The organism is Shinella sp. 838, from assembly GCF_029623935.1.
GTDB lineage: Bacteria > Pseudomonadota > Alphaproteobacteria > Rhizobiales > Rhizobiaceae > Shinella.
Genome location: NZ_JARSBQ010000012.1, coordinates 1 through 114,596, shown reverse-complemented (window position 1 = coordinate 114,596; position 114,596 = coordinate 1). Strand labels below are relative to the sequence as shown.

Annotated in this window: 112 protein-coding genes and 5 pseudogenes (1 of these 117 running past the window's edge); 64 read left to right on the top strand and 53 right to left on the bottom strand. The window is 59.3% G+C overall.

What is annotated here, in order from left to right:
* The 3 genes in view from P9A16_RS27330 to P9A16_RS27320 are tightly spaced (at most 10 nt apart) and all read right to left on the bottom strand, a layout consistent with a single transcriptional unit that may run on beyond the window.
* A protein-coding gene (locus P9A16_RS27330) for a fumarylacetoacetate hydrolase family protein (RefSeq protein ID WP_278026139.1) crosses the window boundary here: on the bottom strand, positions 1–608 show its 5' portion. 256 nt of this gene lie to the left of the window's left edge; only the first 608 of its 864 coding nucleotides appear in the window; its start codon is at positions 606–608; its stop codon lies off the left edge, out of view.
* Positions 605–1,924, bottom strand: a complete 1,320-nt coding sequence (gene eno / locus P9A16_RS27325; protein ID WP_278026138.1) for a phosphopyruvate hydratase — start codon at positions 1,922–1,924, stop codon at positions 605–607. The genes P9A16_RS27330 and eno overlap by 4 nt, the downstream gene beginning before the upstream one ends.
* Positions 1,925–1,934: 10 nt before the next feature.
* Complete coding sequence (locus P9A16_RS27320) at positions 1,935–2,924, bottom strand: phosphotransferase family protein (protein WP_278026137.1); 990 nt, start codon at positions 2,922–2,924, stop codon at positions 1,935–1,937.
* Between the two features lie 128 nt (positions 2,925–3,052).
* Here P9A16_RS27320 and P9A16_RS27315 point away from each other — a divergent pair, with 128 nt between their 5' ends.
* Entirely contained in the window at positions 3,053–4,039 is a 987-nt protein-coding gene (locus P9A16_RS27315; protein ID WP_278026136.1) for a LacI family DNA-binding transcriptional regulator, read from the top strand.
* A gap of 48 nt (positions 4,040–4,087) precedes the next feature.
* Here P9A16_RS27315 and P9A16_RS27310 read toward each other — a convergent pair whose 3' ends face one another.
* From P9A16_RS27310 to P9A16_RS27260, 11 genes are all read right to left on the bottom strand, one after another.
* Positions 4,088–5,569 carry a tripartite tricarboxylate transporter permease gene (locus P9A16_RS27310; RefSeq protein ID WP_278026135.1) on the bottom strand — a complete coding sequence of 494 codons (1,482 nt, stop codon included), beginning with the start codon at positions 5,567–5,569 and terminating at the stop codon, positions 4,088–4,090.
* Positions 5,570–5,596: 27 nt separating this feature from the next.
* Complete coding sequence (locus tag P9A16_RS27305; RefSeq protein ID WP_278026134.1) at positions 5,597–6,067, bottom strand: tripartite tricarboxylate transporter TctB family protein; 471 nt, start codon at positions 6,065–6,067, stop codon at positions 5,597–5,599.
* Positions 6,068–6,129: 62 nt separating this feature from the next.
* Positions 6,130–7,113: a tripartite tricarboxylate transporter substrate binding protein gene (locus P9A16_RS27300; RefSeq protein WP_278026133.1), complete on the bottom strand. Its 984-nt coding sequence runs from the start codon at positions 7,111–7,113 to the stop codon at positions 6,130–6,132.
* 692 nt (positions 7,114–7,805) lie between these two features.
* Complete coding sequence (locus tag P9A16_RS27295) at positions 7,806–8,678, bottom strand: aldose epimerase family protein (RefSeq protein WP_278026132.1); 873 nt, start codon at positions 8,676–8,678, stop codon at positions 7,806–7,808.
* Complete coding sequence (locus P9A16_RS27290; protein WP_278026131.1) at positions 8,675–9,532, bottom strand: SMP-30/gluconolactonase/LRE family protein; 858 nt, start codon at positions 9,530–9,532, stop codon at positions 8,675–8,677. The genes P9A16_RS27295 and P9A16_RS27290 overlap by 4 nt, the downstream gene beginning before the upstream one ends.
* Before the next feature lie 6 nt (positions 9,533–9,538).
* On the bottom strand, positions 9,539–10,609 hold the full coding sequence (locus P9A16_RS27285; protein WP_278026130.1) for an ABC transporter ATP-binding protein: 1,071 nt from the start codon (positions 10,607–10,609) through the stop codon (positions 9,539–9,541).
* Positions 10,606–11,376, bottom strand: coding sequence for an SDR family NAD(P)-dependent oxidoreductase (locus tag P9A16_RS27280; RefSeq protein WP_278026129.1), 771 nt, complete (start codon positions 11,374–11,376; stop codon positions 10,606–10,608). The genes P9A16_RS27285 and P9A16_RS27280 overlap by 4 nt, the downstream gene beginning before the upstream one ends.
* Entirely contained in the window at positions 11,373–12,203 is an 831-nt protein-coding gene (locus P9A16_RS27275) for a carbohydrate ABC transporter permease (RefSeq protein ID WP_278026128.1), read from the bottom strand. Before P9A16_RS27275 ends, P9A16_RS27280 begins: the two co-directional genes overlap by 4 nt.
* Positions 12,200–13,069, bottom strand: coding sequence for a carbohydrate ABC transporter permease (locus P9A16_RS27270; RefSeq protein WP_278026127.1), 870 nt, complete (start codon positions 13,067–13,069; stop codon positions 12,200–12,202). Before P9A16_RS27270 ends, P9A16_RS27275 begins: the two co-directional genes overlap by 4 nt.
* A 67-nt stretch (positions 13,070–13,136) precedes the next feature.
* Positions 13,137–14,366, bottom strand: coding sequence for an ABC transporter substrate-binding protein (locus P9A16_RS27265; RefSeq protein ID WP_278026126.1), 1,230 nt, complete (start codon positions 14,364–14,366; stop codon positions 13,137–13,139).
* 81 nt (positions 14,367–14,447) lie between these two features.
* The gene (locus P9A16_RS27260; protein ID WP_278026125.1) at positions 14,448–15,605 is read right to left on the bottom strand and encodes a mandelate racemase/muconate lactonizing enzyme family protein; all 1,158 of its coding nucleotides are present in this window, start codon (positions 15,603–15,605) and stop codon (positions 14,448–14,450) included.
* 248 nt (positions 15,606–15,853) lie between these two features.
* Here P9A16_RS27260 and P9A16_RS27255 point away from each other — a divergent pair, with 248 nt between their 5' ends.
* Positions 15,854–16,513, top strand: a complete 660-nt coding sequence (locus P9A16_RS27255; protein ID WP_278026124.1) for a GntR family transcriptional regulator — start codon at positions 15,854–15,856, stop codon at positions 16,511–16,513.
* Between the two features lie 250 nt (positions 16,514–16,763).
* On the opposite strand, the gene P9A16_RS27250 is transcribed toward P9A16_RS27255, so the two are convergent.
* Genes P9A16_RS27250 through P9A16_RS27210 form a run of 9 tightly spaced genes read right to left on the bottom strand, consistent with a single transcriptional unit; the run spans position 16,764 to position 26,624 of the window.
* The gene (locus P9A16_RS27250) at positions 16,764–18,197 is read right to left on the bottom strand and encodes an aldehyde dehydrogenase family protein (protein WP_278026123.1); all 1,434 of its coding nucleotides are present in this window, start codon (positions 18,195–18,197) and stop codon (positions 16,764–16,766) included.
* A 57-nt stretch (positions 18,198–18,254) separates the two neighbouring features.
* Positions 18,255–19,250 (bottom strand): AraD1 family protein, encoded by a 996-nt coding sequence (araD1, locus tag P9A16_RS27245; protein WP_278026122.1) that lies wholly within the window; start codon positions 19,248–19,250, stop codon positions 18,255–18,257.
* Positions 19,251–19,269: 19 nt separating this feature from the next.
* Positions 19,270–20,988: an FAD-binding protein gene (locus tag P9A16_RS27240; protein ID WP_278026121.1), complete on the bottom strand. Its 1,719-nt coding sequence runs from the start codon at positions 20,986–20,988 to the stop codon at positions 19,270–19,272.
* 15 nt (positions 20,989–21,003) lie between these two features.
* Complete coding sequence (locus P9A16_RS27235; RefSeq protein ID WP_278026120.1) at positions 21,004–22,530, bottom strand: CoA-transferase; 1,527 nt, start codon at positions 22,528–22,530, stop codon at positions 21,004–21,006.
* 14 nt (positions 22,531–22,544) lie between these two features.
* Entirely contained in the window at positions 22,545–23,309 is a 765-nt protein-coding gene (locus P9A16_RS27230) for an IclR family transcriptional regulator (protein WP_278026119.1), read from the bottom strand.
* Positions 23,306–23,770 carry a MaoC/PaaZ C-terminal domain-containing protein gene (locus P9A16_RS27225; protein WP_278026118.1) on the bottom strand — a complete coding sequence of 155 codons (465 nt, stop codon included), beginning with the start codon at positions 23,768–23,770 and terminating at the stop codon, positions 23,306–23,308. Before P9A16_RS27225 ends, P9A16_RS27230 begins: the two co-directional genes overlap by 4 nt.
* Before the next feature lie 13 nt (positions 23,771–23,783).
* Entirely contained in the window at positions 23,784–25,067 is a 1,284-nt protein-coding gene (locus P9A16_RS27220) for a TRAP transporter large permease (RefSeq protein WP_278026117.1), read from the bottom strand.
* On the bottom strand, positions 25,060–25,602 hold the full coding sequence (locus P9A16_RS27215) for a TRAP transporter small permease (protein ID WP_278026116.1): 543 nt from the start codon (positions 25,600–25,602) through the stop codon (positions 25,060–25,062). Before P9A16_RS27215 ends, P9A16_RS27220 begins: the two co-directional genes overlap by 8 nt.
* A gap of 20 nt (positions 25,603–25,622) precedes the next feature.
* Positions 25,623–26,624 (bottom strand): TRAP transporter substrate-binding protein, encoded by a 1,002-nt coding sequence (locus P9A16_RS27210; protein WP_278026115.1) that lies wholly within the window; start codon positions 26,622–26,624, stop codon positions 25,623–25,625.
* Positions 26,625–27,219: 595 nt separating this feature from the next.
* Here P9A16_RS27210 and P9A16_RS27205 point away from each other — a divergent pair.
* From P9A16_RS27205 to P9A16_RS27185, 6 genes and pseudogenes are all read left to right on the top strand, one after another.
* Complete coding sequence (locus P9A16_RS27205) at positions 27,220–28,275, top strand: mandelate racemase/muconate lactonizing enzyme family protein (protein WP_278026245.1); 1,056 nt, start codon at positions 27,220–27,222, stop codon at positions 28,273–28,275.
* A gap of 25 nt (positions 28,276–28,300) precedes the next feature.
* The gene (locus tag P9A16_RS27200; RefSeq protein ID WP_278026114.1) at positions 28,301–29,302 is read left to right on the top strand and encodes a TRAP transporter substrate-binding protein; all 1,002 of its coding nucleotides are present in this window, start codon (positions 28,301–28,303) and stop codon (positions 29,300–29,302) included.
* A gap of 69 nt (positions 29,303–29,371) precedes the next feature.
* Entirely contained in the window at positions 29,372–29,866 is a 495-nt protein-coding gene (locus tag P9A16_RS27195) for a TRAP transporter small permease (protein WP_278026113.1), read from the top strand.
* Positions 29,863–31,140, top strand: coding sequence for a TRAP transporter large permease (locus tag P9A16_RS27190; RefSeq protein ID WP_278026112.1), 1,278 nt, complete (start codon positions 29,863–29,865; stop codon positions 31,138–31,140). Before P9A16_RS27195 ends, P9A16_RS27190 begins: the two co-directional genes overlap by 4 nt.
* Before the next feature lie 32 nt (positions 31,141–31,172).
* Positions 31,173–31,370, top strand: a pseudogene (locus P9A16_RS35815) (winged helix-turn-helix domain-containing protein); the annotation flags it as partial.
* A gap of 81 nt (positions 31,371–31,451) precedes the next feature.
* The gene (locus tag P9A16_RS27185; protein ID WP_278026111.1) at positions 31,452–31,877 is read left to right on the top strand and encodes a FadR/GntR family transcriptional regulator; all 426 of its coding nucleotides are present in this window, start codon (positions 31,452–31,454) and stop codon (positions 31,875–31,877) included.
* Between the two features lie 625 nt (positions 31,878–32,502).
* Here P9A16_RS27185 and P9A16_RS27180 read toward each other — a convergent pair.
* Positions 32,503–33,221: pseudogene (locus P9A16_RS27180) on the bottom strand (IS630 family transposase); the annotation flags it as partial.
* A gap of 123 nt (positions 33,222–33,344) precedes the next feature.
* Here P9A16_RS27180 and P9A16_RS27175 point away from each other — a divergent pair.
* The 11 genes and pseudogenes from P9A16_RS27175 to P9A16_RS27125 all read left to right on the top strand — a co-directional run bounded on the left by P9A16_RS27175 (position 33,345) and on the right by P9A16_RS27125 (position 41,864).
* Positions 33,345–34,178, top strand: coding sequence for a GntR family transcriptional regulator (locus tag P9A16_RS27175; RefSeq protein ID WP_278026110.1), 834 nt, complete (start codon positions 33,345–33,347; stop codon positions 34,176–34,178).
* Positions 34,168–35,004, top strand: a complete 837-nt coding sequence (kduI, locus tag P9A16_RS27170; RefSeq protein ID WP_278026109.1) for a 5-dehydro-4-deoxy-D-glucuronate isomerase — start codon at positions 34,168–34,170, stop codon at positions 35,002–35,004. Before P9A16_RS27175 ends, kduI begins: the two co-directional genes overlap by 11 nt.
* Before the next feature lie 5 nt (positions 35,005–35,009).
* Entirely contained in the window at positions 35,010–35,765 is a 756-nt protein-coding gene (gene kduD, locus P9A16_RS27165; protein ID WP_278026108.1) for a 2-dehydro-3-deoxy-D-gluconate 5-dehydrogenase KduD, read from the top strand.
* Positions 35,766–35,808: 43 nt separating this feature from the next.
* Complete coding sequence (locus tag P9A16_RS27160) at positions 35,809–36,492, top strand: amino acid ABC transporter permease (protein ID WP_278026107.1); 684 nt, start codon at positions 35,809–35,811, stop codon at positions 36,490–36,492.
* 11 nt (positions 36,493–36,503) lie between these two features.
* Positions 36,504–37,157 carry an amino acid ABC transporter permease gene (locus tag P9A16_RS27155; RefSeq protein ID WP_278026106.1) on the top strand — a complete coding sequence of 218 codons (654 nt, stop codon included), beginning with the start codon at positions 36,504–36,506 and terminating at the stop codon, positions 37,155–37,157.
* On the top strand, positions 37,141–37,869 hold the full coding sequence (locus tag P9A16_RS27150) for an amino acid ABC transporter ATP-binding protein (protein WP_278026105.1): 729 nt from the start codon (positions 37,141–37,143) through the stop codon (positions 37,867–37,869). Before P9A16_RS27155 ends, P9A16_RS27150 begins: the two co-directional genes overlap by 17 nt.
* A 108-nt stretch (positions 37,870–37,977) precedes the next feature.
* The gene (locus P9A16_RS27145; protein ID WP_278026104.1) at positions 37,978–38,772 is read left to right on the top strand and encodes a transporter substrate-binding domain-containing protein; all 795 of its coding nucleotides are present in this window, start codon (positions 37,978–37,980) and stop codon (positions 38,770–38,772) included.
* 67 nt (positions 38,773–38,839) lie between these two features.
* A complete protein-coding gene (locus tag P9A16_RS27140; RefSeq protein WP_278026103.1) occupies positions 38,840–39,859 on the top strand; it encodes a zinc-dependent alcohol dehydrogenase in 1,020 nt (339 codons plus the stop codon).
* Positions 39,860–39,978: 119 nt separating this feature from the next.
* A pseudogene (locus tag P9A16_RS27135) lies at positions 39,979–40,413 on the top strand (LysR substrate-binding domain-containing protein); the annotation flags it as partial.
* 186 nt (positions 40,414–40,599) lie between these two features.
* Positions 40,600–40,803 carry a cold-shock protein gene (locus P9A16_RS27130; RefSeq protein ID WP_104840661.1) on the top strand — a complete coding sequence of 68 codons (204 nt, stop codon included), beginning with the start codon at positions 40,600–40,602 and terminating at the stop codon, positions 40,801–40,803.
* A gap of 164 nt (positions 40,804–40,967) precedes the next feature.
* Entirely contained in the window at positions 40,968–41,864 is an 897-nt protein-coding gene (locus tag P9A16_RS27125) for a restriction endonuclease (RefSeq protein WP_278026102.1), read from the top strand.
* 156 nt (positions 41,865–42,020) lie between these two features.
* Here the strand turns inward: P9A16_RS27125 and P9A16_RS27120 are convergent, their stop codons facing one another.
* The 6 genes and pseudogenes from P9A16_RS27120 to P9A16_RS27100 all read right to left on the bottom strand — a co-directional run bounded on the left by P9A16_RS27120 (position 42,021) and on the right by P9A16_RS27100 (position 48,722).
* A complete protein-coding gene (locus P9A16_RS27120) occupies positions 42,021–43,073 on the bottom strand; it encodes a TIR domain-containing protein (RefSeq protein WP_278026101.1) in 1,053 nt (350 codons plus the stop codon).
* Positions 43,074–43,504: 431 nt separating this feature from the next.
* The gene (locus P9A16_RS27115) at positions 43,505–44,107 is read right to left on the bottom strand and encodes a TIR domain-containing protein (protein ID WP_278026100.1); all 603 of its coding nucleotides are present in this window, start codon (positions 44,105–44,107) and stop codon (positions 43,505–43,507) included.
* A 15-nt stretch (positions 44,108–44,122) separates the two neighbouring features.
* Positions 44,123–44,560: pseudogene (locus tag P9A16_RS35810) on the bottom strand (hypothetical protein); the annotation flags it as partial.
* Between the two features lie 352 nt (positions 44,561–44,912).
* Entirely contained in the window at positions 44,913–47,471 is a 2,559-nt protein-coding gene (locus tag P9A16_RS27110) for a patatin-like phospholipase family protein (protein ID WP_278026099.1), read from the bottom strand.
* A 117-nt stretch (positions 47,472–47,588) separates the two neighbouring features.
* Positions 47,589–48,230, bottom strand: a complete 642-nt coding sequence (locus P9A16_RS27105) for a hypothetical protein (RefSeq protein ID WP_278026098.1) — start codon at positions 48,228–48,230, stop codon at positions 47,589–47,591.
* A gap of 3 nt (positions 48,231–48,233) precedes the next feature.
* Positions 48,234–48,722, bottom strand: a complete 489-nt coding sequence (locus P9A16_RS27100) for a TIR domain-containing protein (RefSeq protein WP_278026097.1) — start codon at positions 48,720–48,722, stop codon at positions 48,234–48,236.
* A 71-nt stretch (positions 48,723–48,793) separates the two neighbouring features.
* On the opposite strand from P9A16_RS27100, the gene P9A16_RS27095 reads away from it, so the two are divergent.
* From P9A16_RS27095 to P9A16_RS27065, 7 genes are all read left to right on the top strand, one after another.
* Positions 48,794–49,399, top strand: coding sequence for a dTMP kinase (locus P9A16_RS27095; protein WP_278026096.1), 606 nt, complete (start codon positions 48,794–48,796; stop codon positions 49,397–49,399).
* Positions 49,400–49,494: 95 nt separating this feature from the next.
* Positions 49,495–49,977 carry a TIR domain-containing protein gene (locus P9A16_RS27090; RefSeq protein ID WP_278026095.1) on the top strand — a complete coding sequence of 161 codons (483 nt, stop codon included), beginning with the start codon at positions 49,495–49,497 and terminating at the stop codon, positions 49,975–49,977.
* Positions 49,974–50,594: a hypothetical protein gene (locus P9A16_RS27085; RefSeq protein ID WP_278026094.1), complete on the top strand. Its 621-nt coding sequence runs from the start codon at positions 49,974–49,976 to the stop codon at positions 50,592–50,594. The genes P9A16_RS27090 and P9A16_RS27085 overlap by 4 nt, the downstream gene beginning before the upstream one ends.
* Before the next feature lie 5 nt (positions 50,595–50,599).
* Positions 50,600–51,739: a nucleoside triphosphate pyrophosphohydrolase family protein gene (locus tag P9A16_RS27080; protein WP_278026093.1), complete on the top strand. Its 1,140-nt coding sequence runs from the start codon at positions 50,600–50,602 to the stop codon at positions 51,737–51,739.
* Positions 51,736–52,407 (top strand): uracil-DNA glycosylase, encoded by a 672-nt coding sequence (locus tag P9A16_RS27075; RefSeq protein WP_278026092.1) that lies wholly within the window; start codon positions 51,736–51,738, stop codon positions 52,405–52,407. The genes P9A16_RS27080 and P9A16_RS27075 overlap by 4 nt, the downstream gene beginning before the upstream one ends.
* 205 nt (positions 52,408–52,612) lie before the next feature.
* On the top strand, positions 52,613–53,803 hold the full coding sequence (locus P9A16_RS27070) for a toll/interleukin-1 receptor domain-containing protein (RefSeq protein ID WP_278026091.1): 1,191 nt from the start codon (positions 52,613–52,615) through the stop codon (positions 53,801–53,803).
* Entirely contained in the window at positions 53,800–54,627 is an 828-nt protein-coding gene (locus P9A16_RS27065; RefSeq protein WP_278026090.1) for a hypothetical protein, read from the top strand. Before P9A16_RS27070 ends, P9A16_RS27065 begins: the two co-directional genes overlap by 4 nt.
* A 437-nt stretch (positions 54,628–55,064) precedes the next feature.
* On the opposite strand, the gene P9A16_RS27060 is transcribed toward P9A16_RS27065, so the two are convergent.
* Both P9A16_RS27060 and P9A16_RS27055 read right to left on the bottom strand, forming a co-directional pair.
* Positions 55,065–56,111 carry a hypothetical protein gene (locus P9A16_RS27060; RefSeq protein WP_278026089.1) on the bottom strand — a complete coding sequence of 349 codons (1,047 nt, stop codon included), beginning with the start codon at positions 56,109–56,111 and terminating at the stop codon, positions 55,065–55,067.
* Positions 56,112–56,226: 115 nt separating this feature from the next.
* Positions 56,227–57,351 carry an RHE_PE00001 family protein gene (locus P9A16_RS27055; RefSeq protein ID WP_278026244.1) on the bottom strand — a complete coding sequence of 375 codons (1,125 nt, stop codon included), beginning with the start codon at positions 57,349–57,351 and terminating at the stop codon, positions 56,227–56,229.
* Between the two features lie 112 nt (positions 57,352–57,463).
* On the opposite strand from P9A16_RS27055, the gene P9A16_RS27050 reads away from it, so the two are divergent.
* Together P9A16_RS27050 and P9A16_RS27045 are read left to right on the top strand one after the other, a co-directional pair.
* Positions 57,464–58,765 carry a DUF3800 domain-containing protein gene (locus P9A16_RS27050; protein WP_278026088.1) on the top strand — a complete coding sequence of 434 codons (1,302 nt, stop codon included), beginning with the start codon at positions 57,464–57,466 and terminating at the stop codon, positions 58,763–58,765.
* Positions 58,765–59,898 carry a tyrosine-type recombinase/integrase gene (locus tag P9A16_RS27045; RefSeq protein WP_278026087.1) on the top strand — a complete coding sequence of 378 codons (1,134 nt, stop codon included), beginning with the start codon at positions 58,765–58,767 and terminating at the stop codon, positions 59,896–59,898. Before P9A16_RS27050 ends, P9A16_RS27045 begins: the two co-directional genes overlap by 1 nt.
* Positions 59,899–60,975: 1,077 nt before the next feature.
* On the opposite strand, the gene P9A16_RS27040 is transcribed toward P9A16_RS27045, so the two are convergent.
* Positions 60,976–61,736 (bottom strand): IS5 family transposase gene (locus P9A16_RS27040; RefSeq protein ID WP_278026086.1). Its coding sequence is split into 2 segments (ribosomal slippage): positions 60,976–61,412 and positions 61,412–61,736, totalling 762 coding nucleotides; the frame shifts between segments, so codons are not numbered across the junction.
* A 445-nt stretch (positions 61,737–62,181) separates the two neighbouring features.
* Between P9A16_RS27040 and repA the strand changes: the two genes are divergently transcribed.
* The 3 genes from repA (at position 62,182) to repC (ending at position 65,904) form a co-directional block, all read left to right on the top strand.
* Entirely contained in the window at positions 62,182–63,384 is a 1,203-nt protein-coding gene (gene repA / locus P9A16_RS27035; protein WP_278026085.1) for a plasmid partitioning protein RepA, read from the top strand.
* A gap of 78 nt (positions 63,385–63,462) precedes the next feature.
* Positions 63,463–64,455, top strand: coding sequence for a plasmid partitioning protein RepB (gene repB, locus P9A16_RS27030; RefSeq protein WP_278026084.1), 993 nt, complete (start codon positions 63,463–63,465; stop codon positions 64,453–64,455).
* Positions 64,456–64,611: 156 nt separating this feature from the next.
* Positions 64,612–65,904, top strand: coding sequence for a plasmid replication protein RepC (gene repC / locus P9A16_RS27025; RefSeq protein WP_278026083.1), 1,293 nt, complete (start codon positions 64,612–64,614; stop codon positions 65,902–65,904).
* On the opposite strand, the gene P9A16_RS27020 is transcribed toward repC, so the two are convergent.
* The gene (locus P9A16_RS27020) at positions 65,897–66,379 is read right to left on the bottom strand and encodes a ProQ/FINO family protein (RefSeq protein ID WP_278026243.1); all 483 of its coding nucleotides are present in this window, start codon (positions 66,377–66,379) and stop codon (positions 65,897–65,899) included. The genes repC and P9A16_RS27020 overlap by 8 nt on opposite strands.
* A gap of 666 nt (positions 66,380–67,045) precedes the next feature.
* Here P9A16_RS27020 and P9A16_RS27015 point away from each other — a divergent pair.
* Positions 67,046–67,294, top strand: coding sequence for a hypothetical protein (locus P9A16_RS27015; RefSeq protein ID WP_278026082.1), 249 nt, complete (start codon positions 67,046–67,048; stop codon positions 67,292–67,294).
* 412 nt (positions 67,295–67,706) lie between these two features.
* On the opposite strand, the gene P9A16_RS27010 is transcribed toward P9A16_RS27015, so the two are convergent.
* Positions 67,707–68,060 carry a MarR family transcriptional regulator gene (locus tag P9A16_RS27010; RefSeq protein WP_069460909.1) on the bottom strand — a complete coding sequence of 118 codons (354 nt, stop codon included), beginning with the start codon at positions 68,058–68,060 and terminating at the stop codon, positions 67,707–67,709.
* A 101-nt stretch (positions 68,061–68,161) separates the two neighbouring features.
* Between P9A16_RS27010 and P9A16_RS27005 the strand changes: the two genes are divergently transcribed.
* Genes P9A16_RS27005 through virB11 form a run of 13 tightly spaced genes read left to right on the top strand, consistent with a single transcriptional unit; the run spans position 68,162 to position 78,256 of the window.
* Positions 68,162–68,701, top strand: coding sequence for a hypothetical protein (locus tag P9A16_RS27005; protein ID WP_278026081.1), 540 nt, complete (start codon positions 68,162–68,164; stop codon positions 68,699–68,701).
* 2 nt (positions 68,702–68,703) lie between these two features.
* Complete coding sequence (locus P9A16_RS27000) at positions 68,704–69,363, top strand: lytic transglycosylase domain-containing protein (RefSeq protein ID WP_278026080.1); 660 nt, start codon at positions 68,704–68,706, stop codon at positions 69,361–69,363.
* Positions 69,360–69,659: a TrbC/VirB2 family protein gene (locus tag P9A16_RS26995; RefSeq protein WP_278026079.1), complete on the top strand. Its 300-nt coding sequence runs from the start codon at positions 69,360–69,362 to the stop codon at positions 69,657–69,659. Before P9A16_RS27000 ends, P9A16_RS26995 begins: the two co-directional genes overlap by 4 nt.
* Before the next feature lie 3 nt (positions 69,660–69,662).
* Positions 69,663–70,001, top strand: a complete 339-nt coding sequence (locus tag P9A16_RS26990) for a type IV secretion system protein VirB3 (protein WP_278026078.1) — start codon at positions 69,663–69,665, stop codon at positions 69,999–70,001.
* A complete protein-coding gene (locus P9A16_RS26985) occupies positions 69,994–72,360 on the top strand; it encodes a VirB4 family type IV secretion/conjugal transfer ATPase (protein ID WP_278026077.1) in 2,367 nt (788 codons plus the stop codon). The genes P9A16_RS26990 and P9A16_RS26985 overlap by 8 nt, the downstream gene beginning before the upstream one ends.
* A gap of 5 nt (positions 72,361–72,365) precedes the next feature.
* Positions 72,366–73,058 (top strand): P-type DNA transfer protein VirB5, encoded by a 693-nt coding sequence (gene virB5 / locus P9A16_RS26980; protein WP_278026242.1) that lies wholly within the window; start codon positions 72,366–72,368, stop codon positions 73,056–73,058.
* The gene (locus tag P9A16_RS26975) at positions 73,055–73,288 is read left to right on the top strand and encodes an EexN family lipoprotein (protein WP_278026076.1); all 234 of its coding nucleotides are present in this window, start codon (positions 73,055–73,057) and stop codon (positions 73,286–73,288) included. Before virB5 ends, P9A16_RS26975 begins: the two co-directional genes overlap by 4 nt.
* Positions 73,289–73,291: 3 nt before the next feature.
* A complete protein-coding gene (locus tag P9A16_RS26970; protein WP_278026075.1) occupies positions 73,292–74,224 on the top strand; it encodes a type IV secretion system protein in 933 nt (310 codons plus the stop codon).
* A gap of 34 nt (positions 74,225–74,258) precedes the next feature.
* The gene (locus P9A16_RS26965; RefSeq protein WP_278026074.1) at positions 74,259–74,516 is read left to right on the top strand and encodes a hypothetical protein; all 258 of its coding nucleotides are present in this window, start codon (positions 74,259–74,261) and stop codon (positions 74,514–74,516) included.
* 1 nt (position 74,517) lies between these two features.
* On the top strand, positions 74,518–75,189 hold the full coding sequence (locus P9A16_RS26960) for a virB8 family protein (protein WP_278026073.1): 672 nt from the start codon (positions 74,518–74,520) through the stop codon (positions 75,187–75,189).
* Positions 75,186–76,037, top strand: a complete 852-nt coding sequence (virB9, locus tag P9A16_RS26955; RefSeq protein ID WP_278026072.1) for a P-type conjugative transfer protein VirB9 — start codon at positions 75,186–75,188, stop codon at positions 76,035–76,037. The genes P9A16_RS26960 and virB9 overlap by 4 nt, the downstream gene beginning before the upstream one ends.
* 15 nt (positions 76,038–76,052) lie before the next feature.
* The gene (gene virB10, locus P9A16_RS26950; RefSeq protein ID WP_278026071.1) at positions 76,053–77,225 is read left to right on the top strand and encodes a type IV secretion system protein VirB10; all 1,173 of its coding nucleotides are present in this window, start codon (positions 76,053–76,055) and stop codon (positions 77,223–77,225) included.
* An 8-nt stretch (positions 77,226–77,233) separates the two neighbouring features.
* Positions 77,234–78,256, top strand: a complete 1,023-nt coding sequence (gene virB11, locus P9A16_RS26945) for a P-type DNA transfer ATPase VirB11 (protein WP_278026070.1) — start codon at positions 77,234–77,236, stop codon at positions 78,254–78,256.
* 71 nt (positions 78,257–78,327) lie between these two features.
* Here the strand turns inward: virB11 and P9A16_RS26940 are convergent, their stop codons facing one another.
* The 3 genes from P9A16_RS26940 to P9A16_RS26930 all read right to left on the bottom strand — a co-directional run bounded on the left by P9A16_RS26940 (position 78,328) and on the right by P9A16_RS26930 (position 80,436).
* Positions 78,328–78,915: a zeta toxin family protein gene (locus P9A16_RS26940; RefSeq protein WP_278026069.1), complete on the bottom strand. Its 588-nt coding sequence runs from the start codon at positions 78,913–78,915 to the stop codon at positions 78,328–78,330.
* A complete protein-coding gene (locus tag P9A16_RS26935; RefSeq protein WP_278026068.1) occupies positions 78,912–79,268 on the bottom strand; it encodes a TA system antitoxin ParD family protein in 357 nt (118 codons plus the stop codon). Before P9A16_RS26935 ends, P9A16_RS26940 begins: the two co-directional genes overlap by 4 nt.
* Positions 79,269–80,103: 835 nt before the next feature.
* Complete coding sequence (locus P9A16_RS26930; protein ID WP_278026067.1) at positions 80,104–80,436, bottom strand: integration host factor subunit beta; 333 nt, start codon at positions 80,434–80,436, stop codon at positions 80,104–80,106.
* Positions 80,437–80,674: 238 nt separating this feature from the next.
* On the opposite strand from P9A16_RS26930, the gene P9A16_RS26925 reads away from it, so the two are divergent.
* The 3 genes from P9A16_RS26925 (at position 80,675) to P9A16_RS26915 (ending at position 83,950) form a co-directional block, all read left to right on the top strand.
* Positions 80,675–82,810 (top strand): ParB/RepB/Spo0J family partition protein, encoded by a 2,136-nt coding sequence (locus P9A16_RS26925; RefSeq protein ID WP_278026066.1) that lies wholly within the window; start codon positions 80,675–80,677, stop codon positions 82,808–82,810.
* A gap of 65 nt (positions 82,811–82,875) precedes the next feature.
* Complete coding sequence (locus tag P9A16_RS26920; protein ID WP_278026065.1) at positions 82,876–83,313, top strand: hypothetical protein; 438 nt, start codon at positions 82,876–82,878, stop codon at positions 83,311–83,313.
* Positions 83,306–83,950 carry an antitoxin of toxin-antitoxin stability system gene (locus P9A16_RS26915; RefSeq protein WP_278026064.1) on the top strand — a complete coding sequence of 215 codons (645 nt, stop codon included), beginning with the start codon at positions 83,306–83,308 and terminating at the stop codon, positions 83,948–83,950. The genes P9A16_RS26920 and P9A16_RS26915 overlap by 8 nt, the downstream gene beginning before the upstream one ends.
* Positions 83,951–84,057: 107 nt before the next feature.
* On the opposite strand, the gene P9A16_RS26910 is transcribed toward P9A16_RS26915, so the two are convergent.
* Together P9A16_RS26910 and P9A16_RS26905 are read right to left on the bottom strand one after the other, a co-directional pair.
* Complete coding sequence (locus tag P9A16_RS26910) at positions 84,058–84,381, bottom strand: type II toxin-antitoxin system RelE/ParE family toxin (RefSeq protein WP_278026063.1); 324 nt, start codon at positions 84,379–84,381, stop codon at positions 84,058–84,060.
* The gene (locus tag P9A16_RS26905) at positions 84,381–84,662 is read right to left on the bottom strand and encodes a type II toxin-antitoxin system Phd/YefM family antitoxin (protein ID WP_278026062.1); all 282 of its coding nucleotides are present in this window, start codon (positions 84,660–84,662) and stop codon (positions 84,381–84,383) included. Before P9A16_RS26905 ends, P9A16_RS26910 begins: the two co-directional genes overlap by 1 nt.
* Before the next feature lie 355 nt (positions 84,663–85,017).
* Between P9A16_RS26905 and P9A16_RS26900 the strand changes: the two genes are divergently transcribed.
* From P9A16_RS26900 to P9A16_RS26885, 4 genes are all read left to right on the top strand, one after another.
* A complete protein-coding gene (locus P9A16_RS26900) occupies positions 85,018–86,208 on the top strand; it encodes a DUF932 domain-containing protein (RefSeq protein ID WP_278026061.1) in 1,191 nt (396 codons plus the stop codon).
* 169 nt (positions 86,209–86,377) lie between these two features.
* Positions 86,378–86,821 (top strand): DUF3846 domain-containing protein, encoded by a 444-nt coding sequence (locus tag P9A16_RS26895; protein ID WP_278026060.1) that lies wholly within the window; start codon positions 86,378–86,380, stop codon positions 86,819–86,821.
* 153 nt (positions 86,822–86,974) lie between these two features.
* Positions 86,975–87,220, top strand: coding sequence for a type II toxin-antitoxin system VapB family antitoxin (locus P9A16_RS26890; protein ID WP_278026059.1), 246 nt, complete (start codon positions 86,975–86,977; stop codon positions 87,218–87,220).
* Positions 87,220–87,624, top strand: coding sequence for a type II toxin-antitoxin system VapC family toxin (locus P9A16_RS26885; RefSeq protein WP_278026058.1), 405 nt, complete (start codon positions 87,220–87,222; stop codon positions 87,622–87,624). Before P9A16_RS26890 ends, P9A16_RS26885 begins: the two co-directional genes overlap by 1 nt.
* Positions 87,625–87,632: 8 nt before the next feature.
* Here the strand turns inward: P9A16_RS26885 and P9A16_RS26880 are convergent, their stop codons facing one another.
* Entirely contained in the window at positions 87,633–88,823 is a 1,191-nt protein-coding gene (locus P9A16_RS26880) for a DUF1173 domain-containing protein (protein WP_278026057.1), read from the bottom strand.
* Positions 88,824–89,130: 307 nt separating this feature from the next.
* On the opposite strand from P9A16_RS26880, the gene P9A16_RS26875 reads away from it, so the two are divergent.
* The 5 genes from P9A16_RS26875 (at position 89,131) to P9A16_RS26855 (ending at position 97,247) form a co-directional block, all read left to right on the top strand.
* Complete coding sequence (locus P9A16_RS26875) at positions 89,131–93,543, top strand: bifunctional class I SAM-dependent methyltransferase/DEAD/DEAH box helicase (RefSeq protein ID WP_278026056.1); 4,413 nt, start codon at positions 89,131–89,133, stop codon at positions 93,541–93,543.
* A gap of 5 nt (positions 93,544–93,548) precedes the next feature.
* Entirely contained in the window at positions 93,549–94,610 is a 1,062-nt protein-coding gene (locus tag P9A16_RS26870; protein ID WP_278026241.1) for a DUF7146 domain-containing protein, read from the top strand.
* A 383-nt stretch (positions 94,611–94,993) separates the two neighbouring features.
* The gene (locus P9A16_RS26865; RefSeq protein ID WP_278026055.1) at positions 94,994–95,935 is read left to right on the top strand and encodes a DUF2493 domain-containing protein; all 942 of its coding nucleotides are present in this window, start codon (positions 94,994–94,996) and stop codon (positions 95,933–95,935) included.
* Positions 95,936–96,051: 116 nt separating this feature from the next.
* On the top strand, positions 96,052–96,684 hold the full coding sequence (locus P9A16_RS26860) for a plasmid pRiA4b ORF-3 family protein (RefSeq protein WP_278026240.1): 633 nt from the start codon (positions 96,052–96,054) through the stop codon (positions 96,682–96,684).
* Between the two features lie 167 nt (positions 96,685–96,851).
* On the top strand, positions 96,852–97,247 hold the full coding sequence (locus tag P9A16_RS26855) for a hypothetical protein (RefSeq protein ID WP_278026054.1): 396 nt from the start codon (positions 96,852–96,854) through the stop codon (positions 97,245–97,247).
* A 99-nt stretch (positions 97,248–97,346) separates the two neighbouring features.
* Here P9A16_RS26855 and P9A16_RS26850 read toward each other — a convergent pair whose 3' ends face one another.
* From P9A16_RS26850 to P9A16_RS26835, 4 genes are all read right to left on the bottom strand, one after another.
* Positions 97,347–97,718 carry a type II toxin-antitoxin system RelE/ParE family toxin gene (locus tag P9A16_RS26850; RefSeq protein ID WP_278026053.1) on the bottom strand — a complete coding sequence of 124 codons (372 nt, stop codon included), beginning with the start codon at positions 97,716–97,718 and terminating at the stop codon, positions 97,347–97,349.
* Entirely contained in the window at positions 97,718–97,975 is a 258-nt protein-coding gene (locus tag P9A16_RS26845; protein ID WP_008536431.1) for a ribbon-helix-helix domain-containing protein, read from the bottom strand. Before P9A16_RS26845 ends, P9A16_RS26850 begins: the two co-directional genes overlap by 1 nt.
* A 156-nt stretch (positions 97,976–98,131) precedes the next feature.
* On the bottom strand, positions 98,132–98,410 hold the full coding sequence (locus P9A16_RS26840; RefSeq protein WP_278026052.1) for an HU family DNA-binding protein: 279 nt from the start codon (positions 98,408–98,410) through the stop codon (positions 98,132–98,134).
* An 80-nt stretch (positions 98,411–98,490) separates the two neighbouring features.
* A complete protein-coding gene (locus tag P9A16_RS26835) occupies positions 98,491–98,754 on the bottom strand; it encodes a WGR domain-containing protein (protein ID WP_278026051.1) in 264 nt (87 codons plus the stop codon).
* Positions 98,755–99,397: 643 nt separating this feature from the next.
* On the opposite strand from P9A16_RS26835, the gene P9A16_RS26830 reads away from it, so the two are divergent.
* The 4 genes from P9A16_RS26830 (at position 99,398) to P9A16_RS26815 (ending at position 101,268) form a co-directional block, all read left to right on the top strand.
* Complete coding sequence (locus tag P9A16_RS26830; protein ID WP_069460879.1) at positions 99,398–99,721, top strand: DUF736 domain-containing protein; 324 nt, start codon at positions 99,398–99,400, stop codon at positions 99,719–99,721.
* A 71-nt stretch (positions 99,722–99,792) separates the two neighbouring features.
* Positions 99,793–100,128 carry a hypothetical protein gene (locus P9A16_RS26825; protein ID WP_069460878.1) on the top strand — a complete coding sequence of 112 codons (336 nt, stop codon included), beginning with the start codon at positions 99,793–99,795 and terminating at the stop codon, positions 100,126–100,128.
* 393 nt (positions 100,129–100,521) lie between these two features.
* A complete protein-coding gene (locus tag P9A16_RS26820) occupies positions 100,522–100,680 on the top strand; it encodes a hypothetical protein (RefSeq protein ID WP_165614758.1) in 159 nt (52 codons plus the stop codon).
* Positions 100,681–100,788: 108 nt separating this feature from the next.
* The gene (locus tag P9A16_RS26815; protein ID WP_278026050.1) at positions 100,789–101,268 is read left to right on the top strand and encodes a hypothetical protein; all 480 of its coding nucleotides are present in this window, start codon (positions 100,789–100,791) and stop codon (positions 101,266–101,268) included.
* Positions 101,269–101,437: 169 nt separating this feature from the next.
* Here the strand turns inward: P9A16_RS26815 and P9A16_RS26810 are convergent, their stop codons facing one another.
* Genes P9A16_RS26810 through P9A16_RS26795 form a run of 4 tightly spaced genes read right to left on the bottom strand, consistent with a single transcriptional unit; the run spans position 101,438 to position 104,178 of the window.
* A complete protein-coding gene (locus tag P9A16_RS26810; RefSeq protein WP_278026049.1) occupies positions 101,438–101,722 on the bottom strand; it encodes a hypothetical protein in 285 nt (94 codons plus the stop codon).
* Between the two features lie 35 nt (positions 101,723–101,757).
* The gene (gene traG, locus P9A16_RS26805; RefSeq protein ID WP_278026048.1) at positions 101,758–103,671 is read right to left on the bottom strand and encodes a Ti-type conjugative transfer system protein TraG; all 1,914 of its coding nucleotides are present in this window, start codon (positions 103,669–103,671) and stop codon (positions 101,758–101,760) included.
* Complete coding sequence (locus P9A16_RS26800) at positions 103,662–103,901, bottom strand: conjugal transfer protein TraD (RefSeq protein WP_278026047.1); 240 nt, start codon at positions 103,899–103,901, stop codon at positions 103,662–103,664. Before P9A16_RS26800 ends, traG begins: the two co-directional genes overlap by 10 nt.
* Positions 103,891–104,178, bottom strand: coding sequence for a TraC family protein (locus P9A16_RS26795; protein WP_278026046.1), 288 nt, complete (start codon positions 104,176–104,178; stop codon positions 103,891–103,893). The genes P9A16_RS26800 and P9A16_RS26795 overlap by 11 nt, the downstream gene beginning before the upstream one ends.
* 222 nt (positions 104,179–104,400) lie before the next feature.
* Here P9A16_RS26795 and traA point away from each other — a divergent pair, with 222 nt between their 5' ends.
* From traA to P9A16_RS26780, 3 genes are read left to right on the top strand one after another with little or no spacing between them, the layout of a single operon-like run.
* Positions 104,401–109,017 (top strand): Ti-type conjugative transfer relaxase TraA, encoded by a 4,617-nt coding sequence (gene traA / locus P9A16_RS26790; RefSeq protein ID WP_278026045.1) that lies wholly within the window; start codon positions 104,401–104,403, stop codon positions 109,015–109,017.
* 38 nt (positions 109,018–109,055) lie between these two features.
* Entirely contained in the window at positions 109,056–109,325 is a 270-nt protein-coding gene (locus P9A16_RS26785) for a hypothetical protein (RefSeq protein WP_278026044.1), read from the top strand.
* 2 nt (positions 109,326–109,327) lie between these two features.
* Complete coding sequence (locus P9A16_RS26780; RefSeq protein WP_278026043.1) at positions 109,328–111,796, top strand: zeta toxin family protein; 2,469 nt, start codon at positions 109,328–109,330, stop codon at positions 111,794–111,796.
* Positions 111,797–111,963: 167 nt separating this feature from the next.
* Here P9A16_RS26780 and P9A16_RS26775 read toward each other — a convergent pair whose 3' ends face one another.
* From P9A16_RS26775 to P9A16_RS26760, 4 genes and pseudogenes are all read right to left on the bottom strand, one after another.
* A complete protein-coding gene (locus P9A16_RS26775) occupies positions 111,964–112,296 on the bottom strand; it encodes a hypothetical protein (protein ID WP_278026042.1) in 333 nt (110 codons plus the stop codon).
* A 74-nt stretch (positions 112,297–112,370) separates the two neighbouring features.
* Positions 112,371–113,036, bottom strand: coding sequence for an acyl-homoserine-lactone synthase (locus tag P9A16_RS26770; RefSeq protein WP_278026041.1), 666 nt, complete (start codon positions 113,034–113,036; stop codon positions 112,371–112,373).
* 75 nt (positions 113,037–113,111) lie between these two features.
* Complete coding sequence (locus P9A16_RS26765) at positions 113,112–113,849, bottom strand: LuxR family transcriptional regulator (protein ID WP_278026040.1); 738 nt, start codon at positions 113,847–113,849, stop codon at positions 113,112–113,114.
* A 241-nt stretch (positions 113,850–114,090) separates the two neighbouring features.
* Positions 114,091–114,486 (bottom strand): annotated as a pseudogene (locus tag P9A16_RS26760) (IS30 family transposase); the annotation flags it as partial.
* Positions 114,487–114,596 lie beyond the last annotated feature (110 nt).

Here is a 114,596-nt window from a genome sequence, read left to right as displayed (position 1 = left end):
AGCCACATGTCAAGGGCTTGAACATCGTCCAGTTCATCTACCGTCACCAGCCAGGGGCCTGTCGGGCAGAAATTCGGGAAGCTCTTTCCCTTCACCCACTGTCCGCCACGCTCCATTTGCCATGCGCGCTCGGAGACATCATTGACCAGCACGAAGCCGGCCACATGATCCATGGCGGTCTCGCGGCCAATATTCAGGGTTGGCTTGCCGATGACGATGCCCAGCTCGACCTCCCAATCGAGCTTGGTCATCTTTGGTGAAAACAGGATTGGATCTTCAGGGCCACAAAAGGTCCCGGAGGACTTGTTGAACAGAATGGGCTCCAATGGTACCGGGAGGCCCGCTTCGGCGGCATGGTCGGAATAGTTCAGCCCGATGCACCAGATGTTGGGCGGCTGCGACATTGGTGGGGCAAGACGAAGGCCCTCGGTTGCCACGATCGGTAGCGTCGTCAGATCTGCCGCACGCAAAAGGCTGATCAGATCGGGGGACAATGTCTTCGGTCCAAAGTCCTCGACAAGAGAGGATACATCCCGCGCTTGTCCGTCACTGTCCATGACGCATGGAATTTTCTTTCCGAGGCGTTCGCCATAACGCAGGAGCTTCACTTGCTATATCCTTCTGATTGTCTTGCCCACCAGGTATTGGCCAAGGGCTTGCCAGCAACAAATGCTGCCCCCCCCAGCTCATCGCCGATCCGCAGGCATTCATTCCATTTCGCCATTCGTTCAGAACGCGTGAACGAACCCACCTTCAATTGTCCGGCATTCAGCCCAACGGCGAGATGGCAGATCGAGACATCTTCGGTTTCACCCGAGCGCGCAGAAACGATGGTCCGGTAATTGTGGGCCTTGGCGGCGGCAAGGCAGGCCAGGGATTCCGAAACCGTTCCGGCCTGATTGACCTTGATAAGAACAGCGTTGCAGGCCCCCGCCTTCTCCGCTGCTGCAACAAGGTCGGCGTTGGTCACGAGATAATCGTCACCGATGATCTGGACCTTGCCGCCGAACTCGCGGGTGAATGCTGTCATGCCCTCAATGTCGTCTTCGGCGAGCGGATCCTCGATCGAGGCGATCGGGTAATCCTTGATCCAGCGCCCGAGCAGATCGATGATCTGATCGCGATCGAGTTCGCGCTCTTCAAGCGCTAGGCGATAACGGCCCTTGGAGCCAAACTCCGAGGCAGCGATATCGAGTGAAATGACCACGCGCTCGCCCGGGGTCTCGCCAGCGGCTTCGATGGCGCGCACCAGTGTTTCAAGTGCCTGCTCATTGCTGTCAAAGACTGGCCACCATCCTCCTTCATCGGCGACCCCGACGGAATGCCCCTTGGCCTTCATGAGGGAACCGGCCGCACGGTAGATTTCTGATGTCACCTCGAGCACTTCGTCGAAGCTGGCAGCACCGGGGACCATGACCATGAAGTCCTGCACATCGACCCGTCGGCCGGCATGGGCGCCGCCGCCGAAAATCTGGATCTCCGGAAGAGGTAGCGTTGGCGTCTCATCCGTCAGGTCGGCGACATGCCGCCATAGGGGGACGGCTTTTGCGGCTGCAGCCGCATGAAGAACGGCAAGTGACGTCGCAACCATGGCGTTCCCGCCCAGTTTCGATTTCAGTGGGGTTCCGTCCAGCGCAATCAACGCCGCATCGACTGCGGCCTGATCGTTGGCATCCATGTCTTTGAGAAGTGGCGCGATGTGGTCGTTGACGTTTGCGACCGCCCTTCTCACGTCCATTCCTTGCAGGCCAGTACCACCATCGCGGAGGTCGAGCGCCTCGCGCGTTCCACGCGAAGCACCGGCTGGCGCTATTGCCCGGCCGCTCACTCCGGATGCGGTCTTGACCTCGACCTCAACCGTGGGATTGCCGCGACTGTCCCAAACTCTGCGAGCACGAAGCCCGGTTATCGCCGAAGCGTTCATTCTCTGGTCCTCATTGCAATCTGTTCAATAATTCGGAAAGCGTCGCCGGCGGCTGCTCAATCAAGGGAACGGCTTGCCCACGCACGTCTGCCTGTTCCGAAAGGGCAAGATATTCTACCGGCGATTTTCCATCGACCCGCGCCAGCATCAGGGGGGGTAGCAGGGCTGCAAGCCTTTCCTCAAAAGCGCCTGCGGATTCCCAGCGTATCCAACCCTTGTAGGCGCGCCACATATCCAATACGGCCTGTCGGAGAGGACCTCGGATCTCGGGCACATGGCAGGACTTCAAAAGCAGATGGTTCATACAGAAGGCGACGTCGAAGACCGGATCACCCATTGTGGCGCATTCGGCATCCAGAATGATCGGCTGTTGGTTTCGCCAAAGGATATTCTTGGGACTGACGTCACCATGAACCAGCGCAATCCCGGCAGACTTCTGCTGGTCCGCCAGCGCGATCAAATTTTTGGCGAGGCTTGGATATTGCTCAGCTGTGAAGCGCAGATAAGGCTCCAGACGCAAAGCATCGAAATCCTTGGCATTGGCAAAGGGTGAACGATCGAAGTCCGGCGCAGTTGAGGCTGCATGGATGCGACCGAGCGTATCAGCCACAGAAACCGCTTCGCCTGCGACTGACTTGCCCTGCAAGAGGGCGGCCTTCCATAAATAGACGTCGCTGCCATCGATAAATTCCATGGCAAAGCCATTCTCGGTGTCAGACCAGCCATAGAGCGCCGGGGCCGAACCTGGCACGACTGTCCCGGCGAACTTCAGCCAGGCGTATTCGGCACGCCCCCGATGGAGGGGTGCAAACCAGTCCGCACGGACCTTGAGTTTCGCCAACGCGAACTTGGCGCAAATTGTACGTTCGCCGAATGTCACCGCTGCAATGTCGGATGCCACACCACCGGTCAGACGACGCACCGCCACGACTTCTGACGGGCTAATCAGGCCAAGATCAAGTAGAAGCGCCTGACAATGACGTTCGAATTCAGAGATCACACTCAACTCCAACAAGCAAATGTTCACGTGAACTGTGCACGTGAACATTTATCAACATCAGCATTGACATGTCAATCCGTTCAGCGAAGAATCCTGAAGACAAACTATCGAACCCGAGAGAATGCCCAGTGCGCGCCACGATCAAGTCCATCGCAAGAGACCTGAACATTTCCCACATGACGGTCTCGCGCGCCTTGAATGGCAGTCCCAATGTCAGTGAAGAAACGCGAAGGGTCATTCTCGCGCGCGCGCGCGAGCTGGGCTACGTCAAAAGTTCGGCCGCCAATACGATGCGCGGAGATCGGACAGCCATTGTCGGGTTGCTGCTCCCCAATATTATCAACGAATTCTATGCGCAGTTCGCCAATACGCTTGCCCTGCTTTGTGCCGAGCATGGACTCGACGTCGTGATCCATCTGACCAGCGACGACAGTGAAAAGGAGCACCAGGCACTCCTGAGACTTCAGGGCTTGCAGGCGGCGGCCGTGATCATGGTACCTACATCCCAGGCCGGTCTGGGCGATTTTCCCATTCCGCAATCGATGATGATCATTGACCTGATCCGCACCAGGGAACACCCACAACCAAGCGACCAACTATTGTTGGATGATGGCCCATCCATCGAGGCGGCGGTCGATCGCCTGGTCGCCACCGGCCGGAGGAATATCGGCTTTATCGGGGCCGACGCTTCTCTGTCATCCGGACGCGGGCGCTTTGCCGCATTCCGGTCAGCACTGCAGCGCAACGGCGTGGAGGTCGATAGGCGGTTGGTGCGCACCGGACAGCCGAGTTTCAACATGGGCCATGACAATGCCGTGTCCCTGCTGGACAGCGCAGTCCCGCCTGGGGCGCTTGTTTGTGGCGGCTTCGAAATCTCAAATGGAGCACTTGAAGCCTGCCTCGAGCTTGGCATGCAATTTCCCGAAGGAATGGCGTTTGTAGGCTATGGTGATCCACCCGCCTATAAATGGATCGCCGGCGGCATCACGACCATCAGCCTTTCGACCGATGATATAGCGCAGCGCGCCGTCGCCATGATCCTGGATTCGGCTGATGAGCGATCTCACTCAACCGGTCGCTCCCCCACAGCGTTGATCGTGCGAAAGTCGGCATGAGCGGGCCTAACGGCCCTGAGCACTTTGCGCCCAAGGCCGCTGGGCGCCTCAGGCTGTGGCGTGACGTCGTTTGCGAATCCAACGGACTACCGGGATCAGGCAGAGCAGCAGCGTTGCCAATCCAAGGCCTGCGGAAATCGGCCGTTCGAAGAAGCCCAGCAGATTGCCATCGGCCTTGATCATCGAGGTAATAAAGTATTTCTCAATCATCGGTCCCAGCACCAGGCCCAAAATAGCGGGGGCTAGGGGAATTTCGTTTTCCTCCATCAGGAAGCCGAGGACACCGAAACCCAGCATGATAATGATACCTGCAGCAGAGTTGTTGGTTGAATACGCGCCAACAATGCAAAAGACCAGAATGATCGGCATCAAGATGCGCTGAGGCGCTGCCAGCAAACGCCCTGCTGCGTGGATCGCAACCCAGCCGATTGGCAGCATCAGCAGATTGGCCAGCGCGAAAACCATGAATATGGCGTAGATCATCTCTGGTTGCTGGATGAACACCATCGGTCCGGGATTGAGCCCTTTGACGTACATCACGCCGATCACAATGGCGGTAATGGTATCGCCGGGAATGCCGAACACCAAAGCCGGTATCCAAGCGCCGGAGACCGCCGCATTGTTAGAAGCGCCAGCTTCAACGAGGCCTTCAACGTGCCCCGTGCCAAACCGTTCGGGCGTACGCGAAAACTTCTTGGAAATCGCATAGGAGATCCACGCTGCTATATCGGCCCCAGCCCCTGGCAGCGCGCCGATAATGGTGCCGACACCCGCGCCCCGGAATGCCTGCTTTGGATATCTCCGGAAATTGGCCAGTTGCGGACTGAAAATCGGCCCTTTCACATGTGCAATGCGGGCTTCTGCCGCGTTCTTCGTGTACGAGCGCATAATTTCGGAAATGGCGAAAAGGCCGATCATCGCGGGAATGAACTGCAGCCCTGCCAGAAGTTCGACCGAGCCGAAGGTATACCGCGACGCGCCGGACGGATTGTCCTGCCCGACGAGCGAGGCGGCAAGGCCGATGAAAAGGGATACCAGCCCGCGCATCGGCGACCCGGACGAAACGAAGACCGCGCTCGAAAGGCCCAGCAGTACCAGCCAGAAATACTCGAAAGACGAGAATTTCAGCGCAATCTCTGCCAACTGCGGCGCCAGCAAGCTGAGGGCTATGGCACCAACAATTCCTCCGAATGCTGAAAAGAATAGGCAGGCACCGAGGACCTCGTTCGCGCGCCCAGCCCTGCTCAGTCGGTGGGCATCTTCGACATAAGCGGCCGATGCGGGAGTGCCCGGCATACGCATCAGCGTCCCGGATATGTCGCCCGCAAAAATCGCCATTCCCGTGGCAGCGACGATTGATGCTATCGCCGGAACTGGGTCCATGAAAAAGGTGACGGGAACGAGCAGCGCGGTTGCCATGGTTGCAGTCAATCCGGGGATCGCACCGACGAACATGCCGAAACATCCGGCAAGAAACACAGTCAACAGGACGTCCGGCTGAAATACTATCTTCAAGGCTTCGATGAGCATCGAGCTCTCCCGATCAGAATGAGGGCTTCACCACAGGAGATTCTCGACTGCGCCGCGCGGTAGCGGGATGAGCAGGAGGTGGCTGAAGGCAAAGTAGATGACAAGGGCTGCCGTCAGCGAGGCGCCGACAGCCAGCGGAAGCTTTACGCCGCCGAAGAACATAAAGATGAAAAGGATTGCAACAGCCGAAACGATGAAGCCAAGTGATGGCGCAGCAAGAATGAAGAAGACGATAGAAGCAAGAACGCCCAGCACACCTAAGGCAAGCCGATGACGTACCCATTCGTCGATGGCCCCGATCAGGAAGCTGCTCCGCTTGGCCCAGCCTTTGGCAATCAGCAACAGGCCGAGTGTCAAACCGCAGACACCAAGAAGCCGGGGAAAAGTGCCGGCACCATAAGCCTGTCCCGGCAATTCGGGATAGCTGAACGAGGAGCCCAGCAATAGCCCCCCCACGATCAGCACGATTATCCCGATAGTCAACTCGCTCGCCTTCACACTGTGCCCCCCTATATGCATGCAGATTGCCCGGGCAGGGCTGGCTACCCGGGCATTGACAATTACTTGGTCAAGCCAGCCGCCTTCATCACTTCGCCAAAGGTGACGTCCGATTTAGCGACGAAGTTAGTGGCGTCGTCGCCTGCGCGCCATACAACGCCAAGTCCACGACCCTTCATGAAGTCCTGGTATTCCGGGCTTTCGTATGCCTTCTCAACTGCCGCCGAGAGCTTTTCGCGAACATCTGCTGGCAGGCCCTTGGGTGCAAAAACGCCGCGCCAGGCGCCAAGAGTCCAGTCGATACCAGTTGCCTCCTTCAGGGTTGGTACGTCAGGATAAAGCGGATGGCGCTCATCACTCATCGTTGCCAGCGGGATAATTCGGCCTGCCTCAATCATCGAGCGACCTTCAGGTAGCGATGCGGTTACGATACTGATCCCTCCAGCAACCATTTCGGTGATCGCAGAAGCCGACCCTTCACTTGGAACCCACTTCACATGCCCCGCGTCAAGGTCATTGGCAACCATCCAGCCCGCCTCAGCCACATGCCAGATCCCGCCTTGAGCGGTACCGGACGCCGAAAATGTTCCGGCCGGCTGGGACTTGATAGCATCGTTGAGCGACTTGATATCTTTGTATTTAGAATCAGCCGATACCATCACACCGGCGGCGTCCTGATTGACGATACCAATAATGTCGTAGTCCTTGTAGCTGAGGTCAGTAAGTCCCTGCCAATGCATCATCGTGATTTCTACTGTGGCAAGTCCGATCGTGTAACCGTCCGGATCGGCCGCTGAGATTGCAGAGTGGCCGACCACGCCCGAACCGCCCGTTCTGTTGACGACATTTACCGGTTGACCAAGATCTTCCTGCAGGACTGAAGCAATGATCCGCGCCACAGCGTCGCTGCCGCCGCCCGCACCCCATGGAACGATCATCTGGATTGGTCTCTCCGGGTAGTCCGCCGCGTAGGCAGCCCCGCCAAATCCTGCCGCTACTACCAAAGCACTCGCGGCCATAAATTTCTTATAAGTCATAGTCTCCACTCCCTTTTATTGATGTAAGGAACCACTCGTCGCCAATTGCGGCCTTCAGCAGCTTCCAGTGACAATTCACGATCGTTTTTCTGCATCTACGTTCACGTGAACATAGCGACTGATAGTTGTCAAGAGCCCTCATGGGCGAGAGTCCTGTCTACTGTGCAGGTGGAGCCCACACGCAGTCGATTTGATCGCTTCATAGGCCGGATGCCCCATCTTCCGCCAACGCTCAAGGGCTTGCGCCAAGCCGCAGCGAGCCTGAGTTCCGGCCATATGATGGAAGCGTGTCCGTCCCAGCTGGCAAAGGCATTGTTGACGAAGCGAACTGGCAACAGGTTAGGGGCCGCAATATCGTGTTCCGTAGGTAGAGGCCTTTCTTCGTCCGGTAAACGTAGATGTACGTTGCGTTCGCTCCAGACTCGCAGTGCCGGCGCGGTCAGCCGTGTGTGTGTCTTTCGAGCGAAGAAGGGATGCTGCCCAAGCCCGTAGGTAAGGGGTTTTCACCTTTGTGGCGCACCGATAATTCAAGAGTCACGCCGTTTTCGGCAGGCGATGCGGTCTGCCAGGCACTGTAGTCACCAAGAGACTCCGGGCTGGGTAGATGCCTGCGTAACAACGTCACCGAAGCGTGATCAGCCTTTGCGATATCCCATTGAATGACCCGCAGAATGCTGAACATCGGGCAGCGGGCCCTTCGGTCAATCCGCTTGCTCGGCGTCTATCCGCATCGTTATGGAAATCTCATCGCCCTGGTCCAGCACCCGCATTTGTCCGGGGACCGCAAGCCCGGCATGGGCCGCGCCCGGGAAATGCGTGACCGGTTCCAGACAGAATGCCTGAAACGCCGTGGCAACATAGGCGTGGATAAGGTCGCAAACACCGGTGACGTTGACCACGAGCCCCGCCGAGGGCCTAATGATCCGGGCTTTGCCGTCCCATCCGGAAAAACTCCCGTTGAAGCCCGCGTCAGCATGGCTGAATCGCCGTTCGCCCGCCTTGGCGCGATGACCCTCGCCGAGATGGGTCTTTCCCATCACATATTCCCCATTGGCCATAAACCTGGCTGTATCCTGGCTGTCAGGGGCGTGGAACCACGGGTGGAGGCCGACGCCGGCAGGCATGGGTTCGGGATGGCCATGGTGATAGTGCAAGCGCACCGATAGCCCTTCTACGTCCAGTCGAATATCCTGTCCCGCAACCCCAAGCGGGTCGCCATCCACATCGTAGATCGTGGTTTTCATCATTACAGACGCGGGGCCTGTCCGCTCACAGCTCCAGACCGCCCGCCATCCCGTTCCGTGATGGGCGATCCCTTCCGGCGGCCAGTTGCGCGCAAACTCGGCACGCCCTCGGCCGAGCGGCAGCCAAGCCTGCGGCAGGCGATTGGCGAAAGGCACCATCGGAAAGCAGCCAAAATGCGCCATTCCATGTGGCGATCTGCCGCCCGGCGGCTCGGCAAGAAGAAGGTCGATCCAGCCCTCTGCACCCAAGACCTGCAAGCCAGCGATCAGCCCTCCGGCTTCGGGCCTCAACTCGGCGCGGTAACCGCCATTTTCCAGCACAAGCGTCATGGTTTCAGTCTGAAGCGATGTTCGGCCTGGCCGGTGATTTCGAGGTTTGCGGAGTAGGTGCGGCCATCAACCTCAGCCGGAGCATCAAGCCCAACGGATGCCGAGGTCACATAGAGCGTGCGCAGGTCAGGCCCACCGAAAGCCGGACAGCTAGCGTTCGCTGCGGGCAGCGATATTTGCGCCAGAAGCCGTCCTTGCGGATCATAGCGGTCTACCCTTGCCGCACCCCAAAGGGCGACCCAAAGGCACCCCTCGGAATCAATGACCGCGCCGTCGGGCAAGAGCTTTTCGGCGGTCATGTCGACAAAAGGAACGGGGTCGGATCTCGGCCAGCCCGCGCTGTCCAGTTCCACCCGCCAGATCATATGCTTGGTCGTATCGGTGAAACAGGCGAACGTGCCCATGGGCGCAAAGCAGATAGCGTTGGGAACGGTAATTTTGTTGAATAGCTCTGTCAGACGGCCCTCGGCAAAGCGGTAAATAGCGCCAGCAGCAGCTTCTCCCTTCAAGCCGATCGTGCTGATCCAGAACCCTCCAAAAGGATCGCAACGTCCGTCGTTGGAACGTGTCGGTACGGTCGAGCCCGGAAAGTCTGCCAGCGGCGTGCTGATACGATGTTCAACATCATACAGAACAAGGCCCGAAGCGGTGGCCACTACCAGCCTGTCATGGTCAACCACTGCGGCGGCGGATACGAATTCAGAGAAGTCCCATGCCTCGCATTGGTCGCCTTTGCGCGACAAAAGCCGGTTTGACAGGATGTCGAACCAAAACGGTGCCTGACGGTCGGGGTGCCAGAAAATCCCCTCGCCGAGACTGCAGACCCGGTCATCGAAAAACTGTGCTCTGTTCATGGGCATTTACTTTAGCCGCAGGCCAGTGGCCGGATCGAAATAGAGCGCTGCGGCCGGGTCGATACCGATTGTGATCGTGCCGCCTTCGGGGCGCGACTTGCCACGCAACTCGATGCAATAGGGCTCTGCCTCATGCCCTACACCCGCATAGGCAAACGAGACGCCGCCCAGATTCTCGACAACATCAACCTGCACGGAGATTCGCACGGGACCATTGTTATCAAACTGTTCAGGACGGACGCCGACCAGCACTTCCGCCCCGGCGGGCACAGATTTCGAAATGGAGGCAGCAAAGACCGCATCCGCGAAATCGACAAGACGCAGGAGGCCGTCGGCTTCTGCCCTGGCCCTGAACAGGTTCATCCGGGGGGAGCCGATGAACTGCGCGACGAACAGGTTCACCGGGTCTTCATAAAGCGCAATCGGCGTGCCGACTTGCTCGACCCGCCCATCGCGAAGGACCACGATCTTGTCTGCCAAGGTCATCGCCTCGACCTGATCATGCGTCACGTAAATCATCGTCGCCGCAAGTTCCTTGTGCAACCGCGCGATTTCAAGTCGCATCTGGACCCGCAACTCGGCGTCTAGGTTCGATAGAGGCTCGTCAAACAGAAAAACCTCCGGTTGCCGAACGATGGCGCGGCCAATAGCGACGCGTTGGCGTTGGCCGCCGGAAAGCGCCTTGGGCTTGCGATCGAGATAGGTGTCGAGTTTCAAGACCTTGGCCGCGTCCGCGACCTTCGTCTTGATTTCAGCGGCGTTCATACCACCCATTTTGAGCCCGAAGCTCATGTTCTCACGCACGGTCATGTGGGGGTAAAGCGCGTAGGTCTGGAACACCATCGCCACGCCGCGCTTTGCCGGGTCAATATGCGTCACATCGCGGGTGCCGATGGCGATAGTTCCGGCGCTCGTTCCCTCAAGCCCCGCGATCATTCGCAAAAGGGTGGATTTGCCACAGCCCGACGGGCCGACAAAAACAACGAACTCGCCTTTCTCAATCTCAAGATCGACGCCATGGATCACCTCCAACCCGCCGTATTTCTTGACGACTTTAGACAGTGCTACCTTGCTCATACCTCGTCCTTTTCTGCACCAAGTGCCCCGAGCCGCGCCACCATGCCTTGGTCAGCGAGGATTTCGGCTCCGCTAATCGCGGCCGAAGCGTCCGAGAGCAAAAAGGCTGCGACCTGGCCCACCTGATCGACCGTGTTCACTTGGCCGGTCGCGTGCCAGCTGTTGAACGTCTTGGCGATTGCGGGATCCCGGGCAACGTTGGCGACATGCTCAGTCAGGGTCAATCCGGGGCAAAGCGCATTGACGCGGATGCCATGTCGCCCCAGACTCCAGGCCATGGCGCGCGTCATGGCGACGATACCGCCCTTGGTGCCAGCATATGCCTCATAGCCGACATCGCTGGCGCGGGCGTGATTTGAGGCGATGTTAACGATCGCCCCGCCAAGTCGATCCTTGACCATGATGCGGGCAGCTGCCTGGCTCCCGATCAGCACCGACCGCTGGTTCACTTGCCAGAGCAAGTCCCATTCCGCGACATCTGCGCCTAAAAAGTCGGGCGCCCGCGTGATCCCGGCATTGTTGACCAGCCCGTCCAGCCGACCGAAGTCACTGCGAACACGATCGATAGTTGCTGCAAAGCTCCCAGGATCGCCCACATCTGCGCGGTAGAGCAGTCCGCCTTCAGCGGCGATGCGGTCTTCTGCCCCGGGTGCTATGTCGATGCCTACAACCTGTGCGCCTGCCGCCCGCGCCATCCGCAGGACGCCGCGCCCGATGCCGGAAGCGGCACCCGTCACGATGATAACTTTTTCTGTAAGATCAATCACTTGACAGCTCCTGCGGTGACACCAGCCACAATGCGGCGCTGGAAAATGACGAAGATGATGAGGAGCGGCAGGGAGCCCAGCACGGCGGCCGGAAACAGCTGTTCGGGCACCAGATTGTGGTTGCCAACAAAGCGGTATACCGCAATCATCACTGTGAACTTGTCATTGTCGGACAGTAAGAGCAGCGGATAAGTGAAGTCGTTCCAGACCATCAGCATCACAAAAAGCGACAGGGTTGCAGTGGCAGGCCCAAGCAGCGGTCGGATCACATACCAGAACACCTGCCAGTCCGAGCAATTGTCCAGTCTGGCGGCCTCCTCTAGCTCACGCGGGATGGCCCCAATGAAACCGACATAGAAGAATACAGCCAGCGGCAGGTTCAGCGCCGTGAAGGCCAGAATGATGCCAGGATAGCTGTCCAAAAGGCCAAGCGAACGGAAGATCACATATATCGGTGTAATAGTTACAAAGGCCGGCGTCGCCAATCCGAGCGCCACGAGCATGATGAAGGCCCGCCCCGCACGGGATGAATTGCGTGCCAGGGGATAGGCCGCCATGGACCCCAAGAGCGCAACCAGTGTCGTCACGGAAGCTGTGATGCCGACCGAGTTCACAACTGCACGGAAATAATCCATCTTTTCGAGCGCGTTGGTGTAATTGCCCAGATAAAGGGATGTCGGCAGGCCCAGCGGGTCCGCGCCAATTTCGGCGCCGGTCCGGAAGGACATCAAGATCATGTAGACCACGGGGGTCAACATGACGAAAATGATCAGCAGCATCACCACACTTGCAGCCCAGCCGCCTGTCTTTTGCCAAGTCAGGGTCATGCAACGTCCTCCCGCCCGCGCAGATACTTGTTCTGGATGAAAGCCACGATGACCACGATGACCAGCATGATAATCGACAAGGCCGAAGCGAAGCCGAATTTGTAAGAGCGGAAGAGGTTATCGATAATCTCGACGCTTAGCGTCCGGGTCGCGCCGTCCGGGCCGCCCTTGGTCATGATGAACGGCAGTTCGAAGGTCTTCAGCGTGCCGATGGTCGACAGGATTACGTTGATCGTCACGGCCGGGGCCAGCAGCGGTAGCTCCAGATGACGGAAGCGCTGCCAATTTGACGCGCCGTCCAGTCGCCCTGCCTCGTCGATTTCCGCAGGTATATTGGCAAATCCCGCCAGGAAGATCGCGGTGGTATAGCCCGCAAACATCCAGACATGGGCTAGCGCAATGGCGTAAAGCGCTGTGTCAGGGTCGCCTAGCCACCCGCGCGTCTGGCTCTCCAGCCCGACCGAGGTCAGAAGTGAGTTAAGCCCGCCATTGAAGGGCGAATAGATGAATTGCCAGACATAGCCCACGATGACAAACGACATCATGGCAGGCATAAACAGCGCAGCGCGGGCCACGTTCCTGATAGCGGGGAGCCGGTGCAGAATGGCGGCAAAGAACAGGCCTAGAAGGGTCTGGACCGTCACGACGACAATCGTAAACCAGAGCGTAACTCCCAACGCCGCCGGGTATCGGTCTCGCGCGATGAAACGGTCGTAATTGGCAGTCCCGACCCATTCAGGAGCACCCACTCCGGTGAAGTCGGTGAAGCTGTAATAGAAGGTCAACAAGATCGGATAGACGAAGAAGATCCCCAGAATGGCCAGAGCTGGCGCAAGAAACATCAATCGTGTCAGGTTCGAGGACATGGGCCGGTTCCTGTTGATCGAAGGGGCCGCCACGGCGCGTGGCCGTGGCGGTTTTGTTGGTCAGGCGTCACAGATCGTCTTCGACCACTTCGTCCCAACGGTTCAGAATTTCTTCATTGGTCTTGGACAGCTCAAGGAACAGGCTGGAAAGGCTGTCCGCGATTTCGCTTTCCAGCGGTTTAGGCCAGGTTAGAAGCGCATAGGGAAAGCTGCTAATGGCTCCGGCAGCGCGAGCCGCATCATAGGGAGCGGCTTGTTCGGGCGTGCCGCTGGCGCCGTCATCGAAGGGCGAATAGGCGGCTTCGGCATCCAGCATGACCTGAAGATTCTCGGCCTTCGCGAAAAACTCGATGAACTTCTTAGCTGCTTCCGGGTTATCAGAGGCCGAGCTCGCCGCCCAACCGATGCCGAAAAGATCAACCGCCACGCCGCCCGACGGAGTCGGAATCGGGCCAAAGACGAATTCGAGGGACGAGTTTTCCTTAAAACTGGCAATGTTCCATGCGCCTTGTGGCATCATGGCAAAGTTGCCCGCCTTGAATTCGGCCAAAGCCGTGCTCCACGGGTCAACACCAGCCATTTGTGCGGCGTTAAAGCAGCCTGCACCTGCCAAGTCGCGAACGGTATCCAGTGCCGCGTTGAAGCCGGCATCATCAACAAACGTGTTTGTGCCGTTTCCAAGGTCGCTGGCCGGAGTGGTCCCCGCACCCAGCCCATTGGCGATGACGAACAGCTCGGCATTCCAAGTGCCCGGCAACATCATTGCGTTCTTCCCGGCCGCAGCCAACGCGGCACAGGCCGTCTTCAGGTCGTCTAGGGTCTGTGGCGGGGCGTCGATGCCGACGCTCTTGAGCATACCCATATTGGTGAAAAGCCCCATGCCGATCACTTCGAGCGGCATGATATAGGCTTTGCCGTCGAGGGTGATCGCGGAGCGTAGATCTTGTGGCACTCGGCCATACCATTCGGCATCAGTGCCAAAGTCCTGCAAGAAGCCCGCGTCGCCCCAGACCTTGACCAGTGGCATGTCGACCATCATGACATCGGGTGGGTTGCCGCCCTGCAGTCGTGGCGGGATCACAACATCGGTGTCAGTGCGGCTGATATAGGACAATTCCACATCAATATCCGGGTTCGCGGCCTCAAAGCTCGCGATCAGGCCAGAAAGACCTGCTGGCTCGGATTCATTGCCCTTCCAAGCGGTGACATCCAACTTGATCGGCTCGGCAAGTGCGGCGCCTGACAGAATGGCAAAGGCCGAAACTGCCCCCAGCGTGCGACGTAGCGTCTTGTTCATTGTATCCTCCATAGATGAACAGTTGGCGATTGTGGTTTGAAAATGCCGCATCCTCTTGCGGATCTAGTGCCGGTCCCGCCCCTACCAGTTGGTGACCGAGCCATCGGGCCGACGCAGATGCGGGCATTCCATATGCGTGGCGACCTGCGCCCGAACGGCGGCTTCGTCGACCTCGACCCCAAGCCCTGGGGCATCGGGGACGGTATAATAGGGGCCGTCCAGCTGCACTTGCACCGGAAACAGATTGGGGTCGTGAAACCCCAGATCGGATTCAACAATCGACTGGCGGTTTTCCACCCAGCTGAGGTTCGGAACAGCCGCCGACAGATGGATCGTCGCCGCAGTACAAATCGGGCCCAATGGGTTGTGCGGCATCAGGTCGACATAGTGGCGCTCGGACCAGCCCGCGACTTTCATCGCTTCGGTGAAACCACCAATATTGCAGATGTCGAGTCTCATAAACTGCGTCAGGCCTTGGTCCAGATAGGGCCCGGCCTGCCATTTCGAGGCGAATTCCTCGCCCACCGCAAAGGGGATCGGGGTTAAGCCTCGCAGGATCTTGTAGGCCTCGGGCGTCTCACAACGGATCGGTTCTTCGAGGAAGTTCAGCGTGCCTTGTGGCAGCATGGCGCAGAAGCTTGCAGCCTCGGCGATGGTCAGGCGGTGATGCAGGTCAACACCCATGAAAAGACCCGGACCGTGTTCCTTGCGGATGGCGATCAATTCCTGCGCGGTGCGTGGCAGGCATTCGCGGGGGTCATAGACCTCGCCGGCGTCGGCCGACGAGGGATAGGTGCGGATACAGTCGAAGCCCGCCCGGACCAAGATCCGCGCCTTTTCGAGAATTTCTTCGCTGGACGTCCCCATGCAGCTGGCAAAGCTTGTCACGCGGTCGCGCTGCTTGCCGCCCAGCAACTGGTGAACCGGCACCCCCAGCCGCTTGCCCAAGGCATCATATAGCGCGATGTCGATTGCTGAAATTGCCGCCGTAATAACCCGCCCGCCTTCAAAATACTGGCTTCGATAGCATTCCTGCCAGATCCGCCCGATTCTGCGGCTGTCCTGCCCGACGAGGAAACGGGCGAACTCCTCAATCGTAGCGGCAACAGCCTTTTCCCGGCTCGAAAGCCCGGATTCACCCCAGCCGACGATACCGTCATCGGTCGTCAACTTAACAAGAAGCTGGTTGCGTTTGCCGACCCGCGCGAGCAGCGGCTCGATGGCGGCGATCTTGGTCATGGGCGTCCCCCAACTGAGCACAAGCCCCGAAACAGCCTGATCACGGTAGCGCGCATTCCCATCCCCTGTATTCCGCATCTGTTCAACGCCTCTGTAGCACGCACCCTCCAGATCGTCGATGATTTTTTATGTTCCGTCGTCTATTTATATCCGGTGGACGATTATTCTATACAAGGCCCCCAGAAACTGAGCGTTGTCGATAGAGTGTGTCTGAGCTATCGTCGTCTAAAATTGGCCGGAAGCATCACATGAACCTCATCAAACCTTTGCCTGATAGAGAAGACGCGCTGTATGACGCCATCTTGTCAGAGATTTCTGCGGGTTCCCTGAAGGGCGGCGATCGGTTGAAGGTTTCCGAATTGGCGAAGCGTCACGGGCTGAGCACCAGCCCTGTGCGCGAAGTTCTGCGGCGGATGCAGGGCGAGGGGTTTGTCGACATCCACCCGAATCGGGGTGCCTCAGTTCGCAAGGCGGATGCGCATACGATCCAGAATATCTTTGAAATTCTGCAGCTTCTTGAGCCATATTTCGTCAGTTGGTTCGCAGAATTTGCCCAACCAGAGCTCCTCGATGAAATGGAGCAGATTCAGGCCCAGATTCGCGAAATGAAAACGCCAGACCTGGCGAAGTTTCGTAAGCTCGACAGCGAATTTCATGGCGTCATCGCCCGCCACCACTACAATTCCGTCGCAGCCGACCAATGGATAAAGCTGCGCCGCGCCCTCAATGTCCACGCAGCACGCCTGCGCATAAATACACAGCGCCATGCTGCTATCCTGGAGGAACATGACGATCTGCTCGCGGCTCTGCGGGCGGGCGACGTCAAGCGGGCGGACATGGTGATCCGCAAGCACGTAGGCGGCTCCTTCGTGCAGATGACCCAGCAGATGCGCGCGTTGGGATTCTAAGTGCAAGCCCGGTGGCATTGTGCGGGATCAGCAAATGTATCGAAAAACGGCTCTGATGAAGCCAACTATGAACCGAAGCTCGCGGGCGCGAGCCATCTTGCCACGGCGGAAGGCTCAGTCTTTGAGTTGTTCCCGGCGACAATCGCATTAGGCATAACTCTGATACTACGAGGCAAAATCAAACCCTATTTTGCCCCCTAAGACTCCGACGCCGCATTATGGAGCGGTCTCAATATGGCCGATACTTCTCTCACGCCAGCGTGTAGGCGGTCTTGACGGTTGTATAGAATTCGCCGGCGTAACTGCCCTGCTCCCGCGATCCGTAGGACGAGCCCTTGCGCCCGCCGAAGGGCACATGGAAATCGACGCCCGCCGTCGGCAGGTTGACCATCACCATACCGGCCTCGGCATTGCGCTTGAAATGCGTCGCATGCTTGAGGCTCGTCGTGGCAATGCCCGAGGAAAGGCCGAAGGGCGTATCGTTGGCGACGGCAAGCGCCTCGTCATAATCCTTGACGCGAATGACGGCGGCGACCGGGCCGAAGATCTCTTCCCGCGCAATACGCATGTCGTTCGTCGCCTCGGTGAAGAGCGCCGGCGCAAGATAGAAGCCGGGCGTCTCGCGCTTCAGCACGTCACCACCGAAGGCGAGCTTCGCCCCTTCCTTCCGGCCGATCTCGATATAGTCCGTGTCCTGCCTGAGCTGCGTCTCGTCGACCACCGGGCCGATATGCGTACCGGCCTTGAGAGCATCGTCAACGACGATGCTCTTCAGCCGTTCGCCGACAGCGGCGACGAAGCGGTCATGAATGCCTTCCGTCACGATGACGCGCGAGGAAGCGGTGCAGCGCTGACCGGTGGAGAAGAAGGCCGAGTTCACGGCGGCTTCAACGGCGACGGAAAGGTCCGCATCGTCGAGCACGACGAAGGGGTTCTTGCCGCCCATTTCGAGCTGGTACTTGCGGTTGTGCTCGACGGAGGCCATGGCGACGCGCTTGCCCGTGCCGGTGGAGCCGGTGAAGGTGATGGCGTTGACATCGGGGCTGTCGAGCATGGCCTGGCCAACCACGGAGCCCTTGCCCATGACAAGGTTGAGGACGCCATTCGGCAGGCCGGCGCGCACGAGAATATCGACAATCGCCCAGGAGCAGCCGGGGACGAGTTCCGCAGGCTTGAAGACGACCGTGTTGCCGTAGCAAAGCGCCGGCGCGATCTTCCAGGCCGGAATGGCGATCGGGAAATTCCAGGGCGTGATGATGCCGACGACGCCGACCGGTTCGCGGGTGATCTCCACGCCGATGTTAGGACGAACCGAGGGCAAGGTCTCTCCGGCAAGGCGCAGGCACTCCCCGGCAAAGAAGTCGAAGATCTGGCCGGCGCGCACCGTCTCGCCGATGCCTTCGGCGAGCGTCTTGCCCTCCTCGCGCGAAAGCAGCCGGCCGAGTTCGTCCTTGCGGGCCAAAATCTCGTCGGCGGTCTTTCTCAGGATCGCATGGCGCTCGAGGATACCCGAGCGCGACCAGGCCGGAAACGCGGCCTTGGCCGCCGCGATGGCCGCCCAGGTGTCCTCGACGGAGGCGCACGCATATTCGCCCACCACGTCATCGGTGTTCGACGGGTTGATGTTCTTAACGGCATCCGTGCCGACCCACTCGCCGGCGATGAGGTTCTGATGGATGGTCATGGGCTCTCAAGCCTCCTGTCGTTCCCTGCCGGCCCGGCATTCGGGCCGCGGCATCGATTACAATTGGCGGATTTCGATCTCTTCCTCTTCGGCGATTGCCAGCGGATTGCGCAGCGACAGGCCGAAGCCTTCCGCGCCGATCTCGAAGACATCGCCCGCCTGCGTGCGAATGCCGTCGCCGAAGGACAGCGTCGCCGTGCCGAACATGTGCACATGCACATCGCCCGGCGCGCGGAACAGGCCGTATTTGAAATGGTGGTATTCGAGATTGGCGAAGGTGTGGGACATGTTCGCCTCGCCCGAAACGAAGGGTTTTTCCCACAGGACCGCGCCATCGCGAACGATGCGTGAGAAGCCGCGGATATCGTCCGGTGCTGCGCCGATGCGGATTTCCGGGCCGAAGCTCGCCTGCCGCAGCTTGGAATGGGCAAGATAGAGATAGTTGATCCGCTCCGTCACATGGTCGGAGAATTCGTTGGAGACGGCAAAGCCGATGCGGAAGGGCGAGCCGTCGGCGGCGATCACATAGATGCCGGCCATTTCCGGCTCTTCGCCGCCATCGAGCGCGAAGGAGGGAGAGGTGAGCGCAGCGCCGGGCGCGACGGCCTGCGAGCCATTGCCCTTGTAGAACCACTCCGGCTGCACGCCCTTTTCGCCGGCCTTCGGCTTGCCGTTCTCAAGGCCCATGCGGAACATCTTCATGGAATCCGTCAGGGTCTCTTCGGCCGCTTCCGATGTCTTCTTGTGCATGGAATCGCGTGTCGCCGCCGAACCCAGATGGGTAAGGCCGGTGCCCGTCAGATGCAGATGCGCGGCATCGGGATGGGTGATCGGGGAAAGAAGCCGGCCCTCGGCATAGGCATTCTCAAGATCGACCTCACCGCCGAGGCCCTTAGCCTCGATAATATCCCGCAGCGAGCGGCCACCATCGGCGGCCTCCATGGCCAGGGCGTGGACACTCGTGGCGCCCTTGACGGTACGGCCCGTGCCGCCATTCTCGCGCACCACGACGATAATCGTTCCGTCGGTGCCCAGCACCTGCGAAATCAGCATTGGTATTCTCCCTTTACGTTCAGCGGTCACTGCTGCCCAGCGATTTGAAATAGCCCCCTTCCGGGTGGTGGCGCGACAGGACATAGCTCTTCGCGAACGACGGATCGCTTTGCGGCACATCCTCTCGGTAGTGGCTGCCCCGGCTCTCGCGGCGCAGAAGTCCGGCCTTCGCCATCATCCGACCGGTCTCGATCAGGTTGTCGGTCTCGATCAGATGCACGAGGTCGTCGCGGCTTTCTGCCTTCGCCACGCGCAGCCCTTCCTGCAACGACGCGATGTCCGACTGGAAGGAGGTCAGGCCATCGTCCGAACGCAGGATGAGCAGGTTGCCATTCGCCTTCTGCTGCAGCTCCTCGCGGATACGGCCGCCATCCTCGTCACCCTCACGCTTGAAACCGGCGATGTAGTCGAGCAGTTCGGCGATGGCGTGGCGTGGCTCCGTTGCAGGTTCCGAGCGCGCACGCCTTGCGGCCGCCCGGCCTGCTCTCGCGCCGAAGACCTGGCAGGTCATCGCCATATTGCCACCCAGCCGGTCGGCGCCATGCGGACCGGCCGCCGTTTCGCCCGCCGCGAACAGGCCGCGAAGCGAGGTCTCGCCGTTCTCGTCGATGCGCAGTCCGCCGTTGATGGCGTGCGCCGAGCAGGTGATCTGCACCACATCCTTGTAGAGGTCGGTGCCACGCTCGAGATACCATGAATGGGTAAGCGGCCACATGCGGGCAAACGAGCGGGACTTGTCCGCCAGCAGGCGATCGATATCGCATCCCCGGAAGTCCATGTGGACGCCGCCCTTGTCGGTGCCGCGCCCATCGTTGATCGCGCTCTGGATCGAGATTTCGACGTAACGGGAGATATCCGACGCGCTGAACGGGAAATGCCGCTCCTTTTCCTGCAGGACCTCAGGCACGGTGAGCGAAGCCGGCAAATAGTCCTCCATGAACGGCTTGCCGTCCCGGTCGGTCAGGTTCGGATGGGCATCCCAGAGATAGTTGCCGAACAGGTTGATGAAGGGGTCGATGATCGACACGCCGGCCTGCATGAACTCCATGTTGGCGAGCTCCGCGCCGGCCCGCCAGGCCATGGCGTAACCGTCGCCGGTGATGTCGCTCGGATAGAGGTTCTTGGCGAACAGCTGGCTGGCGCCGCCGGTCGTCATGATGACGGACTTTGCACGGATGACGACCGGCCGGCCGGTGTCGTCGAGTGCCAGCGCTCCGTGGCAGACGCCGTCCTCGGCCAGCAGGCCGACGACCATCATCCGGTCATGGGCGGGAATTCCGCGACGGGTCGCCTCCTCGCCAAGCGCCCGCATGATCGGCTTGAAGTGATCCTTCAGGACATGCGATCTCGGCTTCGAGGAGAAGCAGGCGCGGAACGCCAGATAGCGGTCGTTCTCGCGCTCGAAATGCACGCCGTAGTCCTCGAGATAGCGGAGCGAACTCTCCGCCTCGTTGACCAGGATATCGACAAGGCGCGGATCGGCCATGTCCTGCGCCGCGCGTAGGATGTCCTGCCGGAAGACCTCCGGATTGTCCTCTTCGTCGGCCGCGCCGTCGGGAACATTGTAGGCTCCGACCTCGGCAACACTGTAGAAGGTGGCGCCGCTCTTGCGGAAGGTATTCTTGACGAGGACGGTGACGTCGGCGCCCTCGTCATGGGCGGCAAGGATCGCCCTCAACGCGGCGCCGCCGCCGCCGATGACGAGCACGTCCGTGGCGATTGTATCGTAATCCTTCATGACCGGAATGCGTCCTCAGTTGAAGTGGATGGCGTCCATGGTGACGAGATCGCGCGCGACCCGCATCGGGAACGGGATTAGGTCCAGCACGTCGCGCTGCAGATCGACGCCTGGTGCGATCTCGGCGAGCTCCAGACCGTCATCGCGACGGTGGAAGACTGCACGTTCCGTCACATAGGTGACCTGCTGTCCTTTCTGGGCGGAGAGCGCGGCGTTAAAGGTGATCTGCTCGACTTCCGGCACGAACTTGATAAAGCGTCCCTCCTTACGGATGACCAGACGGCCGTTCTCCGGACCGGCATCGAAACCGCCAGCGGTGAATGCGCCGCAGAAGACCACGCGCGGCGTCCGGCTGACGATGTCGATAAAGCCGCCGCAGCCGGGCACGATGCCGTTGAACTTGCTAACATTGACGTTGCCGGCGACATCGATCTGGCCGCAGCCGAGGAAGGTGATGTCGAGACCGCCGCCTTGGAAGCAATCGAACACCGAGGTGGAATCGATGATGGCATCAGGATTGATGTTGGTTCCGAAGATCGCCCGCTCGCCGGGAATGCCGCCCACTGAGCCGTGCTCGGGGAAATAGGTGGCAAGCGGCGCGCCCTGTCGTTCATGCAGGATCTTCGGCACCTCGATCGGCATGCCGACGCCGAGATTGACCGTCTGGCCGTCGCGGACTTCCATGCTTGCGCGGCTGGCGATAATCCGCTCGACGCCCAGGGGAACGCTTCCAACGTCGCCCGCCGGCAGCTGGGTCGCGCCGGTCAGCGCCGGGTTCAGCGTACCGCCCGCCAATTCCTGGTCGGGGACCACGACAACGGCATCAACGAAGATGCCCGGCACCTCGACCATGCGCGGATGGATCGAGCCCTTCCGGGTCATCCGCCGGACCTGCACGATCACCTTGCCTCCAGACGCCTTGGTGGCCTGGGCAATGGCACGGACGCCGAGCGAGACCGGCTCGTCCTCGAGGCTGATATTGCCGCATTCGTCAGCGGTGGTGCCGCGCAGGAAGGCGACATTGATCGGCTGTGTGTCATAGGCCAGATGCGTCTCGCCCTCGATCTCGATTCGCTCCGCAAGAGAGCGACCTGCCGCGGCATTCAGGCAACCGCCTTCTACAGAGGGATCCACGAAGGTGCCGAGACCGATGCGGGTATAGGTCCTTCGGCGTCCCGCCGCGCAGTCGCGCAGCATCTGGAAGATCGTCCCCATCGGCACGACATGCGCGGCGAAGGCGTCGTTCTTCAGCAACTCGGTATAGCGGGAGGTCTTGAGGAAGCTGTAGCCACTGCCGATTGCTTTCGCGACCATGCCCGGATGAGCGAGATTTTCCAGCCCCCTGCCCTCACCCATGCCGACGATGATCGGATGGATTTCCGTGATGGCGCGCGGCGAGCCGGTATTCGTATACCTGGTGCCGAGAGCACGCAGAAGGACGTCAGGTACAAGTACGTTTTCACAACCACAGCTTGCAATAGTGTCGCCATCGTTCACCAGCGCCGCCGCTTGGTCGGCGGTTATCGTGTTCACATATTTCATGACGATGCAGTCCTTCAGATACCGATGTCTTTTTCGATCGCCGCCGATGTCTTCTGAAGACGTTCGACCAGGTTGGGGATTGATGCCTTCGGCATGCGCACCGAAGGCATGGCGAAGTTGATGCCGTGGCGCACCGAACCACTCGATGTGCGGAGCGGAACGGCGACGGAATGGACGCCCTCCTCATATTCGCCGAGATTGAGCGCGTAACCCTGCTCACGCACACGCTCCCGCTCGGCCTGCAGCGCGGCCGGATCGGTGATCGTGCGCTCGGTATAGGCCTCGCGCGGCATGACGAGGAAATCTTCGAACTCCTCATCCGTCATGTGGGCGAGCGCGATCTTGCCCATGGAGGTACAGTGCAGCGGCGAGCGGGCGCCGACCAGACTGTTGAGATCGAGCATGCGCACGAGATGCTGGCTCTTCGCCCGGTGGAGATAAACGACCGAGAAACCATCGCGGCGGCCGAGGTGGCAGATCTCGCCGGTATCGTCGGAAAGCGCCTGGAGATGCGGCGCCGCGACCGCGACAAGATCGACCTGCGACAGGCCGACGGCGGCGAGCCGCAGCAGGACTGGACCAAGTTGGTAGGCATCGCCCTCCTGTGACTGGCGGACAAAGCCGGCCATCTCCAGCGTCTTCAACAGATCGAACACGGTTCCCTTGCTGAGACCGATCTGCTCGGCGATGGCGGTAACGCCCTTGGCGCCGGAACCGATCGCCTCGATGACGGCGGCGGCGCGCAGGACAGAACGAACGGGTTTTCGCGTAATCGTCATACAGTTGCCTTTTCTGCGGCCGGCTCGGCCGTCGCGCGCAATACCTTCACGGTGGTGTCGCCGACGGCACAGATACGGCCGTCAGCCGCCTTTATTTCCGCCGACATGATGACCTTGCGCCGTTCGACGTTGAGCTCGGTTACCGTAACGGTGGTCTCGATCGTATCCCCGATGAAGACCGGGGACAGGAGCTTCAGCCGGAACTCCTGTGCCGCATATCCGGGAGGTGTCAGGCGGTCGCCGATCAGCTCGACGGTCGCACGCGACACGAAACCGGGTAACAGCGCACCGTGGGCTACCCGTTTCCCCAGATGTTCGGCGGCATAGACGGCATCGACATGGTTGGGGTGAAAGTCGCCCACGATGCCCGCATAGAGATAGACGTCCGATTCCGAAATGGTCTTGCGAACGCTGTGGCTCTCGCCGACGGTCAAACGATGGATTGCAGCAATTTCAGTCATTTCAACTGACCTCTCAGCCCAGTAGGTTGGGCAGGAAAAGGACGATCTCCGGAAACAGGACCATCAGCAGGATCAGAGCTAGAATAGCCCAGACGAAGATCATCGTTTCCCGGACGATCACCGGCGTCGACACACCGGCGATACGCCCCGCGATCAGAATACAAAGGCCGAAGGGCGGCGTGATCAGCCCGAGCGCAGCGGTCATGACGATGATCATGGCCATGTGCAGCGGATCGATGCCGGTGGTGGCGGCGATCTTCTGCGCGATCGGCAAGAAGATGATCATGGCCGGCACGCCATCGATGAAGCAGCCCATGACCAGGAAGATCGCGATGATGACGAACAGGCTCGCCGTCGGCCCGAATTCGTACATGGCCATCACGCCGCTGATGATATCCGGCAGCTTCAGATAGGCGACCATCCAGCCGAAGGCCACCGAAGCCGCGATTGCGAAGGTCGGCAGCGCCACCATCAGCGCGGCGCTGCGGGTAATGTTGGGCAGGGATCGCAGCGGAATCGTGCGCAGCAGGGCGATGACGACGATCGAATAAGCGACGGCGACCACGCCCGCCTCGGTCGGCGTAAACCATGCCGCGAGAATGCCGCCCACGATGATCAACGGCACACCAAGCGGCAGCAGGGCACGACGGAGGCTTTTGGCAATGAAGGGGAGGCTGACTTCGGTTTCCCGTGGGTGATTGTCCTTGATGGCGCGCCGGTAGGCGATCGCCATCTGCGACAGGCCGACCGCGAGACCCGGAACGACGCCGGCGAGGAACAGTTTGGAGATCGAGAGATTGGCGAGCGATCCGTAAACGATCATCAGGACGCTGGGCGGGATGATGGCGCCCATGGTCGACGACGCGGCGGTGATGGCGGCACTGAAGCCCGGGGCATATCCCTTTTTGACCATGGCCGGGATCAGCACGGAGCCGGTGCCGGCCGTATCGGCGCTTGCGGTTCCGGAAACCATGGCGAACATCATCGACACCACGACATTGACCTGGGCCAGACCGCCACGGATGTGACCGACAAGCGCATAGGCGAGATCGATGAAGCGATCGGCGATCTTGCCCTCGTTCATCAGGTAGCCGGCGAGAATGAAGAACGGGATGGCCAGCAGCGGGAAGTAATCGAGCGCGGCATAGAGGCGCTCGACCAGCAGCATCGGCGGAATGCCGGCGGTCAGCATCGTCAGCAGCGTGGCGGCGGCCAGTCCGAAGGCAAGCGGCACCCTTAGGACGAGAAGCAGGATGAACGTGCCGAACAGAACGGCGATTTCCATTGAATCAGACACCGGATGCCTCCCCTGTCGCGAGACCATCGAACGTGCCGTCGGGACGGCGCCGGAGGTAGAGGCTCAGGAGATCAATGAGGGAATAAAAGAGGATCAGACTGCCGGCGATCGGCATCACGAGCATCGTATATCCCTGCCGGATGCCCAGACTGAAGCTGAAGCGACGCATGCCGCCGGAGGCGAAGGGGATTCCCTTCCAGAACAGGACTGCACCAATAGTGCCGACGACGAGCACGCCAAGGACCTTCAGCGAGAAATCGGCCTGGCTTCCCGCTGGCGCCCATTTGCTGATCAGGTCGACATTGAAATGCTCGTGCCGGCGAACCGCGACGGTGCCACCGAGAAAGGCCATCCAGACGAAACAGGTGGTGGCAAGCTCGATCGACCAAAGAAAGCTCGTCGAGAAGATATTCCGCGCGACAAGCTCGCCCAAAAGCACTCCGCACATGACCACCACGAGGATCACGCACACGTCCAGTGTCACGAGTTCGAGCCTGCGCGCCACGCGTCCCAGGCCATTCAAGAGCATGTTCATGGCTCGCAGGCTCCTTTCGTTCAGAGAGCCTGGATCGCGGCGAGGATATCCTCGGCCTCCGCTTCCTTGGCAACCTTCTCGTAGAGCGGGCCGAGCGGCTCGCGGAACGCGGCCTTGTCGACCTCGCTGATGATGGCGCCATCGGCCTTCAACGCCTTGATCGCCTTTTCCTGCGCCTCTACCGAAGCATCAAGGAGGGCCTGGCCTCCGACAATGAAGGCTTCCTTGACCGCCGGGCGAAGATCTTCCGGCACTTTCTCGAGCGCCGCATCGCCGATCAGCACCACGGCGACATAGAAGGAGTGATCGGTGCGCGCCATGTATTTGGCGGATTCCTGGACCTTGTATGTGTAGAGGATGTCCGGCGCATTCTCGACCGCTTCGACGACGCCCTGGCGCATCGCGGCGACCACTTCCGGCATCGGCATGTTGACCGGGATCGCACCGTAAGTGCCCCAGACCTCGGCCTCGATCGGATTGGCCTGGACGCGCATACGCACGCCGAGCGCCTTGATGTCTGCGGGCGTGCGAACCTCGCTTCTGGTGTTGGCGAACCATCGGCTGCCCACGGTGGTTGGCGCGGCGAGCTGCAGGCCGAGCTCGGCGTCTGCCACCTTCTGCTGCATCAGCAACCAGACCTGGCTGTCGGGCGCCATCGCCGCGCGATAGGTCTCGTAGTCCTTTAAGATATACGGCACGCTGAAGATCTGAAACGACGGTACGAAGCTGGCGAAATTGCCTCCACCGGCAACGGCGACGTCGAGCGATCCGCTGCGCAGGCCTTCGATCATGCTGAGTTCGTTGCCGAGCTGCTGGTTCGGGTAAATCTCGAAGCCGACCTTACCGCCGGTCTTTTCCCGCAGGTGTTCGTCGATCAGGACCAGCGTTTTGTAGTACAGTCCGTCTTCGTTGGATTCCGTTCCCGCAGAAAGCACGACTTCCTGGGCGCCTGCCGATACCGACCCCGCGAGAAAAGCGCAGCCCAGAACCACGGCCCGCAGGCCTTCACATTTATGAATCATTTTCACTCCTCCTGTACGATTGAGCCGTACCGTGTGCGGTCATACCGCGCTTAGCGACAAGAGTCAAATCGCCGCATCCCGTACGGCTATGCCGTACACTTTCGGCGGCGGCAGCGATCCTGTGCAGCTACAGAGAGAAGCCTCCGCAAATGCGGATCTCCGCGCCAGCATAGGTCGCCTTCGTAATCGACATCTCGCGATTGTTATCGACGCCTCGTCAGGCCGCCCCGAATCAAATTGCGACGACACGCCGTAGCTTTTCGCCAGTCCATCAAGTCCTGCGCCCCAACAAGTAGCTGAACGACCTAACGTTAAAAGCGATACGGTGAACGTGATTTTTTGCGATGGGGTCCGCGTTCGAAGCTCTGTCGATTCATTAGATTTCTTCGGCCGCCTCTCGGGCGTCCTCCATCCATGCGTTCTATTTGGCCATCAAATTTTAAGTCGCCCTCTGCGCGGCCCAAGTCAGGACGGGGTAGGCCACTTTGCAGTTTCCCATAAAAAACCGTTGACAGATACTAATTAGTATTTTTTACTTTATGCATTATCGCTGGAGGCTTCTTTGACCATACAAAAAATACATATTGATCACTTTATGATCCCGCTGCCAAAAATTCTCACCGACGCAAAACACGGAGAAATGAGAGACTTTGGCTTGGTCACGGCCCGTGTATTGGATGCCGAGGGCCACGAAGGGCTAGGTTACACCTACACAGTTAACGCGGGCAGCGGGGCGGCGGCAGCGCTGGCACGCGAGTTGAGCGGCCTTCTTGTTGGTGAAGACGCCGATTGCATCGAAGCTCTCTGGCAAAAAATGTGGTGGCAAATGCATTTTGTAGGACGGGGCGGATTAGCGTCGTTTGCCATTGCTGCAATTGACACCGCACTCTGGGACATGAAGGCACGTAAAGCCGGCCTCCCTTTATGGAAGCTGCTGGGCGGACACGATCCCAAAGTACCCGCCTACGCGGGCGGAATAGACCTCTACCTGCCGTTGAACGAGTTGCTTGATCAGACCCGGGAGAACTTGGAAAGTGGCCTTAGGGCTATCAAGATGAAGGTTGGTCGCGAGGATGTTTCCGAAGATGTGAAGAGGGTGGCAGCAATGCGCGAGCTGCTCGGAAGCGACACCCCATTAATGGTTGACGCCAACATGGGCTGGAGCGTCGACAAAGCCATCATCGCAGCCCGCCGATTTGCAGAGCTGGATGTCACCTGGTTGGAAGAACCCACGGACCCAGACGATTTCGATGGCTACGCACGTATACAGGCAGAAGGTGGAGTGCCGATTGCTGCTGGCGAGAACCTGCACAGCCTGCCAGAGTTTCGCCAACTCATCGGACGTGGGTCAGCTACGTTCATCGAACCTGATGTAGCTACATGCGGCGGCATTACTCCGTGGATGAAAGTTGCGCGCTTGGCTGAGGCGGCCAATCTGCGGGTGACCTCGCATGGTGTTCATGACCTACATCTGCACCTTTTGGCAGCAATACCCAATGCGAGCTTCCTTGAGATCCATGGCTTCGGCCTTGAGCGCTTCATACGCAAGCCCCTCATCGTCAATGAAGGCCTGGCCGTCGCAGGGGAGGACCTTGGGCACGGAATCGAACTCGATTTTAAAATGCTATCGACTTACCGCCTTGACCATTGACGAAAAACAAGTGGAGGAGAATGACATGAGGATGACCACAAGCATTTCAGGCCTCGCTGTGGCGGCGCTTATGGCTGCGAACGCCTATGCAGCCGATTATAAATTGAAGCTTGGCCATGCCGCAATCGGCGAAGAAAATCCTGTTCACGTGGCACTGCTATTCTTCGCCGAAGATGTCAAAAAAGTCTCCGACGGACGCATAGAAGTGGAAATATTTGGCGGCGGCCAAATGGGGAACGACCGAGAGTTGGTCGAGCTTACTCAGGAAGGCACACTCGACCTTGCAGTGCCCACAGTATCCAAACTCTCATCTTGGGATCCAGCATTCGCAGCACCAGAGATTCCATATATGTTTCCCAACAGGGACGTTGCATTGAAAGTACTCTCTGGTGAATATGGAAAATTCCTCGAGCCTAAGCTGAATGACCTTGGCCTCACCACAGTTGGCTGGTTCGAGAACGGTTTTCGCCAAATGACCAACAATGTAAGGCCTATTGTCAAACCTGAGGATCTGTCTGGCATCAAGCTACGCACCATGGAGGTGGAGGCCCATATCGAAGCGTTCAGCCATCTCGGCGCGAATCCTACACCGATGGCTTTTTCGGAGCTTTACTCTGCACTGCAGCAAGAGGTCGTTGACGGACAGGAAAACCCGCTCTCGAACATCGTCAACAATAAGATGTACGAGGTACAGGACTACGTGTCTCTCACCAGTCACGTCTACAGCGCATATATTGTTCTGATCAATTCGGCCAAGTATGAGAGCCTTCCGGCGGAGATGCAGGACATCGTTCGTTCTTCACTGGACAAAGCCCTGAAGCAGGAGCTCGAGATCATCGATGCTAATGAAGCTAGCAGCCTGAAGCTGATCGAAGAAGCAGGAGTCAAGATCAACAAGCTTTCCGATCAAGAGATCACTGCATTCCGTACCGCTCTTGGCGACATCTCAGCTCGGTTCGAAGAACTCGTTGGCAAGCAAGCTTATCAAGCCATCACAGAAGCTGTGGCGAAGGTTCAGTCAAACTAGGCAGAGCTTCAAAGCGGTGGCGCGTCCGAGATGGACGTGCCACAAATTTATTTCTGTGGGAAGGCGAACATGCGTGTCGTTCGGTGGATTGATACTAATTTAGAGCCCATCTTCTTAGGTGCGTGTATGGGCTTGATGGCGTTACTGATCTTCGTTCAGGTGATCATGCGCTACGTCTTCGAGAGCTCGCTTCTATGGTCTGAAGAACTAGTTCGCTGGCTATTCATTTGGACTATCTGGGTGGGAATTGCATATGCGTTCCGCGTCGGAGACCATATCAGAATAACCGTGTTGAGCGACAGATTGTCCGAGCCTTGGAAGAAGAGGCTCGAGGTAACGCTAACTGTCGCAATCATTGGCTTTTTCCTATGGTTTGCATGGCTTGGTCTCCAACAAGCAACGTCTCCTATTGTCACCCGGCAAAGTTCGGTTGTGCTGAATTGGCCATTTAGCGACAAGAAAGTCGGCCTAACATGGCTCTACGCGACATTGCCTTTCGGCAGCCTTCTCAGTGCTTGGCGCCTTTCACAGCTGCTATTCGATAAGTGGGGCGAAAGACCATGATAACCGCCGCTTTGTTCGCACTATTCTTCCTTTTTATTCTGCTCTCGGTTCCGGTTGGGGTTGCCATCGGCGCAGCCACGCTGCTGGTAATGGAATTAATGCCCGGCACCCCACCCTCATCGCTCTTGATCAAGAATGCTATTGTCGGCGCGGACAACTTTCCGTTGGTCGCCGTGCCAATGTTCATTCTTGCAGGCGAGATAATGCTCGCCGGAGGCTTGTCGAGCCGGATAGTAGGTATGGCTGCGGTTCTTGTTGGCCGGGTAGACGCGGGTCTTGCCTACGTAAACGTACTGGCTTCAATGTTTTTTGCCGCTATCTCCGGCTCATCTCCTGCAACCGTAGCTGCCATTGGGTCAAACCTGATTCCGGAAATGGAGAAGCATGGATACAGGCGCGACTTCTCTGCTGCGCTAACCTCCGCCTCCGGAATGCTCGGCGTGATGATACCCCCTTCGATCCCGCTGATCATTTATGGCGTCGTGACAAATGTATCGCTCGGCGCACTTTTCATCGCAGGCATTCTTCCCGGGGTCCTGTTTGGTGTGAGCTTTATGGTAGTGGCGCGGATAATAGCGAAACGCAATATGCTGCCACTGCAACATGGCGAAGAAACCATCCGGTATGCCAACAGCAATGACAGGGCCAAAGGGGGTATTTGGGCGCTTCTGGTTCCAATTATTATCCTTGGCGGCATTTACGGCGGTATTTTCACACCTACTGAAGCCGCTGGCGTCGCCGTGGTCTATGCCCTGTTTGTTAGCCTCTTCGTTTACAAGGAGATCTCGCTTGTACAACTTCCAGATATTTTAATCCGAAGCGGACGAACAACTGCAACGATCATGGTTATGGTTGCAATGGCGTTTGCCTTCGGCCGCTTCCTCACTATCGAAGGCGTGCCTTCCGATCTTGCTACACTGATTACTAACGCAACAACAGAACCGATTGCTGTTCTTCTTCTGCTCAATCTCGTTCTTTTGATCACGGGGATGTTTCTGGAACCTGTTGCAGCAATTATAATACTCGCACCTATATTGCTTCCGGTAGCGAGATCAGTAGGCGTTGACCCCATTCACTTCGGGATCATCATGACATGCAACCTAGCTATCGGTTTTTGTACGCCGCCGGTCGGGATCAACTTGTTTGTTGCAAGTTCGATCGCTAAAGTACCAGTTGAAGACATTATTCGAAAAATCTTGCCGTTCATGATAGGAATGTTAATTTCAATGGCGATTGTTTCGTTTTTTCCAGAGATTTCTTTGCTGTTCATCTAGCTTTATTACTCGCGGAAGCAAGGAGCTCTATTGTGGCAAGAAGCTCGAAACTCACTGATTCGATCTACGATACTATCCGAACTCGCATTCAAGCGGGAGAGTATGCCGTAGGGCTTCGATTACCCTCGGAACAGGAACTGTGTCGTCAGCTGGAGGTATCGCGAACGGTCGTGAGGAACGCGATTTCGCGGCTGAGAGATGACGGACTTGTCGATACCATCCGTGGCTCAGGCGCATTTGTCCTAGAATGCCCAAAGGATGCCACCTCTCCGCCGCCAGCCATGCCCCCGTTCGGATTTAATGTAGAGACGATGTCCGACGTGTTGGAATGTCAAGAGATGCGTATGTTGGTTGAGGGCGAGATGGCATTTTTGGCTGCTGAAAGATGGGCGCCAGACGACATGGTGCGACTGGAGGCGGCCCTGCGAGACATGTCGCGGGAAGAGGATGAGCTGGGAACCGTCGAGGAGGATCTCGCATTCCATGCAGCTATCGTAGCTGCATCTCACAACAAAATGGGTATGGCGGTTTACGCATCGATGATGCCAAGTATCCGCGTCGGGATGAACATGCAAAGGGGTGTTTACAAGCTGCTTCCGAAATCACGGAAACCACAAGGGCTCAAGGAGCACCGTGCGATACTCGATTTGATCCGCGATCGCAACGCAGCTGAAGTTCGTGCTGCAATCCACAATCATATTTCCTATTTCCACTCTGACCTAAAGAGATACAGATAGTGCATATCGAAGGAGATCGCAGGAAAACGCGGCGTGGTGCGCCATCCATTGACCGGGCTTACGGACGCGATTTTTCAACATTACACCTTAAAGACTGTTGATATTGCCGCTCGCGTCGATTGCCTTGGGATGTTTTACGGATTTCGATGGGATTCGGATAATTTAGAATTCGCGGCGGCAATGTGAGGACGGGCTGCGGTTTCCTCGCAGAAGTGAGCCGTTCTTGCGGAGGCCCGGTACCAGCGTCGTCCGAACAGCTGACATTGATAGGATCGAGGATCGTCAGGTGGTGAGCGGGAGAGATGAGAAAATCTGGATCGTCACAGCTAGGCGTGTAAGCGGATACCCCATACTCAAGCAGAGACGGATATTGTTGCAACGCACCCCGCCCGTGCAGGTTATACTGCGTTTTGGACATCCAAGACGCTGGGTGCTCAGGCGGCATGACCTGTGGCCTTCGCTGGCTTGCAATTATGAGACCTGTGCGCGGATAATTGTAGACGTATGGAATCGTTGATGATTCAATGCTTCTGTCGAATGATGGAGGTCCGCAATGAGCCGTCGTCGGATTGGGCCGGAGCGGTTCGGTTTCGCTGCGAATAGCAGTAATACGGGTCCTCACTGATCAGAACCCATTTGCCCATTCTCTTCGTCCGATGGACATGATGCGCCAAGGCTGGCTTTGGAGCTTTCGCCAGGCGTCACAGCAGTGAGCGACGATATCGTCATAGGACTTGAAGACGCGGTTCGACAGCCAGTTCTCACGCATGAAGTGCCAGAGGTTTTCGACCGGGTTCAGTTCCGGCGACTTCGGCGGCAGTGGCAAGATCGAGATGTTGCCTGGAATGACGAGATTATTGGACATATGCCAGCCCGCCTGATCCATGATGAGGATGGCATGCGCATTATCGGCCACGTGCCGTGAGATTTCAGCCAGGTGCTGCGTCATCGCGTAGGTGTCGCACCAAGGCATGACCAACGCCGCCGCTTTGCCCTGCTTGGGGCAGATGGCACCGAAGATGTAGGCCGAGCGGGTTTGCTGGTCGTGTGGTGCGGATGGCCTTGATCCCCGCTTTGCCCAGCGGCGGGTGATCTTGTTCTTTTGACCAATCCGAGCCTCATCCTGGTACCAGATTTCTATTCGTTTCCCTTGAGCCGCCCCGCTTGCGATCTCTGCCACTGCGGCGGAAAAGTTTTTTTAAAATCCTCAATGGCTTGAGGGTCCTGTGCATGATGTTTCGGGCGGGCGGCGAGCTTGCGGTAACCCATGGCGCGCACCTCCCGGCTCAGTGTCTGTTCGCTCACCGAGACACGAAACTCTTCCCAGAGCCACTGAGCCAGATTGTGCGCCACGCGACTCAAAATCCGAGCTCCAGACGTTGCCGCCGAGCCGCTTGCGCGTTTTGAAATACTAGTATATCAGTTTTTTTGGGATGGAGGAATTGGCACGGTGAAAACGCTCAAAGAATGGCGATATTCCGCCATGACGATTTGCATTTGGTGGAGGAACTGCGCGTGAACGACGTGCAAGCTCGCCCGCGCAAGCGGCGATCCCTTTCGGGAGTGACCAGCATTTCGCACCAGCGGGCGGCGGCGCCACGGGCGGCGACGCTGATTTACCAGCACCTGCTCGAAGATATCGTCACCTTGCGGCGAAAGCCGATGGACCTGCTGAACGAGAAGGAGCTCGCCGAGCATTTCGGGGTCAGCCGCACGCCGATCCGCGAAGCCATCATCCGGCTATCCGACGACGGGCTCGTTGACGTCTTTCCGCAGTCGGGCACGTTCGTTTCCCGCATCCCGCGGCGCGCGCTTTATGAAGCCATCCTGATCCGAAAATCGCTGGAAAACACGAATGTCTCCCTGGCGATCGAGAAGGCTACGCCGGCTGATCTAGACGGCCTCGACCGCCTCTTGAAGGAGCAGGCCGAATGTCGCGAAGCCGGCGACTACAAGCAGTTCCATGAACTCGATACGGCCTTTCATCGCCAGATCAACGTTTGCGCAGGTTTTCCTGGCATCTGGACAATGATCCAGCAGGTCAAGGTGCACATCGATCGCTACCGGCTCCTGACTCTGCCTCAGGAAGGTCGCCTGTTGCGCGTCGTCGAGGAGCACAAGGCCGTCGTGGATGGTCTGCGCCGCCGCGACGCCGCGTCGGCAGTCGATGCGATGGAATTCCATCTCGGGCAGATGCTCCGGGAAATCGACGACATAACCGACCTGAACCCCGCATACTTCATCGATGACGACAAGCGCGGGCCATCAGGCCATCAGGAGAGAGCAGACGATGAGAGTTGACGTGCGGCACGCCGCCCACCCGCAGGATGTCAAGCGATACGAGACGGAAATGCTGCGAGAGCATTTCCTCGTGGAAACCGTCTTCATTGCCGATGAGATTTGCCTGACCTATTCGCACTACGACCGCATGATCATCGGTGGGATCGTACCGACCAGCCGTGCACTCGTGATCGAGGCGCCTGCCGCCGTAGGCCAAGCGACGTTTCTCGCCGAGCGCGAAATGGGCGCGATCAATCTCGGCGGCACCGGCTCCATCACGGTCGATGGAGAAACTTACGACATCGCCCGCTTCGATTGCCTTTACATCGGAAAGGGCGCGGCGGACGTGAGCTTCTCGAGCGCCTCCGGTTCCGATCCGGCACGCTTCTATATCGTTTCCACGCCCGCGCACGAGACGCACCCGAACGTGCTGCTGAAACCGGATCAGGTGCGTCGTGTTTCGGCAGGCGAGAAGGCAACGGCGAACGAACGTACCATCTTCCAGTATGTGCATCCCGACGTCTGCCAATCCTGCCAGCTCACGATGGGCCTCACCCGCCTGGCGGAAGGCAGCGTCTGGAACACAATGCCGTCGCACACGCACGATCGACGTTCGGAGGCCTATCTCTATTTCGACATGGACCCCGCCCACCGCGTGTTTCACTTCATGGGCGAACCGCAGCAGACACGCCACATGCTGGTGGCGAGCGATCAGGCGATCATTTCCCCTCCATGGTCGATCCATTCGGGCGTGGGCACCAGCAACTACAGTTTTATCTGGGCCATGGGCGGAGACAACAAGAGCTTCACCGACATGGACCATCTGGCAATTAGTGAACTGAGGTAAGCAATATGTCATCTTCCTTCGACCTTTCGGGCCGCGTGGCCGTCGTCACCGGTGCCAACACGGGTATTGGTCAGGGCATCGCGATCGCGCTTGCAAAGGCGGGCGCCTCGATCGTTGCCGTCGGCCGCTCCGCCATGGACGAGACGAAAGCGCAGATCGACGCGGTAGGCAGCACTTTCCATGAGGTCCGCGCTGACCTCGACTCCATCGCACCGGTCGACGACATCGTCACGGAAGCCATTTCGAAATTCGGCGCGCTGGACATCCTCGTCAATAATGCAGGGATTATTCGCCGGGCCGACGCCATCGACTTCACCGAAGCCGACTGGGATGCCGTCATGAACGTCAATCTGAAGACGGCGTTCTTCCTCTCGCAGGCCGCTGCCAGGCATATGCTTCCGCGCGGCACGGGCAAGATCATCAACATCGCTTCGCTGCTGTCCTTCCAGGGCGGCATCCGCATTCCGTCCTATACCGCATCGAAGAGCGGCCTTGCAGGCCTGACGCGGCTGCTCGCCTGCGAGTGGGCAGGCAAGGGCGTCAACGTCAATGCGATAGCGCCAGGCTATTTCGTTACCAACAACACGACCGCTTTGCGCGAAGACCCGGACCGCAACGCCGCGATCCTCGGACGCATCCCGGCCGGTCGCTGGGGCGTGCCGGAAGAACTCGGCGGCGCGGCCGTGTTCCTGGCCTCCGACGCCGCCAACTACGTGCACGGGACCGTTCTACCCGTCGATGGCGGCTGGCTGGCGCGCTAAGGGGTCATGTAGGCTCCAAAAGCCATCTTGGGAGGGAAAGGGCATGAACTATCAATTTGATTTCTCAGCGTTGTTGCCCTACTGGGGGGAGTTCCTTTCGGGCGCCGCCGTGACGCTTCAGCTGACGGTGTTTTCGGTGGCGATAGGCCTCGTGATCGGTGTGCTTTGCGCTGTCGCTCGTCGCTCGACGCTCGCGTGGCTGCGCACCGCCGTCGGCATGTATGTCGAGGTCATCCGGAACACGCCGTTCATCGTGCAGATCTTTTTCATCTTCTTCGGTCTTTCGTCGATCGGCATTAGGATGCCGATCGTTGTTGCGGCAATCTTCGCACTGGTGATCAATGTCGGGGCTTACACGGCGGAAATCGTCCGGGCCGGCATGGATTCCATCCACCCGAGTCAGATCGAAGCGGCCGAGTCCCTGGGCCTATCGAAATTCCAGATCTATCGCGACATCATCCTGATGCCGGCCATCGAGCGGGTCTATCCGGCGCTTTCAAGCCAGTTCATCCTTATGATGCTGACAACCTCGATTGCCTCGCAGATTTCCGCCGAGGAATTGACGGGCGTCGCCAACAACATCCAGTCGAACACATTCCGCTCGCTGGAAACCTATTTCGTGATCGCCGTTCTTTACATCGGCATCACCTATCTCATGCGCCTTGCTTTCCACGGTATCGGCCTTATTGCCTTCCCGCGCCGTCGCCGGCTCGGCACGTCGCTGTAAAGGGGGCGATCATGCTTGGCTCTTTTACCTCGAACCATCTCGTATATCTGCTGAACGGCCTGATGTGGACGGTTGTGCTTTCGGCTCTGGCTTTCGCTCTCGGAGGGCTCGCCGGCTTCGTTGTCATGCTGGGGCGCGTGTCGCGCTTCAGATGGGTGCGGCTCATCAGCCAGTTCTACGTGCAGATCGTCCAGGGCACGCCGCTGCTGATCCTCATGTTCATCATGTATTTCGGCCTCAGCGTCTTCGGCATCTCTGTTCCTGCACTCGTAGCGGCTGCCATCGGCATGATGATCTATTCCAGCGCCTACCTTGGCGAGATCTGGCGAGGTTGCGTGGAATCGATATCGAAAACCCAGTTCGAAGCGGCCGAATGTCTCGGTTTGACACGCTGGCAGGCGCTCATCGACGTGATCCTGCCTCAGGCGCTGCGCATCGCCACACCGCCGACGGTTGGCTTCATGGTCCAGCTCGTCAAGAATACCTCGCTCGCATCGGTCGTCGGTTTCCTTGAATTGACGCGCGCCGCACAGGTCATCAACAACTCGCTTTTCCAGCCGTTTCTGGTCTTCGGCATCGCGGCCGCGCTCTATTTCGCCGTCTGCTACCCCCTGTCCGCCTGGAGCCGTTCGCTCGAAAGGAAACTCAATGCCGGCCGTCGTTAAACTCAACAATGTCGTGAAGCGTTTCGGTGCGCTGGAGGTCCTCAAGGGCGTATCTTTCGATATCGATCCGGGACAGGTGGTGGCGCTGATCGGCCAATCCGGCTCGGGCAAGAGCACGGCATTGCGCTGTATCAACCATCTGGAGACCATTCAGGCTGGCACGATCGAGGTCTGCGGCCACCGGGTCGAGGATCCCGAACTCGATCTACGCGCTTTGCGTAAGGATGTCGGCATGGTGTTCCAGAGCTACAACCTGTTTCCGCATATGAACGTGGCGGAAAACATCATGCTGGCGCTGCGCCGGGTGAAGAAGGTTTCGCGCCCCGACGCGCACGACATCGCGAAGAAGGTGCTCGCCAAGGTCGGCCTGTCCGAGAAGATCGAGGCCTATCCCGAGCAGCTTTCCGGCGGCCAGCAGCAGCGCGTCGCCATCGCCCGATCGCTCGCGATGGAACCCAAGGTCATGCTGTTCGACGAGGTGACGTCGGCACTCGACCCGAAGCTAACCAGCGAAGTACTGCGCGTCATGGAAGATCTCGCCCGCGGCGGCATGACGATGATCATCGTCACCCATGAAATGGGCTTCGCCAAGCGGGCGGCGAATAAGGTCATCTACATGCACACGGGCAAGGTCCACGAAATGGGCGGCCCGGACATCCTTGCAGCCCCGCAGACCGCTGAGTTGAAGGAATTTTTGTCGAGCGATCTTTGAGGAGCGTGCCAGGCGCGCGCCTACAGCAATTCCAGAACTGGCATCAGCCGGCTCAGGGGAGGAAAGCCCGTAGTTTGACGGGTAAATTTCAACGGTGAGGAGAACGACATGAATATGAAAACCATTTCTAAACTCAGTCTCGTGGCGGGCGTCGCGCTCATGGCTTTCGCCGGCGTCGTACGGGCGGACGGGCTCGAGAACATCAAGAAGGCGGGCAAGGTGCGCATCGCGGTTGCCATGGGTATACCACAGTATTCCTTTGTCGATGGCGATCTCAAGGCCACCGGCTCGGACGTCGAAACGGCGCGTCTGATCGCCAAGGATCTCGGCGTGGAGCTGGAGCTGGTCGAGATCACCAATGCCGCGCGCGTGCCGACCGTCCAGACGGGCAAAGCCGACATGGTTGTTTCCGCCCTCGGCATCACCGAGGAGCGCAAAAAGGCCATCGATTATTCCGTGCCTTATGCCACGCTTTCGATCATCGTGGCGGCACCCGCGAGCATCGAAATCAAGGGCTATGACGACCTGGCAGGCAAGACCATCGGCGTCACCCGCGCCACGACCAACGACCAGGACATCACAGCGAAAGCCTCCGGTGCCAATATTCGCCGCTTCGAGGATGACGCAACCCTGATTACCTCCGTCGTGTCGGGTCAGATCGACATCATCTCCAGCCAGTCGGCAGTGATCGGCGGCATTAACGCACGCCGCTCCGGCGAGCCGATCGAGACCAAGTTCACACAGGCCGAAACCAATCTCGGAATCGGCATCGCCAAGGGCGAAGCCAATTTGAAGACGTGGCTCGACGATTGGGTCAAAACCAACTTCGAGAACGGCACTATCCGCAAGGTCTTCACCCAGTTCCACAATAGAGAACTGCCGGATGACCTGACCTCGCGCTAATCGAAAGCCGCCACTTCGCGGGGCCGGCCAGCCGGCCCCGCTTCCGCAACCACCAAGGACCTAGATGATGAAGGCTGCATTCTATACCGGCAACAAGACGTTCGAGATCCGTGACATCGAGGCCAAGGCGCCTGCGGCAGACGAAGTCGCCATCAAAGTTGCCTACAACGGCATCTGCGGTACGGACATGCATGCCTATCACGGCGCGATGGATGCCCGCATCGGTCACAACCGCATCATCGGCCACGAAATGTCCGGCACAGTTGCAGCGCTTGGCGCGTCCGTCAGCGGGCTTGCGATCGGCGACGCCGTTGCCGTGCGACCGCTGAGGCCCTGTGGCAACTGCCCGGCCTGTAACGGTGGCATATCCCATATCTGCCACAACCTGAAATTCCTCGGCCTTGATTCCGACGGCGCGCTGCAGGAGCAGTGGAACGTACCCGCCTATGCCGTGCACAAATTGCCGGCCGGCATCAGCCTCGAGCACGCGGCACTTGCCGAACCCGTCGCCGTTGCATGCCATGACGTTCGTCTCGGCCGTGTGAAGGCCGGTGAGGACGTACTGATCATCGGCGGCGGACCGATCGGCATCCTCATCGGCATGGTGGCAAAGCAGGCCGGCGCGAAGGTAACGATTTCGGAAGTCAACCCGCATCGCCTTGCCATCGCTGAAAAGCTAGGCTTCGCGACACTCAATCCGAAGGATGCCGACGTCGCGGCGACGATTATGACGAAGACCGGCAAGAAGGGCGCGGACGTCGTTTTCGAAGTGTCCGGCACACAAGCGGGTACGTCACTGATGACGGAAGCTGCCGCTTCGCGCGGCCGTATCGTTATGGTTGCGATCCACACGAAAAAGCCCGAAGTCGATCTGTTCCGCTTCTTCTGGCGGGAACTCGAACTGATCGGCGTACGCGTCTACGAGAAAGAAGATTTCGATCAGGCGATCGACCTGATCGCCAGCGGTGCTATCGACGGCGATACCATGATAACCGACATCCGCGGCATCGACGAAACCGGAGAGGCCTTCGCGGCGCTGGACGGTAATGCCACAGCGATGAAAAGCCTGATCCGCGTGGCCGGCTGACGGAGATAAATAGACCTGACGATGCCGTACCACCTCGGCATTGTTCCTGTCTTGAGCCCTAATATCGAGGAAAAGGTCTCAGCTTAAAGTGGCGTTTTGGTGTGCTGTTGGAAGACTTCAGGCCGCAACGACATGCTGTGGTAGGATCTCCGGAATACATCGCAAAGCATGGGATACCGATGGTCCCCCCGGATCTCCTTGCTCATAGTTGCATTCGCGTTCGCCTGCCTGATGGCTCCCTGTTTCGCTGGCGGTTTGAAAAGGACGGCGAGCAGGTTCAGATAGATGTTCGCGGCCAGATCACGCTAGATGAAGCTAGCCTCACGCGAACTGCGGTGCTTGATGGTGCTGGCTTGGGCTACATCTTTGAGCAGGACATTGTTTCAGAGATCGAAGCGGGACAGGTCATTCGTGTGTTGGCAGACTGGACGCCGCCTTATCCTGGGCTTTGCGTGTACTATCCCGGACGCCGAAACCTATCGGCAGGTGTGAGAGTGTTCCTGGAGTTAGCTCGCGAGCTTTCGCGTATGGGTGATCAGCGCCCGAAATCCTGAACGTTCCTCTCGCCTTGAAGGGATACGAACTATCGGCCGGTCATTTCGGTAGCCGATTGATATGATATACAAATACTTAGCGTAAAATCGTCCGAACCGGCGGATTTGCTCGCCATGGAGATCCTTGCCGTACCGATCGTTGACCGGTATTGCGTTGGGGGACGCTCAGCAACCGACGAGGACAAGATGGCAACTGGCACTGTAAAATTCTTCGCTCAAGACAAGGGCTTTGGCTTCATTACTCCTGACAATGGCGGCCCAGACGTATTCGTTCACATCTCAGCGGTCGGTTTCGGCGGATCTCTTCAGGATGGTCAGAAGGTCAGCTACGACATGGGACAGGACCGCAAGACCGGCAAGTCGAAGGCCGAGAACGTCAGCGTTCTTTGAAGTAACGTCGCCACGGCTCGCCTTCCGGCAATGTGCATCGCCGGCAGGCGGGCAATAGACATTGTGGTTCAAAACGGAAAGCCCGGGATTCCCGTTTCCGTGATTGCATACCGGTCCGGTGTTGCGCCAAATTGGCTAGCAAAAGAAATTTCGCGAGCAAATCGATGGCGGAACTAACGACTACCGACATGGCGTTGATTGACAAGATCTTCGGAATGTACGGCGGATATGTCCTGGACTTCAGCAACGACCGTTTCGCGGCATTTTTCAACCGCGATCTCAAGATCGACATCTATCACGACCGCTATGCGATATACGGCACCTCCAAAGGGAAGCATTTCCGTGCGTTCCTTGAGATCTCACCGAACGCAGACGTAGTCCGCACGCTCACTGCGTTGTGGGAATATCGCGAAACCGGAATGCTTGATCGTGGGGAAGAAGAAGCGGTACCCAACGCACGACAGCGCCTTAGCAGTATGCTGCAGAAGCTAGGCGGAAAGCCACTTCCGTCCGATCCCAACACCGCACCTGCGCCGCCACCGCCGGCACCCGAACCGAAAGGACCGAGTGAGGGCGTCCTTCTTGCGCTGGAGCAGGAGTTCCTTGTTCTAACGGCGATGGACGAAGCCCCCCAACAGCGAGGATACGCGTTCGAACGCTTCTTGAAGCGCTGGTTCGACGTATGGGGCCTAGATGCACACGCGTCGTTTCGTACCTCAGGCGAACAGATCGACGGTTCATTTCAGCACGAAGGAAGCACTTACCTTGTCGAAGCCAAGTGGCATTCGCGGCCGGCTGACGCCGCAATGCTTCACAGTTTCCAGGGAAAATTGCTAGAACGCCCGGATTGGACCCGAGGGCTTTACGTTTCGTACGGCAGCTTTTCCGGCGAAAGCTTTGACGCTTTCACCGCCCGCCGCTTGATCATGATGGATGGTGCCGACATCTACCACGCCCTGAACCGCCGGCTCGATCTTGGAGAGGTCGTGCGGAAAAAAGTCCGCCATCACTCGGAGCGGCGCCAGCCCTTCGCCCACGTCACGGACCTGTTCCCTGCTTAAGGTTGGCGGATGAAACTGTTTGACAACCGGGTTTGGGAGATGAGCAGAAAGGGTGAGTTTCATATCCTCAAATTGCATCAAAGGGGCGCCACGCCTACGACGCCCTCGCTCCGATATTTCGCCGACCGGTAGCACATGTGTTTGAGTCTTCCCACCTTACGGTAGGTGGCCATGACTGGGGTCGATAATCGCCCGGACTCTCATTTCAAGCTCATTGCGATCGCGACACGGATACGTAGCGAGGGTGCGGGCTTGAGGCGGCACGACGCGGCTATCATCAAGGCATAGAAGTGCAATGCGCAACAGTCCCTTGCCTGATCGTTCGAATGCGAACTCCAGTTCGTCGAAGCACCATGGACTGAGCATGAACTCTTTGCAGTACAATGCAAGAAAGACGTCGCTTCTCACGATGTTGCGCCGGATTTCGCCGGTGATCTCCGCGCCGACCTCGAAACTATCATCGTCCCGGAAGACCTCTGCATTGCGGCGCCGCAAGAGTGCTTCGATCTGGTCCGCTGCAGCAGAACGTTCCCGCGGGTAGCTGATAAAAAACCGACTAGGCGCAGCAACCGTCCTTCTACCAACCACTTTCGGCTCGACCAGCCTCTCCAGGAGGGGCACTGCATCCTTGGGGGCGCCGGATAATCGGTCCGCGTCGTGGCCGAGCGCGTCGGAAAGCTCGTACCGATGACGATCCAGGTAAGCGGCGCCTGCTCCGCCGAGGAAACCCAAGGGGAGCACGGGAACACGCCGAGTCGCTGCAAGGCTTAGAAGAAGGCTGGCTGTCCCATCCGACTTCCCGCCGATGACGATGACGCCCTGGCAGGTATCGAGCGCTGCTAACTGTGCAAGAAGCCAAGCATGCTCGAGATTGGGCCGATTGTCCGATGTAACCGGGACCGCATGATAAAATCGATGGGCATCTTGCGCTTTCTGCGTTGCTAGAAGAGCGTCGAGTGTCTCGCGAATGGACGGAAGGTTTGGCAGGTGGATTTCTAGACGGCCTTGTAGCCTGTCCGCCGGATCAGTCGTCACCCAACCACGTAATGCCGGTACATCTGCGCTCCCCTCGAAAGGACTGCATAAAAGAAGATCATGCCCACGCCTGGCGATCTCGCTTCCCAAGTGCACGGCGCAAGCGTCCAGCTCCCCCACATTTTGTGGCGGCTCCCCCACTTTGGTGCTCCCGCCTATTACGAATATTTTCAATCTCTCTCTCTAATCTGCTCGCGTCTCACCCGTTGTACCTGGCCGTCCATCGAATCACATCATGACCGGCCACGTAAATGAAGCAAATATCTCCTTACCGACTTATCCATCTCGGATCTGTCACAGCGCAAAGCCCGCCAAGAAAGAACTTCGGCTGGACCTCAGAAGACGATTATTTGTCGAGCAACGAGAGGAGGCGCCGAGGCATGCACAACAACCGGACATCGTGGAAGGTATGGCAATCGCTGCGATCCGTCATAAATCGGCATCGACGTGATCCAAGAGTGCACCCCCAAGCTCGTGCGCCGCTAAACTCTCGCCAAAACTAGAGCAACGCCACTGATCGGAACCGGCCCAGCTGCGGCCTACGCCGGATGCTTACAATTATCGCGACCACCCACATGAAGCAGACTTTTAAATCCCCAATGGGCTCACCGTCCAGCCAAACCCGCTGCCGTTTCGATCCAGTCGCCTATGTTCTGGCGACCATTTTGCTTGGTGAAGTCATAGCGAAGGTAGTGGCTCGATATCTGGACGACCGTGTCGCTGGGCGGCGCTTTGAACCAGAGATCACCCGCAGGGACCGCTAGGGTATAGTCCTCATACTTCACCCACTTGCCGCTTTTCCATTCAGCGAAGAAGATGCCACTCGGCGCTTTATAGAGTCCCACCTGTGCTAGTGGATCGGCACCTTTAACGCCAACCACGCCCATCTTGTTCTTGACGCCGTAAATATCGACGGTGAGCAAGCCATTCCCCTTCAAGACGCTACGAACAATCTCGTAGCGGACCCACCGTCTCTGCCAGGTGTTTTCACCGGCAAGGACACACGTTACCGACGTGTTTTCCAGGCCATTCCGCAGGAAGTTTTTCAACGCGGTGGCGCTCTCGTTTTTCGTAGCCTCGAATACGCTGCTATCGAAGAAGCCGCGGTCAATCTGATCTTGCGAACGGACAACCCAGCTATTTCGCACGTTCCACGCGCGCCAGCTGTCTTCATCATGATGAAATGAAAAGAACGTTCGCCGCGCCATTAACTAAATCCCGCCCTAAGCCGTCTTCCGGAATGCTTGCGCGTCAGAAGTCCACTCCCGCCAGCTCTTATGGTCGGTGCTCGAGCGATGCACCCTCAAGTCTTTGAGCGAGAGGGCGCTTTCATCAATCCACGGATAGATCCCGAGGTACTCCTGACCGTAAAACGAATACTCCTCGCTCTTCGTCACCGGAAGGACGGCAACCGCGCCCCTGTATCCGTCGAAATACCCCAACTCCCACGGCATCCACTTCGAGGCTCCGGAGTTGCCGCTGTGAAGATAGATTAACGAAAGGCAGTTCCGCATTCTGTTGCGCAGTGTTTCAGCGGTTGCTGGCTTCACATTGGCGCGGTCAAGCTCTGGGTCCTCGATCCAATCCACGTAGACCGAGCGCCCGTGGTCTTCAAGTATCAGCTTGATACCAAGAACCAGCTCGGCATCTTTCGTAGAGTGACTAAGAAAAACGTCATATGTCTAGTACGACCTAAAGTCGCGCGCCGCTTCATTCAGAATCGTTGGCGCGGACTTGGAAATCGTCGCGCGTTTCGCGCGGCTGCGAGCGCGGTCTTCCGTAATTGTAGGCATGTGGCGTCCATCTGGGATGAGCGGATGCCCAAAACCTACATAAGAAAAACTTCCTGGCAATGTGTGGAGATGCGCCTATTCGAAATTTCCACAGTTACAGATGGGTATCGCCTCGCGATTGCAACCTTATAGTCAGCCGGGGCGACGGTATAGAAGATGTTCGTGACAAATGTGAACACAATCACGCATGCGTCCGCCATACTGATCGCTTCGTTTCATTTCAGATTGGCGCGATCTCGCCGAAGTTCTTGGCATACTTCTTCATCCATTCCTCCACGCCGACTGAAGCCTTGGTCGAAAGCTCCTCTATGATCGCTTCCATAAAGAGTTTATCTCCAATATGCTCGCCCAAGGATCGGTAAGCCTCGAATTGGGTTTCCGAGAAGAACTGATCAAGGGTCGAGTGATGCGGAAATGACGGTTCGTCTAGACGATACCGCCTCAGGAACTCGCCCTCGTTTCCCGTAAGCGAGAGCTTCACGTAGAGCAAATAGCCGATTTCCCAAGGCTGCTTAGCTTCCCCGGTCGGGTAGCGAATTCGGCAGAACCGGAAGTGTGAACGGCTGAAGCCGGAATCTAGCAACCGGATCTCGTCAAGCTCGGCATCAATTATGACCCCCATGTCGATATAGGCGAGCCGCTGGAGGTTGGTGAGCGCATGGAAGGTCATTTTGGGGTCGGCCTCACCATCGACCGCGACGATGTATCGGCACCGCCGACGCAACAGCTCGTAGACACCCAGATTCTCGATATGCCCGCCATCTGAGATGTTGACGTAAGGAAGGTGATCACTGGCGGTCGCCGTGAATTCGCGAAACAGATACCGGATGCCGGGTTCTCGACGCCACCACCGCTGGGTCGCCGGCGCGTCATTCTTTCCCGCTATTCGGGGTTTCTTTAGCCAGGCATTTAGGCGCATGTTGAAGAGGGTTAGCCAGAAACTACCCTGTTTCGTGGTTCTCAGTCCCATCTGAGGGGAAACCGCACCACCCGAGAGAGCCATGGCCGCTGCGAGATCAAGTTTAGGATTGAGTTCCTCCCATGCCTTGGTGTCTTGATAACCAACAAGATTGCTGCCGGTCATCAGCGGAGTGAAGGTAAACACGTCAGAAAGACGGCCACGCATTCTCGGGTCGTCGGATCCCGGAGCATTAAGCGCACAATTTATGATGGGATAGAAGGAGAGATCTGGCTCGAACTCGCTGAGCCGGGGCAACGTTTCGATGCCATCCGCATGGATGAATGCCGTCGCCAGCTTGGAGCGATAGTATCGGTAAAGGGATGTCTCATTCACATCTATGAAGAACCAGAGGAGGCCCATGACAACGGCCATGATCGCAAGAACAATCAGCGTTCTTGAAAGATCCTGAGCCGCGAACGATGCGTAGAAGACGTGTTCGGAAAGTAGGATCAAAGCTACTGTCACCACGGGGATGAACATCGATCGCGCCCGCGCGAAAACAGCGAATATCGCTCCCAGGACAGCGATGACGGTCACACCAACAAGAAGAATGGCGAACAATCCATCGATTCCTGTTAGAAGCGCAAAGTTTCCCGTCAGTCGCGTGGCTCCGTCGTGGAACGCGCCTAAGAGCATCCAAAGGAGCGGAAAACAGAACAAAAAACCGAGACCTAGATGCCAGGCTGTCAATTCGCTCAGTTGCAGTCGTTCCTCTCGAGACACATTGCTCACGAGGATCAGCGCCACTATCGGAAATGCCCATCCTAGCCACGCTGGCACCTCAAGAAGCCGAAGGTTGGTCCGACCTAACAGTTCAATGGCCGCGAAAAAGGCCATGACACTGAGGGCGAGGACCGCGTTCACGAAGACGCCGTACATTGAGCGCATGACCAGAAGCAATCGCTCGACAAAACCAGCGGAGAGGAAGCTTGCCCGTTGCCTGACACGCGCCAATAGGTCCGATTCACGTTCCGTTCGCTTGAACGGCTCTTGATCGGCTAGCAGTCCCAACCCCTCGGCGGGGTTGGACGTACCTAGCAACGAAGTGAAGAAGCACCCCGCGTATCCACCGCCGGATACGGTCGATAGATAATCGAACTCTGGCAGAAGGTTCTTGCGTGAAAGCGCGGCGAGAACCCCAAGTGAGAAGGTAGCGCTCCGTATGCCGCCTCCAGACAGCGCGATGCCAGCTGCCCAGTCGCCATGGGAAAGCCTATAGCGCGCCCTTCGGCGTTGGACGGCCGCTTTCTCAAGAGCGCTGTAAGTCTCATGGCCTCCCGCAGGCCGCCATTCGGCCGCCCTTAGTAAGACTTCCCTCGCACCGTCGCGCGCGGATCGGCTCGGATTGTAAGACGCGGTCGTCCCCGCGAAAAACGCGAGGGCACGCTCCAGTACGCGCAGGGTGTTTTGGGTAGAGTATAGTTCGGCGCGGAACACATCGCTGGAGTCAAGCGCGTCGAGAGCACCGCTCTTGCTCAGGGGATGCCATTTCGCCGTGAACGGCCTGACCATCGTGTTCAAGGTATGCCAAACGAGAATCTCGAAGGTCCCACATCCCACATTGGCTGCCGTGATTACTCGCGCCGTGCCAAACAACTCGGCCACACTTTCAAGCGCACGTTTTTCCGTTCCGCTCCCATATGCCAGGCGGACCGTGGCGATGCGGGAAATCAACTCCGTGCGAAATTGATGAGCAGCCGCTTGGTTGGCCGCGTCGCCATTCCATTCGCTGTCACCGTAGACCGCCAAGAAATCCGCCCCGAAAAGATCGGTATTGGATAGCTCCGTCAGTTTCGATCGTATCGTATCGCTCGTCATTCCCACCCCCGATAATTGTCGGCGCTAAAAGAAGTTGAACGCGGCGTTCGCACGGGCTGCTTGGCGTCGTTTACGTGCCCCACTGTCATTGCCACAGTGGCCTTTAGTCTGCCGCGTCTAGTTGAAAATCTTGTCGTCGCTAACCGAATAGCGGGCCGCGCTTTGCTTGAATTGAAAGGGATCATCTACGACCCGATTAAGGTGAGCGGATTGGCTGGTTTTCAGCCAATCGAGGAGGTCCTGACACTCGTCGTCCAGATAGACCCGGTGTCCTCTCAGATTCGTGTAGCCGATCTCATCAAGAATTGCTTTTGGGACTTCCGGCGCTGACCTGCCGAAGTAAAAGAAATGCTCCGATACCAAAACACGGTCGGTACCAGTATCTGTCCCGATGTTGTGAAGGTCTGGCGTACCGTCCGGGCGGCTATGATGTGAATCAAGCTGTCGCCAATTGCCGTCCTCCTGACGATAGATATTGTCGCCCAGCATCATTACTCGGCTGCCGTTACGCACGGGTCGTTTGTCCCTGAACCTCGGGTCAGCCCAATACTCATTGAATGACAAAGTTTCCGTAACCTGCATCGCGAAAATGCTACGCCCCACCGCATCGAGTTTTGCGCCGCCCATCCCGATCACCCAGTCATCCGTTTTCGCCATGCGGCGGACGACTGGCTTACAGGTCGCGAGCGTGCAAACGCCATGGAAAGGATTTGGGGCGAAACCGAAGTCCCGTGCGACAACATACATGTAGACGGACATGAATCAGCATCGCGAGGTGGAGGAAGTGTGGACCGGTGTACGAGAGGAACCATCAGTATCCCGAAAATCTGGATCCGCGCCCTCCACAGCGTCAATAATCGCGTCTGGATTCCAGTTCACAAGATCACTGCCATAGTCTTCAAAAGCGGGCGGGATATCCGCTTTCGTCCCTCCACGGGTAAAGACGCCAATAATACGTTTGCCGAGCTCGTGAGCCTTTTTGATCTCCCAGTTCACCCAAGGACGAGCGTGCGTTTCCTTTCCGATCAGCACGATCACGGTCGACGCCCAGGACATCTTTATCCTTAGAAGTCGCTTGATCGCGTTATCGCTAACCAAACCTTTGTCCAGACGGTCCTGGTTGGCTGGTTTCGCGCGGATGGAGCTGTTTCGGATTTCGTATCCCTTCCGGCTGAGGGAGTCGGTGAGCTTCGTGACGTGTTCATCATCGGCATGATGGTGACTGATAAAAACGTGCCGTCTGCTAGGCATTTCGCTTCTCCAATTGCTTGACGAATCCTATACCATGGGTTGAATTAGGGCGCGATGGTTTGGGAGGACTCATGGCGGGAAATTTGTTCATATTCGAAGGACCCGATGGCGTCGGCAAAACCACCATTGTCGAGGAACTAAAGCAGAAATTGCCGCCGTCCGCCTTTGAGTTTCTGAGTTTCCCTGGTCGCGAGGAAGGAACCCTTGGTCGCGCCATTTATCGAATCCATCACGAGCCCGAAGAGTTCGGCATTAAGGTGATGTCGGAGCTCGCTCGCCAGGCGCTTCACATTGCTGCACATATCGATGTGATCGAGACACGCATCGCGCCATGGCTCGCAGAGGGTAAAAATGTCGTCCTCGACCGCTTCTGGTGGTCGACCTTGGTCTATGGAAGCGTTGGTGGCGGAAAGCAGAAAGCTTTGCAGGAACTGGTTGCTGCAGAAAAAACAGTCTGGGGCGAAATCAAGCCAACAGCGGCATTTCTGATCGACCGTGATAGCCCGATAAATCGACGGGAAGACCTGACCTTCTGGCATCAGCTTCGTGATAGCTACGCCCACCTAGCGGCCCAGCAAGGCGGCGAATATCCAGTTATTACTGTGAGAAATATCGGTTCAATAGCAGAGGCAGTCGATGGCGTTACGGCCAAGATTGCTGAGGCGTTATATAAGTAACCAAATGCGAAAACAAATATGTCGAAGTAACACTTATGTCGATCCCAACCTCTTCAATTGTACCAACGTAACCGCAAATCCACGTGAGGCGTGAAATGACCGGTTTCATCAAGAATGTTTTCATAAGTCACATCCACGAAGACGACCATGGTCTCGCAAAGCTGAAGAAAATTCTCAGCGCTCACAACCTCGATGTTCGAGACTCTTCTATTAATTCTAGCAATCCCAACAACGCTACGAGCCCCGAATATATCAAAAGCTCAATCCTGGCGCCCCAGATCCAGTGGGCTAGCACGTTGATTGTCTATGTCACGGCCGACACTCGCCACAGCGAATGGGTGAATTGGGAAATCGAATACGCGGCGAAACAGGGCAAGCGGATCGTCGGCGTTTGGGCTGAAGGAGAGCAAGGCTGTGAGCTTCCGGATGCCCTCAAGGAGTATCACGACGCTATGGTGGGCTGGCACGGAAACTCCATTGTCGAAGCCATTGTCGAGGACCAGGACAAAACAGAACTGCCGAACGGCGACGCTGCCCCGATCCTACCGATCAAGCGTCATCCTTGCGGTGTAAAATGAGCATTTACTCTTACGTCGTCAGATACGATAGCGGTTTTGCGCCGAATCCGTTTTACGGTGTCTGCACTCTCGCCACATGCATGTTCCTTATACGAAGGCACGCCGAAATCGGAGACTGGGTGGTCGGTTGCGGAAGTGCAGATCGCGCCGTTGGACGTGGTGGCCACATCGTCCACGCGATGAGAGTCACCGATGCCATGACCTTCGGGCAATACAACACCGACCCTCGTTTCGAAATGAAAAAGCCCATTCGGAACGGCAGCCGCAAGCAGAGTGCTGGCGACAATATTTATTTTCCAGCCGGCGGTGGTTGGGGGCAGCGTGATTCCTTTCACAGCAAACCGGATGGCAGCCCGAACTCCGAGCATGTCGATAACGATACGCAGGTGGACCGTGTCCTGTTGAGTGCCGATTTCGTCTATTTCGGCGGCGAAGGTCCCAAGTTTCCCAATGACCTCCAAGACAAATACGGCAGGCATATTTGTAAGGTGGGTATTGGCCGGTCGAAATTTACTGATGTCGACATGGAGAACAAGCTTGTCGCTTGGCTAGATTCGATTGGCCCCAGAGGCCTCCAGGGGTCGCCGTTCGAGTGGCTAAGCTTGCGAAAAGGCTGAATTCGATGGTTGATGCATCTCTCGGGTTGAACGAGTATCAAAAACTTGCATCTCGCAGTGATAGGACTCGTAACAAAGGAAACGGGTTTGACCTTCCTGTTCTCGGTCTCGTCGGCGAAGTCGGCAGCCTCCTCAGTGAGGTGAAGAAGCGCCAGCGCGATAAGGCCGCGATAATCGGCTACGAACAAACAGTTCTCGAAGAGCTGGGGGACACTCTTTGGTATCTGGCAATTATCGCGGATCATGCCGACATCGAACTGGCGACCTTGGCGAGTGACGTATCCGCCTCAGATTTGGCCTTCTCCGCCCTGCAGCCGCAGCATTCCCTCCCCCTCAATACACCAAGCGCACAGTTCGAAAAAACGCTTCTTCGCCTGACAGCTGCGACCGGCGAGCTTGCTGCCACCGTCGACGGGTCTCACGGCGACAAGGCCCTTCTGAAAACACGCTTGGCCAGCGTTTTCCGACACCTTGTCCAGGCGGCGAACGAAGCAGAGGTTCTCCTTGAAGACGCCGCGCGCTTCAACATCGAGAAAACAGAGGATCGGTGGCCGCAGGATCGCGTCTATCCTGGACTTTTCGACAGCACCTTCCCTGGCGACGAACAGCTGCCACGAACCTTAGAAATCGACATCTACGAGCGCGAGGCCAGTAACGGCAAAAGCTACGTATTGCAGAGCTGCAGAGGCCTGTTCATCGGCGATCGCCTGACCGACAACATCATGGAGCCGGACGACTACAGGTTCCACGACGTCTTCCATTACGCCTACGCCGCTGTTCTCGGCTGGTCGCCGGTCACCCGCGCCCTGTTGAAACGGAAACGGAAGAGCAAGGTTCGCGTCGACGAAGGAGAAGATGGTGCGCGTGCGGTGCTGATCGAAGAAGGTGTCGCAACGTACGTTTTTGGAATCGCAAAAGATTTCAACTTTTTTGCCGACCAGAAACCCGGCGACCTCAGCCTCACCCTACTGAAGAACGTTCGCCAATTCGTCCGCGGATACGAAGTCCACACCTCGCCTCTTTGGCTTTGGGAAGATGCGATCCTACAGGGGAACCATGCGTTCCGATATCTGAGAGAAAAACGTCGCGGCCGGATCAAGCTTGATGTAGAGAGACGGTCGCTGTCGATAGAGGAGCTTCCATGATGAACACCGCTCAGTTCGTTGAGACGCTGGCCGACCTTTCATTTAGGGATGCTTTCAACCCCTACTCCGACGCCTGCGACGATTTCGACCAACACGATGCTCCAGCCATTCGCCGAAAAAACCTGAAGCTTGTTCTCGACGCGGCAATTGAGCGGAAAGTCGATTCTATCTGGATTGCCCGAGATCTCGGCTATCGCGGTGGTCGACGCACCGGTCTTGCATTGACCGACGAAGCCCATCTCACTGACCATTCTGTGCTTTACGGTGACCTGCCTCTCGTTCGTGCGACCAAGGGCCCGGCGTTGACTGAGCGAACCGCGAGCATAATCTGGCAGACCCTGAACCGGATTCAACGTCCGGTCTTCCTTTGGAACGTGTTTCCGCTTCATCCACATGAACGCGGCGACCCACAGTCAAATCGCTGCCATACACGCACCGAACGCAACGCCTGCCGCCCTCTGCTCAGCTGGCTGCTCGACGTGCTTGATCCCCGCATCGTGGTCGCAATCGGACGAGATGCCCAGCTTGCGCTTGCCGATCTTGGAATCGAAGCGATGCAGGTTCGTCATCCGAGCTATGGCGGTCAGAGCGACTTCATTTCCGGCATCGAAGGATTGTACGGATTGCCGCCCATCACCGGCTCTCCTAAGCAACTGGCAATGTTCTGAACAGAGCCAACAGCTGCTGTCTGATGCGCGAAGCTCCTCAATGAGAACGCGATCACATCGCGCGAGCACCTATTCCGCTGCCCATCACCGAGACGCCATACTAGTTATGCTTACTCGCCTTGGTTGGAAGGCAGTCAACTTCGGGCTATAGTCCTTCGTCACACGGCTCTTTACAGTGGCGTATAGAGCGATAGCGAGGAATCGCATGATTGATACGGCTCGCCCGTTTATCGTGATTTATGTCGTTTGGCATCCGAGCTTCGCCGTGGGCCACACGGTGGCAAAGGCCCTTTTCGAGCATTTCCGAAGGGAAAGTTATGAAAAGATCACAGGCGGCACCGGCATCAGTGTCGTGTATCGCTATGCGCTCGCTGATGGAACGGACGAACCACTTCCCATCGATTTCGCGGACGCCGAGACCTCCGCTATTATAGTCCTTGCGGATCAGAATTTCGCTCGGGATCCGGTCTGGATGGATTTCCTTCAAAGGATTTCAGATCAAACTACGGCCGCTGGACTATCGACAGTTCTTTTTCCCGTAGCAATGGACCCTGGTATCATCAATCAAATAAAAAAAGCCGAGCAAGCACTTCATTGGTCGGATTGGAAAGGAAGTATCGAAGACAAGGTCTTCAAACTGATCGGGCTGCTGACCTTCCAGTTCTGCCGAATGCTTCGCCACTACCTTGAACACCTCAGGCGGCCGGATGAAACCCGGCAAGCTCTTCTGGGCTTCTTGAAGAAGGTTGATATATTTCTAAGTCATTCGAAGCACGACAAGAATGATGCCGGTGAGCAAGTCGCGAAGGCGATCCGAAAGAAGCTGACAGAACGTGACGGGCTCGGAAGCTTCTTCGACGTCTACGACATTCCGCCCGGATTGAAGTTCCACGATGTCCTACTCGCGCAGATCGAAATAAGTGCGGTCATCGCCGTGCACACCGACTCCTTTTCGTCGAGAGAATGGTGTCGTCGTGAGATCATCGAAGCAAAACGTCACAACAGACCGCTTGTGATCGCGAACTGCATCGCTGATAGGGACGAGCGCGGCTTTCCTTATCTTGGAAACGTACCGATCATTCGACTAGAAAACAAAAAGGCAAGCCGGATAGAGGCAGTGATCAACGCGTTGCTGGACGAAGTTCTGAAAGACTTTTTGTGGCAGTGCAGAGTCGAACTGATGCGTCCTAAAGCGAAAAATGGCGTCACCTTCCTGCCGCGGCCTCCTGAATTGATCTCTTTGGCTAGTCTTGTTCCAGCGACTGAAGGACAGGACGTTGTCATCGTTTACCCTGATCCTCCGATTGGCGCCGAGGAAGAACGACTATTCCACAAAATCGCGCCGAACCTGCAGCTTCGAAGCGCCACTGAATGGCTAGCAGGAGCGATTCGATGACCTATGCCGACGTCCTAGAAAACAAGTCGATAGCGGTCTCTACCTCGCACAGTCCCGACATGAAGGGGTTGGGACTGCATGAAGAGCATCTGCGGGATGCGATGACTGAAATTGCTCGGCATACGCTCGCCCTTGGTGCAAAACTTGTTTACGGCGGCGATCTTCGCAAAGACGGCTTTAGCACCTTGTTATTTGAACTCGCGGCCCGATATCGGCGAGATTCGAAAGTTAGCCGCAAACTCGGCGTCACAAATTACCTTGCTTGGCCCGTCCACATCCGAGAAACGCCCGAACACTTGCTCCAAGTTGCAGCCGACCTCGAAGGAACGGCTGAGCTTCGTCTTCTCGATATCAATGGCAAAGATATTGGGTTGGCAGGGCGTCGTGATGTTCCAACACGTCAGCCCTCCGAGTCAGAATGGACAAAGGGGCTTTCTGCAATGCGTCTGACGATGCGCCAGACAACCCACGCTAGAATAATCCTCGGAGGTGTGGTCGATAAGTTCATGGGCTCGATGCCGGGTATTGCGGAGGAAGCGCTTTATTCGCTCCAGGGAAAACAACCTATTTATATAGTGGGTGGATTTGGCGGCTGTGCCCGCGATGTGGCGGAAGCGATCGGGGTCCTAGAGCCGATACGTGTCCGAGATTGGCGCGGCCGTGATCGGTTTCAGAAGTTCAGAGGCAAAAGCCTCCGAAACGGTTTGTCGGCAGAAGAAAATAGGATACTGGCGAGCACTCCGCATGTGGAACAGGCGATAGTGCTAATTCTAAGAGGTCTTACGAGGGCCAAATTCCATTCAGAAGTCGATCAAGACCGGTGAAGACGATCACTAGGCGGCCTAGTTAGATCACATTGAGTGAGACCTTCGAAGTTCGTTGCTGTGGGAAGCACCTCTCCCCTTCCCAGATCTGGGAACCGCTGCGATCAATCCATGTGCTCCTAAAACACAGCTTCGTATGGGCTTGATTCAGATAGATGTGCCTACACCACGGGGTCCGCCCCTACGGGGCCCATGTGTCAGTCTGTTGATTTCCACGCGGAACTGAGCCGCGTTTTCCACCCAGAGTTGGTTATGGAATCACGTTTTGGTCAAAGCTCTCAACCGGCGCGGAATGTTGACCCCTTATCGGCGTCCAATCTTCCTCGCCGAAACACATACCACGTCGACCTCCAGAGCTTCTTCTATTCCGTCCCGCACGGCCTCATCCGTCAGCAAGTCGATATCCGGGCGACCAACCCTCCCAATCATGGTACGTTCTATGGTTTCTGCGTCGGAGAAACGATTAGTTGTGAGACTAATACTCCGACGGCGACAAAAGCCTGTTCCTCGGTGCTCCAAGAAGAAACCGCCTGGTTGCCAAGCGTGACACGATTGGTAGGCGAGATTGCGATGAGCCGTTTGGCGTTATCGATTTCGAGCTTTTGCCAGTTCCACGCGATCTGCACGCCGTCCACCAACATGACCTCGCCTGACCAGTTGAGTTCCTCTGCATCCTCATATTCTTCAGGAATTGCGGCGGCCTCCATTTGGGCCTCGAAAACTACAGTTACCGGGCAAGATCTAACGGCACTGATGATGAATTTTGCGAGTTCTTGTTTGTTCACTACCGCTTGGCCTTGCAGAGCTAATACTTTGTCATCAAACCATACTGAAAATCCAAGGGACCGAAGATAATCCACTAGCCGCGCAGCCGCCAAAGCATTCCGTCGCCGTTTGTAGCTTACAAAGACCTGAAAATCCTCAATGACTTTGCCGACAACAGGTTTAGGCTTCGGCAGCAAGCGAAAAACATACGTGATTTCACGCCATAGTTGCTGATCGTCACCTTCCCACCTAATTCCGTCGAATTTCCCGGAAAGACCGTCAATGACGTCAAATTGCGCCTTCGACCATAACGGTTGGAGCGGCTCGTTTTGGCTGATTTCCCTATCGATCAGCCGCTGGACGTCTTCGGTCCTGCGGATCCAGCTACGGGCAGTGTCGACTTCAGATCCGGACAAACCATCAGCTACTCGGTTAAGAACACCTTCGACGGTACTATCCGGCTCAAAATCGATGTCGTACTGGACGAAAACGGAATTGATGCATTCCGCGAGCGCAATAACATCGTTTAAAAAGAGCCGGAACCGCGGCCAGATTTCTTCATCGTCGAGCGAGCCTCTGGAGCAATCGTCTTCTTGAAGATCTTCGAACTTATTGAGCAGCCAATCAATTTCATCGTTGTTGAAGCGCCCTCGGAACTCGCCCATATTATTAATGGTCCGTACTGCGCTCCACTTCTTGAACTCGAACCCAGCAGCCATTGTCCAGATCCCTCTCAATGATGATAATCCGTGGCTATTTATACCATGATAACCCGGAAGGTTGCTTAAGGGGTCAGAAAAACTCATAAAAACAGGCTTAGAAACACATAGCTGGCTACACGATTCCCCACGCCCGAAACCTCCCCCTCCCCGTCATCTCTCTGAGGCCGAGCTCCAAAACGATCCGCCGCGCAGCCTGCGGCGTGACCTCGAGCGTTTTGGCCACCATTTTTGATGACACCAGTGGCTTTGCCATGACGAGCTCGATCAGCTCAGGCAATTTGGACGAAGTCCGTCGCCCCTCCAGCTTCCGCTCCATGAGCGTGCGCGCCAAAACCAGCCGGTCATGTTCTTTCATGCCGATTTCAGCGGCCGCGATCAGGCCGTGGGCGATGGCGAGCAGCCGGGTTTCGCGATCGCGATGTCGGCGCCGGTCGACGGGAATGGTTTTCAGGCCGAGATTGATCGCCGCTAAGTGAGCGCCGCTTGTGATGCCGGCCTGGCGCAGGATGGACCCACAAAACAGCCGGCCGAGCCAAGGGGCGTGCTGCAGGACAGACAATTCGTTCCAGGCATCGAGAGCGATGACGGCCCGCACCACGACCGGCAGGTTTTCGGCCTGGCGCAGCACGCCGCGCCATTCGTCGAGCCGGGCATCCTCGTCCCAGTCGAGATCATAGACCAGCGGATCGGCCGGAGCCCGGCCGGGCTTTTTGGCTCGTTCCATCGCGGCGTCAGAGCGCGCGAGGATCGCATCGATCGCGGCATAGTCGACGCCGGGCAGATTCTCCGCGTCATCACCGTCGTCCCCCTCCCCTTCCCCGACCGGATCCGCCTGCACCACGCCGCTTTCTTTCTCGACCTCGCCGCCCAAAGATGCTCCAGGCCACGCCTGGCGCAGCGAACGGATACCGTCGGCGGACAGCGCCCAATCCGGCGACTGAGCAGCAATGCGCCGGCGGGTGCGCAGCACGTCGCGGGCGATTGTCAGCTCGTGGGTGGGCGTGCGGGTGTCTCGGAAAGCGTCATGGAGGACGAGATCTTCGAGATGGACCAGTTCGCCGTCGATCCAGAGGGACGCACACGCATCGGCGAAATGCATGCGCTCGGTCCAGCCTGTTCCGACCGGCGAGCGGGCGATCCGCTCGTCGAGACGGGTCAGCGCGATGCCGGCGTCGAACGCCGGCCGCATCAGGGCGTTCATGCTGATTTTCGCGAGATCGTAAGCCATTGATTTTATGGTAAACGATTTCCTAAACGAACGCCATATCGACGTTACTGTTCCTCACATCCGATAAAAGAGCCCGCGGTGGCTCACCGCCGATAAGTAACCCTTATCGGAGGTGATTGATTTGGCCGCGCAAATCAGCCAATCTCGTGAATCCTGGACCGCAGAACCGCGAGGAATCACCGGGATTTGGCGGCATTTTGCTGACTTGGATCGGTGGACTCGTCTGCCCAGATCGTGGATGGCAGCGGAACGGAGCAGCATGGCAGACAGGACCGAAAACAATCCTCGGCTGATATCCTGTGACGAGGCCGGCTATACCGGCCCGAAGCTGTTGGACGACAACCAGCCATATTTCGCCTATGCGGCCGTCGACCTGACGGCCGACGAAGCCGCCGCGATCGTCGCTGCGGCGCGCGGCAAATTCCGCGTCCAGGCGCCCGAGCTGAAATCCGGCCTGCTGCGCAAACGCGACAACTGGCCGGAAATCGCGCTCGACATCCTTGAACCGATCAAGGGGCGGGCGATGGTCATCGCGGCCGACAAGCGGCTCAATCTCGCCGGCAAGACCTTCGAATATATCTTCGAGCCCGTGCTCGAGAGGATGAACGGCTTGTTTTACCATTATGATCTGCATCGCTTCGTCATGAACGGCCTGCACCGCATCCTGTTCGTCACGGGTGCGCCGACGCCGAAGCTGGCTGAGGAACTGCAGAGTTTCATGAAGTCCTTCGATCCGGCCGACGCGCCGACGGTGTTTGCCGCCGCCGAGAGTAGCGCCGAGACACACGAGATCCTCGACTGCGTCCTGCGGTTCGCCCGAGGCTACGCGGCAACGATCGCCGATCAAAGCAAGCACCTGCAGAAGGACGTCAATCCGACAGCCAAGTGGACCTTGGACCTGACCACGACCTGCCTGTTCAGTCTTCTCCTGCACGGCTGGGGCCACCACTATGACAGCCTCGATGTGCTGTGCGACGACTCCAAGCCGCTGCAGGCCATGGCGCATGCGTTCGACGGCTTCGTCGGCCGGTCCGACAGCGCCGAGCTGATCGGCGCCGGCGGCCATCGCGTCAAGATCAGGGCCAACCTCGCCAATCCGATCCGATTCGGCTCCTCCGCGGCAAATCCCGGCCTGCAGATCGCCGACATCGTCGCTGGCGCGACCACCGACCTGCTGCAGCATCAAACCGACGCTTCCTATCGGGAGCTCGCAAAGTGGATCCTGCCTCACATGCACCCGCACACCATGCTGCCGGACGATGACTTTATCGACCTGGCCCGCCCAAAGCCGCAGATGAACCTTGCGGCCCTGAAGGAACTGGCTCGCCGGGCCGATCATGGGGAAGATCCGATTGCCAGGATGGACGAATTTTACGAAAGCCAGTTGGCCGCCGAACGCAAGGCGAAGAGGTTTCCCTTCTGATGAGCGACGCGATCCATATCCGGGCCGAGCAGCTCGACACCATTGCCTCGGTGCTGCCGATCGAGCGGCGCGACAAGCTCGCTGAACTCCTGACCGACCAGGACGTCGAGACACTCAGGCACCTCGTCAACGAGGGCATGGGTGAGAACACACTGCGCGCCCTGACCTCCGATCTCGCCTATCTCGAGGCCTGGTCGCAGGCCGCGACCGGCGATCCCCTGCCTTGGCCGGCGCCGGAGGCGCTGCTGCTGAAATTCGTCGCCCATCATCTTTGGGATCCGCGACAGCGCGAGACTGACACAGATCATGGCATGCCGGCCGACGTCGACCAGTCCCTGAGGGACGCCGGCTTTCTGCGGTCGACCGGGCCCCACGCCCCCGACACCGTGCGCCGGCGGCTGGCCAGCTGGTCGACCCTGACAAAGTGGCGCGGCGCTCAGGGTTCCTTCGCCTCCCCTGCCCTGAAATCGGCGATCCGCCTTACCGTTCGCGCCGTGCCGCGGAAACGCCGCCGCAAGAGCGCCAAGGCCGTCACCGGCGACGTGCTGGCAAAGCTGCTTGCGACCTGCGACGATCACAATCTGCGCGACCTTCGCGATCGCGCGATCCTGATGGTGGCCTTTGCCTCGGGCGGCCGTCGCCGCAGCGAGGTCGCAGGACTTCGAAAAGAACAGCTAACGATCGAGGCGCCGGTGAAGGGTGAGGATGGAAGCCCCCTCCCCTCTATGTCGATCCACCTCGGCCGCACCAAGACCAGTGGTGCCGATCAGGACGAGATCGTCTATCTGACCGGCCGGCCCGTCGAGGCGTTGAAAGCCTGGCTCGCGGCCGCCAAGATCGACAACGGCAGTGTGTTCCGGGCGATCGACCGCTGGGGCAACGTCAGTCGTCGGCCGCTCGATCCGAAGGCGGTCAATGACATTCTCAAGCAACGCGTAGCAATGGCTGGGTTGGATCCTGGGGAGTTTTCGGCGCACGGATTGCGATCCGGGTACCTCACGGAGGCTGCGAACCGCGGAATCCCTCTCCCCGAGGCCATGGAGCAATCGCGTCATCGGTCAGTGCAGCAGGCAACCAGCTACTACAATGATGCGTCCCGGCGTAGTGGCCGGGCCGCTCAACTCCTCAAGTAGACCCCGCCCCAAATCGGCGGTTCAGCATATCATCAAGCGCTGTGCACAATGTTCGGATTTGTGAGCATCGTGGGCCTTCAGAGAAGGCCGCTTGCAAGGGTAGAATTGCGAGCGCCCATTACGCAGGGCAGCCGAGATTCCGTCATTGCCGATGCCGTTGGCCGTTCGCTGAGTTGTAGCGCTCTCTCTGGTGGATCGCCAAAGCGACTTCAATTTGCATAGAGCCCCGAGCATTAGCGCGGTCGCCTCCTCGCTTTAAAACAGGCAAACTCTGGCAGCACTGCCCTTTTTGCCACGGAAAGGAATGACAAAGAAGCCGGCACTTCCGATCACAAGAATATGAAGCATTGCAACGTTGGACATCGACCGCGATGGTTTCCTGTCCAAACATATGTCGCCTGCTCAAGGCGGCCATGGCGGCGACGTCCCTTCAAACACAGTCATTGGTGAGTTGGGGCCGGCAGATGCTTTTCACACAGCAACCGCCCCGCGCAGGAGCTCTCCACGTGGGCTCCTGGGACCTTTTTCGCCCGCGAGCGGTGGCTTAACCAAGCTGAGACGACCAGCGTCCCGCCTCTATCGCGTCTCGGTAAAATCTCGCGTCAACTTTCGAAGTGGTCCATCCTCGACTACTGCAAGCACGGAGCCAGAAACACACCCTCGCTGGAAGTTAGCGTCGGTTCGTAAGCGCTCATAGCAGTCCGCGATATGATCCTGTATTTGACGGGAGCGTCGCTCGCAGTGGCGTCCGTGCTCCGATCGCAGTTGACCGCGGCTAACCGTGAAGATGACCTCACAAATTGTCCCGCGCGCGCCCAGGATCAGGCTCTCCAGACGCTCTTTAAGGCTGGAATTGCGGTGGCGATAACGCCTGTGGCGCTCGCTATCGAACGCCGGCTTGAAACTTGTGTCGAAAGCGGTGCACGCCTTTGAGGTTACGTCACGATTGCCGACGTTGCTGTGCGACTCAGCCGCGGCATCAATTGTACTGAGCGCCGAGTTAGGCCTCGTCGACCAAGAGGCGGATGCGTCTAATACCATTGCCTCCTGACGTCTTCTAGGCTCAGGACTCGTTGATCAGAGCCAGAAGATAACGGTTGCAGCGAGAGCTATTGCGGAGAGGAAGGCCATAGGGCATCTGTCGTAGCGCGTAGCGACACGCCGCCAGTCTTTGAGACGCCCGAACATTATCTCGATCCGGTTGCGACGTTTGTAGCGGCGCTTGTCGTATTTGACGGTTTTGTTGCGGGATTTCCGACCCGGGATGCAGGGCGTGATCCCCTTCGCCTGTAAAGCTTCACGATACCAGTCGGCATCATAGCCACGGTCGGCCAGTAGCCATTTGGCCTTGGGAAGTTCATCAAGCAAGGCGGCAGCACCGGTGTAATCGCTGACCTGACCGGCCGTTATGAAGAAACTGATCGGGCGACCATTCACATCCGTTACGGCATGAAGCTTGGTGTTCATGCCGCCTTTCGTGCGCCCAATCAGGCGGCCCGAGCCCCCTTTTTTACCCGCAGGCTGGAAGCCGTGCGGTGGGCCTTGAGATAGGTCGCGTCGATCATGATGGTCTTGCGCTCTGCAGCCTCAGGCACAGCCAAGCCTTCCATCATCTGGAGAAAGATGCCCTTGTCACCCCAACGTTTCCAGCGGTTATAAAGCGTCTTGGAGGGGCCGTATTCCTTTGGTGCATCGCACCACCTGAGGCCGTTGCGGTTGACGAAAATGATGCCGCTCAGAACGCGTCGATCATCAACGCGCTGGCGACCATGGCTCTTGGGGAAATACGGCTGAAGCCGAGCCATTTGCTCGTCCGTCAGCCAAAACAAATTGCTCATCAGTCAGGCTCCTATACGCCCGTCTGAATCATGGCCGTCAATTCAAATCAATGGGTCCTGACCCTAGGGAAGCCTCCACACCTGGAACCTCTGGCAACCGACAGATCTGCCTTGGAAATTAAAGGGCTAGCGTTTCCAGGATATCGTGAGGGCAGGGGGACGATGGTTGAGACGTCCACAATTGAATTCAGCAACGAGCTGCGCCTTCCCTATTGCCCGCATTAGGCCGACCAGCAGAACCACTGCATTTGACAGCCGTGCAGAATCGCTATTTTCCGTTTGCTTCCAGTCAGATAGCCGTAGGTCCACGAGTGCAAGTTCGTAGAGATCACAGCGTTAAGATCTTGTTAACTAAAAACAGTTTGCCGAGATGGTAGAATCGCAGGTATTAATAACGCTTCTAAGCCTGCACGAGCAGGAAAAGCGTTATTCTGGATCCGGCTGGATGAACATGACCATCAATTTTGAGGCACTCGATTTCGGAAGCGAGATTCTCCAGCAAGGAGAACTGATATCCGATAATCTTAACATGCTTCGCCTCGAGCAGTACCCCCCAGACGCGCAGAAGGGGTTGAGGTCATTCTCGCTCGCAGAGGTTGCCGATTATCTCGGCGTCACACAAAACCACATCAAGAAACTTCACCTGGAAGGGAAGGGGCCTGTTCCGACGACTACGTCCTCTGGCCGGCGCACCTATTCGGCGGAACAGATGATGGAGCTCCGCGCCTTCCTCGACAAGAATGGCCGCAGCGATTTCAAGCGATACGTGCCCCATCGCCGGCCCGGAGAGCATTTGCAGGTTGTGTCCGTCGTCAACTTCAAAGGTGGCTCTGGCAAAACCACCACCACAGCACACCTCGCGCAGTTTTTGGCTCTGACGGGTCACCGAGTTCTGGCGATTGATCTAGACCCTCAGGCATCGCTAACCGCCCTACACGGCATCCAACCGGAACTCGACAAGAATCCATCGCTGTTTGAGGCTCTCCGATACGATGACGAGCGAAAATCAATCACCGAGGTCATTCAGCGAACGAATTTCCCCGGCCTCGATATCATACCAGCAAATCTGGAACTCCAAGAGTACGAGTATCAGACACCGCTTGCCGCATCGAACAAGTCGTCCCCAGACGGCCGGCTCTTCTTCACCCGCATTTCGAATGCATTAAAGGAAGTCGACGCTCGCTATGATGTGGTCGTAATTGATTGCCCACCGCAGCTGGGATACCTGACGCTTACGGCCCTAACCGCCTCGACCTCGGTGCTGATCACTGTCCATCCTCAAATGCTCGATATCATGTCGATGAGCCAGTTTCTGCTGATGCTAGGGGGGATACTGGATTCAATCAGAGGAGCCGGGGCAAAGGTGAAGCTGGACTGGTTCCGTTATCTTGTCACGCGATACGAGCCAACTGACGGTCCTCAAGCCCAAATGGTTGGCTTTATGCAGGCGATGTTCTCCAAACGCATGCTGCAGAACCACATGCTCAAATCCACGGCAATCAGCGATGCGGGAATAACCAAGCAGACCCTATATGAGGTCGAGAGAAATCAATTCATTAGAACGACCTATGACAGAGCTCTCGAGTGCCTGAACGCGGTGAATGGGGAAATCGCAAGTCTCATACACAAGTCTTGGGGCCGTAAATGAAACGAATTTTGACAGCCGTGCATCTCCGGAAAAAAATGCGCAAAGTCAGCCGCTTAGTCTTGAAGAAGAGGGCACAGCATGGCTAGGAAGCACTCGCTGGCGAACTTCGCTCATCCAACCGAAGACAGCATGCAGCGCAGTACCGAAGCGCGCTCGGAATATACGCGCCGAGGTGCGTCTCGCTCGATGATGCAGTCCCTCGACGAGATGGCGGAAAACTCTATCCGTTTGCTAGAAGGCGAAACGATTGTCTCGCTAGATCCCCACTCGCTCGACAGCTCATTTGTGTCCGACCGGATCGATGACGATGAAGACGAGTATATCCAGCTCCGAGAGGCTATTCGCCAATCCGGCCAGTCCACACCAATACTCGTGCGTCCACACCCCGAGATAACTGACCGTTACATGATCGTCTTCGGTCATCGCCGAGCTCGCGTCGCTCGTGAGCTGGGCATAACGGTGAGGGCAGTAGTCAAGCCTCTAGAAGATATAGCGCACGTTATAGCTCAGGGGCAGGAGAACAGCGCTAGATCTGACCTAACCTTTATCGAGAAGTCGCTATTTGCTCGTAGGCTTATTTCTAAAGGCATGAGCAAGGACGTCGTTAAGGCAGCGCTCACGGTCGATGACACTTTGCTGTCTCGAATGCTGTCAGTCGCGGAAACCGTCCCAGATCCAATCTTCGACGCGGTCGGAGCAGCGAAAGGCGTCGGGCGGGACCGCTGGGAAGAATTGAAGAAACTCGTCCAGATCGCCGACAAGAGAGAACGGGCAGTTCATTTCGTTGGTTCGGACACGTTCCAACAGGCCCCCGAAGAGGATCGCTTCAATCTACTCCTTGCCGACCTTAACAACGTCAAGAAGCCAAAGCGTATTGCCCCTTCGCCATCTGTTCGCGAATTCAATGTGGCTTCCAAATCCGTAGCGGTGAAAACACGTTCTTCCGGCAAGACGTTCACGATCGCGCTGACGTCTAAGGACGCATCAAATTTCGGAGCCTTCGTCTCCGATAACCTGGAAGCGCTTTACACCGCGTTTCTAGACCAACGGAATCAGGAACGAGGAGACTAGATCGCAAAAGAAAAAGGCCCCCAAACGACCGAAGTCGTGGAAGCCTCTCTCTGATTTGTCGCAGGATCGAGAATCGCATTTCCACGAATCACAGTCAAGAGTCTTTGGCATCGTTTAGGTGAGCGGATTTCTTTTGCCTTTTAAAAGGTGAAGGAAATGGAAAGTGGAAGTGTGACGACGCCCTTCGGGCGGCGGACGATGTCGCTTGGCCTGTTTGCCAGACAGGTGGCATCCCGCAAGATTGAACCTGGAAAATCCATCGATAAATGGAAACTGTATCGAGCGCTCTGCGAGGCGAAGCCTCTTCTCGGCGTGACGGACCGAGCGCTTGCGGTGCTCAACGCACTGCTCAGCTTCTATCCGCACAACGAACTGTCGGAAGAGCACGGTCTCGTCGTGTTCCCGTCGAATGCCCAACTATCGCTTCGCGCGCACGGCATGGCCGAGCAAACGATCCGGCGGCATGTGTCTCTCCTTGTCGGCGCAGGATTGCTCATCCGTAGGGACAGCCCTAACGGGAAGCGGTACGCACGCAAATCCAGATCCGGCGAAATCTACGTCGCCTATGGATTTTCCCTGGCGCCATTGCTGGCCAGATCCGTAGAGATCGAGCAGCTCGCCGCCAAGGTCGTTGCTGAACGGCTGCACCTCCAGCATCTACGCGAACGTTGGACCCTCTGCCGCCGAGATGTCGTCAAGCTGGTCGACACCGCGTTGCAGGAAAAGGCCGAAGGCGACTGGCCTGAGATTACCCTGGATCTCCAGGAACTGACAGCGAAGCTGCCCCGCGTCCCGACGATCGATCAACTGGAAACCGCGCTCCACGAACTGGAACTGCTTCGCGAGGATGTCGTCAAACAATTGGAATTGCAGCTAAAAAGTAAAAATGAGAGCGGCAATCCCTGTCAGAATGAGCGGCACATAAAGAATTCACACACCGAATCTCTTACTGAATCTGAACCGTGCTTGGAAAACGATAGGATGGCGACCACGCAAATCGTTCAATCGCCACCGCAATCCGTACCTCAGCGACGAGATAATCAGTCAAACCGGGAAAATTCAGTCTCGTCGGTGAGGGGAGGGGACCCCCAAACTGGCGAATTGAGATCCTTCCCGCTCGCCCTCGTGTTGCAGGCTTGCCCCCAGATATCTGACTACGCTCCCGGCGGCAGGATCGGGAATTGGCGCGATCTGATGTCGGCCTCAGTCGTCGTTCGGACCATGCTCCAGGTCAGCCCCTCAGCCTATCAGGAGGCCTGCCTGATCATGGGACCCGCAAATGCCGCCGCCGTCATGGCCTGCATTCTCGAGAAAGGAGAGAACATAAACTCAGCCGGCGGCTATCTGCGCGATCTCACCCGGCGGAGCGAGCGTGGTGAGTTCGGGCTAGGACCGATGCTTATGGCTCTGTTGCGCGCCAATGGACAGCAAGAGAGACTGGTCAGTTGAAGGGAGCGGACTTCGTTCCTTTGCCGCCCAGAAGGGACGCACGGATTCGCTGCGTCTTGTCAGGCTGAACTTGGCTTGGACCAGTCGTTTCAACTGACAGGTCTGTGTTTCCCTGTTTCCGGCAGAGTCCCAAGAAGCGCTGTTGGGCGAGCAATCTGTCTTCCGTTGAAACAGGTTCGACCCGGCAGCCGTTGATGTCGTGCCTGTACGCGTCGGGCTGAGCACTCGCAAAATAGTACCGTTTCGAGTGGACAAAAGCCGCAACAGCACGACGGAGCGTAGTAACGGTCACATCCGGTTTGAGTGCGGAGCGAAGCTCCTCAAACAGACCGCGGGCGAAAGGGCGGATCGCATCACCTGTCAAAGCGGGCAGAATGCCAGCTGGCTGTCTGAGCAGGTTGTTGATGGCAGCTGCCTTTTCAACATCTATGGGTATTGCCGCTACGGGGCCGCGGCTGACCGTCCATGACTTCATGTTCATCGTGCCTCTTTTGCAATCGGCAGGCAGGTAGGCGTCGATCGTAACAGACTCAAGACGGATACTTCGACAATCGAGCCGCAGCCCCGCCTTGGGAGCACTGCAGCACGGGAATAGCTGCATTGCACAAAATTTGGGTTCCTTATGCCGAATTTCTCGCCATACTGCACGTAGCTGAAGCACACGTGCGGTCTACTCCTCCCAGTACCGCTGCATCAGCTGTTCCCCTCTGGAGGTTATTGACCTTCACACTTCAAAGGGCCGCGGTTTCCGCTGGCCCTTTTTTTTTGCCGGCATGGACTTCCAGTCCAATGTCTGGAGGCAACCTAGCAGAGCACCTAAATACGGGCGATCTGCGGCTATCGGCGGTTCCGACCCAGCTCTGCGTTTGTGAAGTTTGCTGCAACCGAGGCACGCCGACGACGATCAGTGTCCAAAAGGTGAAGAAGGTGCCGCCGGCGACACCGCGATGAACAGAAGTTCGATGCTTCCCAGCTCCATGAGTGTCAGCCGCGCGCTCCGACGAGGCGCTCGCGAGCCTCATGTGTCATTTGTGTAGCGCGCCGTATTTTAGCCAACCCTCAGCCATGTAGAATTCTACAGTAGCCATCACAGATTCCGCGAGATCTAATCGGAGGACCGTAACCATCGATGGAGAGAGATATGTCGATCCCACTCATATCACCAGTATTCCTGCCGGAGGATCATCCCGACCTACTCGAAAACACGGATCTGCCGGCAAAGGTCATACGGAAGCTGCGCAACGCCTGCTTCACCCGGCTTAGCGATTTTGACAATTTGTCCGACATCGACTTGCTTCGCGAGCCAGGAATTGGTTTGCGTGACGTCCGGATCGTCCGGGACGCTCGCGCTCGGCAAAAACTCAGCAATGGTGACAACCCTATTGACTAGCCTCATCTTCGTGCATCGCTCACCCAGATCTAACCAATTTCCTCACTTCCAGGATGGTGGTCGTCCAAGAGCGGGGAATCGAAACTGTATCGGCAACGATAGAACAGCCATTTTCTCGTTGGCGGACTTTCCCCGGGTCGTCTCTTGCAAAGGTCCAGGCTAGGGTCAGAAAGCTACATGTGCCACGGCTTTCGCCGCGTCGTGGTGAGCACGGCAATCAGTTCGGGATGGGCAAGCTCGGTCTTGAAGTGCTCCTCGTTCGTTTAGTGAATAATTTGCGCCATCCTGCGACCGATTCTCCGGGAAGGACAGGCGTTGCCGGCAAGGGCAGCCTGGGTGTTTCGTTGCTTGGTTCAAAAATCGCCGTTTGTCATTTTGTTATTGGCGTTAAAGCGCCAGTATGCGGCCATGTTCAATCACCATCGGGTGCGCCAAGCTTTTCGAAGAGTGTCTTCGATATCTCGAACTGCCGCGCAATTCCGCGCCCCATGGAGTTCTTAATGATCGTCTCCGTCAGAAGACCCCTTTTTACAAGAAGATTGACGGTTTCCTTCGCGCCGCTGCGTGTCAGTTGCAAAAGCTCGGAAATATTGGTCAAGGTCAGCGGCTGATGGGCCTGGCTCATCGAATAAAGCACCGACATCATGCCGATTTCCTTGAGCCGCGCGGTCGGCGTTTCGTCCTCCAGCGGATGATCCAGGATCTCCTGTAGGACGAGTCCGTTGAACAAGGCGTTGTGCCAATGTGTCTTGATCGCTCTTGTCATGTTTTGTTTAGTGGTTTAAATGCGTCATTATAAGTTTTGCTGCATCGGGCACGATTCGCTTTATCGGCGATCGCAGCCTGTCGTCCTGGAAGGGCCTGTGCATGAAAAAACCTGTGCTCAATTTGCTGTTCCCCATTTGCTGCATAGTATCACTCTATCTTGCTTCCGCTAGTCATACGCGGGCCGACGATTGGGGATGCCAGGTAATTTTATGCCTTTCCAGTCCGGGCGGCCCCACGCAATTCGCCGAGTGCCGCCCGCCGGTCGAAAAGCTTTGGCGGCATCTCGCTCGGGGCCATTCCTTCCCGACCTGCAGCGGCGCCGGCTTCCACAGCTCAAAGCCCGGATATGAACCCTATTACTGCGACGACGGCTACAAGCTCGTCGGCCGCTATGAGCCGCGCGGCCAGGAAGCCACCTGTATTTCGAAGTCGCTCAGCGAAGTGAGCCGGACGCTATGCCGTTTCGATTCCGATCGAGACGGAAGCTCTACCGGCTCGATTCTTTCTCCGCGATGGGAGCGCGTGAACGGTCATTTCAAGTGCATGGCCTATTCCATCACGCGCCCGAATGTTCGATCGCAGCCGCGTTATGTCGATGTCACCATCGACGGCTCCGGCACCCATCGGGTCTGGTACTAACCATGGGGGCATTCGTCGATCTGGCCCAGACCTGCGCGCCGCTCGTGCAGGTCGAAACGCTCGCGGCCGTCGTCAGCCTCGAGAGCCGGTTTCAGCCCTACCATATCCGCCTCAGAAACGGTGACCCGCTGACAGTGCAGCCGACGTCGAAAGCCGAGGCGATCGAACTTGCGACGTCGCTGATGGCTGAGCACCAGCAGATTCAGCTCGGGCTTGGCGGCATTTCAACCGCCGAACTCCAGAAGCTCGGCCTCTCCGTCTTGGACGCCTTCGATCCTTGCCTCAACCTCAAGGCCACAGGCGCTCTGCTCGACGGCTATTACCGGCTCGCCGCCGGCGCCGGGGCTGAACCAGCAAGAGCGGAGGCAGTGATGCTGCAGTCCTATTATGGACGCGGCGATCCCTCGACTGACGCCATGGCCGGATATGATGTGCGGGTGCGCGAGGAAGCCAAGCGTCTGTTGCCGGAGCTGTCCTCACTGACCGTTTCGAGCGCACCCGAACCGGCGGATCTCGACCAACAGCGCGACGTCGAGGACGCGCAGAAGCAATCCGTACAATCGTCTCGAACCGCCGAAGCAATGCCGTGGGATGTGTTCAGCACCCGGCGGCAGTCTTCGGTCCTCGTTTTTCAAAACCGCCGACCGGAGCCAACCGAATGATTTCCAGAGACACTCTTCGTCCTTTCGCCGCATCGACCCTGATGGCCGTAGCCCTCGTCGCATTGCTAGTCGAGCCAGCCTTCGCGCAATCGGCCGGCATCGAGACCGTGCTCCAGAACATTGTCGACATGCTCACCGGCAATATCGCCAAGCTGCTCGCCGTCATCGCGGTGATCATCATCTGCATCGCCTGGATGTTCGGCTACATGGATCTGAGGCGGGCCGGCTTCTGGATCATCGGTATCGGCGGCATTTTTGGCGCCACCGAACTCGTCAACACCATCGTTGGAAGCTGACCCGTGGCGAGCGCCCCGACATTGGAAGAAGACACGCTGTTCTTGGCCTGCACCCGACCGGCCATGATTGCCGGCGTGACCATGGAGGCGATGGGTTTCAACATTATGCTGACGACCATCCTCTACATCACCGCGGGATCGATCGCCTATGCACTGGTCGGCGTCGTTTTTCATTTCATATTCCGGGCGCTGGTCAAACACGACCACAACATGTTCCGGCTAGTTGTCGCCTGGCTCGAAACCCGCGGCCGCTCGCGCAATGCCGCCTATTGGGGCGGCGCAAGCCTCTCTCCGTTGAGACTTCGCAGACGCTATGACGAGAGGGACCTGAGCCTTGCCTAGTCTTGTGACGCTTCGCGCCCGTGAACTCGGGCCGGAAACCTTCATTCCCTATGTCCGCCATGTGGACGAGACGACCCTCGCGCTCTCCTCGAGAGCGATGATGGTGATGCTGGTGCTCGAGGGTGTGTCCTTCGAAACGGCCGACATTCTCGATCTCAACGGGCTGCACCGCGATCTCAATACGCTTTACCGCAACATTGCCGACGAGCGGCTGGCGCTCTGGACGCATGTCATCCGTCGGCGCGACGACGCCTATCCCGATGGTGAATTCACAAATCCGTTTTCCGCGGAGCTCAACGCGAAATACCGCGAGCGCATGGTCCGGGAGGATCTGTTTCGCAATGACCTCTATGTCAGCCTGATCTGGCATCCCGATCGCGATCCGGCCGAAAAAGCCGCAAGCTTCGTAAAGCGATTGCGCAGCGCCCGCCGCAGGGGCGGGGAGGTGGACGAAACCGCGCTCAAACACCTTCGCGACAAAGTGACGGATGTGGTCGCCGGCCTCAAGCGCTTTGAGCCGAGATCCCTTGGCCTCTATGAGAAAGACGGCATCCTGTTTTCCGAACCGAGCGAAGTGCTGCACCAGCTTGTCGGCGGACGACGCGAGCCTGTCCCGCTGACCGAGGGCCAGATATCCTCGGCGATCTACTCCGACCGCGTGATCTTCGGCCGCGAAACCGCCGAGATCCGCCACGAGGCGATGAACCGCTATGCCGGCATGTTCGGCTTCAAGGAATATCCCGCTTCGACGCGTTCCGGCATGCTCGACGGCATCCTGACCGCGCCCTTCGAGCTCATCTTGACGCAGTCCTTCGCCTTCGCCTCAAAAGCCGACGCGCGCATGATCATGGGGCGCAAGCAAAACCAGATGGTCAGCGCCGGCGACAAGGCCGCCTCGCAGATCGGCGAGCTCAGTGAAGCGATGGATGATCTGGAATCCAACCGCTTCGTTCTTGGCGAGCACCATCTGACGCTGTCGGTCTTCGCGCCCTCGGTCAGGGAGCTGACCGACAATATGGCCAAGGCCCGCGCCCATCTGACCAATGGCGGCGCGGTGGTCGCCCGTGAGGATCTCGGACTGGAAGCGGCCTGGTGGGCGCAACTGCCGGGCAATACTCGCTTTCGGGCGCGCTCCGGCGCCATTACCTCGAAGAACTTCGCAGCTCTCTCGCCCTATCACTCCTACCCGACGGGACAGAAGGACGGCAATGAATGGGGTTCTGCCGTCGCCATGCTGAAGACCGCGTCGGGCTCGCCGTTTTACTTCAACTTCCATCATGGCGATCTCGGCAACACCTTCGTCTGCGGCCCATCGGGCGCCGGCAAGACCGTGCTTCTCAATTTCATGCTCTCGCAACTCGAAAAGCACGACCCGTATATGGTGTTTTTCGACAAGGATCGTGGCGCCGATCTTTTCGTTCGCGCCGCCGGCGGCAATTACCTGCCGCTCAGGAATGGCGTTCCCACCGGCTGCGCGCCCTTAAAGGCACTCGACCTCAACGCGGCCAATAAGGTGTTCCTGGCGCAATGGGTGGGTAAGCTTGTCGGGTCCGCGACGCGGGAGCTGACCGTCTCAGAACTGCGAGACATCGCCTCGGCCGTGGATGGTCTCGCCGACCTTCCCGTTGAGCGCCGCTCGATCGGCGCGCTTCGGACATTTCTCAACAATACCGATCCCGAGGGTATCGCGTCGCGGCTCAGGCGCTGGGAGAGGGGAGGGCCGCTCGGCTGGGTGTTCGACAATGAGCTCGACGACATTGGCATTGGCGCGAAGTTCATCGGCTACGACATGACCGATTTCCTCGACAACGAGGAGATCCGCATGCCTCTTATGGCCTATCTCTTCTACCGCATCGAGCAACTGATAGACGGTCGCCGCATCATCATCGTCATCGACGAGTTCTGGAAGGCGCTAAAGGACGAGGGTTTTCGCGAGCTCGCCCAGAACAAGCTCAAAACCATCCGCAAGCAGAACGGACTGATGCTGTTTGCCACTCAAAGCCCACGCGACGCGATCGCCTCGCCGATCGCGCATACGATCATTGAGCAGTGCCCGACACAGATTTTCCTTCCCAATCCGCGCGGCGACCAAGGCGACTATGTCGACGGCTTCAAGCTGACCGGGCGGGAATTCGAACTGGTTGCACGCGAACTCTCAGTCGAAAGCCGTCGCTTCATCGTCAAGCAGGGCCATAACAGCGTGGTTGCAGAGCTGAACCTCAATGGCTTTGACGACGAACTTGCGATCCTGTCGGGGCGAACCGCCAACGTGGAGCTTGCCGACGCCGTCCGCGCCGAGCTTGGCGACGACCACGGCGAATGGCTCGCCGTATTCCAGCAAAGAAGGAGAGCGCTCTAATGGGTATGCGCCAAACCGCCGCGATCACAACGATCCTGGCTTTGATCCTCCCCGCCAATCACCTCTCAGCCCAAGGCATACCGGTGATCGACCAGACGGCGATCGCCAAGCAGATCGAAGGCATTGCCCAGCTGAAATCCCAGCTCGATGCGCTCAATCAGCAGATCGAGCAGGCCCAGCAACTCTATGGCTCGCTGAACAAGATCACCGACATGGCCGATGTCGCGACCCTACTGAACGAACCCGCGATCAGAAGGGCGTTGCCCCCTGACTTCAAGACGGTCGAGAGCCTGTTTAACGGCCAAGGCACCGGCGTCTTCGAGAGTTCGGCCACGAAGTTCCTCGACAGTAACTCCACATACCGGACCGACGCTGAAGATTTCTATGCCCAGGAACTGAGCCGCGTGCAAAATCAGAACGCCGGGCAGATGAGCCTCGGCGAACAAATCTATGATGCTGCGACCAAGCGCATCGACGGCATCGACCAGCTTCGCCAGAAGATCTCCAGTGCAGCCGATGCCAAGGACATTGCCGACCTGCAGGCGCGCTTGCAGGCGGAGTCGGCGTACTTGCAGACCGACGTTCTTCGTATGCAGGGGCTCCAGATGATCCAGAGCGCGCAAGGTGAGGTCGACGACCAGCGCAAAGCGGAGGATTGGCGAAAGCGCATGGACGCTATGGGAGCGGCCCTGCCATGAAGCGCGTTCTCCCACTCATTATGCTGGGCGTGCTCGCTTCATGCTCCGGTGAAACGCAAAAGGTCCATACCGTCGATGAACTTCTCGCCGACGAGCCCCTTCTGGCGAAGATCCTCGGCGAATGCCGCAACAATCCCGGTGAACTCGGCAGCACGCCCAATTGCCAAAATGCCGAAAGCGCCGACGGCAAGCTGCGTCTGGAGCGGATGCGCCAATCGCTTGGAGGCTGATGCATGTACCAGGTCTTCAGCTTCGTCGATGCGCAATTCAAGGCGCCGCTCGAAAACTTCATTTCTTCCGGCACGTCGAATATTGCCAATTGGGTCAGCGGACCGCTGACGGCGGCACTCACGCTCTACGTCGTACTCTACGGCTATCTGGTGCTACGCGGCTCGGTGCAGGAACCCGTTCTCGAATTTGCTTTCCGGGCTATCAAGCTTGCCATCATCGTCATGCTGGTCAGGAATGCCAGCGAGTACCAGACCTATGTCACCAACATCTTCTTTGAGACGCTTCCGAAAGAAATCTCCCAGGCGCTGAACAGCGGTACGGCGCCGAGCGCCTCGACCTTTGATAGCCTGCTCGACAAGGGTCAGCGCTGCGCCTACGAGATCTGGTCCCGGGCTTCCTGGCCGGTCGATATCGTTACCGGGATCGGCGGCATGATGGTGATCGGCGCAAGCTTCATCGTCGCGGCGATCGGATATATCGTCTCGCTCTATGCGCGGCTGGCGCTCGCAATCGTACTGGCGATCGGTCCAATCTTCATCGCGCTGGCCATGTTTCAAGCAACACGCCGTTTCACCGAATCCTGGATCGGCCAGCTCGCCAATTTCGTCATCCTTCAGGTCCTTGTCGTGGCAATCGGGTCGCTGCTGATCACCTGCATCGATACAACCTTTACCGCCATCGAAGGCTATAGCGACGTGCTGATGCGGCCAATCGCGCTTTGCGCCATCTGCCTCGCCGCGCTCTACGTCTTTTATCAATTGCCCGGCATCGCCTCGGCGCTTGCAGCCGGCGGCGCCTCGCTCACCTACGGATACGGGGCGGCACGCGATGCGCACGAAAGCACGCTTGCCTGGGCCGCCTCCCGGGCCGCCGGCGCGGTCGGGCGCGGCGCGCGATCGCTGAGCCGACGCACGACAGAACGCGCGGCCGAATGACGGCCGCCCGGTAAACTCCTCAAGGTAATTCCGCATGATCCGCACGATTTTATCGCTCTTTCTCCTTACCGGTTTGGCGAGCTGCGCCTCGATCTCCTACCCGCTTCCCAAGTGTGACGGCTATGCCCGCCGTCCGCTGAACCGCGCAATGTGGCAGTGGGAGGACAAGAGCCCCACCAGACAACCGACCTCCGCTGCAACGCCCTATGCCGAAGTGCAGAACCAGGCCGCGCCTGCCGCCTTCGAACAGTTCGACATCGCCGGCTCCTACCGAAACTGCGGGGAGGAATGACATGGTGACCACGGACAGTCTCAAGAGCTATTTCGATAAGGCCCGCCGCTTCGATCAGGACCGCCTCCTTCAGGTCGAGCGATCTGCGCGCATCGCCTGGTCTGTTGCGATCGCCGCCGGCGTACTCGCCGCCGCATCCGTCTTTGCGATCGCGGCGCTGACGCCGCTCAAGACCGTCGAGCCCTTCGTCGTCCGGGTCGACAATTCGACCGGCATTGTTGATGTCGTCTCGGCGCTCACCGCGACCGCCGGCACCTATGATGAGGCCGTGACTAAGTACTTCGCGGCCAAATATGTGCGGGCTCGCGAAGGTTATGTTTGGAGCGAGGCGGAAGAGAATTTCCGCAACGTGGCACTCCTGTCGACCCAGGCCGAGCAGACCCGATTTGCCGCACTCTATCGCGGCAGCAACCCGGATTCGCCCCAGAACGTCTATGGCCGCGGCGCGACCGCACGCATCAATATCGTGTCGATTTCGCTGATCAACGCCAACGTCGTCTCGGTCCGCTACATGCGTACAGTCACGCGCGGCGAGGAGGTGAAGACCACCCATTGGGTGGCAACGCTCACCTTCTCCTATGCCAACGCCCCGATGTCCTCCACCGACCGCCTGGTCAATCCTCTGGGGTTCGTCGTCAGTGACTATCGCGCCGATCCGGAGACCATCAATTGAGACCGCATTACCTCATTTCCCTTCTGCTGGCCGGAAGTCTCGCATCCTCAGCCCTCGCACTCGAGGTTCCGCGCGGCGCGATTCAGGACAATCGTATCCGCTTCGTCAACTACCAGCCCTATAACATCACGAAGATCGTTGGCACGCTGAGATCCTCGGTGCAGATCGAGTTTGCCGCCGACGAGGAAATCGCCCATGTCGCACTCGGCAACTCCGTCGCCTGGGAGGTGGCACCGGCCGGAAACATTCTCTTCCTGAAGCCACGGGAGAACCAGCCGGTCACCAACATCTCGGTCGTGACCACGCGCCGCGACGGGTCGACCCGCAGTTACCAGATGGAACTGACCGTGCGCGACGGCTCGGTCGCCGCCGGCCAGAACACTTACTTTTATGTGAAATATCGCTACCCGGCCGATGAAGCGGAGAGACGGCGGCTGGAGGCGGAAGCCCGGGCTCAGGCCGCGCAGTCGGCGCAGGCCGATCGGGTGCTTGGCCTTCACGAAGCCTACGGTCCGCGCAACTGGCGCTATTCGGCTGAAGGATCGCAAGCACTCGAGCCGCAAGCAGTCTATGACAACGGCAAGGTCACCACCTTCGCTTTCGTCGGAAACCAGGAAATGCCGGCGATTTACATGGAAAATTCCGACGGCACAGAAAGCCTCGTACCGAAATCGGTCTCGGGCAACCTTGTGCTCGTCCATGCGATCAGCCGCAAGTTCATCCTGCGCCGGGGAGGGGACGTGCTCTGCGTCTTCAACGAAGCCTACGACCGCGTCGGTATCAATCCCGAGACCAACACGACATCGCCGTCCGTCGAACGCGTCATGAAGACGCCGACGGGCGAATAAGGATAGGGAGGTCCAATGGCCGAGGAAGAACCGAACCGGATCCCGGGCGAGCGCGCCGAAACGACCACCGGCCGCAGGCTCGACAACAATCCGGTGCTCAAACGCGGCGCGGTCGCGCTTGCGATCGTCGTCTTCGTCACCTTCGCGCTCTGGTCGATGCGCGGAGAAAACAAGGACGGTGACGGCGCACAGCCCGAGCGCGTTGTCATCCGCCAGACATCGGACTTCGAGCCGGCGAAGGAAAAAGCCGAACCGGTCGTCACGCCGACCGAAGTCAAATTGCCGACGCCGGTCGTCACCGAGGCGGCCCCGTCGGAGGACGATAAGCTGCTCGACGCCGCACGTCGCGCGCCGGTGATCGCTTTTGGCGGCAAATCGCCATCGACGCATCGCCAGACAGACGACAAGTCGGCCGACGCCACGTCGAACTATCTGCCGCTGGGTGTCAATCCAGCGGGCATCAACACACAAGCCGAAAACGAAGATCAGCGCTTCAACCGCCTGATGACCCCCACCCAGTTGCAGGGGTCGCGCGCCGGCACGCTCGGTAACCGGGACTTCATCGTTGCAATGGGAACCTCCATCCCTTGCGTGCTCGAAACCGCGCTCGCCTCCGACCAGCCGGGCTTCACCAGTTGCGTCATCAATCGGGATGTCCTCTCCGATAATGGCCGCGTCGTGTTGATGGAAAAGGGAACGCAGGTGGTAGGCGAATATCGCGGCGGCCTGCAGCGCGGACAAAAACGCCTGTTTGTCCTTTGGAACCGCGCCAAGACCCCGAAAGGCGTGATCGTCACGCTCGCGTCGCCGGCAACCGATGCGCTCGGGCGCGCCGGTATGGATGGCTATGTCGATACCCATTGGTGGGAACGGTTCGGCAGCGCCATTCTGCTCTCCATCGTCGGCGACGCGACCTCCTATGCCAACAGCCGGCTGCAGGACAGCAATGTCGATGCGCAGAACACCACAAATGCAGGAAACCAGGCGGCGGCCATCGCGGTCGAGCAGTCGATCAACATTCCGCCGACGCTCATGAAGCATCAGGGCGAACTGGTGTCGATCTTCGTGGCGCGTGACCTCGACTTCTCGAGCGTCTATCGCCTACGCGTCACCGAGCCGCGCAATCGCATCTATGACCGCGCCGTACTCGGGGATTTCTTGCCGGATTCCGAGCTCGTGACCAAATAGGCCCTCTCATGACTGAAGGCCCAGACGCCGGTGTCGTGCGGGAGCTGCTTGTTCCCTTTGCAAACTTCTTGGCTGACGACACACTTTACGAAGTGATCGTCAATCGGCCCGGGCAAGTCCTGACGGAAGGTGTCGGTGGGTGGCGGACCCATGACCTGCCGGCCCTTTCGTTCCAAAAGTTGATGCGCCTTGCCCGGGCCGTGGCCAGCTTCTCCCATCAATCGATTGACGAAACCCGGCCGATCCTGTCGGCTACGTTGCCCGATGACGAACGCATCCAGATCGTTATTCCGCCAGCAACCGCCAAGGAGACCGTCAGCATCACGATCCGCAAGCCGTCTTCCGTGTCGCTCAGCCTAGAGGACCTGGAGAACGGCGGGCTATTCGCCGACGTCGCCCCGGCAAGCCGCGACGCAGGATCCTCCGACCACCGACTCTTGGAACTCCACCGAACCGGCGCCCACAGGGCCTTCCTTCAGGAGGCCGTGCTTGCGCGAAAGAATATCATCATCTCCGGCGCCACGGGCTCGGGCAAGACGACGCTTTCAAAGGCGCTGATCCGGCATATTCCGGATCACGAGCGCATCATCTCGATTGAGGACACGCCCGAGCTCGTCATCCCGCAGCCCAACAACGTGCGTCTGTTCTATTCCAAGGGCGGGCAGGGTCTTGCAAAAGTCTCCGCGAAGGAATTGCTCGAATCCTGCCTGCGCATGCGGCCCGACCGCATCCTGCTTCAGGAGCTGCGTGACGGAACGGCCTTCTACTACATCCGCAATGTCAATTCCGGCCACCCCGGCTCGATCACCACGGTTCATGCGGATTCGGCGGAACTAGCCTTCGAACAGTTGACGCTGCTCGTGAAGGAATCGGACGGCGGCAAGGATCTAGAGCGCCAAGACATCCGCGAGATGCTCAAAATCGCCATCGATGTCGTTGTGCAATGCAGGCGCGTCGACGGGAAGTTTCGAGTGACGGAAATCTATTTTCGGCCCGCTGATCCTGACGCAAACGCCATCAGCAGTCGCTAGCGCGAATAGCGGGGCGGGGTAAACGCTTCACTACCGGCTGGCGGCCTCCCGCGCCGATCAAGTGATGCGGGTCAGATGATAAGGTCGTCGGCATAGACCGAAAGTACCCATCCCGGCAGATAGGGAGCTGCCTGCAGCAGGCGGCCCCTTTCAAAGACCAGAATCTGCCGAGGCGGATCGTTGAGCTTCGAATTGTCGAAGACCATGCCCCGGTCGGCACGGAGGACGGCTTGCCGGATCAGCGGCTGCCCACGATCGTAGCGTGCTCGAATCTTTTCTTCCGGGACATCATGGCCCCCTTCGTCGGCGCGGCCCTTGACCCGCGCCACCGAGAGATCGGGACTGTCGACACCGACATGCATGACAATGACGATGTAGCCATGCGTCCGTGCGGTTTCGATAATTTCCAGTTTCGATGAGTGAGAGAAGACGGTCTCGGTCACAAAACTCTTGCCTGCCTCAAGCATCTCCGCCCGGCGGTCGCGCGCAATCTCGGCAGCTTTATAGGCCGCTTCCATCGAGCTGTCCTTGAGCTCCTCGCGCTGGATGATGTCGGCATTGATAAAAGGACCCGCGAAGCCTGGAGCAACGCGGGTCTGGTAGAGTGTCGACTTGCCGGCGCCATTTGGTCCGGCAAGCAGGACAAGGCTGGGTCTCATGCGGCTGCGTCATCCTTTGCATAGATGAGGTTGCCACCTGCATCGAGACCAACGCCGCGACCCAACATTCTGCGTTGAGCAAAGAACTCTTGTTCAGCCGTCGTCGGTTCAGCCATCTTGGTCGTGAACGCATCGAGCCAGGCGGCTTCTTCATCCTCCTGGAGTTCGGTCGTATCGAGCCGGCCCTCGAGTGCCAGCTTGATCCGGCTATAATCGAAGGTCCCGGAATGCTCGATTGCTCGCCCGATTTTTACCCAATGCGTTATCTGACCGGCAACAGACCTACTCTGAAGATCGGCTTCCCGACGGATGAGCGCCATTATGTCGTCTGCAAGTTTGACCGATTGAGCCATGTTCATCTCCTGCATGATCATATAGGTAGCAAAATGCTACCTGAAAATCAAGGTCAGACCGAATGGCCCCAATCTTCGGCAGATGGCATCGACAGCGCATGATCGGTAGGCTCAACACTGTGAATTCGATCGGCTCTACGAACGCAGACAAAATGCACTTTGGCATTCTCAGCCGAGGCAGGGCCATTTTCGCGGCTCAGAACCGGCCGCGTCTTTCTACTTCGGACACATTCGTACCAGCAGTTCTTTCCATTCAGCCGCGAAGTTTGAGGGTTCCGGCTCCCGACGTGGCGGCCCGAATGGCGACAAGGCCGGGGTAATTTGGAAATAGCCCTGGACTCCCTCGGTGCCCGCCAGTCCGGGCGTTTCCGCTTCTGCTCAGAAGATTGGATTGTAGGCTTGCCAGTCTTCAGGCCTCGCCCCCAAAAATCTGAGGCAAGAGGTCTCCAAATCGATCGTTATTCAAAGAACCTAACGAGTCTACGCCGCGTTTTGCAGGCATTGGACCAATAAGTGGATCCAGATGATCTGATAAAGCACTGGAGCGAACCCCTGCCCGCCCGATGAGGAGTTGGCCTCATGCGGTGGCGCTCGGCGGCTCATCTGGCCGTTGCCGTCAGCAGTGCAGCCACAGGAACGCTCACCGCGCTGACGATCAAGACCACTACCGTAGCAATCCTGATCATTCGGGCGCGACGCGCCCGGAGCGGGTCCCACTCATAGGACATGCAAATCTCCCCGGCATTGGTCCGCAGCCCCGCAACGGTGACCGCGGCTGCCGCCAAGGAGCCGCTGCCGCTTTTTGCGTCGCTGCAGCGGGAGTTCTCCACCCTGATCATGATCGCAAGATAGCCTTGATTGCCGCGGCAGTCCGTGAATCTGTTTCCCCGGCCTGGTCTAGCCGGCCATTCAATTCGCGGCTCGTGCGGAAAAAGGGCACCCATTTTTCCGCGACAGAAACCGCGCCCCCCGTCCGCGGGTTTCTCGCTGACCGTGACGGTCGATTACGCACGGAGAAGACGCCGAAGCCGCGCAGTTCCACACGACCGCCGTCGGCGAGCGTCGCGGCGATCTCTTCGAGGACGGCATCGACGATCTTCTCGGCGTCAGCGTGATAGAGATGGGGATTGCGAGCGGCAACCAGGGAAACGAGTTCGGATTTTATCACGGGCGACCTCATCAAAGATGCCGGGGAAGGGGCGGCCGATGTCGGCTCGGGTGACCGGGGGTGCCGTAGGCTTAAAGCGAAGGCGCCGCGCGATCAACTTGTAATCGTGGCTTACCGGCCGCTTGGCATGCCGGCCGGAGTTGGCGGGGAGGAGGAGAGCGGGAGGGGGGAAGGGGGATTCGTGACGGGTTAAGGTGGTCGGAGAGAGGCTCCGGCCGGCCCGTCATGGAGAACCGACATGGCCCAGGCCATCCAGAAAATTACCCTTAGCGCGGCCCGCGATATTCCCTTCAACAAGCTGGTGCTCAGCCAGAACAACGTTCGCCGCATCAAGGCCGGCGTTTCAATCGAGGACCTTGCCGAAGACATCGCGCGGCGCGGCTTGCTCGCCAGCCTCAATGTCAGGGCGGAGCTCGACGCCGATGGCAACGAGACCGGTTTCTACCGGGTTCCGGCCGGCGGTCGCCGCTACCGGGCCCTCGAGCGACTCGTCTCCCAGAAACGGCTCGCGAAAACCGCCGGTGTCCCCTGCATTGTCAGCCAGGCGGCAACGCCGGAGGTCGAGGATTCCCTTGCCGAAAACGTGCATCGGGTCGACCTCCACCCGCTCGACCAGTTCCGGGCCTTCCAGACTTTGAGGGAACAGGGTCAGGATGAAGACGACATCGCCGCGCGCTTCTTCGTCTCCGTCGCGACGGTGCGGCAAAGGTTGCGGCTTGCAGCGGTCTCACCGCGCCTCCTCGATCTCTACGCTAGCGATGAGATGACCCTGCAGCAGGTCATGGCGTTCTCGATCACCAATGATCATGTCCGCCAGGAACAGGTCTGGGACACGATCTCGCGCCAGCACGTCCGTGAGCCCTATTACATCCGCCGGCTTCTGACCGAAACGGCAATCCGGGCGAGCGACCGCCGCGCCGTCTATATCGGTATCGAAGCCTATGAGGCTGCCGGCGGTGTGGTCATGCGCGACCTCTTCGACGAGGACAATGGCGGCTGGCTGCAGGACCCGGCCCTTGTCGAGCAGCTCGTCATTGAGAAGCTCAATGCCGACGCCGAGGCGATCAGGTCCGCTGAAGGCTGGAAATGGATCGAAGCTGCCTTCGATTTCCCCTACGGCCACACGTCGGGACTTCGCCGTTTCTACGGCGAGCAGCCGGAGATGACCGCGGATGAGCTGGAGCGCTACGATGCCGTCAAAGCCGAGTACGACGCGCTCGATGCGGTGTATGCCGAGGCCGAAGACTATAGTGAGGACACCGAGCGCAAACTGGAGGAACTTGGCGGCGAACTCGACCGGCTGAACGACCGCGCTTACGTCTTTGACGGCGACGACGTCGCGCGCGGCGGCGCATTCATCTCGCTCGGTGCAAACGGCGAGCTCAAGATCGAGCGAGGTTTCGTCCGCCCAGAGGACGAGCCGAAGGTAGACGTTGATGGCGGCGACGCGTCGGAAGGTGATAATGATGTCGCCGGCGGCCGTCCGACCGTTTCTGCCGACGGTAACGCGGCGCATGGTGTCGGCTCCATGAATGCCGAAAGCGAAGAGGAGGATGGTTCGCTTCGGCCGCTCTCCGAACGCCTGGTGCTGGATTTGACGGCAACCCGCACCGTGGCGCTGCGCAACGCGCTCGCCAATGATCCGGTCATTGCCTTCATCGCGGTGCTTCACGCCTTCGTGCTGAAGACCTTCTATCTTTACGGGTCCGATACATGCCTGGAGGTGACACTGCAGAGCGCCCGATTCTCGCAGACGCCGGGGCTTGGTGATACCGTGTGGGCCAAGGAGATTGACCAGCGGCAGGAAGCATGGGGTCAGGATCTCCCAAAGGATCCCGACGCGCTTTGGGGCTTCCTGATCGGGCTCGACGACGCGAGCCGGCAGGCGCTCTTTGCTCATTGCGCCTCACTGTCGTTGAATGCGGTCATCGAACCCTGGAACAAGCGCAGCCGCGCGCTCGCTCATGCCGACCAAGTCGCACGATCGATCGGTTTCGACATGGTCGAAGCCGGCTGGACGCCAACAGCCGACAACTACCTGGGCCGGGTCACCAAGGCCCATATTCTTCAAGCCGTGCAGGAAGCGAAAGGCGAGCAGTCGGCACAGCTGATCGGCCATCTGAAGAAGAGCGATATGGCGCGCGAGGCCGAACGGCTCATCGCCGGAAGCGGATGGCTACCGCAGCCGCTCCGCGCTGCCGAAGACGTCACCAGCGATGATGTCTCCACAAAGGTCGAGAACACCGGTGTCACTCCTGACGCCGAGGTTGGCGCCGCGCTCCCCGCCTTCCTGACGGAAGACTTCTATTCCTGCGATCGGGACGACGACGCAGATCGAGAAGACGGCTACGGCCATCTCGACGCCGCTGAGTAAACCGATCTCCCCATCTCATCCAAGGCCCGGCCCCCCAGCTGGGCCTTTTTTTAAGGAGCATTCCGATGCCCGACTATACGATTGAGACCACCTATCATCTGCCGGTCTTCCGCCATCGCACCTATAGCGCCGAGACGTGCGATGCCGCATGTCGCGCGGCAATTGAGGACAACGATTGGGATGATGCCCGGCATGACTACGAAACCGCAGGCGAGACTCATGTGACCGGCATCTGGCAAGGCGCCGATGCCGCCTATCGCGCTCCGGCGATCACAATTCGCCCTGAGTTCAAGGAAACGGTTCAGCGCAAGGCGGTGCATTTCGAAATCCTGCTTGGCGTCCTGAAGATCATCCTCGCCGACATCCGGTCGGACAGGCCAACTGCCTCCGACTGGGTCGCAAGAGCGTCGTGCGCGGTCGCCCGCGCGGAGGCGATCCTTGCCGGCGCACCCGATCCTGAAACCCTATCCGGGACGATCATAGGAGGCGAGAGCGATGGCTGAGATCATCGAGCCTGTCGTCTACCGGTTCCACGAGCTGTCGGACGCGGCGAAGGACAGCGCCCGCGCCTGGTACCGCGAAGGCGGCTTCGACTACGACTGGTTCGGTTTCGTCTATGAAGATTTCGAGCGCATCTGCGAAATCCTCGGCCTCCGCCTCAAGACCCGCACGGTCCGTCTCCAGGGCGGCGGCTCCCGCCAGGATCCCTGTATCTGGTTCAGTGGGTTCTGGAGCCAGGGAGATGGTGCATGCTTCGAAGCCTTGTATTCCCACGGCAAGCAGGCACCACGCCGGATCGGGGAATACGCGCCGCAGGATGCCGAGCTGCATCGGATCGCCGACGTGCTCCAGGCAATTCAGCGGCGCAATTTCTATCAACTCCGCGCCGATGCCACCCATCGCGGCCACTACTACCATGCCTGTAGCATGATGATTTCAGTCGAGAGGGACAGTCCGTCCTACCAGGTGATGACGATCGATGCGGAGGAGGCGGTCATCGAGAGCTTCCGCGACCTTGCTCGCTGGCTCTACCGGCAACTCGAACGCGAATACGAGTATCTGACGTCGGACGACACCGTCGACGCCGCGATTTCGGCCAACGGCTATACCTTTACTGCATCTGGCCGGCGCTTCGGGTGATGCCCTTTCGCGCCGTCCCTTCTTGAGCATCCAATCGATGGACGTCTAGCACGGGTGGAACGCGCTCTTGCGCTGCTCTCCGCAGCTCGAATCCAGCGATCCCGCGTTCACCTGAGAAGCCGCCTCTCCAGGAAGGATTGCATATCGCGACGGCCATCGGTGACACAATAGACAACCACGTCGTCGCCCATGATACGGTAGATCACCCGCCACGGCTTATGGTGCAGTTCGCGATAGTCGGAGATGCCGACCGCAACCAGTTCCTTCGGAAGGTTTCCCCGTTCGGGAAACGCATCCAGACCGAGGCAGGCGGTCTCGATTTCGTTCAGAATGCGGTCTGCCGTTTTGACGCCGTCGCGTGCGGCAATGAAGCGGTAGAGATCCTCGATATCCTGTTCCGCGTCCTCGGCGAAGAGAACCCGGAAAGACATCAGGACGGCTCTCCCGATATCCGCTTGCGAATGCGCGCGAACGCTTCCGCAGCTGGCCGAACCTTACCTTCTTCCACCTGCTTGCCTGTAAGCGCCAGCACCTTCAGCAGCGCCAGCGTCTCCTGCGTCTCTTCGTACTGCGCCAGGTCCTGAAGCACCGCCTTCGCCTCTCCATGCACCGTAATGATCACCGGCTGCCGGCTATCACCGAGCGTGCGAATGATCTCGGGCGCATGCGCCTTGAGATAGCTCATAGGCTTTACCTGTTCCGACAGCTTCATCGACCGAGTCTCCTTTGACCAGAATATAGACCGCGAACAGGTCGATTGGAAGAGACCAGTCTTTGCTCGAACGCCCCACCTCTAGAGCTTACTCCGTTCGTTTCCACAGTTCGACATTCGCCCGGAGGACCCGGTGGAGCTCGGTCGGTTCCCACCCGCGCGAGATCCGGCATTCCCGGCGGCGTGCGGTGGCACGGCAGTGGCGGTGGAGAGGAGAGAGTGGCCGGGAGGGGAGCGGCCGCAATGGCGATAGAGAGAGCACATTCCACCGCAGCGGCAATTCCGACTGTCAACCCACCGGCCCGGGCTCCGCGCCATGCGGATCCGCCGGGCTCTCGTTTCAGGAGAAAGTGCCATGAACAATCTTGCCCAGAATTCACGCCCCGTTTCCACCGGCTTCAAGGTCGATATCTCGCGCGGTGAACGTATCGGACGCGTTTCGTCCGAATGGTTCTCGCGCCCCGACGACGAGCGATACCTGTCGCTTTCCGAACTCCATAATGCCGTCAAGTCCAGGGCCGAGCGAGCGCGTGTCCGGACAGTGGAAACCTCGGCGATCCGCGTCGAGGCGACGCGCAGCAATGCCGAGCGACTGGAGCTGGTCGTTCCCGGCGGGCGGCAGTCGATCGCGCCGACCCATTGGAGCTACGGCCAGCTTTGCAGCCTGGTCGGCGCTCCCGCGAGCTACATGCGTCAGCTTCCCGCGCCGCTTGCCGCGATCAACCTGCAGCACGGTCTCCTCAACAACCGCTCTGAACTGGTGAAGACGCTGGAGATGGATGACGGTCGTGTCGAACTGAGGGCGGTGACGGGACCCGAGTATGGCAGGATCTGGGACCACACGCTCGTCTCGGCGATCATGAAGATCGCCGGGAACGGAACCGGAGATACGCTCTGGAAGGTGCCGGGGCGTTTGGATTGGGGCAGTATGACCCATAACCCGTTCGTCGACATCACCAGAGACACGACGACGCTCTATGCCTCCGACCGGGATGTCTTCGTGTTTTTGGTCGATGACACTCACCCGATCGAAGCGGGGCGATTGTCGAACGGTGAGCCCGATTTGTATTTCCGCGGCTTTTATGCCTGGAACAGCGAGGTTGGCTCGAAAACCCTTGGAATCGCGAGCTTTTACCTGCGCGCTGTTTGTGCCAACCGCAACATTTGGGGTTCTGAGAACTTTCAGGAACTGACGATCCGGCACTCAAAGTTTGCCGCCGAACGATTTGCCCATGAGGCAGCCCCGGCGCTCGAAAACTTCGCCAATTCCTCGCCAGCGCCCTTCGTGGCCGGCATCCGCGCTGCGCGCGAGCGGATCGTTGCGCGAAACGACGAGGATCGCACGGATTTCCTGCGCAAGCGCGGCTTCTCAAAGGTTGAATCCGGCAAGATCATCGAGACGGTACTTTGCGAAGAAGGTCATCCGCCCTCGTCAATTTTCGACTTCGTGCAGGGCATCACGGCGCTGGCACGAGGAAAAGCCAATCAGGACACCCGCCTCGAGCTGGAAGGTAAGGCGAAGAAACTGCTCGAACAGGCTTCCTGATCGCGCGGGCGAAGCCCCTCCAACCAACCCCTATCGCCCGGCAACCCGCCGGGCCTTCCCCTCGCTACGGCTAAGAAGTCGAGACTTGCGTGATCCACGCCTCATCCGACCCGACCTGATGGGCGCTCAGCCTGCAACACGTCCCTTTGACAAATTTTGGAGAAATCTCATGAAGACCACCAAAGCGTATCTCGTGGAGCCGCTGATCGGGACGATCCGCATCGTGGCGATCCCCGAAGAAAACCGGCTCGCCGTTATCCGAAACCTGATCGGCTGCGATCTCATCGACATGGTACAGATCAATGAGACTCTTGCCATTGTCGTCGACGACAACGGTCTACAGGAGGCCCTGCCTTGCGTGACGCAGCTTCACGGCTATCCGTCGCCGCTCGCCGGCAATCTCCTGATCATAGGTACGGATGAGTATGGCGAGACCGTCGATGTCACGACCGAAATCGAAGACGTCGCCAGCCGGCTTGCGATCGTCAGGCCGATGTTGCATCCGGTATTCGAGTCGCTAAACGGCCCGCGCATCTTCGGCACGCGGCTGAGCGCCATGGAAGTGCATGTCGACCAGCGCCCGCCCGCAATCGTCGAGGAGGGTGTCCACTGATCGCCGCGGGCCGACGATCTGCCTTCGACAATGCGAACCGATGTCAGGCGCTTCGCGAATGGCAGGATCGCAAACACATTTGTCTCGGCGCCCTTGGAAAAAGTGCAACGCTCATCTACATTACATTTGAGATTTATCTACATGGAGATGGTCATGCCCATCAACGTCAACAATCCGGAAGCGGATGCTCTTACACGCAGGTTCGCGCAGATGGCCGGCGTCGGCATTACGGATGCAATCGTCATCGCGATGCGCGAAGCGATTGAGCGGCGGCGCCATGCCGAAACTCCGCTCGAAACCGCGGCGCGGCTACGGCAGAAGCATGGCGTGTCGATGAACGACGAGACACGAAAGCCGCTCTCTCGTGATGTCTTTGACGCCATGTGGAGCGAAGGCTGATGTTCGTCGATGCCTGCGCGATCATCGCGCTTTTGTCGGACGAACCGGAAGCGGCCCGCGTGTCCGATGTCATCGCGTCAGCCAAAGTTTCTTTCACGTCGCCCGTCGCCATCCTTGAAACTGTTCTCGGTCTGGCGCGACCCGACAAGTTCAATCTTCCAATCCCGGCCGTGGAAAACCTTGTGCAGGAGTTCCTGGAGGAGCGGGGAATCGAGGTCCGCGACCTTCCGCCGGCGGCTGAGACAACGCGGCTTGCCCTTGTTGCCGCCCATCGTTTTCGCAGCGGACGCCATGGCCTTAACCTAGGCGACTGCTTGCACTACGCGTGCGCTAGGTTCCACGGCGTCGCGATCCTTGCCACGGCGGACGAATTCCGGTCGACAGACCTGGAAACCATTCCCTGATTCCGCTGCTACGGCAGTCTCGGCATATCGCCCTCGGCGACACGCCAGACCCATGGGATCATTTCCGGCCGCGATTCCTTCAGATCCGCAAGCGCTGCCTCATAATCGTTGCTCGCCCCAGCCGGCACGATATACATCGCGACCGGCCCCGACCGTTCTTGGGGCAGCGTGACAGATGCGATCGGTTGATCTGCGGCTAGATCGAAGCGCAAGCCCTTCACGCTCTTGCGCCGCCATCCGGACAACTTTTCCAAAAGGCGTTGTTCCTCGACGCTCTCGAACGGAATCCAGTTCTCATTGACCACCATCAGCGCGATTTCCTCCACCGTGGCTATCCCCGCCCCCGAAATCCCGAAAGTCGCGATCATGATGAGATGGAACTCTTTGCTCGAGCGCCAGAGCTCGAGCTCTGTTTCAAACCTGGCGTTCAGGCGTCTCCAGGTGCCGGCTTCGATCATGAAGGGGAAGGGTAGGTGGCGCACCAGGATTTTCTGGCCGTCTCTCGTAGCGTCGAAGTCCTTCACCTCCGCCACCGCCAGCATGAGTTTACGCGGACCCGAACCCGACGCTTTGGCGCCGGCAAGTGTCGCCGCACGGCGAGCAGCGATCCCGTCCTTGTCCTCCGGGTGGTACGTCTCAGGGACAAATAGGATGTCGCTGAGCGGCGCACCGCGAACGTTCATTTGGGTAGCCGCATTGACAAGGCTTGCGCGAACACGCCCCCAGCCGCGCTTTCCGCACCAGAGCGCGGTCCACTCTGTCAGTTCGCCCGTATCCCAAAGATAGTGCAGCAGGGCGCGCAGCGACAGTTTCTTCGCTTCATTGCGCACACTCTCGGCCGGTCGCGATGGCTGAGCGGCGCCTGAGCGGCTGCCGCGTTTGGACAGGGAAAAATCGAGCTTGAGGAGCGACGATCCGGATGCCGCGTCGATCTGGATCGCGTTCCCGATCAGTGGGCCGAGACCGGAGAGCTCGTAGGGCGGCTCAAAGGATGAGCAGCCGGCTTCGTGATCCCGCCCGGTCAGCGGCATCCGCTTGACGAGGTATTGGCCGTCAACCTGAGCAATATACATCGGCACCGGCGGGTCCTTGCACTGGCACTGCGGCCGGAGCTTCTGTTCATAGGCTTGCGGGAGGACACCCTGCAATTCCGGAGAACCCTCTTCGAATGACCTGCCGCCGATTAGAAACCGCCGCACATTGTCCCTCCTGACCTGTCATTCCAGTCGCGCGCGATTGCGCCGACTGCGATGTAACACGAAGCTGGTCGACTATACTAGCGCAGAAAAACCACTATTGGTCATTGCTTCGGCCCGGCTGGGAGCCAACGCAGCGGAATTGGAAGGGAACAACGGTATGGGCCTGAGCTCGCACCGGTCGCAGCCCGTGTTGTGCCGGGTGCTGAGCGGTGGGAGAGGGAGAGAGGGGCCGGAATGGGTTGGCCCGGCGAGACTTGGAGAGCGTCCGGGCGGGCCGGTCCTTTCTCGCTCTCGAACAGGGTATCCCATGAACGTGATCTCTTCCACGGCCGCGAACGCTGCGGCCATGCCGGGTGGCACCTCCAACGAACGCTTCCGCGCCAGTAAAATCCGCAAAGCCGGCGAGGCGCTTCTGCCGCTTCTTGAACGTGGGCAGGCAATCGACGCCGCCGATCTCCGCACCAACCTGACCGATGCTTTCGGCGGCTCGGATGCCGAGGGCCTCTGGACCTGGAAAGACGCCTATGAGGCAAGCGAGGTCGCGCAGTTGCTTTTCCTGCGCAAGTTCGGTGCGGCGATCGCCGCACGATCAAACGCGCCGCACGCAGCACTTGCGATGTTGACGAAGATCGCGGACCTGATCCCGAGCCATACGCGCCGCACTGAGGAAAGCCTGCAGTTTCAGCAATTCTCAACGCCGATTCCGCTGGGCTATGTCGCGGCCCGCGCTGCCAGCCTCGTGGTGAACGACATCGTGCTCGAACCGTCTGCCGGGACGGGACTGATGGCAATCTTCGCCGAGCTTGCCCATGCACGCCTGGCACTCAACGAATATGCGCCCGTCCGGCATGCGCTTCTCGAGCAACTCTTTGCCGCCGCGCCGGTCACACAGCATGACGCAGCCCACATCGACGACTACCTCGACCGTTCAGTGAGCCCGACCGTCGTGCTGATGAACCCGCCGTTTTCAGCCGGCGTTCACGTCGAGGGCCGCATGGCCGACGCCGCATGGCGTCATATGACCTCGGCCTTCGCGCGGCTTGCCCCGGGTGGGCGGCTCGTGGCGATTACCGGTGCCAGCCTTTCTCCCGACAACCCGAACTGGCGCGGCGCCTTCGTTCGCTTGCAGGAGCGCGGCTCGGTCCTGTTCAGCGCCGCCATCGACGGCGGCGTCTATGCGCGGCACGGCACGACAATCGAGACGCGCCTGACGGTGATCGACAAGATCGCCCCCGCCGATCCAACGAGCCTCGTTGCCTCGCACGGTGTCGCTCCCGATCCGGAAACATTGCTCGCCTGGATCTCCGACCTTCCGCCGCGTTCCCCGTCCCTCCTACCCGTCGGCATCCTGTCCGACTGCACAACAATGGCCGCACGCCAACGTGCCGACACGCTACCCCCTGTGGCGGCCAGCGCGTCTGCGGTGCGCTCTTCGCCTGTTGTCCGTGCCCCACGTCCCGGGTTCTCGCCTGTGCGCTCTGCCGACGATCAGGTCGTCGAGCTCTCCTACGAGCTGCGTGATGCTTCGCCCAAAAGCCGGGTTGATGTCGCCGACGGCATTTACGAGCCCTATCAACTGCAGGCGATCCATATCCCCGATGCAAAACCCCATCCGGACAGGCTGGTCGAGTCCGTCGCAATGGCGTCGGTCGCGCCACCCAAACCGACCTACCGCCCGCATCTGCCAAAGCGTGCCGTCACCAAAGGCGATCTTTCCGACGCCCAGCTCGAAAGCGTGATCTATGCCGGCGAAGCCCATTCCGGCTATCTCGCCGGCCACTGGTCCGTCGATGCGAGCTTTGACAATCTCAGGCCCGTGACTCCAAACGCCGAGGGCGCGGTCCGCTATCGGCGTGGCTGGTTCCTGGGAGACGGCACAGGCGCCGGCAAGGGCCGTCAAGCGGCCGGGATTATTTTGGACAACTGGCTTAAAGGACGCCGCCGCCATCTGTGGATCTCGAAGTCCGAGACGCTGATCGAGGATGCACAGCGCGACTGGAGCGCGCTCGGCCAGGAGAAGCTGCAGGTCACGCCGCTTTCACGGTTCCGCCAGGGCGCGCCGATCAAGCTCCACGAAGGCATCCTCTTCGTCACTTTCGCTACACTGCGAAGTGACGAACGCGAGGGAAAGCGGTCGCGCGTCCAGCAGATCGTTGACTGGTTGGGAGGCGATTTTGACGGAGTTGTGATCTTCGACGAAGGTCATGCGATGGCAAACGCTGCGGGTGGCAGGTCCGAGCGCGGGGAAAAGGCTGCTTCGCAACAGGGCCGCGCCGGTCTGCGTCTGCAGCGTGCCCTTCCCGATGCCCGCGTCGTCTATGTCTCCGCGACCGGTGCATCCGAAGTCGAGTCGCTTGCCTATGCCGAACGGCTGGGCCTCTGGGGAGGCGCCGACTTTCCGTTCTCGACGCGATCCGAGTTCATTGCAGCGATCGAGGACGGCGGGGTGGCGACCATGGAAGTGCTTGCCCGCGATCTCAAGGCCATGGGCCTCTACGCCTCGCGGTCGCTCTCTTTCGAAGGCGTCGAATACGATATCCTCGAACATGCGCTCACCGACGAACAGGTACGCATCTACGATTCCTACGCCGAGGCCTTCCAGGTCATTCATAATCATCTCGACGCGGCGCTCGAGGCCTCCGGCATTTGTAGCAGCACGGGCACACTCAACAAAAACGCCAAGGCTGCGGCTCGTTCGGCCTTCGAAAGCTCGAAGCAGCGTTTCTTCAATCATCTTCTGACCTCGATGAAGACGCCGGCACTGATTGGTACGATCAACAACGATCTGGACCAAGGCCACGCGGCGATCGTTCAGATCATCTCCACCGGCCAGTCGCTCACCGAACGCCGGCTGGCAGAAATCCCGACCGAGGAGTGGGGCGATATCCAGGTCGACGTCACACCGCGCGAGATCGTCGCGGAATATCTCAACCATTCCTTCCCGATCCAGCTTTTCGAGGAATATTCCGACGACCAGGGCAATCTGCTGTCGCGGCCGGTCCATGATGCCGACGGCAATCCAGTCCTTTGCCGCGAAGCCGTCGCCCGCCGGGACGCTCTCCTCGAACGGCTCGGTAGTCTGCCTGCCATTCCAACGGCGCTCGACCAGATCGTCCAGCACTTCGGCACGACCCGCGTTGCCGAGATCACCGGCCGCACGCGTCGGATCGTGCGCCGCGACGGCAGCGGCGCGATTGCCCGCTTTGCCGTCGAGAACCGGCCGGGCAGAGCCAATCTCGACGAGACGCGCGCTTTCATGGATGACGAGAAGCCGATCCTGATCTTCTCCGAAGCCGGCGGCACGGGACGCTCCTACCATGCCGACCTCGGCGCCAAGAACCAGCGGCTGCGTCTCCACAATCTCCTTGAGGCCGGATGGCGGGCGGACGTGGCGATCCAGGGGCTGGGACGCAGCCACCGCACCAACCAGGCGCAGCCGCCGCGCTTCCGCATGATCGCCACCAACGTCAAGGCCGAACGGCGATTTCTCTCGACCATCGCCCGACGTCTCGACACGCTCGGAGCGATCACGCGCGGACAGCGGCAGACGGGCGGGCAGGGGATGTTCCGCTCCGAGGATAATCTCGAATCCCAATATGCCCGCGACGCGCTCAGGCAGTTCTATAGGCTCATCCATGGCGGCGGTGTCGATGGCTGCTCGCTCGAAACGTTCGAGACGATCACCGGCCTTTCATTGACGGCAGAGGAAGGTGGTCTCAAGGACGAACTGCCGCCGATTCACACCTTCCTCAACCGGATGCTGGCGCTGACGGTTCGCATGCAGAACTTGCTGTTCGATGCCTTCGAACGATTGCTCGCCGCCCGGATCGAGGGCGCGATTGCGGCCGGCGTTTACGACAAGGGGCTGGAGACGCTGGTTGCGGACCGCATGACGGTGAAGGATCGGCGGCTGGTCTATACCCATCCGGTCACCGGCGCGCAGTCGCATCTCTTGACCATCGAACGCATGGATCGCAACAGGCCGATAGTGCTTTCCGACGCATTGGAACTCGCTGCGCACGATCGCCAAGCGAAGCTTGTGATCAACGGCAAGTCCGGCCGCCCGGCCGTCCAGGTTCCGGCTCGCTCGGTCATGCTCGATGACGGATCAATTGAGGCGCGCGTGGCGCTCATCCGGCCGATGGACGAGATCCGTTTCGAACTGCGTCAGCTCGATGAGACGAATTGGGAGGAAACGGACAAGCAAACCTTCTCCGCCGCCTGGGAGGCCGAGGTCGCCAATCTCCCCGAATTTTCGCTTTCGACCATGCACGTTGTCTCCGGCCTGCTTTTACCGATCTGGAAACTGCTGCCGCAGGATTATTGCCGGGTCTATCGCCTTCAGACCGACGAGGGTGAGCGCATCGTTGGCCGTCTGATAACGTCCGAAGGGCTCTCTCGGCTGTGCCGGAATTTCGGGCTCGACCAGACTGAAGTCGTCAGCGCCGATCAGATCTGGCAATCGCTGCTCGCCGGATCCTCGGTTGTCGGCCTTGCCGGCGGCATGACGCTGCGGCGTGTCCGGGCGATGAACAACTACCGCATCGAGCTCACCGGCTTCACCGACGGCATGCGCAACAGGCTCCGAGCAATCGGCCTGTTCTCGGAAATGATCGCCTGGAAATTGCGGTACTTCATTCCAACGTCGGAGGAAGGACCTGCGATCCTCTCGCGCCTGATCGAACGGCATCACGTTGTCGACGTCGACGGCAGGGGGTGACCGTGATGTTATCCGCCTCGCAACTGGCGGATCGTCTCGCGCGCGACGCGGAGGCTGTCTGCCGCTATTATCTCTCCGCCGGCCACCGGGCCGGCAATTACTGGATCGTCGGCGATGTCGCCAACAACAAGGGGCGCTCGCTCTATGTTCGGCTAACGGGTGGTCGTGCGGGTCGCTGGACCGATGCCGCCTCCGGCCAATACGGCGATTTGCTCGATCTCGTACGGGAGGCCTCAGGGCTTGTCGACTTCCGTGATGTCGCCGATGAGGCGCGGCGTTTCCTGAACGAGCCCCGTGACCCAGCCCGTGCTGAACCGGGATTGTCGCAAAGCGGTGACGCTCCAACTGCATCGATCGACCGGCCGGCTGGCGAACGGGCTCGACGGCTGTTTCGGATGACCGAACCGCTTGCCGGCACGCTTGCCGACGGCTACCTGCGCCAGCGCGGCATCCTGCGAGGGGCCTTGCATCCGGCGCTGCGGTTTCATCCATCCTGCTACTACCGCGATTTCGCAAGCGGCAGGACCAGCCGCTATCCGGCCCTGATCGCCGCTGTGACCGATCAATCCGGTGCGATCACGGGCGTGCATCGCACATATCTTGCGTGCTCCGGATTCGAGCCGGGCGGCGTCGGCAAGGCGCCGGTAGACACACCACGCCGTGCACTGGGTACGCTGCTCGGCAATGCAGTGCGGTTCGGCTTTCCCGCCAAGGACCTTGTGCCGGTCATGATCGCGGGTGAGGGGCTCGAAAGCATATTGTCGCTGTCTCATGTGATGCCCGCCATGCCGATGGTTTCGGCGCTGACGGCCAATCACCTCGCCGCCTTCCGACCGCCGGCAGGGTGTCTGCGCCTCTACCTCGCCGCTGACGCCGATGCCGCCGGCCGGCACGGCATCGAAGGGTTGAGCCGCCGGGCGCAGGCGCTCGGCATCCTGCCGCTGGTGCTTAACCCCGAACTCGGCGACTTCAACGAGGACCTGCGACGGCTTGGACCCGACCGGCTCTTGGCAAATCTCCGCGACCAGCTCGCACCGGAGGATGCGCGGACTCTTCTGTCCGTATGACGCGGCAGCCGCGGAGGCACATGGCGGGCGCGGCGTTGCGGCATGATGGACAGTGCCGGTCAAGAAGGGCCGCCATCCGGGTATGCGCGCGCCTGCGGGCCTGGCGAGAGGCGACCCTTATCATGCGGCGTCCAGGCCTTCAGCGGGTCGGTCAGGTTTCTTCCCCGCGCCGGCGCATTTTTCGCGCATCGGCTGATCCGGAAAGCGGGACCGCTTCCGGGCCGATGCCGGGCCGGCGCTCCTCGCGGGCCAAGAATCCTTCCCTCCGCCGCCCGGCGCTTCGCTGGGCCGCTCGCTTTGCTCGCGGTTCCGGCCCGTCTGCCGTATGAACAGGGATCGCCGTCAGGCCGCGAGAGGCGCGGCCGAAACCGACGGAGACCATCATGAACCGCACGCTTCCCATTGACGACGCCTTCGAGCCTCACCACGCATCCTCCCCGACCGACCGCTTCATCTACGAGATGCAGATCCATGGCTATCGCCCCTTCCAGGACGAGCCGGATCCACGGCCCCTACCGGAGGAACCGGTCGTCCGCTCCGCGCTAACCGCGATCTTCGACGCGCTCACGGAGATGCTCGGCGACACGCGGCTGGAACCCGATCTCGAAGACCTTTATTGGTCGACCGTCAATCTTTTCCACCGCGCCGGCGAGCGCATCCAGCGCGAACTGCAGCGCAACGAAGATGCGCAACGAACCGGGCAGAGCGAACAGGACGGCTCGGAGGTGAAAAGCGTCGAGCTCGAGCGGCATATCGCCGAAGGCATCACCCTTCTTGAGCGTCGCAACGCATTCGAGTTCATGCGCGACTATGCGGCTGACCTCTTCGAAACGCAGGCGGGATCGGCCTGGCGGCCGCGCACCGGCTCCAAGGTCAGCCACGCCAACATGACGGCGGCGATGATCGACTCGAAAGACTTCCTGTCGGCCCGCCGTCGCGCCGAGACCGAGGTGCTGATGCCGGCCGGTACCAAGATCGCCTTTTCCGGCGGCATGGACTACAACGATCATGAGCGGATCTGGGGTAAACTCGACCTTGCCCATGCCAAGCATCCCGACATGGTTCTCCTGCACGGCGGCTCTCCGAAAGGCGCCGAGCGCATCGCCGCCTGCTGGGCCGAAAGCCGCAAAGTGACGCAGATCGCCTTCAAGCCGAACTGGGCAAAGCACGCCAAGGCAGCTCCTTTTCGTCGGAACGACGAGATGTTGTCGGTAATGCCCGCGGGCGTCATCATCTTCCCGGGCTCCGGGATTACAGGCAATCTCGCCGACAAGGCCCGCCGCCTCGGTATCCCCGTCTGGCAGGCGAACGGCGAGAGCGTTTGAGCGACCCTGTCGACCTGCCTTGTCGAACTGCCATGCGGGATGACCGCATGGCAATTTTCCTGATTCAGCCACAGGCCCTGCTTGACCGCTCCCGCTCACTCTTGTTCATTCACGCCATGTTCACGACCTGCAATGCCGTCCAGATCCGCGTTTGCCTCGACGAGATCGAACTGTATGTCTGGCGTCGTCTCGTCCTGCCGAGCCAATGGAACCTCGAGCAGTTGCACCTTGCCATCCAGGCGGCATTCAACTGGTGGAATTATCATCTCCACGAGTTCCGGATCGGCGGACTGCGCTATGGTGACGTCGCGCTCCTGACGGAAGATGCGCTTGATGACGATCCGCGCGTCTTTGATTTTCGGGAGGTGCGCCTTTGCGATTTCGAAGAAGGCGCCAGCTTCGCCTATATCTACGATTTCGGCGACAACTGGCGCCATCGGGTCGAGGTGGAAGCGTTTCTTGCACTGGACAAGCCCCCGAAACATGGCGCCTGCATCGAAGGCGCGCGGGCGCGGCCGCCCGAAGATGTCGGTGGCGTGAGCGGATACGAACGCTTCCTCGAAATCATGGCCGATCCGTCCGATCCCGAACATGCGGAAACCAAACGCTGGTGCGGTGGACATTTCGATCCGGAATGGTTCGATCTGAAGCTCGTCGACAAGGACGTCCGCAATGCGCTTCGAGCAGGTGTCAAGCGGCGACTTTATCAACCGAAGCCATCGTCGCGTCGCGACGGATCGGAATCGTGACATGTCGTCTTTATCGTCTTGTCGAAGGCGCATGGCCGCACCGGTCGGACTGCCGTGGCGATTGGTTGCGCGGAGGCCAGGACGCGCAACCGCCATAACGAACGGCGCCGGGCGGACGTTACTCGGGCGATTGAAATGCGGCGATTAATCGGAGGCAGTCTTTGAATATGTCTGAGGTCATCGAATTCCAGGGGCTGCGGTTTCTTGTTCAACGGCGCCCTCGTTTCATCACGCGCATGCAAGCGCGGCTGGCTCTACGCGCCTACGAGAAGACGAAGGGGCCTTTTCTTTGGTTCGAGGCCGAGTTCGACAAGCTGGAGGCCCTGCGGGAGGCTGCATCCAGGAGATGGATGCTCCTTCATCGGCAAGGTCCCGATGCAGACGAGTGGGCGATCGCCGACGCGGAGCGTGAGATGGAGCGCATCAACAAGCGTTTCGAGGAACTGGGAGAACCGTCACTCAAGGCGCAGGCCGCCTTCAGCCGGGCGAAACGGTCGATGGAGCGGGTTCTTGCAAAGGTCGGGTTCGAACCGGTCGATGACGACCTGGTCGAAGAGGTATGAACCTCACGACTATGGATGCAAGCTCTCGTCGAGAGCAAACGCCTCTGACGCTTCGCGAATAACTACCGCGCCTCCGAAGGCCCGTCCAGCCGCTCCCCCTCATCGCTTCGGGCGAGGATTCCCCATAAGGACTTCATAGTCTTTGTCAGTCAACCGTTCGATCGCTCGCAATTGGGTCGGAATATCCATCCGCTCATGCAACACGGCGGCAATAATGAAAGTTTCGTCGTCGACAACGATATAGACGGCATAGTGATGCTCGATCTTGTGAAGCCGGAACAAATAATGGCCAACACGGTCGTCCTTCTTCGTCCTTACGCGGGCATATACTTCCGGGATAGTGTCGAAACCTGCGCGCAGCAGGCGACCATATATCTTGGCTTGTTCTGGCGACCATTTCCGCGCGGTTTCACGAACGGCAAGGCGATAGTTGTCGAGTGCAGTCGGCAAAATGAGGACGCGAGGGGCCACTAGCGCAGTTCTTCATCCAGTTCCGCATCGACGGCATCCAAAGCTGACAAGGGCAGCATCTCCCCGCGACGAAACTCCTCCTCCGCTCTCAAAAGAGAACGGATTGCATAGCGGCGGTCTTCTTCACGCGCCATATCTTCGCGAATGAGCGCGCGCACATATTCGCTCGGCGTTGTGTACTGACTCTTCCCGTTGGCGCGCATATCGACGAATGCGCGCATTTCATCGGGCAAACTTACATGCAGGCTGCTGGTCACGACCACGCCCTCCTGGTTGGATTCGCCGCAAATTGTTCTTGATGCGAGCCGCAATGTCAATATTTGACATTGCGCGCTACGAATTTGACGCCAGTCCGTTCTGCTAAACGATGGTGGGCTCATGTCGTGGGCGGATGCATAAGGCGACTGGTCTGCCTATTTGTTCAACGCATCCTTGAGCGCCTTGGCGGGCGTGAATGCAAGTTTCCTTGCAGCGGCAATCTTAATCGTCGCGCCGGTCGAGGGGTTGCGCGCCTCCCGCTCTGGCGTGTCCTTCGTCTTGAACTTGCCGAAGCCCGGGATCGACGTTTCAGCACCCGTTGTCGCGGCTGTGGTAATCTCCCGGAATACGGCTTCGACGATTGCCTTGCTCTGCGCTTTGGTCAACTGATGGTCGGCAGCAATCTTGTCGGCGATTTCATTGGTTGTGGTCATGATCAGTCCCTCTCTAAAAGCATGACCATTTCACCGAAGGACGGTCGATGTCACCTTCCCGGCCGGTCGCCCTGTCCGGCTCAAGTGGCATTTCCACAGTTTCCGACGGGAATATAGCCCTTCTGGCGTTTCCGCCGGGCCAATTCCAGGAAATGGCGTGCCGCGTCCCGCTCTGTCGGAAAGACCTCGCATTTGATGCCGCCGCGTTTGCCGATCCGCCCCCAGGACCGCACGACAGCCGTCTCGCCGAACAACGTCGTCTCGATCGCCAGCATATAATAGCGCGCCATGTTGCGTGTGGCGTCGATGCGCTGACAGTAAAGTTTGAACGGGTAGAGAGCCATGTCTCGAAGAATCGTGGCATACGCCCGTCCTGTCCAACGACTGTTTTGAATCGATCAACCCGAACCGATTCACGGCGTTGATAGAAGGCTCGGATCGAGCGGCCGGAGTGTGAAGGGCCGATTGCCGCAAGATGCCAGATCGTGCCCCCGGTTGTCGGCGGCGGGGCCGACGGACTTGTTGCTGTCAGAGATGCCCGCAGGGATTTGCGCACCGGCGCGCTAGGATCATACAGACACGTTGCAGCACCGTGCCTACTGCGTTGACCGGCCAAAGCCTCTGCCAATTGTTGCCGGGTGTGGCGCGACGGCGATCTCGACTTTTCTCGAGGAGGCTTTGAAGCCAGCGCTCGGTTCGCTTGTCAGCTGTGGTGGGGGCGAGGGGGCAGGGTGATCCTGATGTTGCCGTATTCGTTCACGCCGTCAGACCTGGCGCGGCGCAATCGGATGGCCATTGCTGCATCAACCTTCGTTCGCGCTCCGGGGCCATTCCCGTTCTCTATGTCGCCTTTCTAAGGGACCGGCCGCAACCAGCGTCAACCCCGCAAGGGGGTTCCCCTGCGCTCCGCTCCGGTGACGCCTGCGGCGCGGCCCCTTCTTCGGGCGCCATCGGGAATGGTCCCGAGCAACCGAAGGAGTAACTACCATGGCCACCACGATCGCAACCCTCACCCAGAAGACCGACGGCAGCCTCGAAGGCATCTTCGCAACCATCCGGGTCAACGCCCCGATCGCCATCGTCCCGAACACCCACAAGGCAAGCGAGGAAGCCCCCGACTACCGCATCATCCACCGCAAGACCGGTTTCGAGATCGGCGCCGGCTGGAACCGCATCGCCCGCCAGACCGGCGAGGAATACCTCTCGGTCAAGCTGGAGGCCCCTGAGATTGGCGTCATCTTCGGAAACCTCGCCCCCGCGCCCGGCGGCGAACCGAACCGCAAGGTCATCCTCTGGAACAACCCGGCCTGAAGGCCGGCGACCGGCCCCTCAAGGGGCCGGTCCCATCCCGGACACGACACCGCTCCGAAAAGGACCTTCCCATGAGCCGCTACACCATCACCGTCGCCCAGCTTGCCAGCCAAGCAACCGATCCGGATGCCATTATCGGCTACGATCGTCCCCTGCAGACCTTCTTCCTGCAGGCATTCCCCGACTCGGAAGGCGAGGATCTCGCCCTCTGGCTCGGGACCGATTTCCGAGCCTACGAAACGCTTTCCGCTCTGCGCACCGCGGCACTGGCTCAGGGCTACGACTTCCTCCCGATGGCCGCCGATACGGTCAGGTCTCTCGCCGACGATCTCGCCCGCGAAGGATGGCGCTCTCATGCCGACCCTCTCCTTGAAGCGCTGTTGAGCGGCAAGACCACCCCGACCTGATCTCGCGGTGACCTGATCTCGCGGTAACGTCTGAGCCCGCAGTTATCCGATGACGGCCGCGGGCGAAATCCGATCCAGAATTTCGTCGGCGCCATTTCGCCGAGCGTGCCTTCCGGGGTTGCTCTCAGTGGCGGCAGCTTCGCTGCCGCTCGCTTTTTGGTGCCACACGAGAGGTTGGTTTTCTGCTCAGACTGTCCAAGTCTGTCATGAGGCAAGGAAGGCCTCAAGGCCCGAGCGGCCCCTCGCAATTTTTCCTCCGCTGCGTTGCACTCCGCTCCAGAAAAATCGGTTCCTCCGCTCGTCCGGCTCCGCCGGTCGCGTTCCGCGAGCCTTGACCCCTTCCTTGCCTCATGACCGCCGTCGGCATCTTTCACGTCAACAAGGATGACGACGATGACGAACAGCTACTATTTCACCCTTGAATGCACCATCGAGGAACTGCGGGCCGAGGCCAAAGAGGCGGCGTCCCTGGAAGAGCGCCGCATGATCGAGGCTGAGCTGGAGGCGCTCAAGGCCGAGCTCGAGGAATATGCCCGGGAGCAGCTGCCGTGAGGCAGCTTCTTTCGCTCGGTTCTGGAGCGCGAGAGGCCGGATCGACCGGCCCCTCGCGCTGGCACCGTGTTCCAACAGTTGCGCTATGGCTTGATCGCGATTAGACTCGTGCAGAAACGCCAGTATATGCAACAGCCTGATTTCCCGCCGTTGCCAGCAGTTGCAAGTGAGAGCGCCCTCGTCGCACGCCGCAACCGGATGTCCTTCATGACAATTGATCCTCACGCCACGACCGATCATTCCGATCCAATTCGGAAAGCTCCCTATTGGCGCTTGCTTGCTTTGCCTTTTGAATTTCTCAAAGCCGTCGGCCGCATCGTCCTCTATTGCATCTGGTATGTCGCCTTCTATCTCCTGTGCGCGTTTCGGCCGTTCACCGGGATGCTGGTTCTGGCGGCAATCGTCATGCTGCCGATGTCGATCGTCGTCCTTGCCCATCCGCAGGCGGCGGCGGGCATGCCGTTTTGGCTGATCGGCCTTATAGCGATCGGGTTTGTCGCCTTTGCCCTTGGCTATACAATGTTCGTCGATTGGTTCACGCCGCCTGGTGCTGAAGATCCGTTCGAGCGATATCGGCGTCAACGGTAGAAACCCGCCGACTGGCGCTACCACGAATGCTGCGAGATTTCTTCAATCCATCGCTCGCCGTCATAGGCAAATTCGACGTCGATCGACATGACAGCTGGCTCGTCGGAAAATCGGGGTGCGGACCATCGAAGCGGCAAACGCATTCGAGGCCCGCTCTTCGGCGAGCGAGTCATATCGACAATCTCGGGCGCCACGCAAATGTCTTGCAGGCGCCGACGAGCCAGAGCGTGATATCGTCATGGCCATCCGACGCTCGCCGATCGTCAGCCAGCATACCGTCCAGTAGCTCGGAATTCACCGACCGGCCGGGACCGTGGCAAAGCCAGGCTCTGCTCTGCGTGTAATTGAGAACGGCTACGGCGATACATGGCCCCATGCCGAACGAAGCGATTCTGTTGGGCGCTTCAGCAATGCGGCTTTGCCCCTGTTCCACATCGACCAGTTCACCGTCCATTGTCTTGACCGTATGGTCCCCACTTGGTGTTATCGTCAGTTCTTCACGAAGCGGTTGCGCTTGGCCGCCGCGTGCATGTCCTTGCGCCTAAAGTAGATCGCCCGCCCGCAACGCAGCGGCGCTTGGCCCTGGACGATGATTATCTGCTCGTCCTTGCGCATCGATTGGGTAATTTCGTGCGGCATGATCAATGGTCGTCGCTGGAAATTGACGTTCTCCGATTTGCGCGATGCGCTGTTCTTCGTGTCCCAGCCGATGTTGCGTGAGGTCCCTTTCACCTCGACGGTCATCTCGCCACACTGGGCCGAGACATTGCGCGCGGTGTCGAGCGCCTTGATCGCCGCGTAGGATGCGAAGGCGCATCCGTCGATCCACGACGTCGCGCCGTCCTTGCCGAAATGCCGCTCGAGCTGGCCGACCGACTGGTACATCAGCATCATCGAGATGCCGTACTTGCGGCCGCGGTCGCGTGCCTCCTCGAGCACCCGCATATAGCCGAGCAGATCCACCTCATCGAGCATGAACAGCGCCCGGCGCTGGAATGTGCCATCGGCCTGCACCATGGCGTTGATCAGCGAACCGATGATCACGCGGCCGATGCCGGGATAGGAGCGCAGGATCGATGCCGGGATGTTCAGGAAGACATCCTTCCTGCCCGAGACGATATCGCCCGATTTGAAGGCGTTGCCGCAGACGAGCGCGGCGTAACTGTCGAGCGACAGCCACTGCGTATCCTTCGACGCGGTCGAATAGACGCCGGAAAAAGTCTGCTCGGTCATGTTGGTGAAGACGCCGAGCGTCTCGCGGATGAAGGTCGATTGCGAATGTTCCTGAATGTCGCGCAGCATGGCGAGCACCGAGGGCTCCGGCTCCGAAACGATCTGCCGCAGGCTGCGCAGGTTTCGCCGTCCCTCGTAGTCCGGCGAGAGCATCACATGGGCGAGCAGCCCGGTCAGAAGATTGTGCGCCTGGTTCTGGAAGTAGGAACCGGTCGAGGATTCGAAGCGCGCGCTTTCCGACAGCAGCATATGGGCGATGCCGACGATGTCCTCTTCCTTTTGGCGTGACGTTGCGATTCCGTCGAGCACGTTGAAGCCCATCACCGGATTCGTCGGATCGAGGACCATGACTTCGCGTCCGAGGGCGCGGGCGCGATGCTCGACCACCATCGGCGCCACTTCGGTCGACGGATCGAGGCAGATCAGTGGCCCGGTATATCTGAGCGCCGTCGGCACCACATTGCTGGTTGTCTTGTATCCGCCCGAGCCGGCGAAAAAGAGCATATGGGTCGAGTCGAAATCCTGCTTGTAGGTAAGCAGCGGCGCCTTGCCGCCTTGACCCCAAGTTGCCGGATCGTTGGGATCGAAGGGCAGCTCGTGGACGATTTCCCTGTCGACGCGATAACGCTCACCGACGACGATTTCGCCGTCCGGCGGAAACACTCTTGCCGCCGCCGACATCGGCAGCCAGTCTGCGTCTCCGAAGGTCCCGTGCCTGGCACGCTTCACCGGCTCGGGGACGACCGTCGAGATACGCGCGGCGACTGCGACTACCATGAAGGCTGTGACCGCGCCGAGGACGGCGACCATGTCGAGAAAGGAAAGAGCACGCTCCCAGCTGACCGCGCCGCTCTCGACGAACGGCGCCAACCGGCCGAACTCGCGTAGCGCATAGAAGCCGGCGACCGTCAGAAAGCACGCGAGGCTGGCGATGGCGATCGGCCTCCGGCGATGAATGGGCAGGGCCCATACGGTCAACAGCCCCGAGAGCGGCCCGAACAGCAATGCCGGTAAAGGTGCGGCCCGCAAAAACCAGTATTCGGCTTTTCCGGATAGTCCGGCGGTAAGCCCCTGCCACCGCCAGCCGGTGACATAGATGGCAAACGCAGTGACCGCGATGGGCACAAGAATGAGCAGGAGGCTCGGATGGAGTTTCGACTTCAACGCCATTCCAGCATCTCCTCGACGGGCATGATCTCTTCCGATTGAGGAGAGGTTCTGAATGCCTTCTCGCCGATGTCGCGCAGCCGCCGGTATTCCGACGAGCCTGCTGCCACTCTCGCCATTTCCATGAGTCCGCCGAGTAAAAAGGCCCGGTCGGACGTAGAAAGGCCCGCCCTGACGACGATGCCGCCTAGCAGGAATTTCTCCTGCGCCGCGCGCTTGCGATCAGCTGTCATGAGAAACCTCCGTCGCCGCTCCAGTCCCACTATTTGCTGGTCGACGCGCTTGAGGAGATGCGGCAGCAGTCGCCTTTTTTTCGCTTTGGCGAAATCGCGCGGCGACCTCTTCGAAGATGCGATCAAGTTCGTCGTCGGGGATCTCCATTTCCGCCAAACCGGACTTCGTGGCGGCGCGAGCAAAACGCTCCGCCGATTTGACGACGAGCAGCTTCCTGCGTTCGCGCAGTTTTTCGATCTGGGCGTCGAGATCAGTGATCGAAGTTTTGGCAGCCATTCCAGTTTCCTTCCCGTGTCGAGACAATCTGAACGATAACGGTTATACCGGCTAGAATGCGTGAGTAAAATAGGTTATTTTGCATTTACTCCGAAAACGTAGCTGCCGGGAATCCGGCCATGGCCGCCATCCGGAAAAGCGGCATCGGCCCTTCGGTCCGATCGGTTTGAGGGCGCAATATACGTCGCTGGCGCGACGTGCTTGAGAGGTCTGGAGGCAGTCGTGGCGATCATGTTCGTCAGAGCGCAGGTGATCAGTAGAGGGGCTGGACGCAGCATCGTCTCGGCCGCCGCCTACCGCCATCGCGCTCGGATGATGGACGAACAGGCGGGCACGTCCTTCAGCTATCGCGGCGGAGCCGCCGAACTGATGCATGAAGAGCTCGCATTGCCGGAGGACATTCCGGCCTGGCTGAAGGCAGCGCTCGACGGCCGATCAGCTGCGAAGGCGAGCGAGGCGCTCTGGAACGCCGTCGACGCGTTTGAGAAAAGAGCCGACGCACAGCTGGCACGTGAGCTGATCATTGCCCTGCCGGAGGAACTGACCCGGGCGGAAAATATTGCCTTGGTTCGCGAATTCGTCCGGGACAATCTGACATCCAATGGAATGGTTGCCGATTGGGTGTACCACGACAAGGACGGCAATCCGCACATCCACCTGATGACGACGCTTCGACCCCTGACCAAGGACGGGTTCGGGCCGAAGAAGGTCGCGGTCACGGCAGAGGACGGCATGCCGTTGCGCGTCGTCACACCGGACCGGCCGAAGGGCAAGATCGTCTACAGGCTCTGGGCCGGCGACAAGGAAACGATGAAATCGTGGAAGATCGCCTGGGCGGAAACCGCCAACCGGCATCTGGCACTGGCCGGTCATGAGGTCCGCCTCGACGGCCGCTCCTATGCCGAACAGGGTCTGGACGGCATCGCGCAAAAGCACCTCGGCCCGGAAAAGGCGGCGCTCGCGCGAAAGGGCGTCGAGATGTATTTCGCGCCGGCGGATCTTGCGCGGCGGCAAGAAATGGCGGACCGGCTGCTTGCCGAACCTGAGCTGCTCTTGAAACAGCTCGCGAACGAACGCTCCACGTTCGACGAGCGTGACATCGCCAAGGCGCTGCATCGCTATGTGGATGATCCCGCGGACTTCGCCAATATCCGCGCGCGGCTCATGGCCTCGGACGATTTGGTGCTCCTGCGGCCGCAGCAGGTCGACGGACAGTCCGTCAGGGTCTCCGAACCGGCGATCTTCACAACACGAGACATCCTGCGCATCGAATATGACATGGCGCAGTCGGCAGAGCATCTCGCCAAGCTGAAAGGCTTTGGTGTTTCGTCGAGGCACGTCGCGGCCGCCGTCGCCAGCATCGAGACGGCCAATCCGGAAAAAGCCTTCAAGCTTGATGCCGAACAGGTGGACGCTGTCCGCCACGTCACCGGTGACAACGGCATTGCCGCAGTCGTCGGTCTCGCCGGCGCCGGCAAGTCGACGCTGCTGGCAGCCGCCCGCGTCGCATGGGAAAGCGAAAACCGCCGGGTGATCGGCGCGGCTCTCGCCGGTAAGGCCGCGGAAGGGCTTGAAGACAGTGCCGGCATCAGGTCGCGCACGCTCGCCTCCTGGGAGCTCTCCTGGGCCGGCGGCCGGGAATTGCTCCATCGCGGCGACCTGCTTGTCATCGACGAGGCCGGTATGGTCTCGTCCGGGCAGATGGCGCGGGTCCTCAAGACCGTCGAAGATGCAGGCGCGAAAGTCGTGCTGGTCGGCGACGCGATGCAACTGCAGCCCATCCAGGCCGGTGCTGCCTTCCGGGCGATTTCCGAGCGTGTCGGTTTTGCCGAGCTTGCGGGCGTGCGCCGGCAGCGCGATGAGTGGGCGCGCGATGCCTCCCGTCTCTTCGCCCGCGGCAAGGTCGAACAGGGCCTCGATGCTTATGCGCAGCGCGGCCACATTACCGAGGCAGAAACGCGCGACGAAATCATCGGTCGCATCGTTGCCGATTGGACCGATGTCCGTCGTGACCTGCTCCAGAAAACCAAAGACGGGGAGACTGCGCCTCGGCTTCGTGGCGACGAATTGCTTGTGCTGGCGCACACCAATGAGGATGTGAAGCGTCTCAATCAATCCCTGCGCAAGGTGATGATGGAGGAGAGCGCACTGACCGACGCGCGCGAATACCAGACGGCGCGCGGGCTTCGCGAGTTCGCCGCCGGAGACCGGATCATCTTCCTGGAAAATGCCCGTTTCCTCGAACCGCGAGCGCGCCGCCACGGGCCGCAGTATGTCAAGAACGGTATGCTCGGCACGGTCGTTTCGACCGGTGACAAACGAGGCGACACGCTGCTGACGGTTCGCCTCGACAATGGCCGCGACGTTGTTCTGAGCGAAGACAGCTATCGCAATATCGACCATGGCTATGCCGCAACGATCCACAAATCTCAAGGGTCGACCGTCGACCGGACCTTCGTCCTTGCCACCGGCATGATGGACCAGCATCTGACTTATGTGGCGATGACCCGCCATCGCGACCGCGCCGACCTCTATGCGGCGCGTGAGGATTTTGCGGGGAAGCCGGAATGGGGACATAGGCCGCGTGTCGATCACGCCGCCGGCGTCACCGGTGAACTCGTCGCAACCGGCTTCGCGAGGTTTCGGCCCGAAGACGAGGATTTAGAAAATCCCTTTGCCGATGTCGGGACAAATGACGGAAGCGTCCATCGTCTCTGGGGCGTGAGCCTGCCGAAGGCGCTCGAAGAGGCGGGCGTCTCGGAAGGCGATACCGTCACGCTAAGGAAGGACGGTGTCGAGAAAGTCAAGATCACGATCCCGGTCATCGATAAAAACACGGGCGAGAAGCATTTTGAGGAACGCGAGGTTGATCGCAACGTCTGGACCGCCAAGCTGATTGAGTCCGCCGAGGCTCGCGTGGAGCGGATCGAGCGGGAAAATCATCGGCCGGAGCTGTTCGGTGAGCTTGTCGAGCGCCTTGGTAGGTCCGGCGCCAAGACAACGACGCTCGATTTCGAAAGCGAGGAAGATTATCGCGCGCATGCAAAGGACTTTGCACGGCGGCGCGGCATCGACACGCTCGCCGGGGTCGCGGCCGGGATGGGGGAGGGTGTTTCCCGGCGGCTGGCGTGGATTGCGGAGAAGCGCGAGCAGGTGGCGAAGCTCTGGGAGCGTGCAAGCGTTGCGCTCGGCTTTGCGATCGCGCACGAGCGGCGCACGGCCTATAACGAGGAACGCCGTGAGTCCTTCGCAGCGGACATCCCGGCGACCGGGAAATATCTGATTCCGCCCACGACCATGTTCGTCCGCAGCGTCAATGAGGATGCGCGCCGGGCGCAACTCGCCTCGCCGCGTTGGAAAGAGCGGGACGCCATCCTGCGGCCCGTGCTCGAAAAGATCTATCGCGATCCGGACGCGGCACTTGTCCGCCTGAACACACTGGCGTCGGATGCAATGATCGGACCCCGCAAGCTTGTCGCCGATCTTGGCGTCAAGCCAGAGCGGCTCGGCCGCCTGCGCGGGTCCAATCTCATGGTTGACGGCCGGGCAGCACGCGATGAGCGTGCTGCCGTGACGGCCGCGATCAAGGACTTGCTGCCGCTGGCTCGGGCGCATGCGACCGAGTTCCGCCGGACCGCAGGCCAGTTCATCGAGCGCGAGCGGACGCGCCGGGAATACATGTCGCTATCGATCCCGGCGCTTTCGAAACCGGCGATGGCGCGCCTCGTTGAAATCGAGGCGATCCGCGAACGGGGCGGCGAGGGCGCCTACAAGACCGCCTTCGCCTATGCCGGTGTGGACCGAGCGCTTGTCCAGGAGGTCAAGGCCGTCAACGACGCGTTGACGGCACGGTTTGGCTGGAGCGCCTTTACTGCCAAGGCAGACGCAGTCGCCGAGCGCCACATCGCGGTGCGCATGCCCGACGAACTTTCCCCTGAACGTCAGGATAAGCTCACCCGCCTCTTCGTCGTCGTCAGGCGCTTTGCCGAGGAACAGCATTTGGCCGAGCGGCAGGATCGCTCGAAGATCGTTGCCGGCGCAAGCGTCGCGGCTGTTCCAGAGGCGGTGACCGTCTTGCCGATGCTCGCCGCCGTGACCGAGTTCAAAACGCCGGTGGAAGAGGAGGCGCGAATCCGCGCGACAGCCGCCGCGCACTACCGTCATCATCGAACGGCTTTCGCCGAGACCGCAAAGCGCGTCTGGCGCGATCCCGCCGGCGGGATCGAAAAGATTGAGGCGCTTCTCGCCAAGGGCTTTGCTGGCGATCGCATTGCGGCGGCCGCCAACAATGATCCCTCCGCCTATGGAGCGCTCAGAGGGTCCGGCCGGCTGGTGGACAAACTGCTTGCCCCCGGCCGCGAGCGAAAGGAAGCCCTTCTCGCCGTGCCGGAAGCAGTAAGCCGCATTCGTTCGCTCGGTGCGTCCTACGCCAGTGCGCTTGATGCCGAAACACGAGGCATTATCGAAGAGCGCCGGCGCATGGCTGTCGCCATTCCCGGATTGTCAAAGGCCGCCGAAGATGCCCTCAACCGGCTGACGGCCGAGATGAGCAAGAAGGGCAGCAAGCTCGACGTCGCCGCTGGTTCGCTCGATCCGGCCATCGCGCGCGAGTTCGCCACAGTCAGCCGGGCGCTCGACGAGCGTTTCGGCCCCAGAGCTATTCTGCGCGGCGAAAAGGACGTCATCAATGGTGTGGCGCCGGCCCAGCGGCGCGCCTTCGAGGCGATGCAGGAAAAGATGAAGGTTCTGCAACAGACGGTTCGACACCAGGGCAGCGAACAGGTTCTGTCCGAACGCCGGCGGCGCGCCATCGATCGCGCGCGCGGCCTCAGTCGATAAGCACTTTAGAGACATCAGGGAAGTGAAAGGAAACGCACATGGCAGGTCAGAACATGTCCTACGAAGCAACCATCCGCACCGAAATCGCCATAAGCATTCTCAATCAGGCGCGCGCCATCGTCACGGCACGCGCCTATGCGCTCGATGAACAGGATCCGGCCGCCGCCGACCGGTTGCGCGACCGTCGCCGCGATCTTTTGGACCTCCAAGAGAGCCTCGGGCCCGAAAATCCTGACGCGGCGGAACATGTCATCGCCATCTGGGGACCGCGCGTCCAGGACGAGACACGCTTCTGGGCGGAGTTCTGATCATGGCGGAGGACGTGGTCGGGTTGCTCTCGCCCGAGAGGAACGAGAGCATTTTTCAGAAAGACATTCTGCGCGATTATCTGCCGGAGAGGATGGGACGTTCGGAGCACCCGCGCCTGATCCTCATCGGCGGCCAACCGGGCGCCGGCAAGACGGCGGTTCTAACCGCGAGCCATCACGAACTTGCGCAATCAGGACCGACCATTCGCATCGTTGGCGACGACCTCAGATCCTATCATCCGCAATTCCTTGCCTTCCAGCGTCAGGATCCGGAGACCGCGTCCCAATTCACACAAGCAGATGCCGGACGCTGGACCGAGAAGCTGCTGTCGGTTGCGGCTGAACGGCAGGTCAACATCGTCTTCGAGACCACGATGCGCACGCCGGAAAATGTCGCTCGGGTGATTGAAGTGGCGCGGCGTGCCGGCTACGCGGTCGAGGTGCGTGCTGTCGCCGTCAATCCTCGCGTCAGTTGGCAGGCAAATCATTACCGCTTCGAGGAAATGCTGCATGCCGGGCTGGCGGCACGAATCCCGCCGCAGCACGTTCATGATGCCGCCATCGACGGTCTTCGCGTCAGTCTCGACAAGATCGAAAGCGAGCATTTGGTCGACCGCGTGCAATTGCGCACACGTGGCGGCTCCGTCATCTACGACAATGAGCGCCGCGACGATCAATGGACGCAGCGCCCCACTGGCCGGCTGGCATTGGAGCGCGAACACTCACGGCCAATGACACCTGGAGAGTTGCAACGTTTCGCGGACGATTGGCACCATGTGCTGGCCCGGATGGAAGCGCGCAGCGTTTCGAAGGATCGGATCGCAGCAGTGGAGATCCGTGCACAAGAAGACGTTGCTCATCTGTTGGCGCAACGCCGGGAAGCGGAGGGCACCCAAAGCAAAAGACGTGGCCGGACAATCCTGCAGGAACCCGCCGACGGTCATCGCCTGTTCGTCGAGCTCTACGACAATGCGATCCGCGACGCCGAGCGTCGTCCGATCGGAAATGTCGAGGCCCATGCCGTCGGACGCCTTACGCAGAGCTACATGGCTTTGAAGCTGGTCGAGGTGGCGCGCGATCTTGGCCTGCTGGCGGACGAGAGCAAGATCGTCGCAACGCGGGCCTTTGCACAGGACAAGCGCGGGTCGCTCGAATTCCCCGCGGCGCATCGCCTGCCGGCGGACCTCGCCGTGGAAATGCCGGACGGAACACGACGGCGGCTGACCGACACGTTCGGCCTGGAACTCAATCGGGTGGCGATTGACCGCGAGGTGTTCAGTCCGACGGACCGCATGTCGCGTCTCGCCAATGTGGCCGATTCCTGGGCGGAGGCCGCCGGCATGCGAAAAGCCCTCGCCGGGGCGGCAAACGCCGTGGTGCGTGGTGTATCTGCCGATGAGGCGATGTCGCGGATTATAGAGCCGGGATATGCGGTTGCGATCGCTCAAACCCGGCGCCGGCTCGAGCGCAATCTGATGCTCACCGAAAGGGCGGCAATTGCAACCTCGATTGTTAATGTGAACGGAGAGCCCTTGCGCGCGATGCGGGACGTCCTTCGCCTCCGCTCGGCCGAGCTGGACAACCGCGCCCGCGCCAAGGCCATGTTGGAGGCCGTGCTCTCCGAGACTGCACGACATGACAGTCTGGAACCCGCTAAGAGGCGCGCCGCGGACGTCTTCGCGCAAGGCATTGCCGGGAACGAGCGAATTCGGCGGATTGAGACGGAGCGTCATGTCGAGCATGCAGTGGTCTCACCGCCGCCGCTTGTTCCGGCGCGGGAGCTTCCGGACCTCAGCGAAAGCGAAATCGGCGCGCGTCTGCAGCAATCGACACGACTCGCCGACAAGCGGACGGAGATCGAACACCTGTCGCGGCTGGTCTTCGGCAACAGCCAGGCGGCTTCGCTGGAGGCGATTACGGATGCGCGAACCGGCGCTGCCGCCGGCGACGATGTGCGGGCGGGCCGGCGGGGCGAGATGGCCGGGGAGGGGCGGACCTGGTTTCGTGGCCCGAGCCCCGAGCGCCAGACGGCCGAAGCACATGTGCAGAAGCTCGCAGCGGCGATGGCCGACTATGGATTAGCGCTCGATTTCGAGCGGCATCAGGTCGTCACACAGCACCGTGAGGAACAGGCCCATCATCGTGTGGAAATTCCGTCACCGTCCAGCAAACTTGCTGGGGTCCTGTCATCGGAAGGTGAGGAGCGGTTTCGATCCTTCCAAAGTGATGAGGGTCTCAGACGCGAATTTGAACGTCTGTCCCTGGCGGTCACGAAAAGACTATCGCCGGCCGACCTTGCTGAGTTGAAGGCAGGCGATCTCTCAAGGGTCGCCAAGACCCACGGAATTGACGAGCGGCAGGCAACGAAGGTGAAAACGACTGTGTCCCAGGTGCGTAGCCTGCAGCAGGATATGACCGCGCGTGCCCGGGAACGAGCGCGGACGGAGGCAGTCACATTGGTAAGACGCTGACGCAACGTCCTTCTGCTATCGGGATTGATTCAAAGAGACGATCGTGATGCCGGCGACGCCTCCCAATTGCCGAAGTTCGCCCGCATCGAACCATGTCAGGCCCCTGTCGCGCAATTCACGAGTTGGGGCATTCTGAACCTGTTTCGTTGCAATCGGCGGTCTCCAGGTCATCCACCCTCGGACGCTCCTTGAAGTGTGCGCCGCACGGTCTCGAAAGGGGTGCCTTCCGCGAAATACCAGGTGTCGAGATCCAAGGTAGGTGCGACCATCCGTGTACTCGTCTCGAGCAAAGCGCGGATGCCGCAGCAAGCCGAGAAATCACTCGCGCCGACCCAGAACATCAAACCGTCGTTAATAGCTTCCATCATCGCCCGGCCGGCGTCGAAGTCGAGTTGCCCGCCGCTCAAGCGCGGGGCGACCAGCTGAAATCTCTCGATCATACATGTGAGGATGTCTGACCTGATCTTTGGTGCATCGTCGGTTGCGACGAAGGCTTCCATGGCGTGTCGATACAATTGGCTATCTCCGGAGAGGCGCACCACTTGGTGGCTTCAAGCAGGTCCGTCGTCGTGGTTCAGGCGGGATGCGCCTCGCAAGTCGGGCGGAAAGCCCGAGGCGATATACGTTGTTCGTAATGAGGCTCTGCTATCTGCATTCTAGCACGCATGTTCGACAGCACCCGGCCTGACACCTCGAAAGCACCGCAGCAGACGGGGCGCTTGCCGAAGCCATCTGACCGCCCGAGTTCGTCGAATGCGGCGCCGGCTCTTTCATAGATGCGCCGCATATGCGGTTCGTAGTTCGAAATCATCGTGTGGATTCCGTTGTCGAGCGCCACCTCGCAGAGCGCCAGCAGAAGGAGGCAAAGCGCCCGCTCGCACCGCATGTCAGGAAAATCGCGGGCAAGCGCCTCCTCGTCGACACACATGCGCGTGCCCTCCCATATGCCGGGTGCGATCAGATCGGCCGCATGGGGAAAAGTGGAGCGGAAAACGTCGTAAAGAAGGGTAGGGCCGGTGGTCGGCATCAGCCGCACCGCCCCATAGAGCTGGTCTCGATCGTCATCGCACCAAATGAGATAGGCCGGATTGAGGCCGTCATAGCGGTCGCGTTCATACGGACCGGATGTCTTGACCTTCCAGCCCAGCTGATCGGCAAAGACTGTCTTCCTCAACCGGAAATATTGATCCAGCAAGTGTTCATATCGGCCGTACTGATGGCCCTGGACGAGTGCATACATGGTCGCCTCCATTTGGATGTCGGCGAGAACATGCAATCGAAAGTGCAGGGAGGAAATGTCCGCAACCTGATACCCTCAAGTGTGGGTATTGCCATAGGGATTGATCAGGCGCAGTTGTGCTGCGCGTGCCGTTGCAGCCGATCTGGTTGCACATCCGAGTTTGAGCTGCGCGGATTTGAGGTAGGAGCGGACCGTATGTTCGGACAGGCCGAGAATGGCGGCGATTTGTGGGGCTTCTTTCCCAAGCGAGGCCCAGTGCAGGCATTCGACCTCGCGGCCTCCAAGCAGAGGAACCGGATCATCTTCGCCATAAAGCTCACGGACCGCCTTCTTATGGATGAGAAAAGCGAGTTCGACCCATTCTTTGCGTCGTTCGGCAACGAAGGCACTCCATTCGCTGTCCGGTTTTCGGGAGTTCAGCGAAAAGAGCGCGCGGCGCGACTTGGTCACGACCGGGATCGAGAACCCGTTCTCGCCCAGGCCGAACGTTTTTGCGTCGGCATAAAATTCGAGCGCCGCCTCCGGGATTTCGACGTCGCGCCAATCGAAGGGCAGTTGTCGGACGAGTCCTTCGTGCAGGATGGGATCGACTTTGACGAAGTCCTTAACGAGATAGCGCGCCACCCAAGGGTCGGGATAGGTCGTCCTGACAAACGGTGCATCCACGATGCCCGCAACTGTCTGGGCGAGGTGGTAGGTGACGTAGTCGATCCCATAGTTCGCCTGGACTACCTCGATTGCCTCTGCGACGGTGGATGCGGCTTCAATGCCGGCGAATGTGATGCGAAACAGCGCGGACTCGTGTGTATGCACTACAAATTCTCCATAACATGGCGTTCCTGTTGAACACTCTTTTCCGGAGATTGACGCGTGCGACCGCGCCCGGATGGAAATCATGCCGGGCGATAGGGGGCGTCAATCGACAGTGTGAGGTCAGAAAAATGTTCAAGGTGAATTCCGCTTGAGGGGCTGCGCGCATCAGTGTCACCAGGAAAGAAGTGTATGTAGGGAGATCCTAACTGAAGTGCAACACGCCGGTTTTCAGGGTAGAGGTTCAGCCTCCCTCTTGCAAATGTGCGCGGAACACTTCGGCGGGCGTCCTGTAGTCGAGGCACTTTCGCGGCTGGTCGTTGAGATGGCGAGCAAGCTGGATGAGCTTGCCTTGCGACACGCCTGCAAGATCGGTATCGCCTGGCATGAACCGACGGATGCGCTTGTTGATGTTTTCCACGGCACCTTTCTGCCACGGTGCACTGGGGTCACAAAACCAGCTCCGCGCGCCGATGCCATCTTCCAAAGCCCTGAAGCCGGCAAACTCCGTGCCGCGATCAAAGGTGAAGCTCTGCCGGGCAAAGGCTGGCAAGGGAGAGAACGTTTCGATGATCTTGTCCATGATCGGCCGCGAGTGGCGGCTGTGGTTCTTGATCATCACGGTGTAGCGTATAGCGCGGCAATCAGGATGAGACGCGGGCGACAATCTGGATGAGATTCTTAGGTCGCGGTCGGGATCAAGTTATCACGCTGATTGTCGCTGACAAGTTCTTCGTCGTTTTCTGATTG

Coding starts and splice junctions, on each gene's coding strand:
- P9A16_RS26890 (WP_278026059.1), top strand. CDS start 86,975: ATGCCCATCAACGTCAACAATCCGGAAGCGGATGCTCTTACACGCAGG.
- P9A16_RS26870 (WP_278026241.1), top strand. CDS start 93,549: ATGTTATCCGCCTCGCAACTGGCGGATCGTCTCGCGCGCGACGCGGAG.
- repB (WP_278026084.1), top strand. CDS start 63,463: ATGGCTAGGAAGCACTCGCTGGCGAACTTCGCTCATCCAACCGAAGAC.
- P9A16_RS27130 (WP_104840661.1), top strand. CDS start 40,600: ATGGCAACTGGCACTGTAAAATTCTTCGCTCAAGACAAGGGCTTTGGC.
- P9A16_RS27060 (WP_278026089.1), bottom strand. CDS start 56,111: ATGGCTGCTGGGTTCGAGTTCAAGAAGTGGAGCGCAGTACGGACCATT.
- P9A16_RS27160 (WP_278026107.1), top strand. CDS start 35,809: ATGAACTATCAATTTGATTTCTCAGCGTTGTTGCCCTACTGGGGGGAG.
- P9A16_RS26965 (WP_278026074.1), top strand. CDS start 74,259: ATGATCCGCACGATTTTATCGCTCTTTCTCCTTACCGGTTTGGCGAGC.
- repA (WP_278026085.1), top strand. CDS start 62,182: ATGAACATGACCATCAATTTTGAGGCACTCGATTTCGGAAGCGAGATT.
- P9A16_RS26855 (WP_278026054.1), top strand. CDS start 96,852: ATGTCTGAGGTCATCGAATTCCAGGGGCTGCGGTTTCTTGTTCAACGG.
- virB10 (WP_278026071.1), top strand. CDS start 76,053: ATGGCCGAGGAAGAACCGAACCGGATCCCGGGCGAGCGCGCCGAAACG.
- P9A16_RS26915 (WP_278026064.1), top strand. CDS start 83,306: ATGGCTGAGATCATCGAGCCTGTCGTCTACCGGTTCCACGAGCTGTCG.
- P9A16_RS27240 (WP_278026121.1), bottom strand. CDS start 20,988: ATGAAGGATTACGATACAATCGCCACGGACGTGCTCGTCATCGGCGGC.
- P9A16_RS27070 (WP_278026091.1), top strand. CDS start 52,613: ATGATTGATACGGCTCGCCCGTTTATCGTGATTTATGTCGTTTGGCAT.
- P9A16_RS26795 (WP_278026046.1), bottom strand. CDS start 104,178: ATGGCTGCCAAAACTTCGATCACTGATCTCGACGCCCAGATCGAAAAA.
- P9A16_RS27290 (WP_278026131.1), bottom strand. CDS start 9,532: ATGAACAGAGCACAGTTTTTCGATGACCGGGTCTGCAGTCTCGGCGAG.
- P9A16_RS27105 (WP_278026098.1), bottom strand. CDS start 48,230: ATGTCCGTCTACATGTATGTTGTCGCACGGGACTTCGGTTTCGCCCCA.
- araD1 (WP_278026122.1), bottom strand. CDS start 19,250: ATGCTGATTTCGCAGGTGCTGGGCACCGACGGAACGATTATCGTCGTG.
- P9A16_RS27075 (WP_278026092.1), top strand. CDS start 51,736: ATGATGAACACCGCTCAGTTCGTTGAGACGCTGGCCGACCTTTCATTT.
- P9A16_RS27015 (WP_278026082.1), top strand. CDS start 67,046: ATGTCGATCCCACTCATATCACCAGTATTCCTGCCGGAGGATCATCCC.
- P9A16_RS27065 (WP_278026090.1), top strand. CDS start 53,800: ATGACCTATGCCGACGTCCTAGAAAACAAGTCGATAGCGGTCTCTACC.
- P9A16_RS27140 (WP_278026103.1), top strand. CDS start 38,840: ATGAAGGCTGCATTCTATACCGGCAACAAGACGTTCGAGATCCGTGAC.
- P9A16_RS27230 (WP_278026119.1), bottom strand. CDS start 23,309: ATGACGATTACGCGAAAACCCGTTCGTTCTGTCCTGCGCGCCGCCGCC.
- P9A16_RS27250 (WP_278026123.1), bottom strand. CDS start 18,197: ATGACCATCCATCAGAACCTCATCGCCGGCGAGTGGGTCGGCACGGAT.
- P9A16_RS26960 (WP_278026073.1), top strand. CDS start 74,518: ATGGTGACCACGGACAGTCTCAAGAGCTATTTCGATAAGGCCCGCCGC.
- kduI (WP_278026109.1), top strand. CDS start 34,168: ATGAGAGTTGACGTGCGGCACGCCGCCCACCCGCAGGATGTCAAGCGA.
- P9A16_RS27095 (WP_278026096.1), top strand. CDS start 48,794: ATGGCGGGAAATTTGTTCATATTCGAAGGACCCGATGGCGTCGGCAAA.
- P9A16_RS26895 (WP_278026060.1), top strand. CDS start 86,378: ATGAAGACCACCAAAGCGTATCTCGTGGAGCCGCTGATCGGGACGATC.
- P9A16_RS26810 (WP_278026049.1), bottom strand. CDS start 101,722: ATGGACGGTGAACTGGTCGATGTGGAACAGGGGCAAAGCCGCATTGCT.
- P9A16_RS27215 (WP_278026116.1), bottom strand. CDS start 25,602: ATGAACATGCTCTTGAATGGCCTGGGACGCGTGGCGCGCAGGCTCGAA.
- P9A16_RS27090 (WP_278026095.1), top strand. CDS start 49,495: ATGACCGGTTTCATCAAGAATGTTTTCATAAGTCACATCCACGAAGAC.
- P9A16_RS27265 (WP_278026126.1), bottom strand. CDS start 14,366: ATGAACAAGACGCTACGTCGCACGCTGGGGGCAGTTTCGGCCTTTGCC.
- P9A16_RS27285 (WP_278026130.1), bottom strand. CDS start 10,609: ATGAGCAAGGTAGCACTGTCTAAAGTCGTCAAGAAATACGGCGGGTTG.
- P9A16_RS27295 (WP_278026132.1), bottom strand. CDS start 8,678: ATGACGCTTGTGCTGGAAAATGGCGGTTACCGCGCCGAGTTGAGGCCC.
- P9A16_RS27005 (WP_278026081.1), top strand. CDS start 68,162: ATGAAAAAACCTGTGCTCAATTTGCTGTTCCCCATTTGCTGCATAGTA.
- P9A16_RS27045 (WP_278026087.1), top strand. CDS start 58,765: ATGAGCGACGCGATCCATATCCGGGCCGAGCAGCTCGACACCATTGCC.
- P9A16_RS26935 (WP_278026068.1), bottom strand. CDS start 79,268: ATGGCTCAATCGGTCAAACTTGCAGACGACATAATGGCGCTCATCCGT.
- P9A16_RS26865 (WP_278026055.1), top strand. CDS start 94,994: ATGAACCGCACGCTTCCCATTGACGACGCCTTCGAGCCTCACCACGCA.
- virB5 (WP_278026242.1), top strand. CDS start 72,366: ATGCGCCAAACCGCCGCGATCACAACGATCCTGGCTTTGATCCTCCCC.
- P9A16_RS26920 (WP_278026065.1), top strand. CDS start 82,876: ATGCCCGACTATACGATTGAGACCACCTATCATCTGCCGGTCTTCCGC.
- P9A16_RS27255 (WP_278026124.1), top strand. CDS start 15,854: ATGAACCTCATCAAACCTTTGCCTGATAGAGAAGACGCGCTGTATGAC.
- P9A16_RS27125 (WP_278026102.1), top strand. CDS start 40,968: ATGGCGGAACTAACGACTACCGACATGGCGTTGATTGACAAGATCTTC.
- P9A16_RS27100 (WP_278026097.1), bottom strand. CDS start 48,722: ATGCCTAGCAGACGGCACGTTTTTATCAGTCACCATCATGCCGATGAT.
- P9A16_RS27155 (WP_278026106.1), top strand. CDS start 36,504: ATGCTTGGCTCTTTTACCTCGAACCATCTCGTATATCTGCTGAACGGC.
- P9A16_RS27200 (WP_278026114.1), top strand. CDS start 28,301: ATGAGGATGACCACAAGCATTTCAGGCCTCGCTGTGGCGGCGCTTATG.
- P9A16_RS26995 (WP_278026079.1), top strand. CDS start 69,360: ATGATTTCCAGAGACACTCTTCGTCCTTTCGCCGCATCGACCCTGATG.
- P9A16_RS26770 (WP_278026041.1), bottom strand. CDS start 113,036: ATGTATGCACTCGTCCAGGGCCATCAGTACGGCCGATATGAACACTTG.
- P9A16_RS26910 (WP_278026063.1), bottom strand. CDS start 84,381: ATGTCTTTCCGGGTTCTCTTCGCCGAGGACGCGGAACAGGATATCGAG.
- P9A16_RS26825 (WP_069460878.1), top strand. CDS start 99,793: ATGAGCCGCTACACCATCACCGTCGCCCAGCTTGCCAGCCAAGCAACC.
- P9A16_RS27000 (WP_278026080.1), top strand. CDS start 68,704: ATGGGGGCATTCGTCGATCTGGCCCAGACCTGCGCGCCGCTCGTGCAG.
- P9A16_RS26905 (WP_278026062.1), bottom strand. CDS start 84,662: ATGAAGCTGTCGGAACAGGTAAAGCCTATGAGCTATCTCAAGGCGCAT.
- P9A16_RS26885 (WP_278026058.1), top strand. CDS start 87,220: ATGTTCGTCGATGCCTGCGCGATCATCGCGCTTTTGTCGGACGAACCG.
- P9A16_RS27310 (WP_278026135.1), bottom strand. CDS start 5,569: ATGCTCATCGAAGCCTTGAAGATAGTATTTCAGCCGGACGTCCTGTTG.
- P9A16_RS27150 (WP_278026105.1), top strand. CDS start 37,141: ATGCCGGCCGTCGTTAAACTCAACAATGTCGTGAAGCGTTTCGGTGCG.
- P9A16_RS26785 (WP_278026044.1), top strand. CDS start 109,056: ATGGCAGGTCAGAACATGTCCTACGAAGCAACCATCCGCACCGAAATC.
- P9A16_RS26775 (WP_278026042.1), bottom strand. CDS start 112,296: ATGGAAGCCTTCGTCGCAACCGACGATGCACCAAAGATCAGGTCAGAC.
- P9A16_RS27185 (WP_278026111.1), top strand. CDS start 31,452: ATGTCCGACGTGTTGGAATGTCAAGAGATGCGTATGTTGGTTGAGGGC.
- P9A16_RS26975 (WP_278026076.1), top strand. CDS start 73,055: ATGAAGCGCGTTCTCCCACTCATTATGCTGGGCGTGCTCGCTTCATGC.
- P9A16_RS26925 (WP_278026066.1), top strand. CDS start 80,675: ATGGCCCAGGCCATCCAGAAAATTACCCTTAGCGCGGCCCGCGATATT.
- P9A16_RS27225 (WP_278026118.1), bottom strand. CDS start 23,770: ATGACTGAAATTGCTGCAATCCATCGTTTGACCGTCGGCGAGAGCCAC.
- P9A16_RS27020 (WP_278026243.1), bottom strand. CDS start 66,379: ATGAAGTCATGGACGGTCAGCCGCGGCCCCGTAGCGGCAATACCCATA.
- P9A16_RS27145 (WP_278026104.1), top strand. CDS start 37,978: ATGAATATGAAAACCATTTCTAAACTCAGTCTCGTGGCGGGCGTCGCG.
- traG (WP_278026048.1), bottom strand. CDS start 103,671: ATGGCGTTGAAGTCGAAACTCCATCCGAGCCTCCTGCTCATTCTTGTG.
- virB11 (WP_278026070.1), top strand. CDS start 77,234: ATGACTGAAGGCCCAGACGCCGGTGTCGTGCGGGAGCTGCTTGTTCCC.
- P9A16_RS27235 (WP_278026120.1), bottom strand. CDS start 22,530: ATGAAATATGTGAACACGATAACCGCCGACCAAGCGGCGGCGCTGGTG.
- P9A16_RS26940 (WP_278026069.1), bottom strand. CDS start 78,915: ATGAGACCCAGCCTTGTCCTGCTTGCCGGACCAAATGGCGCCGGCAAG.
- P9A16_RS27210 (WP_278026115.1), bottom strand. CDS start 26,624: ATGATTCATAAATGTGAAGGCCTGCGGGCCGTGGTTCTGGGCTGCGCT.
- P9A16_RS26875 (WP_278026056.1), top strand. CDS start 89,131: ATGAACGTGATCTCTTCCACGGCCGCGAACGCTGCGGCCATGCCGGGT.
- P9A16_RS26830 (WP_069460879.1), top strand. CDS start 99,398: ATGGCCACCACGATCGCAACCCTCACCCAGAAGACCGACGGCAGCCTC.
- P9A16_RS27115 (WP_278026100.1), bottom strand. CDS start 44,107: ATGGCGCGGCGAACGTTCTTTTCATTTCATCATGATGAAGACAGCTGG.
- P9A16_RS26840 (WP_278026052.1), bottom strand. CDS start 98,410: ATGACCACAACCAATGAAATCGCCGACAAGATTGCTGCCGACCATCAG.
- kduD (WP_278026108.1), top strand. CDS start 35,010: ATGTCATCTTCCTTCGACCTTTCGGGCCGCGTGGCCGTCGTCACCGGT.
- P9A16_RS27080 (WP_278026093.1), top strand. CDS start 50,600: ATGGTTGATGCATCTCTCGGGTTGAACGAGTATCAAAAACTTGCATCT.
- P9A16_RS27175 (WP_278026110.1), top strand. CDS start 33,345: ATGGCGATATTCCGCCATGACGATTTGCATTTGGTGGAGGAACTGCGC.
- eno (WP_278026138.1), bottom strand. CDS start 1,924: ATGAACGCTTCGGCGATAACCGGGCTTCGTGCTCGCAGAGTTTGGGAC.
- P9A16_RS27275 (WP_278026128.1), bottom strand. CDS start 12,203: ATGACCCTGACTTGGCAAAAGACAGGCGGCTGGGCTGCAAGTGTGGTG.
- P9A16_RS26970 (WP_278026075.1), top strand. CDS start 73,292: ATGTACCAGGTCTTCAGCTTCGTCGATGCGCAATTCAAGGCGCCGCTC.
- P9A16_RS27085 (WP_278026094.1), top strand. CDS start 49,974: ATGAGCATTTACTCTTACGTCGTCAGATACGATAGCGGTTTTGCGCCG.
- P9A16_RS26835 (WP_278026051.1), bottom strand. CDS start 98,754: ATGGCTCTCTACCCGTTCAAACTTTACTGTCAGCGCATCGACGCCACA.
- P9A16_RS27205 (WP_278026245.1), top strand. CDS start 27,220: ATGATCCCGCTGCCAAAAATTCTCACCGACGCAAAACACGGAGAAATG.
- P9A16_RS27270 (WP_278026127.1), bottom strand. CDS start 13,069: ATGTCCTCGAACCTGACACGATTGATGTTTCTTGCGCCAGCTCTGGCC.
- P9A16_RS26860 (WP_278026240.1), top strand. CDS start 96,052: ATGTTCACGACCTGCAATGCCGTCCAGATCCGCGTTTGCCTCGACGAG.
- repC (WP_278026083.1), top strand. CDS start 64,612: ATGGAAAGTGGAAGTGTGACGACGCCCTTCGGGCGGCGGACGATGTCG.
- P9A16_RS26900 (WP_278026061.1), top strand. CDS start 85,018: ATGAACAATCTTGCCCAGAATTCACGCCCCGTTTCCACCGGCTTCAAG.
- P9A16_RS27260 (WP_278026125.1), bottom strand. CDS start 15,605: ATGACCAAGATCGCCGCCATCGAGCCGCTGCTCGCGCGGGTCGGCAAA.
- P9A16_RS26780 (WP_278026043.1), top strand. CDS start 109,328: ATGGCGGAGGACGTGGTCGGGTTGCTCTCGCCCGAGAGGAACGAGAGC.
- P9A16_RS27190 (WP_278026112.1), top strand. CDS start 29,863: ATGATAACCGCCGCTTTGTTCGCACTATTCTTCCTTTTTATTCTGCTC.
- P9A16_RS26800 (WP_278026047.1), bottom strand. CDS start 103,901: ATGACAGCTGATCGCAAGCGCGCGGCGCAGGAGAAATTCCTGCTAGGC.
- P9A16_RS26820 (WP_165614758.1), top strand. CDS start 100,522: ATGACGAACAGCTACTATTTCACCCTTGAATGCACCATCGAGGAACTG.
- P9A16_RS27195 (WP_278026113.1), top strand. CDS start 29,372: ATGCGTGTCGTTCGGTGGATTGATACTAATTTAGAGCCCATCTTCTTA.
- P9A16_RS27010 (WP_069460909.1), bottom strand. CDS start 68,060: ATGACAAGAGCGATCAAGACACATTGGCACAACGCCTTGTTCAACGGA.
- P9A16_RS27110 (WP_278026099.1), bottom strand. CDS start 47,471: ATGACGAGCGATACGATACGATCGAAACTGACGGAGCTATCCAATACC.